General features: G+C 67.1%; 98 protein-coding genes, 1 rRNA gene and 1 pseudogene (2 of these 100 cut by a window edge). 54 read left to right on the forward strand and 46 right to left on the reverse strand.

All coding sequences use genetic code 11. The features are described from left to right. Nucleotides 1–2440: the 3' portion of a DUF1553 domain-containing protein gene (locus HRU76_03410; GenBank protein ID QOJ16689.1), read on the forward strand. Its footprint begins 416 nt before the window's first position; only the last 2440 of its 2856 coding nucleotides appear in the window; the start codon falls outside the window, past its left edge; its stop codon occupies nt 2438–2440. Nucleotides 2441–2611: 171 nt separating this feature from the next. Here the strand turns inward: HRU76_03410 and ispF are convergent, their stop codons facing one another. Further along, nucleotides 2612–3175: a 2-C-methyl-D-erythritol 2,4-cyclodiphosphate synthase gene (ispF, locus tag HRU76_03415; protein QOJ16690.1), complete on the reverse strand. Its 564-nt coding sequence runs from the start codon at nt 3173–3175 to the stop codon at nt 2612–2614. Beyond that, the gene (locus HRU76_03420; GenBank protein ID QOJ16691.1) at nt 3159–3818 is read right to left on the reverse strand and encodes a redox-sensing transcriptional repressor Rex; all 660 of its coding nucleotides are present in this window, start codon (nt 3816–3818) and stop codon (nt 3159–3161) included. The genes ispF and HRU76_03420 overlap by 17 nt, the downstream gene beginning before the upstream one ends. Nucleotides 3819–3872: 54 nt before the next feature. Between HRU76_03420 and metF the strand changes: the two genes are divergently transcribed. Next, nucleotides 3873–4790 carry a methylenetetrahydrofolate reductase [NAD(P)H] gene (gene metF / locus HRU76_03425; protein QOJ16692.1) on the forward strand — a complete coding sequence of 306 codons (918 nt, stop codon included), beginning with the start codon at nt 3873–3875 and terminating at the stop codon, nt 4788–4790. A 16-nt stretch (nt 4791–4806) separates the two neighbouring features. On the opposite strand, the gene HRU76_03430 is transcribed toward metF, so the two are convergent. Continuing rightward, nucleotides 4807–6465 (reverse strand): hypothetical protein, encoded by a 1659-nt coding sequence (locus HRU76_03430; protein ID QOJ16693.1) that lies wholly within the window; start codon nt 6463–6465, stop codon nt 4807–4809. Between the two features lie 314 nt (nt 6466–6779). Here HRU76_03430 and nagB point away from each other — a divergent pair, with 314 nt between their 5' ends. Continuing rightward, complete coding sequence (gene nagB / locus HRU76_03435; protein ID QOJ16694.1) at nt 6780–8864, forward strand: glucosamine-6-phosphate deaminase; 2085 nt, start codon at nt 6780–6782, stop codon at nt 8862–8864. A 102-nt stretch (nt 8865–8966) separates the two neighbouring features. After that, nucleotides 8967–10373, forward strand: coding sequence for a dipeptidase (locus tag HRU76_03440; protein ID QOJ16695.1), 1407 nt, complete (start codon nt 8967–8969; stop codon nt 10371–10373). 35 nt (nt 10374–10408) lie between these two features. Here the strand turns inward: HRU76_03440 and HRU76_03445 are convergent, their stop codons facing one another. From HRU76_03445 to HRU76_03465, 5 genes are all read right to left on the reverse strand, one after another. Next, on the reverse strand, nt 10409–11128 hold the full coding sequence (locus HRU76_03445) for a DUF1573 domain-containing protein (GenBank protein QOJ16696.1): 720 nt from the start codon (nt 11126–11128) through the stop codon (nt 10409–10411). Then, complete coding sequence (locus HRU76_03450) at nt 11125–12330, reverse strand: hypothetical protein (protein ID QOJ16697.1); 1206 nt, start codon at nt 12328–12330, stop codon at nt 11125–11127. The genes HRU76_03445 and HRU76_03450 overlap by 4 nt, the downstream gene beginning before the upstream one ends. A 379-nt stretch (nt 12331–12709) precedes the next feature. Further along, nucleotides 12710–14170, reverse strand: a complete 1461-nt coding sequence (locus HRU76_03455; GenBank protein QOJ16698.1) for a hypothetical protein — start codon at nt 14168–14170, stop codon at nt 12710–12712. Between the two features lie 191 nt (nt 14171–14361). Next, the gene (locus HRU76_03460; GenBank protein QOJ16699.1) at nt 14362–14958 is read right to left on the reverse strand and encodes a GNAT family N-acetyltransferase; all 597 of its coding nucleotides are present in this window, start codon (nt 14956–14958) and stop codon (nt 14362–14364) included. Nucleotides 14959–15345: 387 nt separating this feature from the next. Further along, nucleotides 15346–15570 carry a hypothetical protein gene (locus HRU76_03465; protein ID QOJ16700.1) on the reverse strand — a complete coding sequence of 75 codons (225 nt, stop codon included), beginning with the start codon at nt 15568–15570 and terminating at the stop codon, nt 15346–15348. A gap of 232 nt (nt 15571–15802) precedes the next feature. Here HRU76_03465 and HRU76_03470 point away from each other — a divergent pair, with 232 nt between their 5' ends. Further along, nucleotides 15803–18232, forward strand: a complete 2430-nt coding sequence (locus HRU76_03470; protein ID QOJ16701.1) for a hypothetical protein — start codon at nt 15803–15805, stop codon at nt 18230–18232. Nucleotides 18233–18355: 123 nt separating this feature from the next. Here the strand turns inward: HRU76_03470 and HRU76_03475 are convergent, their stop codons facing one another. From HRU76_03475 to HRU76_03495, 5 genes are all read right to left on the reverse strand, one after another. After that, nucleotides 18356–19327: a flippase-like domain-containing protein gene (locus HRU76_03475; protein QOJ16702.1), complete on the reverse strand. Its 972-nt coding sequence runs from the start codon at nt 19325–19327 to the stop codon at nt 18356–18358. 102 nt (nt 19328–19429) lie between these two features. Next, nucleotides 19430–20170, reverse strand: a complete 741-nt coding sequence (locus HRU76_03480) for a glycosyltransferase family 2 protein (GenBank protein ID QOJ16703.1) — start codon at nt 20168–20170, stop codon at nt 19430–19432. A gap of 74 nt (nt 20171–20244) precedes the next feature. Continuing rightward, nucleotides 20245–21315, reverse strand: a complete 1071-nt coding sequence (locus tag HRU76_03485) for a N(4)-(beta-N-acetylglucosaminyl)-L-asparaginase (GenBank protein QOJ16704.1) — start codon at nt 21313–21315, stop codon at nt 20245–20247. Between the two features lie 476 nt (nt 21316–21791). Further along, the gene (locus HRU76_03490; GenBank protein QOJ16705.1) at nt 21792–21980 is read right to left on the reverse strand and encodes a hypothetical protein; all 189 of its coding nucleotides are present in this window, start codon (nt 21978–21980) and stop codon (nt 21792–21794) included. Nucleotides 21981–22005: 25 nt separating this feature from the next. Further along, on the reverse strand, nt 22006–23097 hold the full coding sequence (locus HRU76_03495) for a Rieske 2Fe-2S domain-containing protein (protein QOJ16706.1): 1092 nt from the start codon (nt 23095–23097) through the stop codon (nt 22006–22008). A 78-nt stretch (nt 23098–23175) separates the two neighbouring features. On the opposite strand from HRU76_03495, the gene mutL reads away from it, so the two are divergent. After that, entirely contained in the window at nt 23176–25200 is a 2025-nt protein-coding gene (gene mutL / locus HRU76_03500; protein ID QOJ16707.1) for a DNA mismatch repair endonuclease MutL, read from the forward strand. A 205-nt stretch (nt 25201–25405) separates the two neighbouring features. Here the strand turns inward: mutL and HRU76_03505 are convergent, their stop codons facing one another. Continuing rightward, the gene (locus tag HRU76_03505) at nt 25406–25879 is read right to left on the reverse strand and encodes a hypothetical protein (protein QOJ16708.1); all 474 of its coding nucleotides are present in this window, start codon (nt 25877–25879) and stop codon (nt 25406–25408) included. 238 nt (nt 25880–26117) lie between these two features. Here HRU76_03505 and HRU76_03510 point away from each other — a divergent pair, with 238 nt between their 5' ends. Beyond that, nucleotides 26118–26801: a class I SAM-dependent methyltransferase gene (locus tag HRU76_03510; GenBank protein ID QOJ16709.1), complete on the forward strand. Its 684-nt coding sequence runs from the start codon at nt 26118–26120 to the stop codon at nt 26799–26801. Nucleotides 26802–26833: 32 nt separating this feature from the next. Here the strand turns inward: HRU76_03510 and HRU76_03515 are convergent, their stop codons facing one another. Together HRU76_03515 and HRU76_03520 are read right to left on the reverse strand one after the other, a co-directional pair. Next, nucleotides 26834–27850: a tetratricopeptide repeat protein gene (locus tag HRU76_03515; GenBank protein ID QOJ16710.1), complete on the reverse strand. Its 1017-nt coding sequence runs from the start codon at nt 27848–27850 to the stop codon at nt 26834–26836. Nucleotides 27851–27863: 13 nt separating this feature from the next. Continuing rightward, on the reverse strand, nt 27864–28847 hold the full coding sequence (locus HRU76_03520; GenBank protein ID QOJ16711.1) for a deoxyribonuclease IV: 984 nt from the start codon (nt 28845–28847) through the stop codon (nt 27864–27866). 87 nt (nt 28848–28934) lie between these two features. On the opposite strand from HRU76_03520, the gene HRU76_03525 reads away from it, so the two are divergent. The 5 genes from HRU76_03525 to HRU76_03545 all read left to right on the forward strand — a co-directional run bounded on the left by HRU76_03525 (nt 28935) and on the right by HRU76_03545 (nt 33705). Further along, nucleotides 28935–30236, forward strand: a complete 1302-nt coding sequence (locus HRU76_03525) for an HlyC/CorC family transporter (protein QOJ16712.1) — start codon at nt 28935–28937, stop codon at nt 30234–30236. Continuing rightward, nucleotides 30233–31219, forward strand: coding sequence for a DUF21 domain-containing protein (locus HRU76_03530; GenBank protein ID QOJ16713.1), 987 nt, complete (start codon nt 30233–30235; stop codon nt 31217–31219). The genes HRU76_03525 and HRU76_03530 overlap by 4 nt, the downstream gene beginning before the upstream one ends. A 168-nt stretch (nt 31220–31387) precedes the next feature. Beyond that, entirely contained in the window at nt 31388–32311 is a 924-nt protein-coding gene (locus HRU76_03535; protein ID QOJ16714.1) for a hypothetical protein, read from the forward strand. A 65-nt stretch (nt 32312–32376) separates the two neighbouring features. Next, on the forward strand, nt 32377–33072 hold the full coding sequence (locus HRU76_03540) for a sigma-70 family RNA polymerase sigma factor (GenBank protein ID QOJ16715.1): 696 nt from the start codon (nt 32377–32379) through the stop codon (nt 33070–33072). A 69-nt stretch (nt 33073–33141) separates the two neighbouring features. Next, nucleotides 33142–33705, forward strand: a complete 564-nt coding sequence (locus HRU76_03545) for a hypothetical protein (GenBank protein QOJ16716.1) — start codon at nt 33142–33144, stop codon at nt 33703–33705. Nucleotides 33706–33737: 32 nt separating this feature from the next. On the opposite strand, the gene surE is transcribed toward HRU76_03545, so the two are convergent. Continuing rightward, entirely contained in the window at nt 33738–34685 is a 948-nt protein-coding gene (gene surE, locus HRU76_03550) for a 5'/3'-nucleotidase SurE (protein QOJ16717.1), read from the reverse strand. Nucleotides 34686–34816: 131 nt separating this feature from the next. Between surE and HRU76_03555 the strand changes: the two genes are divergently transcribed. The 3 genes from HRU76_03555 (at nt 34817) to HRU76_03565 (ending at nt 37974) form a co-directional block, all read left to right on the forward strand. Continuing rightward, nucleotides 34817–35137, forward strand: a complete 321-nt coding sequence (locus HRU76_03555; protein ID QOJ16718.1) for a non-heme iron oxygenase ferredoxin subunit — start codon at nt 34817–34819, stop codon at nt 35135–35137. Nucleotides 35138–35660: 523 nt separating this feature from the next. Next, a 16S ribosomal RNA gene (locus tag HRU76_03560) occupies nt 35661–37153 on the forward strand. 407 nt (nt 37154–37560) lie between these two features. Then, nucleotides 37561–37974, forward strand: a complete 414-nt coding sequence (locus HRU76_03565) for a hypothetical protein (GenBank protein QOJ16719.1) — start codon at nt 37561–37563, stop codon at nt 37972–37974. Here HRU76_03565 and HRU76_03570 read toward each other — a convergent pair. After that, nucleotides 37963–38847, reverse strand: coding sequence for an RNA methyltransferase (locus HRU76_03570; protein QOJ16720.1), 885 nt, complete (start codon nt 38845–38847; stop codon nt 37963–37965). The genes HRU76_03565 and HRU76_03570 overlap by 12 nt on opposite strands. 43 nt (nt 38848–38890) lie before the next feature. Then, nucleotides 38891–39466 carry an acyloxyacyl hydrolase gene (locus tag HRU76_03575; GenBank protein QOJ16721.1) on the reverse strand — a complete coding sequence of 192 codons (576 nt, stop codon included), beginning with the start codon at nt 39464–39466 and terminating at the stop codon, nt 38891–38893. A gap of 419 nt (nt 39467–39885) precedes the next feature. On the opposite strand from HRU76_03575, the gene HRU76_03580 reads away from it, so the two are divergent. From HRU76_03580 to HRU76_03600, 5 genes are all read left to right on the forward strand, one after another. Then, a complete protein-coding gene (locus tag HRU76_03580; protein ID QOJ16722.1) occupies nt 39886–40740 on the forward strand; it encodes a hypothetical protein in 855 nt (284 codons plus the stop codon). Then, the gene (locus tag HRU76_03585; GenBank protein ID QOJ16723.1) at nt 40721–41434 is read left to right on the forward strand and encodes an NUDIX domain-containing protein; all 714 of its coding nucleotides are present in this window, start codon (nt 40721–40723) and stop codon (nt 41432–41434) included. Before HRU76_03580 ends, HRU76_03585 begins: the two co-directional genes overlap by 20 nt. A 475-nt stretch (nt 41435–41909) precedes the next feature. After that, the gene (locus tag HRU76_03590; GenBank protein ID QOJ16724.1) at nt 41910–42617 is read left to right on the forward strand and encodes a hypothetical protein; all 708 of its coding nucleotides are present in this window, start codon (nt 41910–41912) and stop codon (nt 42615–42617) included. Between the two features lie 71 nt (nt 42618–42688). Further along, the gene (locus HRU76_03595; GenBank protein ID QOJ16725.1) at nt 42689–43561 is read left to right on the forward strand and encodes a hypothetical protein; all 873 of its coding nucleotides are present in this window, start codon (nt 42689–42691) and stop codon (nt 43559–43561) included. Between the two features lie 30 nt (nt 43562–43591). Continuing rightward, nucleotides 43592–44329, forward strand: coding sequence for a hypothetical protein (locus HRU76_03600; protein QOJ16726.1), 738 nt, complete (start codon nt 43592–43594; stop codon nt 44327–44329). A gap of 132 nt (nt 44330–44461) precedes the next feature. Here the strand turns inward: HRU76_03600 and HRU76_03605 are convergent, their stop codons facing one another. The 4 genes from HRU76_03605 to HRU76_03620 all read right to left on the reverse strand — a co-directional run bounded on the left by HRU76_03605 (nt 44462) and on the right by HRU76_03620 (nt 48410). Next, nucleotides 44462–44962: a hypothetical protein gene (locus HRU76_03605; GenBank protein QOJ16727.1), complete on the reverse strand. Its 501-nt coding sequence runs from the start codon at nt 44960–44962 to the stop codon at nt 44462–44464. A gap of 207 nt (nt 44963–45169) precedes the next feature. After that, entirely contained in the window at nt 45170–45898 is a 729-nt protein-coding gene (locus HRU76_03610; GenBank protein ID QOJ16728.1) for an N-acetylmuramoyl-L-alanine amidase, read from the reverse strand. Continuing rightward, the gene (locus HRU76_03615) at nt 45895–47913 is read right to left on the reverse strand and encodes a glycoside hydrolase family 15 protein (GenBank protein ID QOJ16729.1); all 2019 of its coding nucleotides are present in this window, start codon (nt 47911–47913) and stop codon (nt 45895–45897) included. Before HRU76_03615 ends, HRU76_03610 begins: the two co-directional genes overlap by 4 nt. Nucleotides 47914–48002: 89 nt before the next feature. After that, entirely contained in the window at nt 48003–48410 is a 408-nt protein-coding gene (locus HRU76_03620; protein QOJ16730.1) for a FliM/FliN family flagellar motor switch protein, read from the reverse strand. A gap of 158 nt (nt 48411–48568) precedes the next feature. On the opposite strand from HRU76_03620, the gene HRU76_03625 reads away from it, so the two are divergent. The 11 genes and pseudogenes from HRU76_03625 (at nt 48569) to HRU76_03675 (ending at nt 65564) form a co-directional block, all read left to right on the forward strand. Next, nucleotides 48569–53548, forward strand: coding sequence for a DUF3320 domain-containing protein (locus HRU76_03625; GenBank protein ID QOJ16731.1), 4980 nt, complete (start codon nt 48569–48571; stop codon nt 53546–53548). A gap of 13 nt (nt 53549–53561) precedes the next feature. After that, nucleotides 53562–54998 (forward strand): serine/threonine-protein phosphatase, encoded by a 1437-nt coding sequence (locus HRU76_03630; protein QOJ16732.1) that lies wholly within the window; start codon nt 53562–53564, stop codon nt 54996–54998. Between the two features lie 213 nt (nt 54999–55211). Further along, entirely contained in the window at nt 55212–55901 is a 690-nt protein-coding gene (locus tag HRU76_03635; protein QOJ19081.1) for an ABC transporter ATP-binding protein, read from the forward strand. A 62-nt stretch (nt 55902–55963) separates the two neighbouring features. Beyond that, nucleotides 55964–57238, forward strand: a complete 1275-nt coding sequence (locus tag HRU76_03640; GenBank protein QOJ16733.1) for a tryptophan synthase subunit beta — start codon at nt 55964–55966, stop codon at nt 57236–57238. 76 nt (nt 57239–57314) lie between these two features. Beyond that, complete coding sequence (locus HRU76_03645) at nt 57315–58805, forward strand: sodium:solute symporter family protein (GenBank protein ID QOJ16734.1); 1491 nt, start codon at nt 57315–57317, stop codon at nt 58803–58805. Nucleotides 58806–58929: 124 nt separating this feature from the next. Continuing rightward, nucleotides 58930–59373, forward strand: a complete 444-nt coding sequence (locus HRU76_03650; protein QOJ16735.1) for a hypothetical protein — start codon at nt 58930–58932, stop codon at nt 59371–59373. 34 nt (nt 59374–59407) lie between these two features. Next, nucleotides 59408–60055, forward strand: coding sequence for a carbonate dehydratase (can, locus tag HRU76_03655; GenBank protein ID QOJ16736.1), 648 nt, complete (start codon nt 59408–59410; stop codon nt 60053–60055). A 244-nt stretch (nt 60056–60299) separates the two neighbouring features. Next, nucleotides 60300–60620 carry a hypothetical protein gene (locus HRU76_03660; GenBank protein QOJ16737.1) on the forward strand — a complete coding sequence of 107 codons (321 nt, stop codon included), beginning with the start codon at nt 60300–60302 and terminating at the stop codon, nt 60618–60620. 226 nt (nt 60621–60846) lie between these two features. After that, nucleotides 60847–61980 carry a glycosyltransferase family 4 protein gene (locus HRU76_03665; protein QOJ16738.1) on the forward strand — a complete coding sequence of 378 codons (1134 nt, stop codon included), beginning with the start codon at nt 60847–60849 and terminating at the stop codon, nt 61978–61980. A 238-nt stretch (nt 61981–62218) separates the two neighbouring features. Continuing rightward, nucleotides 62219–63429: pseudogene (locus HRU76_03670) on the forward strand (IS3 family transposase). Nucleotides 63430–63512: 83 nt separating this feature from the next. Further along, the gene (locus tag HRU76_03675) at nt 63513–65564 is read left to right on the forward strand and encodes a hypothetical protein (protein ID QOJ16739.1); all 2052 of its coding nucleotides are present in this window, start codon (nt 63513–63515) and stop codon (nt 65562–65564) included. 14 nt (nt 65565–65578) lie between these two features. Here HRU76_03675 and HRU76_03680 read toward each other — a convergent pair whose 3' ends face one another. After that, on the reverse strand, nt 65579–67015 hold the full coding sequence (locus HRU76_03680; GenBank protein ID QOJ16740.1) for a SpoIID/LytB domain-containing protein: 1437 nt from the start codon (nt 67013–67015) through the stop codon (nt 65579–65581). Nucleotides 67016–67155: 140 nt separating this feature from the next. Further along, a complete protein-coding gene (locus HRU76_03685; protein ID QOJ19082.1) occupies nt 67156–67587 on the reverse strand; it encodes a DUF1801 domain-containing protein in 432 nt (143 codons plus the stop codon). A 241-nt stretch (nt 67588–67828) separates the two neighbouring features. Between HRU76_03685 and HRU76_03690 the strand changes: the two genes are divergently transcribed. Genes HRU76_03690 through HRU76_03705 form a run of 4 tightly spaced genes read left to right on the forward strand, consistent with a single transcriptional unit; the run spans nt 67829 to nt 69897 of the window. Continuing rightward, the gene (locus tag HRU76_03690) at nt 67829–68167 is read left to right on the forward strand and encodes a helix-turn-helix transcriptional regulator (GenBank protein QOJ19083.1); all 339 of its coding nucleotides are present in this window, start codon (nt 67829–67831) and stop codon (nt 68165–68167) included. Further along, nucleotides 68151–68630, forward strand: coding sequence for an SRPBCC family protein (locus HRU76_03695; protein QOJ19084.1), 480 nt, complete (start codon nt 68151–68153; stop codon nt 68628–68630). Before HRU76_03690 ends, HRU76_03695 begins: the two co-directional genes overlap by 17 nt. 23 nt (nt 68631–68653) lie before the next feature. After that, nucleotides 68654–69325, forward strand: coding sequence for a DUF998 domain-containing protein (locus HRU76_03700; protein QOJ16741.1), 672 nt, complete (start codon nt 68654–68656; stop codon nt 69323–69325). A 44-nt stretch (nt 69326–69369) separates the two neighbouring features. Beyond that, complete coding sequence (locus tag HRU76_03705; protein QOJ16742.1) at nt 69370–69897, forward strand: DinB family protein; 528 nt, start codon at nt 69370–69372, stop codon at nt 69895–69897. A gap of 29 nt (nt 69898–69926) precedes the next feature. On the opposite strand, the gene HRU76_03710 is transcribed toward HRU76_03705, so the two are convergent. The 9 genes from HRU76_03710 to waaC all read right to left on the reverse strand — a co-directional run bounded on the left by HRU76_03710 (nt 69927) and on the right by waaC (nt 80194). Further along, nucleotides 69927–70709, reverse strand: coding sequence for a DNA alkylation repair protein (locus HRU76_03710; protein ID QOJ16743.1), 783 nt, complete (start codon nt 70707–70709; stop codon nt 69927–69929). Between the two features lie 64 nt (nt 70710–70773). After that, entirely contained in the window at nt 70774–71529 is a 756-nt protein-coding gene (locus HRU76_03715; GenBank protein ID QOJ16744.1) for a DUF1905 domain-containing protein, read from the reverse strand. A 30-nt stretch (nt 71530–71559) separates the two neighbouring features. Continuing rightward, nucleotides 71560–72825 carry a DUF3179 domain-containing protein gene (locus tag HRU76_03720; protein ID QOJ16745.1) on the reverse strand — a complete coding sequence of 422 codons (1266 nt, stop codon included), beginning with the start codon at nt 72823–72825 and terminating at the stop codon, nt 71560–71562. A 40-nt stretch (nt 72826–72865) separates the two neighbouring features. Continuing rightward, complete coding sequence (locus tag HRU76_03725) at nt 72866–74956, reverse strand: methyltransferase domain-containing protein (GenBank protein QOJ16746.1); 2091 nt, start codon at nt 74954–74956, stop codon at nt 72866–72868. 296 nt (nt 74957–75252) lie between these two features. After that, complete coding sequence (locus HRU76_03730; GenBank protein ID QOJ16747.1) at nt 75253–76773, reverse strand: bifunctional heptose 7-phosphate kinase/heptose 1-phosphate adenyltransferase; 1521 nt, start codon at nt 76771–76773, stop codon at nt 75253–75255. Nucleotides 76774–76820: 47 nt separating this feature from the next. Further along, a complete protein-coding gene (lpxK, locus tag HRU76_03735) occupies nt 76821–77879 on the reverse strand; it encodes a tetraacyldisaccharide 4'-kinase (protein ID QOJ16748.1) in 1059 nt (352 codons plus the stop codon). A 13-nt stretch (nt 77880–77892) separates the two neighbouring features. After that, on the reverse strand, nt 77893–78378 hold the full coding sequence (locus HRU76_03740) for a hypothetical protein (protein QOJ16749.1): 486 nt from the start codon (nt 78376–78378) through the stop codon (nt 77893–77895). Beyond that, nucleotides 78375–79097 carry a Maf family protein gene (locus HRU76_03745; protein QOJ16750.1) on the reverse strand — a complete coding sequence of 241 codons (723 nt, stop codon included), beginning with the start codon at nt 79095–79097 and terminating at the stop codon, nt 78375–78377. Before HRU76_03745 ends, HRU76_03740 begins: the two co-directional genes overlap by 4 nt. Continuing rightward, on the reverse strand, nt 79094–80194 hold the full coding sequence (gene waaC / locus HRU76_03750) for a lipopolysaccharide heptosyltransferase I (protein QOJ16751.1): 1101 nt from the start codon (nt 80192–80194) through the stop codon (nt 79094–79096). Before waaC ends, HRU76_03745 begins: the two co-directional genes overlap by 4 nt. Before the next feature lie 138 nt (nt 80195–80332). On the opposite strand from waaC, the gene HRU76_03755 reads away from it, so the two are divergent. The 12 genes from HRU76_03755 (at nt 80333) to HRU76_03810 (ending at nt 92592) form a co-directional block, all read left to right on the forward strand. Beyond that, nucleotides 80333–82495: a DUF1559 domain-containing protein gene (locus HRU76_03755; protein ID QOJ16752.1), complete on the forward strand. Its 2163-nt coding sequence runs from the start codon at nt 80333–80335 to the stop codon at nt 82493–82495. A gap of 197 nt (nt 82496–82692) precedes the next feature. After that, entirely contained in the window at nt 82693–84438 is a 1746-nt protein-coding gene (locus HRU76_03760) for a serine/threonine protein kinase (protein QOJ16753.1), read from the forward strand. Between the two features lie 47 nt (nt 84439–84485). Further along, entirely contained in the window at nt 84486–85172 is a 687-nt protein-coding gene (fsa, locus tag HRU76_03765; protein ID QOJ16754.1) for a fructose-6-phosphate aldolase, read from the forward strand. A 210-nt stretch (nt 85173–85382) separates the two neighbouring features. Next, nucleotides 85383–85697: an AtpZ/AtpI family protein gene (locus HRU76_03770; GenBank protein ID QOJ16755.1), complete on the forward strand. Its 315-nt coding sequence runs from the start codon at nt 85383–85385 to the stop codon at nt 85695–85697. Between the two features lie 7 nt (nt 85698–85704). Continuing rightward, nucleotides 85705–86157, forward strand: coding sequence for a hypothetical protein (locus HRU76_03775; protein ID QOJ16756.1), 453 nt, complete (start codon nt 85705–85707; stop codon nt 86155–86157). A 17-nt stretch (nt 86158–86174) separates the two neighbouring features. Continuing rightward, on the forward strand, nt 86175–87089 hold the full coding sequence (gene atpB / locus HRU76_03780) for a F0F1 ATP synthase subunit A (GenBank protein ID QOJ16757.1): 915 nt from the start codon (nt 86175–86177) through the stop codon (nt 87087–87089). A gap of 124 nt (nt 87090–87213) precedes the next feature. Beyond that, nucleotides 87214–87507, forward strand: coding sequence for an ATP synthase F0 subunit C (gene atpE / locus HRU76_03785; protein ID QOJ19085.1), 294 nt, complete (start codon nt 87214–87216; stop codon nt 87505–87507). An 83-nt stretch (nt 87508–87590) separates the two neighbouring features. After that, the gene (gene atpF / locus HRU76_03790) at nt 87591–88157 is read left to right on the forward strand and encodes a F0F1 ATP synthase subunit B (protein ID QOJ16758.1); all 567 of its coding nucleotides are present in this window, start codon (nt 87591–87593) and stop codon (nt 88155–88157) included. A gap of 56 nt (nt 88158–88213) precedes the next feature. Further along, nucleotides 88214–88813 (forward strand): ATP synthase F1 subunit delta, encoded by a 600-nt coding sequence (gene atpH / locus HRU76_03795; protein QOJ16759.1) that lies wholly within the window; start codon nt 88214–88216, stop codon nt 88811–88813. A 176-nt stretch (nt 88814–88989) separates the two neighbouring features. After that, nucleotides 88990–90543, forward strand: a complete 1554-nt coding sequence (locus HRU76_03800) for a F0F1 ATP synthase subunit alpha (protein ID QOJ16760.1) — start codon at nt 88990–88992, stop codon at nt 90541–90543. Between the two features lie 137 nt (nt 90544–90680). Beyond that, entirely contained in the window at nt 90681–91691 is a 1011-nt protein-coding gene (locus HRU76_03805) for an SDR family oxidoreductase (protein QOJ16761.1), read from the forward strand. Between the two features lie 187 nt (nt 91692–91878). Next, nucleotides 91879–92592, forward strand: coding sequence for a CBS domain-containing protein (locus HRU76_03810; GenBank protein QOJ16762.1), 714 nt, complete (start codon nt 91879–91881; stop codon nt 92590–92592). A 143-nt stretch (nt 92593–92735) separates the two neighbouring features. Here the strand turns inward: HRU76_03810 and speB are convergent, their stop codons facing one another. The 4 genes from speB to HRU76_03830 form a co-directional block, all read right to left on the reverse strand. Continuing rightward, on the reverse strand, nt 92736–93743 hold the full coding sequence (gene speB, locus HRU76_03815; protein QOJ16763.1) for an agmatinase: 1008 nt from the start codon (nt 93741–93743) through the stop codon (nt 92736–92738). A gap of 120 nt (nt 93744–93863) precedes the next feature. Further along, a complete protein-coding gene (locus HRU76_03820; GenBank protein ID QOJ16764.1) occupies nt 93864–94211 on the reverse strand; it encodes an HU family DNA-binding protein in 348 nt (115 codons plus the stop codon). Nucleotides 94212–94507: 296 nt separating this feature from the next. Then, entirely contained in the window at nt 94508–95728 is a 1221-nt protein-coding gene (locus HRU76_03825; protein ID QOJ19086.1) for an aminotransferase class I/II-fold pyridoxal phosphate-dependent enzyme, read from the reverse strand. Nucleotides 95729–96052: 324 nt separating this feature from the next. Continuing rightward, nucleotides 96053–98659 carry a hypothetical protein gene (locus HRU76_03830; protein ID QOJ16765.1) on the reverse strand — a complete coding sequence of 869 codons (2607 nt, stop codon included), beginning with the start codon at nt 98657–98659 and terminating at the stop codon, nt 96053–96055. A 276-nt stretch (nt 98660–98935) separates the two neighbouring features. On the opposite strand from HRU76_03830, the gene HRU76_03835 reads away from it, so the two are divergent. Continuing rightward, nucleotides 98936–99529, forward strand: coding sequence for a restriction endonuclease (locus tag HRU76_03835; protein ID QOJ16766.1), 594 nt, complete (start codon nt 98936–98938; stop codon nt 99527–99529). On the opposite strand, the gene HRU76_03840 is transcribed toward HRU76_03835, so the two are convergent. Continuing rightward, nucleotides 99441–100124: an S-adenosylmethionine-binding protein gene (locus HRU76_03840; protein ID QOJ16767.1), complete on the reverse strand. Its 684-nt coding sequence runs from the start codon at nt 100122–100124 to the stop codon at nt 99441–99443. The genes HRU76_03835 and HRU76_03840 overlap by 89 nt on opposite strands. A gap of 231 nt (nt 100125–100355) precedes the next feature. Here HRU76_03840 and HRU76_03845 point away from each other — a divergent pair, with 231 nt between their 5' ends. Then, nucleotides 100356–102773 carry a VWA domain-containing protein gene (locus tag HRU76_03845; protein ID QOJ16768.1) on the forward strand — a complete coding sequence of 806 codons (2418 nt, stop codon included), beginning with the start codon at nt 100356–100358 and terminating at the stop codon, nt 102771–102773. Between the two features lie 134 nt (nt 102774–102907). Here the strand turns inward: HRU76_03845 and HRU76_03850 are convergent, their stop codons facing one another. The 4 genes from HRU76_03850 to HRU76_03865 all read right to left on the reverse strand — a co-directional run bounded on the left by HRU76_03850 (nt 102908) and on the right by HRU76_03865 (nt 106780). Further along, nucleotides 102908–104209, reverse strand: a complete 1302-nt coding sequence (locus tag HRU76_03850; protein ID QOJ16769.1) for a hypothetical protein — start codon at nt 104207–104209, stop codon at nt 102908–102910. Next, on the reverse strand, nt 104206–105390 hold the full coding sequence (locus tag HRU76_03855) for a hypothetical protein (protein ID QOJ16770.1): 1185 nt from the start codon (nt 105388–105390) through the stop codon (nt 104206–104208). Before HRU76_03855 ends, HRU76_03850 begins: the two co-directional genes overlap by 4 nt. A gap of 269 nt (nt 105391–105659) precedes the next feature. Then, on the reverse strand, nt 105660–106124 hold the full coding sequence (locus HRU76_03860) for a hypothetical protein (protein ID QOJ16771.1): 465 nt from the start codon (nt 106122–106124) through the stop codon (nt 105660–105662). A gap of 38 nt (nt 106125–106162) precedes the next feature. Next, nucleotides 106163–106780 carry a MarR family transcriptional regulator gene (locus HRU76_03865; protein QOJ16772.1) on the reverse strand — a complete coding sequence of 206 codons (618 nt, stop codon included), beginning with the start codon at nt 106778–106780 and terminating at the stop codon, nt 106163–106165. Between the two features lie 79 nt (nt 106781–106859). On the opposite strand from HRU76_03865, the gene HRU76_03870 reads away from it, so the two are divergent. Both HRU76_03870 and HRU76_03875 read left to right on the forward strand, forming a co-directional pair. Next, nucleotides 106860–107387 (forward strand): SRPBCC family protein, encoded by a 528-nt coding sequence (locus tag HRU76_03870; protein QOJ16773.1) that lies wholly within the window; start codon nt 106860–106862, stop codon nt 107385–107387. Next, on the forward strand, nt 107384–107623 hold the full coding sequence (locus tag HRU76_03875; protein QOJ16774.1) for a hypothetical protein: 240 nt from the start codon (nt 107384–107386) through the stop codon (nt 107621–107623). Before HRU76_03870 ends, HRU76_03875 begins: the two co-directional genes overlap by 4 nt. A 195-nt stretch (nt 107624–107818) precedes the next feature. Here HRU76_03875 and HRU76_03880 read toward each other — a convergent pair whose 3' ends face one another. Further along, on the reverse strand, nt 107819–109204 hold the full coding sequence (locus HRU76_03880; protein QOJ16775.1) for a cation:proton antiporter: 1386 nt from the start codon (nt 109202–109204) through the stop codon (nt 107819–107821). Between the two features lie 220 nt (nt 109205–109424). Here HRU76_03880 and HRU76_03885 point away from each other — a divergent pair, with 220 nt between their 5' ends. The 3 genes from HRU76_03885 (at nt 109425) to nbaC (ending at nt 113797) form a co-directional block, all read left to right on the forward strand. Next, entirely contained in the window at nt 109425–112661 is a 3237-nt protein-coding gene (locus HRU76_03885) for a tail fiber domain-containing protein (protein ID QOJ16776.1), read from the forward strand. Continuing rightward, nucleotides 112661–113077: an acyl-CoA thioesterase gene (locus HRU76_03890; GenBank protein QOJ19087.1), complete on the forward strand. Its 417-nt coding sequence runs from the start codon at nt 112661–112663 to the stop codon at nt 113075–113077. Before HRU76_03885 ends, HRU76_03890 begins: the two co-directional genes overlap by 1 nt. 72 nt (nt 113078–113149) lie before the next feature. Next, nucleotides 113150–113797 (forward strand): 3-hydroxyanthranilate 3,4-dioxygenase, encoded by a 648-nt coding sequence (gene nbaC / locus HRU76_03895; GenBank protein ID QOJ16777.1) that lies wholly within the window; start codon nt 113150–113152, stop codon nt 113795–113797. A 52-nt stretch (nt 113798–113849) separates the two neighbouring features. Here the strand turns inward: nbaC and HRU76_03900 are convergent, their stop codons facing one another. Together HRU76_03900 and rmuC are read right to left on the reverse strand one after the other, a co-directional pair. Next, a complete protein-coding gene (locus HRU76_03900; protein QOJ16778.1) occupies nt 113850–114272 on the reverse strand; it encodes a hypothetical protein in 423 nt (140 codons plus the stop codon). 54 nt (nt 114273–114326) lie between these two features. Further along, nucleotides 114327–115343 carry the 3' portion of a DNA recombination protein RmuC gene (gene rmuC, locus HRU76_03905; protein QOJ16779.1) on the reverse strand. 390 nt of this gene lie beyond the right edge of the window, so only the last 1017 of its 1407 coding nucleotides appear in the window; its start codon lies off the right edge, out of view; its stop codon occupies nt 114327–114329.

Genomic DNA, 115343 nt, shown 5'->3' on the forward strand with positions numbered 1-115343 from the left:
CATCGTGCGCTACGCCGAGACGGATTCCTTCGAACGCGACCGGCCCAAGCCCATGGCGTGGAAGTACCGCGACTACGTGGTGCGGGCCTTCAACTCCGACAAGCCGTATGACCGCTTCATCATCGAGCAGCTCGCGGGCGATGAACTGCCCGACGCCACCGTGGACACCCTGACCGCCACCGGGTACTACCGGCTGGGTATCTGGGACGATGAGCCCACGGACGTCAAGCAGGCGCAGTACGACGACCTCGATGGCGTCATCTCCACCACGGCGCAGGCGATGCTGGGCATGACCATCGGCTGCGCCCGCTGCCACGATCACAAGAAAGATCCGATCCCCCAGCGCGACTACTACCGCTTCCTGGCGTTCTTCGAGAACATCAAGCCGTACAAGGTCAACCCCGGCAACAGCGTGAACCCGGAGAACTACCTGCGCAGCGTGCCGGTGGACCTGGGCAGTTCGGAGTTTCACCATCGACTGGTGGACTACGCGCAGCGGCGCGATCGGCTGGTGTCGCGGCTGGAGGAGATTCGCGCCAACACGCTGGCCGCGGAGGCGAAGAGCCCTCACCCCGGGCATCTCCCAGGTGGAGCGGGCGACGCCGCGGCTGGTCCCGTCGTTCATCTTTCGTTTGATGAGACAGACGATGCCCGATTCCGCCATGCCATGACGGCCATGCAGGCGGAGATGCGGGGTACCGCAGTCGCCGCCGATGGTCGCCACGGAGCAGCGCGAACGTTTGACGGGCGGCGCGATTTCATCCGCATCGTCCGTCCGGTGCAGGATGACTTCACCATCGCCTTCTGGCTGCGCACCACCGGCACGGGACCGGGCGGCAATGACTATCGCTGGTTCCTCGGCGCGGGGCTGGTGGATGGCGAGGTGCGCGGCATCGTGCGCGACTTCGGCGTCTCGTATCACTCCGATGGGCGCATCACCGCGGGAACGGGCGAGCCGGAGACGTTCATTCATTCCCCGCCCGGCTACAACGACGGGCTGTGGCATCACGTGGCCTTCACGCGCGAGCGTTCGAGCGGCCTGATCCGGCTGTTCGTGGACGGCGAGCCGGTGGCGCAGGCGAAGGGCTCGACCAGGCCGCTTGACGCCCCGGCGCATCTCGACATCGGACGCATGATGCCGGGCTACAACCACTTCCGGGGCGATCTGGACGATGTGCGCCTCTATGCGCGGGCGCTCAGCGAGCACGAGATCCTGTCGCTGACGTACGGCGAGGGGTTCTCTCCCGCCTTCGCCGATCGCGTTCGAGCCGCCCTGGGCGAGGAGGAGCACCGCCGCTACCAGGAAGTGCTGACCGACCTGCGCGGGCTGCGCAAGCCGGTGCGAGAGACGACCGAGGTGCTCTGCGTCATGGAGCAGGGGGCGAACCCGCCCGATTCATTCGTGCGTCAGCGCGGCAACGTGCATTCGATCGGCGAGAAGGTCACGCCCGGCTACCCGTCGATCCTCGGCTTCCCCGACCCCCCTACTCCCCCCGCGACATCCTCCACCGCCGCCCCCCCGCGTCCCATCGATACGCGGCCCGACAGCGCGGAAACATCAGGCCGCCGCCTGACCCTGGCGCGGTGGATCGCCAGCCCGGAAAACCCGCTCACGGCCCGCGTGATGGCCAACCGGCTGTGGCAGCATCACTTCGGCCGGGGCATCGTGCGCACGCCCAACGACTTCGGGCGGCTGGGTGAGGCGCCCACGCACCCGGAGCTCCTCGACTGGCTGGCGAGCGAGTTCACCGCCCGCCAGTGGTCGATCAAGTCGATGCACCGGCTCATCATGACGTCAAGCGCCTACCGCATGTCGTCGCGCGGCGACGCAAGGGCGATTGAAGCCGACCCCGAGAACAACCTCTTCACGCGCTTCAACATGCGGCGGCTGACCGCGGAGGAACTGCGCGACTCGGTGCTGGCGATGAGCGGCACGCTCAACCTCGAAATGGGCGGCCCCAGCGTTTACCCGCCCATGCCGCGCGAGGTGCTCCAGACGGCCTCGCGCCCCGACCAGGCGTGGGGACGCTCCGATCCGCGGCAGGCCGCCCGGCGCACCATCTACATCCACATCAAGCGATCGCTGCTCATGCCGCTGCTCGTCAGCTTCGATATGGCGGATACCGACAACTCCTGCGACGTGCGATTCGTCACGACACAGCCCACGCAGGCGCTCACCCTGCTCAACGGCGAGTTCATGCAGGAGCAGGCGGAACTGTTCGCCCGGCGGCTGGAGCGCGAGGCGGGCGGAGACCACGCCGCGCAGATCCGTCACGCCTTCCGGCTGCTCACCAGCCGCGACCCGCACCCGGATGATCTGCGCGAATGCCTGTCGCTGCTTGACGAACTGCAGACGGTCGATGCCCAGACACCCGAGCAGGCGATGAAGTATCTCGCCCTGATGCTGCTGAACCTGAACGAGTTCGTGTACCTGGACTAGGTTCACCACCGGGGACGTGAACGAAGCACGGAGCGGGCGCGGATGAACTCGCCTGTCGCCCGCGCTGCTCCTGTCGGACATCGTGATCATTCACGCGGGCTGATATCGAACGACTTCAACAACACCACCAGTCCACTGGTCGGCTGTTTCCTCACCGAGTCGCAACGCTCCTCATCCTCCGTGTCGCCGCGTGTCACCCTGTGTTGACCCCAAGCGGATCAACAGCGCGGCGACATGCACCTCCACCGCCCGGCCTTCCCCCACCGCGTCCACCTGCTCGTGCGTCTTGCCCTTGACGTTGAGGCGTGATCGATCGCATCCGATCAGCGCGGCCAGGTTCTCCACGATGGCGTCGCGACGAGGGCCGATCTTCGGCTTCTCGCAGATCACCGTGGCGTCGAGGTTGCCCAGTTCGTACGCCGCCGCTCGCATGCGGCGAACCGCCTCGCGCAGGAAGTCCGCCGAGTCGCGTCCCGCGTTGACAGGGTCGTTGTCGGGAAAGAGCCGTCCGATGTCCGGCTCGCCCAAGGCGCCCAGAATGGCGTCGGTAATCGCGTGAAGCAGGGCGTCACCGTCGGAGTGCGCTGCCGGACCGGTCGGATGATCGGGAAACGCCACGCCGCCCAGCACAAACGGGCGGCCTCGTCCCCGGGGAGCCGTCGGCTCCAGCCGATGCAGGTCATACCCATGTCCCACGCGGAATGGCGGCGCGGCGCGATCAGTCATCGTCTTCATCCAGCGAACCCAGCAGACCCAGCGACACCTGGAAGGCCAGCTGCTCAAGCGACAGCGCCAGATCGACGCTGGAGATGCTCACCGCCTGATGCACGTCCAGCCGACGCGGCGCGAAGTTGAGAATGCCGCGAACCCCGGCGGCGATGAGACGGTCTGCCACCTCCTGCGCCCGGTCGGCGGGCACGGCGATCATGGCCAGCCGGATGTCGCGCTCCTTCACCAGCATGGCCAGATCCGACATGGGCCGAATTCGGTGATTCTCGAGCCACTGACCGACGAGATCGGGGTTCTGGTCGAACACGGCCACGATGTCGAAGCCGCGCTGCTGCCACCCGCCATAGGCCATCAGGGCGCGTCCGAGGTTTCCGGCGCCGATCAGCGCCGTGTTCCACGTGCGATCCGTGCCCAGAATCTTCCGCAGGCGATCCACCAGGTTGGTCACGTCGTACCCGATGCCGGGGTGCCCGAACTGTCCGAAATAGGCCAGGTCCTTGCGCACCTGAGCATCGGTGAGACCCAGGGCATCGCCCAGTTGCCGACTGCTGATGGTCGGCTGCTTCTGCTCCACCCGATGCTCGAGCTCGCGCAGGTACAACGACAGGCGCTTGACGGTCGGCTTGGGAACTTTGGCGCGGTAACTCATGCGGGGTCGATTCAGGGCGGCGTCGAATCACGCGGCGGGACGTATCATACCGAAATGCACATCGCCGACATCTTCGCGAGGCATCGCACGACGATCAGTTTCGAGTTCTTCCCCCCCGCCACCGAGGACGGGTGGGAGGCGCTGTTCGGCCGCATCGCGGATTTCGAGGCCCTGGCTCCCTCTTTCGTGTCGGTGACGTATGGTGCGGGCGGCTCAACGCGCCAGCGGACGCACGACCTGGTCGTCCGGCTGCGGCGTGAGACGACGCTCGACCCGATCCCGCACCTCACCTGCGTCTGCCACGCGCCGGCCGACGTGGACGCCATCCTGGCCCGGCACGCCGAGGCGGGCATCAGCAACATCCTCGCCCTTCGCGGCGATCCGCCGCGCGACCGGCCCGACTATCGCCATGACACCGCCGATTTTCGTCACGCCGCCGACCTGGTGCGTCATATCCGGCTCTTCAACGAATCTGGCCGTCACCCCGACCGGCGCGGGTTCGGCATCGGCGTGGCGGGCTTCCCGGAGGGGCACCCCGATACCCCCAACCGGCTCCGCGAAATGGACTTTCTCAAGGCCAAGGTCGACGCCGGGGCGGACTACATCGTCACGCAACTCTTCTTCGACAACCGCGCGTTCTTCGACTGGCGCGAGCGCTGCGAACTGGCGGGCATCACGGCGCCGCTCATCGCGGGCATCATGCCCATCACCTCCATCGCGGGCATGAAGCGCATGGCGGACCTGGCGGGCGGCGCCAACTTCCCGGCGCGGCTTCAGAAGATGCTCCTCCGCGCCCAGGACGATCCCGACGCCGTCGAGCGCGTCGGCGTCCACTGGGCCACCGAGCAATGCCGCGACCTGCTGGACGAAGGCGTGCGCGGCATTCACTTCTACACGCTCAACAGGTCCAGCGCCACCAAGCGCATCTACGAGACGCTGGGCGTGAAGGATTCCAGCGCGTTGACCCGGTAGTCGCACGTCCTCATCGTCATGTGCCATCCGGTCCGCGCCCGCCCCCGCCGCGACGACGACGCCTGCGACGGCGGCGCGGACCGCCTTGTCGCCCTTCTCCGGCGCCGGAACCGCCCCCATCTTCGACGCCGGGGTCACCGCCGCCCTCCGGCGCGGCCGGGCGATCCGATCCGACGCCCGAGTCAGGACCGGCCGTCATGCCTCGCTCCCCATCAGGGCGTTCGCCCCGCCCGCGACGGCGACGGCGACGCCCGCGCTCCCGGCGTCGCTGGACGCCTTCGCCCGACGCGGCGGCGCCGTCCTCCAACCGATGGTCCGCGGGCTGATCGACCTCGGGTTGTCGAGCGGACACTGTCTCGTCCGAACGGAGCGCATCCTCGGGTGATGACTCGGAAGGCGATGTCGGCTGTTCCCGCTCAAGCCGCTGGCTCCGCTGGCGGTAACGATCCTGCCGGTCGGCTCGGGACGGTCGCGGCTCCCCGCCTCGCGCCTCACCGCCATCCGGCCGCGCGGCGCCCCGATCATCGCGCGGGCCGCGATCGCGTCGTCGATCATCGCCGCGACGGGAGCGTTCCTCGCCGCCTCGACGCTCTCCGGCGCTGCTCCCGGAGACCCGTTCCTCCACCTCGTCCTCGGTCATGCCGCGAAGTGGATCCTCGGGTTCGACGCGGGCGAAGCGCCTCGCCCCGCCCTCACTGGGCCGCGGGCAAGTCTCGGGATCAGAGAGCTCCTCCACCGGCACGGCGATCTCCTCGCCGTTGTGCTCCAGTTGCACAAGCACCAGTTGCGCGAGAATCTTGGAATCCAGCACGATTCCCGGGCCTTCGGGCGTTCCCACGCGCGTCTTGCGATGCGGCAGGTTCTTCTTCAACTGCTGATAGGTCTGGTCCTCGTAGCGCAGGCAGCACATGAGCCGCCCGCACCGGCCGGAGATCTTGAGCGGGTCGAGCGTGGCCTTCTGCATCTTGGCGGCCCGCATCGAGATGGGCTTGAGCACCTTCAGGAAGTTCTTGCAGCAACAGTGCTGGCCGCAGCGTTCGTAGTCCGCCACGAGCCGGGCTTCGTCGCGGGCGCCGACCTGCCGCATCTCGATGCGCGTGCCGTACCGGGCCGCCAGTTCCTTCACCAGGTCGCGGAAGTCGACGCGCTCCTCGGACATGTAGTAGACGGTGAGGATCTCCTCGCCGAGGATCGGCTCCACATCCACGACCTTCATCTGAACGTCCAACCCGCGCTCCCGCACCAGTTGCTTGATCTCCTTGACCCACTGCGGCCTCTTGGCTTCCAGTGCGCCGGCGCGGTTGAGGTCATCGATGGTGGCGACGCGCAGGATCAACCCGTTCGTGTGAAAGGGGAAATCCCGTCCGCCCGAGTTCTCGATGTACTCCAGCATCTCCCGCCGCGTGATCGATTTGGAGCAGCCCGAGTTCTCACAGGTGGTGGTGAGCATTTCCACCAGTTCGGTGCCGCGGTGGGTGCGGGCGACCAGTTTGGTGCCGCACCCCGGCTTCACGCCGCCCTCGTAACGGAACTCGGCGATCATCTTCATCGCGCCGAACTTGACCACCAGCGACTTGGGAACCTCCAGCCGCTCGTAAATCTCCCGGTCGGTCATGGCGTCGCGGCGCGCGGGGTCGGCGTCGGCTTCAAAAACAGGCAATGGATGAATGGCCATGGGGTCTCGTGCGCGAAACGCACATGCTTCGCCAGCGGATCAGGCGCGCATCGTGCGGAATGATGTCGTCAGGGGGGGTTTCATGCCCGTCGCCCGCCTGACACGGGCGCCGGTTCCAGACGCGGACGAGATGGCGGAGTATAGGGCATGAAGGCGGCGCCAGCCCCCGCACGCGCGGGGGTGGACCAGTCGGACGATGACGTCCGAACCCGCAACGAGATGGCAGCGGACGACGTCGCATCGGGAGCAGCGGAACCGGGCGATTGGCGGCTCGGCGGGTCGGGACTCGACCGTCGCCGCGCCAATAATCGCACATGACGCCTGACTACCTCACCCAGCGCGAGCGCATTCCCGTCACCGTTCTGCACGAGCCGCACGAGGTGTCGGCCACGGTGGCGCGGGAAATTGCCGCGCTCATCCGCGCCCGGCAAGCGGAGAACCGCCCCTGCGTGCTCGGGCTGGCCACGGGGTCCACGCCCGTCACCGTGTACAACGAACTCGTCCGCATGCACCGCGAGGAGGGGCTCTCCTTCCGCAACGTCGTCACGTTCAACCTGGACGAGTACTACCCCATGCAGCCGCATGAGCTGCAGAGCTACCGGCGGTTCATGCAGGAGCACCTGTTCGACCACGTGGACATCGACCCGGCCAACATTCACATTCCCGATGGCACGGTTCCAATCGAGCACGTCTTCGCCTTCTGCGAGCAGTATGAGCGGTCGATCGAGCAGCATGGCGGCGTCGATCTGCAGCTGCTGGGCATCGGGCGCACCGGGCACATCGGCTTCAACGAGCCCGGCTCGGCCCGCGACAGCCGTACGCGGTTGATCACGCTCGACCGCATCACGCGGATGGACGCAGCCAGCGACTTCTTCGGCGAGGAGAGCGTGCCCCGTCGGGCCATCACCATGGGCGTAGGCACGATTCTCAAGGCCCGGCGGATCGTGCTGATCGCCTTCGGCGAGCACAAGGCCCCGGTGATCGCGCAGGCGGTGGAGGGCGACGTGTCGCCGTCCGTCTCGGCCAGTTACCTGCAGCATCATCCGGACGCGCGCATTTACCTGGACGAGGCCGCCGCCGCATCACTCACGCGCTGTCGCTGCCCGTGGGTGCTGGGGCCGATGGAGTGGAGCGACGCCCTCATCCGCAAGGCGGTGCTCTGGCTGGCGCAGACTACGGGCAAGCCCATTCTCAAGCTCACGGACGAGGATTACAACGAGCATCACCTGCAGGATCTGCTCGCCGAGTCGGGCGACGCCTACGACATCAACCTGCGCATCTTCCGCGAGATGCACCGCACCATCACCGGCTGGCCGGGGGGCAAACCGCGCACGGCCAAGCAGCCGGGCGACTTGGACCGCCCGCGCGACGCGATCTTTCCCAAGCGCGTGCTGATCTTCTCGCCTCACCCGGATGATGATGTCATCTCGATGGGCGGCACGCTCATCCGGCTGGTGGATCAGGGTCACGAGGTCCACGTGGCCTACCAGACTTCAGGCAACATCGCGGTCTTCGACCACGACGCCATCCGCTTCGCCGACTTCGCCACAGACTTCAACCAGCTTTTCGGCATCGACCACCAGCGGGCGGCGGAGATCGAGCGTCACATCGAGCAGTTTCTCAAGAACAAGACGCCGGGCCAGGTGGATTCGCCCGAGGTGCAGGCCCTGAAGGGATTGATCCGGCGGGGCGAAGCCCGCGCCGCCTGCCGATCGTGCGGCGTGCCGGATGCCAACCTGCACTTCCTCGACATGCCGTTCTACGAGACGGGGCGCGTGCGCAAGAAGCCGCTGTCGGAGCAGGACGTTCAGATCATCGTGGACCTGCTGGAAAAGATTCAACCCCACCAGGTGTACGCGGCGGGCGACCTGTCCGACCCGCACGGCACGCACCGGGTGTGCCTGAGTGCGATCATGCAGGCGCTGGAGCGGATCAGCGCGGGCAGCGCCTCGGCGAGCCGTGAGGTGTCAGCGAGCCGCGACCGTGAGGGAGCGGACGTCACCAGCGCCCCAGTGAGCCGCGACCGTGAGGGAGCGGGCTTCTCCTGGTTCCGCGACTGCGAAGTGTGGCTCTACCGCGGGGCGTGGCAGGAATGGGAGCCGGAGAAGATCCAGATGGCCGTGCCGCTCAGCCCGCAGGAGCTGCGGCGGAAGATCAACGCCATCTTCAAGCACCAGTCGCAGAAGGACAAGGCCCTCTTCCCCGGCACGGATCAGCGCGAGTTCTGGCAGCGGGCCGAGCAGCGCAACCGCGCCACCGCGAAGCTCTACGACTCACTCGGGCTGGCGGAGTACGAGGCCATCGAGGCGTTCGTGCGGTACGAGATGGCGGAAATCGACCGCACGCAAAGAACGCTGGAAGGGCATGGTTCATCGCTGTCCGCAACGAACACGCGATGACTTGCGCGCCTGTCCGCAACAACTCCGGCGCCTGATTCACGTTCGGCGCGGTTGTCACACCCCTATGATCGCGTCACGCACCGTGACCGTCAGGATGCCATCATGCCCACCCACGACCTCACCAGAGTCCTCGCCCACATCGACGCCGACTTCGATGCCGCCGTCACTCGCCTGAGCGACCTGCTGCGCATCCCCTCCGTCAGCACCGACAGCAAGCACAACGCCGACACCCGGCGCTGCGCCGAGCACGTGGCGGCGGACCTGCGCTCGATCGGTTTCGACGCCAAGCCCTACCCCACGCAGGGGCACCCCATGGTCGTCGGGCATTACCCGGGGCCCAAGGGCTACGCCGGGCCGCACCTGCTGTACTACGGCCACTACGACGTACAGCCGCCCGACCCGCTGAATCTGTGGACCAGCCCGCCCTTCGAGCCCACTATCGTCGATGGGCCGCACGGCAAGCGCATCGTGGCCCGCGGCGCGGTCGATGACAAAGGCCAGGTGATGCTCTTCATCGAGGCCTTCCGCGCGTGGAAGAAAACTCACGGCGAACTGCCCGCCAGGATCACCGTGCTTATCGAGGGCGAGGAGGAATCCGGCAGCAAGTCGCTCGACCCGTTCCTCATACAGCACAAGGACATGCTCACCGCCGACGTGTGCATCGTCTCCGACACCGGCATGTGGGATGTGGATACGCCCGCCATCACCACGCGCCTGCGCGGGCTGGTGTACGTGGAAGTGACGCTCCACGGCCCCGCCATGGATCTGCACTCGGGCATGTACGGCGGCGCGGTCGCCAACCCCTGCAACGACCTCTGCCGCATTCTCGGCCAGCTCATCAACAGCGACGGCGTCATCCAGATCCCCGGCTTTTACGACGACGTGGAGGAACTGACGCCCCAGCAGCGGAAGCAGTGGGAATCGCTGGAGTTCGATGAGGTGGAGTTCCTCGGCGGCGCGGGGCTCAAGACGCCGCGCGGCGAGAAGGGCCGCACCACGCTCGAACGCGTCTGGTCGCGCCCCACCTGCGACATCAACGGGCTGTACGGCGGATACACCGGCGAAGGGGCCAAGACGGTGATCGCCTCCAAGGCCACGGCCAAACTCTCGTGCCGCCTGGTGCCCTCGATGGACCCGAAGAAGGTGTACGACGGCATCAAGGCGTTCCTGGAAGCCCGCACGCCGCCCGACTGCCGCTGGGAGATTCACCCGCACGGCATGAGCCCGGCGATCCGCGTGCCGGGCGATTCGCCGTTCGTCAAGGCCGCCGCCCGCGGGCTGGGCAGGGTGTACACGAATGAGACAAAACTGATCGGCACGGGCGGGTCGATCCCGCTGGTGGGCTCGATCCAGCGGATTCTCGGCTTCGATTCACTGCTGGTGGGCTTCGGTCTGGACGACGACCGCGTACATTCGCCCAACGAGAAGTTCGAGCTGACCTGCTACCAGCGCGGCATCAAAAGCCACGCGGCGATGCTGCTGGAGTTTGCGGGGGTGAGGGTTCGATGAGTAACTGGCGCGACGCTCAACGGCGACACGGACCTTCAACGAACACGAACAGGCAGCGTCAAGTGAACGTCGGCGCCTGGAACTTCGAGCATCACGTCGCCTGAACTGTCGCCTTCATGGGCCTCGATCGTCAACTCACACTGCCACCGACTGGACGCAGCCGCTTCTCCGCCCGAGACGCGCATCCATTCGCCGGTTGTGGACGAGTATCCGTTTGGCGTCAGAACTTTCAGTTGCGGGGGCGCGCTCTGACCTGGGCTGCGACTGGAGTACTGGACGGGGATACGGCGCGGCGTGTCGCGCGCGACGACAACTTCATCAATGAGCGCAGTCAGCGCCTCGGGCAGCACGACTCGTGCTTGGAGCGTCAACTGAACGGGCTGTGCGTAGCCGGCGAATCGCATGGCCGCCAGTTGCCCGAACTGCCCCGGCTTGTGAACCGCGATCTTGACATTGACGGTCAGGGACTCCCCCGGCGCGATGCTCTTCGGCTCCGCATCGACACCCACGCATCCGCAGGTGGAAGTCACGCCTTCGACGTGAAGGTACCCGCGCGATGCATTGACGAGCCGGAACGTGTGCTCGTATAACTTTGATTTGTCGCTGAGTACGATCTCGCCAAAATCGTACGACACGTCACCGTCCAGGCGGACCGCCTGCCCTTGAGCGCCGGTCACCCAGCCGACGAGCGCCGCCGCGGAACCCAGGACGCCGACCACAACACAAGTGAGTATCAACGGTCTGGTGCGCATCATACCGCCCCCTCGGCGCGTCGCGCGCCAATGTACCGGAACAACCAGATCACGCCGAGGACCGCAGCCGCGGCCACGATGCCATAGGCGAGCGGGTTCAGCCACGAGCGGAGCGGGCCGGGCGTGGCGGGGGCGGCGATGGGTTGAACCTCGACGACGCGCTCCGCCGATGCGAGGAGTTCGGTCATCCGTTCACCCGGATGCGACAGAATCGGCTCCCGGGTGCGATAGATCACGCCGTCCACGACGAATGTGCCTTCACCGACGACGAACTGAAGCCCAGCGCGTTCATCGCTGACCGGCGTGCCCTTATCGAGCGCCGGCCTGAACATCTCATCGAGCGGCGTCAACGGCTCGATCTTGACCCGTCTGTACCGCTCGACTCGACCGTGCCATTTACCGTCCGGGGGCGTGATGCCGTCACGTGAACTGCCTCCGACGATGACAAATCCCTCGATGGCGCGGCCACCCTGGTCTGGTGGTTCCCAGTCAGTGATGATCCGATCGACTCGCAGCCGTGGCAAACCTTCGGGGTTCTTCGAATCGGTGAAATGTTGGGTGAATCGAAGTAGTCGTTGATGTGCCACATCGAGTTCAACTTCCCAGTATCCGTCAGATTGCGTTGACCCCTTGAACCTCCACGTCAAACGGCCATCGGTTTGTTCGTGAGACATTGGTTCACTCCGCCGGATCATTTCGGCAAGCGACGGGAATTGAAGTCGAACCACGCCCTCCAATTCATTGAGAAGGTAGGCGAATCCTCTCGTGTCCGGTGCTGAATGCATTGCGCCCATGTCTATGGTGCCTGTGCGCCGGCGGACGGCTGCCTGTTCGCCATCCCAGTACTGCTCTAGCTCGTGGCGCCCATCAACCGCAAGAGCCACACGGTACCGTCCTGACGACCACCACACTTCGAGCGAAGCGACCGGATCGAACGCCACGGCCTTGACCAGCGCGTCAAGTTCGTCAGGCGAGGTGGGGGACTTGCGTGAAAACGGAGTCGTGGCACGTTCAATCACCCACGTGGCCATGAATGGGTCACGGCCCATCACCCGGGTCTGGGCATGATGAACAAGGGTGGCGACGCGATCGACCGTCCACCCATCGTCGGGCTCGATGGGCGGATCTTGCGCCCAAAGCGAATCGCCGAAGGAAACGAGAACGCCACCCAAGGCGACTCCGATCAGAAGGCGACGCTGCTTCACACGCCACCTCCACCCGTCGGAAGAGGACAGCTCTGGAAATTACACCGATAGTTCGACACCTCAGCAAAGAGAATGCACTGAAGAGATTGGTTGCAGATACCGAAGTGATAGTAACCACAGTTGATGGTGACGACCTGACAAGTTGTGTTGGGATTCCCCTCGCAGTTCGGGAGCTTCTCCGGTTCCGTGCAGATGAAACAGAGATTCGGATTCTCGGGCGGACCGGGGCACACTCCGACGCTTGGACAGTCAATGGAGTGATACTTGCACAGAGAATGCTGGTACGTCTGTCCCACGGCAACACACGCGGAGACAACCGCTCCGATTGAGGCGGCCACGACGATGTTGAGAGACGTGAAGCGATGGGATCGGAAGAATGTCACTTTGAACCTCCGTTGGCTGTTTGAGTCTCTGCCGTTGGTGGCGTACGCAGTGTGATCTCGATGGATTCGGTTGATGCACCTCCCCATCGATATCCTGAATCATCAAGAAGCGCCTTGTTGGCGAATGCCTCAAAAGGCGCACGATCGCTGTCGACGACCCAATGGCGCAATCGGCTGACTGTCCGGCGCATGGCCGCCCGTCGGGCAGAGTCAACTCGGCCGAGGGACTCCCGGGTCTCATCCTGCACACCCACACTTGCCAGGTTCCCTGCGGCCGTGATTCGCCGCAGTTGCAGTGCAAGGAGCCGCTGCTCCTCCACAAGCGGTCCAGAATCGCGTCGATGCGCCTCAACAATCGCCGCAATCTGCGCCCGAACCTCCGGCGCCTCCATCCCCGGGCGCTCCAGCAGCCACTCGGCCACGCGCTCCGCGGCGTCCACGCGATACGCGGCGGGGAAGTTGACCCGATCCACCGCCGCGGTGAACACCGAGCGCAACTCCGCTTCACGCCCCTCCGGCGAGCCGGATTCGATCACCTGCGCGATCTGGAGCGCGGTTCGCTCGTTGAGGGACCAGTAGCGGTCGAACATGCCCAGCACGCGCCGCTTCAGCGCGTCCGCGGCCGGGCCATCCCCCGAGTCTGATCGGATTTCAAGCGAGCGAATCTCAGGCCACGACCGAGCACGCTCCACCGACATGGCGGCCAGTTCTGCCCGATAGGCCGTCTGCACTTTCCGGAACTCGTCACTATCGCCCACGATTCGGGCGATCTCCGGCTGGGATTCGCTCACCGACTCAAGGACATCCAGGAGGCAGATGCGCGAGCCCAGATCGCGCTGGGGCTGGGCCTCGATGTTGTTCAGCAGCACATCAATGATGAAACGCTCACGGGCCGCCAGAATGGCGCCCCCATCCACCGCCTCAGTCGCCAGCGATGTCACATCATCCAGCAGTTTCATCAGGTCGGCAAGAAACCGCTCGACCGCCGGCGCGTGTTCCTGCTTGTGGAACAGCTGCCGCTGACTGGTGTAATCGGCGGGAAGGAACTCGCCCGGATAGGTCGCCAATGGTTTGCCGTCCGGCCCTTTGCCCCACGGCATGACCAGTTCTTGGTACGCGTTGGTGAGTTTCGCGCTGACCTCCCGCGTCGATTCGCCGTGAAGCCGATACAGGTCCAAGGCGATGGTGCGCCCGTCATCGTTGAGCCGCAGCCGCTCGATGAGCCGCTCCAGATGTCGCGGCGTCACCTGATAGACCAGCCAGTACTTTGGGCCGAGGGGCGGGGCGTTCTTGCGGGCCTCATCCATCCGCCGCTGCATTTCCTGCTGAGCGATCTTCACCCAGGGGTGCTCTTCCTGTTCCTGCCCATCCTGCGCCAGCGCGTGCGGCGACGACACTGCCACGCAAAAAGCAGCAGCCAGCCCGGTGATCGTGAGTTGTCGGATTCCCCAGTTCATACCGGCGCCCCTTCGCCATGTAGTTCAACGGGCAACATATCAGAGATCAGGGGGGTGGCAAGCCCTTTTATGGCATCCCTGCAAAAAAGTTGAGCGTGCCCCCACGACTTCGGGACGTGCATCCGGCCGCCCGACATTCCGAGGAAATGCCAAGTCGCCATGTCGCACAGGTGCTCATTGCATGTGGGTCGTTAATGCCGTTCACACGAGGGATCGAAGACAATCTGGACGAACCTCTCCATAAACACACTCCCCCGCACCGCCCCCGCCGACATCGAGGCATACGGCTCGAACGCCGCGCAGCGGCGGTAGCCGCGGCGTTCGTAGAAGCGAATGGCGGCGTGCTGCTCGGTTCCCGTCTCCAGCCGCACCAGCGGGCGGCCGCAGGCGAGGGCCTCATGCTCCAGCCGGGTGATGATGGCGTCCGCCACGCCGGCGCCGCGCCACGCGGGGCGGACGAACATGCGCTTGAGTTCGGCGAAGCCGTCGAGCAGGGCGATGCCGCCGCAGCCGACGGGTTCGCCACCGTCGCGTCTGCCGGAATCTCCCTCGGAATCCGAACAGGAGACGCCCCCGCCTCCAACAGTCACCCGCGCCACGAAGAACCGGACATTCGGCTGAAAGATCGCCTCCACCGACAGCCCGTGCCGCTGCTCGGGCGGGTAGTTGGCGGCCAGTTCCGATTCCAGCTCGGCGACCAGGGCGCGGACTTCATCCGTCGGCGCGGCGACACGCTCCACTTCGATGGAGAAATGCTGCGGCGTCGTCGTGGCGGGTTTGGCAGTCATGGAGACGCACTCCTTCACTCCGGCGGGTAGCGCAACGATATCGCGCCGCAGCACGGCGGGCACGAGTGAATCAATGGCGATCATGAATACACCTGATCCCGGAACGGTGAATGAAGCATCCACCGCAGAGAGCGCGGAACGCGAAGTTCCAACTGCAGAATTGATCCCGGAGCGATCGAAGAAGACTATTACATAAAGCCGCAACGGATGCACAAGCCGGAACCCCGAGCGAGTTATCTCGGCGACCTCCGCGACTCAGCGGTCAATCCGGGTTTCGGGATCGACGCCGCAGACCGCTCCCTCACGGTCGCGGCTCGCTTCTCGTGGATGCGGACTTCGAATACGCTGCGGCTTCGCAGTCGAATCGATTCATTGCCGACAATCGGCTCAGCCGCTCCCCGCGCTCTTCCCATCCAGTCCCGTGCGGCGGCGGACTTCGGCCAGGTACTTCTGCACCATGGCGGGGTCGCCTTCCTCGAGGAACTGGCGCTTGAGCCGCATCGCCTCGACCAGGTGGTCGTGCGCCTCCAGCCGATACTGCAGCCGCTCGCCCAGCGTACGCAGGGCCGTGAGCACCAGTCCGGCGGAAAGCACCAGGATGGTCCCGAGCACCAGGGCTTCCATGCCGGGCGCATCGGCCGGGCGGGGCGTCGACTTGAGCGGGGAGGGGGAGGAACCCGCGGATGGATCGATGCGGGCGCCAGCGGCCGATGGATCGACCCGGCGCCGACTGCGGGGGCGGATGACAGGCGAGGACGACTGTCCCACCACCCTTCCGATGATCGCTTCGCTTCGTGACCGACCCGACTGGTACACTACTTCCACGATGTTGACCTTCCGGATCATGACGTTCGTTCTGGCGACCCTCCTTGCGGGGCTTCATCCAGCCGCGGCGCGGGCACAGGACAACGTGGACATCACGCTCGAGACATTCGGCGTCTCGGGCCACTATCGACCCGGCGACTTCGTACCCATCCGCGTGCTGCTCAAGAGCAACCTGAGCAGCCCCGAGACGGTGCAGGTGGTGTGGGAGGTGCCGGAGGCGTCGGGCGACATCGCCGAGGTGATGCGCGAGGTCGCGGTGAACACCGGCGTGCCCGTCAGCGTGTGGCTCTACGCCCGTGTGCTGCCCTCCACGAATGATCAGACGGTCTTCGCCCTGCGCGTTTATCGCGATGTGGATGGCGTCCGTGGTGAGGAACTGGGCGGCAGGATTGTCAGCCCCGCCACGGCGATCACCGCCGCGTCCCGCGTCTCTCCCGCCGAGGGGATGATCGCCATCGTGGGCGGCACCAACGCCGCCGGGCTTGATGAGTACAACGTCACCGGATCACGCAATATCAACGATCCGATCACGGGCCACGAATACACCCGCCTGGTGCGCGGACTGAGCGTTTCAGACCTGCCCGACCGCTGGGAAGGGCTGGCGCCCTTCGAGGCCGTCGTGTGGACCAGCGGCCTGCCCAGCGCGCTGCGTCAGGGCCAGGCGGACGCCCTGCGCGAATACATCCGCCGGGGCGGGCATCTGGTGATCCCGCTGCCGTCCGTGGGCAACGACTGGGGGCTGGGCGCGGTAGGCAATCATCCGTTGCACGATCTGGTTCCTGTCGCTGCCCCGCGGACGGAGAACGTCCGGCTCTCCATGGTCCTGCCGATCATCAGCAAGCGGCGGCAGATTGATGAACGCGATGACATCGAGTTCCCCATCCGGGTGTTTGAATCATTCGGGAATGGATACGAGCCGCTCATCGCGCTGCCCAAGCCGGACGGTCGCGTCCTGGGCGTGCAGCGGATCGAGGGGTTCGGGCGCGTGACGTTCATCGGCGTCGAGCTTCAGTCGGGGCAGCTGGGTCGCCCGCGCGACAACCGGGGCGGCGGGCTGCTGGAAGGCGACGTGGTGTGGAACCGCGTGCTGGGGCGCCGGGCCGACACCTTGCACCCGACCCAGTTCGCCACGCTGGCGGGGCCCGGACGCGACGCCAGCCGCCTGAATGACGGCTACCGGCGCGAGGTCGTGGTGGCCGGCGGACGCACCATTCTCGACGCCATCAGTCTCAGCGGACGGGCGGCGGTCGGCATCGGACTGGCGTTTCTCCTGTTCGTGGCGTACTGGCTGGTGGCGGGACCAGCGGGATTCGCGGTGCTCAAATCCACGAAGCGTCTGAGGCACGCCTGGGTGGCGTTCTTCCTGACGAGCGCGGCCTTTACGCTTCTGGCCTGGGGCATGGTGAAGGTCTTCGGGCAGAAGTCGGTGCAGGTGCAGCACCTGACGTTCCTGGACATCGTGTCGCCGCCGCCGGGCGCCGCGGCGGACGCGACGCCGGGCTTCCGGGCCTCGATGTGGTTCAGCGTCTTCCTGCCCGGCTACGGCCCGCGGGAGATTTCGATCCGCTCGACTGAGGGCTTCCGCGACGTGCTGGCGCCCTTCGCCGCCCCGGACGTGGACCCCGTCCGGTTCCCCAACGTGGCAAGGTACGTGCTGCCGGTGCGCAGCCCGGCGTCGTACGAGGTGCCGGCCCGCGCCACCACCAAGGAGATGTACGCCCGCTGGATGGGCACGCCCGAGGGAGACTGGGCCGGGGCCATCGAAGTCGTCGAGCCGATCGAGTACGACCGGCGCGGCCGCCGCCTCTCCGCGGGAGCCATGGGTCACAACCTGCCCGGGCGACTGACCAACGTGCGGCTGTATCTGGTGCAACCGATCCGGCTGCCCAACAAGGTCTACCGCGACGGGACGGGGCAAGATCCGATCCTGCGGACCGGCGCCAGCGGGCAGGGTCTGAACGTCACGCAAAGCTGGGCGATCCCCGACATGGAGAAGGGCGCCGTGATCCGCCTCGACACGCTGGGGGCGGGCATCGCGCAGTTCGACACCGAGATCGGACGCGACTTCACCACCGTCACCGGCTACGAAGACGACGACATGGCGTGGCAGCGCGGCGCGGCGCGACCCGCCGCCGCCGATCCGCGCGTGCAGTACCGGCTGCTGACGTTCTTCAGCATGGCCCCAGCGCCGGCCTACGTGCAGCCGCCCGGCAGCATGGGGGGGACGAGGCCGACCATCCGCCGCATCGTCGGTCGCGAACTGGACCTGTCAGCGTGGCTGGCGCGACCATGCATCATCGTCATGGGCGAACTGGTCGGGTCGGAGACGCCCGTGCCCCTGCGCGTCAGCGACCGCCCGGTCGAGAGCCGGGGGCTCACCATCGTGCGCTGGATCTACCCGCTGCCCGTGACCGCAGACGACGTGGCTGAAGAGCCGACGGCGAACTGAACGGCACACGACCACCCTCGAGCGTACGGAACCGCGGCAATCGTCTGCGAGCCGCGACTGTCACCAACGAGCCGCGACTGTCACCAACGAGCCGCGACCGTGAGGGAGCGGGTTCCTGGCGACTCACTCCGCCCTGACGAGGCGCGGCCAGATCCACAGCAGCGAGAGCGCCCCCAGCGGCACGTAGAGCAACGCCTCGCCGGCGGACTCAATCAACGCCAGCGAGGCATACACACTTTCACTCTCCGGCACACCGAAGCGCGACGCCGCCAGACCGACCAGGGCCTCGCGGAAGCCGATGCGGATGGGGATCAGACCCGCCAGCAGCGCGACCAGCGCCAGCATCAGCACGTAGGAAGCCCCGTTCTGAGGCAGGGCGATGCCCACGATGCCCAGGGCGCAGTACATCCGCCCCGCAAAGGCGCCGATGTCCGCCAGGCGCAGACCAATGATCGCCCACAGCACGCGCCCCCGGCGCAGCATCCGGTCCGCGCCGCGCCCATGCCGCACGATGAGCGGATGACCCATCACGATGATCGTCGAGAGCCCGCCGATCACCAATCCCCCCGCCACCAGACCCGCCCACCACGCATCCATCTCCGGGCGCACGATCATCGACGCGAAGAGCACGCCCGCCACCAGCAGGAGCACGACGGCGATCGAGGCGAACCACGCGCCGATCTGGATCAGGTCCAGCCGATCCACGCGCACGTGGTACACCAGCCGCAGGATCAATCCGGGTCGCAGCGGGCCGTAGTTGAGCGCATTGGCCGCGGCGTTGAGTCGCTGCAGGTTCCAGAAACCCAGATCCTTCACCGGACGCATCACCAGCCAGAACGTCGCGCCGTTGAGAAGGAGACTGACCGCCGAGCAGGCGATCAGTCCGACCACCAGCCCGATCGGCGCCTGCCGCAGTTTCTCCCACGGGTTCTCCGCCGGGTCGCGGAAGGCGAACCAGACGCACGCGGCGAGGAGCCCCAGGCCGATCACGAACCCGGCGATCTGGCCGATCCAGCGCAGCCAGCGCGGCCGCGGGTTCGGCGCGGGACGCCTTTCGATGGGCTCGGGTGCATGGGCTGTCTCTGCGGGTGTCATGCGCCACACTTGAACGGCACGCAGGCGGGACGCTGTGCCACCGGGGGATCACTCACCCGTACAGGCAAGGACGCCTGTGCCACTGGCGCCCGTGCCACTGAGTTATCGCCGAAACCGCTCACGGACCATCACCCAGAAGGCCCGGAAGCCGTCACGGGCGCGGATCTTCTTGCCTTCCGCCACCTCGCGCGGGGCGTAGGTGACGGGCCGCTCGACGAGCTTCAACCGATGCCTCGCCACCGCCGCGGCGATCTGCGGCTCGATGCCGAAACGCTCCTCCGTCAGCCGGGGCCTGATCGTGCGCAGCGCCGACACGGTGAACACCTTGTAGCAGCACTCCATGTCCGACACGCGGTGACCGGTGAGCAGGTTGCTGAAGCCGGTGAGCACCCGGTTGCCCATCGCGTGAACTTTGCGCCACAACCCATCGGTGCGGGCGTGCCTGCCCCAGCGTGTGCCGAACACCACCGCCGCCTCGCCCGCGATGAGCGGCGCCAGCAGAGCGGCATAATCGTTGGGGTCGTATTCCAGGTCGGCGTCCTGAATGATGATCAGGTCATCCGGCGCGGCGACCGTCAGCACGTGGTCGAACCCCGTCTGCAACGCCGCCCCCTTGCCCCTGTTGACGGGGTGGTGCAGCAGCGCGGCGGCGACGCCTCGCGCCGTCAGGCCTTTCACGAGTTGCGATGCCACGTCGCCCGACCCGTCCTTTGAGCAATCGTTCACCAGGGCCAGCGCCCGCCCCCAGTCCGCGGGCAGCGGCGCGGCGACCACACGCTCCAGGCACGGACCAAGCGTGGCGCGCTCGTTGTAGAACGGAATGACGACGTGCAGGATGGGCATGAAGGGGCGGATGATAGAGCATCGGCGTGCTTCACCGCTGAGTCATCCCGCGGCGCCGCATCACTCCGGACGCCTCACCCGAACAGCACCTCGCACGTCTCATGGCGCGCCCCGTTTTCATCGCATACGGCGAAGCGGGTGCTGCCGTTCATCGTGGCGCTGCCGTATTCGCCGTCCTTGCGCAGGGCGTAGAGGACCACGCTGAAGTTCGGACGCCCCTTGTCGTTGAGCAGGTACTTCTGCTTCGTGTGGTCGGCGATCCACTGCAGCACCTTCAGGCACGCCTCCCTGGGGTGATCGCCGCGGGCCATGTGCTGCACGATCTGGAAGGCCCCGCAGGACTGGATGACCGCCTCGCCCCGCCCCGTGGCTCCCGCCGAGCCGACGTTGTTGTCCACGAACATGCCGGCGCCGACGATGGGCGAGTCGCCCACACGCCCGGGAATCTTGTATGACAATCCGCTGGTGGTGGTGCAGGCGCCGAGGTCGCCGTCGCCGTCCACCGCCGAGCAGTGGATCGTTCCCCATGACCACGGGACGCCGATCTGTTCGGCCATCGCCTGTCGCGGATCCCTGTCCCGTCGGATCTGCTGGTCGTCATCCAGCCAGTCGTCGTCGGGATTGAGGTTCTCCTTCCACTTGAGCCAGGCGCGGCGGGCCCCTTCGGTCAGCAGTTCCGTGTGCGGGTGCCCGTGGGCGCGAGCGAAGTCGTACGCCCCCTGCCCCACCAGCAGCACGTGATCGGTGCGGCGGAGCACGTCGAGCGCCACCGCCGCCGGGTTCTTGATGTTCTCGATGCCCGCCACCGCGCCGGCCTTGTGCGTCGGGCCGTGCATGACCGACGCATCGAGCTGCACCACGCCGCGCTCGTTGGGCAAACCACCGTAGCCCACGGACATGTCGTTCGGATCATCCTCCACGATGGCGACGCCCTTGACCACCGCGTCGCAGGGGTCGGCGCCTTCGTTCAGCAGGCGCACCGCCTCGGCCACAGTGCGCAGACCGTTGCCGGAGCTGATCGCCACCGGCGAACCGGCGCGGCGGCGGGCCGCGGCGCTGGCGGGCGCGGACGCCGTGCCCAGCAGCGGCAATGACGCGGCGGAAAGGGCGAGGAATGCGCGGCGGTCGAGTGAGGGGTGAGTCATGCCGCACAGTATGACCGAAATCGACGCCTGACGCACGCGGAAAGTGGTCCGCAAGTCATCGCCCACTTCCGCAGACGACTCGGTGAATGCTCACCGTGGAGGACAGACCTCTCCAGTGGGCGGGCAGGGCGCCTCTCCTCCCTCCCGGCCTGGTCGTCGAACTCCAAAACGGAAACGGGTTCCACGAGGGAACCCGTTCCGGCCGCAACTTGCCGTCGCCCGAAGTCCGAGCGTCCGGGCCGCCCTGCCCGGACGGCCACGCGCGGGGGGAGTGTCCCGCGGCGGCGCACAAGAACGGCCCTCCGTGGCCGGCACGCGCCTCCGTGCGCTGCCGTGTTTCACGCAACCCGCGTGCCAGCCCGTCATCGCCGCGAAGTCACGCCCTCACCGGCCATTCCCGCCCGCACCCAGCGCAGATGGTGCGCGGGTGAAGCGCAAGCATCGCGCCGCTTCACCCGGATGGATCGGTCATTCCCCTACGAACAATCGCGACACCGCACCACGTTGAAGACCTCATCCCGCAGCCCCGGCTCGTGGATGGCGAACTCGATGAGCACGCGGACGGCCTTGCCCATGTCAGGCAGGGCGTACTGTCGCACGATTCCCTCGAGAAACTCGTGCTGGCTCTTCTTGAGATCGATGGTGAGAGGGATTCGTTCCGGCATCCTCGCGCTCCGATTGAGAGGGCTGTCAGACGTCATCGCCGCACGTCTCCACGAGCATCCGGTGGAAGTGATGCACCCCCTGCTCGCGGGTGGGCGAGTACCGCCCTCGATGATACAGCCGCGAGCGCACGCCTCGCTGCACCGACTCGACGATGGCCTCGTCCTCGCGCTCGACGCGGTCCAGCCCGGCCCCGGCGCCCTGATCCAGTTTCGAAGCGTCCCACACCCACGTCAGGAATGACACCCGCGTGCGATCCACGCCCAGCGGCTTGACGATGTTCACCGACAGCCCCCAGGGGTAGAAGTTGAACATCAGGTTGGGCCAGAGCCACCAGTAGTATGCCGCCACGGGCCGCCCGGCGTCGGGCGAGTCGGGCGGCGGATCGAACACGTGCTCGCCCCCCTTCGACAGGCCCAGCTGCAGGATGCTGCGCCCGTGCAGTTCCGTCGTGTACTCACCGTAGTCCAGGGCGGCGTTCAGCGACGCATGCACAAAGGGGATGTGGAACCCCTCCAGGTAGTTCTCCACGTACAGCGCCCAGTTGCACCGCACGAGGTAATCGCGCGATCGCGTGGGGTCAAAGAGAAACTCGCTCAGGGGCAGCCGCCCGACGCGCCGACGCATCGGACCGATCAGGTCGTCGAAGCCGAACGCCGGGTCGATCGACGTGAAGAGCCAGCGGCCGAACGTCTCCAGCGGCAGCCGCGACAGGTGATCGCGCTCGCCTGGAAAGTCCCGCGTCCCCTCGAACTCCGGCATGTGCTCGAAGCGACCGTCCAGCGCGAAGCGCCGGCCGTGGTACGGGCATCGCAGATGGGCCGCGCGGCAGGGCTCGGGCACGAGAATCGTCCCCCGGTGCGTGCAGACGTTCGACAGGCATCGCAGCACATCCGACCCGTCGCGCGTGAGCAGCAGCGGCTCATCCACGCATCCCTCCAGGAACGTGAAGGGATGGACATGCTGGGGCGTGCGGGCCAGACCATCATCGCCGATCAACTGCCACGATCGGGCGAAGACACGCTGCCGCGCCCGCTCGTACACCCCCGGATCGGCGTAGAACCAGCCCGGCAACGTGTGAGCACGGGCGATGTCCGGATCAACGTCGAATCGCTCCATGCGAGGCATGGTACAGGCAGGCCGAACAACCTGTCGATCAGCCGCCCCGCCACGGGCTGGCGGTAGAATCCTCCCGCCATGCCCATCCGCCGCCTGCCGCCCCTGCTCGTGAACCAGATCGCCGCGGGCGAGGTGATCGAGCGGCCCGCCAGCGTGGTGAAGGAACTGGTCGAGAACGCCATCGACGCCAGGGCCACGCGCATCAGCATCGAGATCGAGGATGGCGGACGCGAACTCATCCGCATCACCGACGACGGCATCGGCATTGATGAGGCCGAACTGCCGCTCGCCCTCGCGCCCCACGCCACCAGCAAGATCGAGAAGCAGGAAGACCTCGACGCCATCGGCACGCTGGGCTTCCGCGGCGAGGCGCTGGCCTCGATCGCCTCGGTCAGCCGCGTGATGATCCTGTCCCGGCCGCGCGGCGCGGTGAACGCCGCGCTGATCGAGGCCGAAGGCGACCAGATCCACCCGCCGCGACCGTCAAGCGGACCGGGGGGCACCTCGGTCACGGTGCGCAACCTGTTCTTCAACACGCCCGCGCGGCGGAAGTTCCTGCGCACCGCCGCGACGGAGGCCACGCGCATCGTCGAGATGGTCGAGTCCATCGCTCTGGCCCACCCGGCCATCGCCTTTTCACTGCGCCATGAATCACGGCTCATGCTGGACCTGCCCGCCGCCGACACCCCCCGCCGCCGCGCGCTGGAGGTGCTGGGCAGGGAACTCGAACCCCACCTGCTGGAGGTGCATCTGGACGCGGCGGGGCCGGAAGGCGTGAGCGGCTGGGGACTGATCGGCACGCCCGAAGTCGCGCGCGGCAACGCCAATCACCAGCGGCTGTACCTCAACGGGCGACCGATCCGTGATCGCTCGCTGCAGCATGCGCTGAAGGAGGCGTATCGCGGCCTCATCGAGCCGGGCCGCTACCCCACCACGCTGCTCTTCCTCGAAATGGACCCGCGGCAGGTGGATGTCAACGTCCACCCCACCAAGGCCGAGGTGCGTTTCCGCAACCAGTCATTGGTGCACCAGGCGGTGCTGCACGCGGTGCGCTCCCGCCTGCGCGAGGCGGATCTGGCGCCCGCGCTGGAACTGGAGCGGGCGATTCCCGGGGCCGGGGGCGGGGGCGGCGTGGGCTCATCATGGCAACTCACTCCCACGTTCGGACCGAGTTCGACACGCACGATGTTCACCCGCACGGGATCCGGCTGGAGCGACGCAGGCCATGCGAACGCCCCCGGCGCCCCCGGCGCCCCCGGCGCCCCCGGCGTGAGCGACGGATCGCCCCGCGAGGGCGACGCTCGACCGATCACCTCCGCCCGCGACTTCGTGGACTATTTCCGCCGCCTCGACCCCGTGCAGAAGGGCTTCGTCTATGCCGAGGTGAAACAGGCCGTGGCCGGTATTCCACTGCCTGATCTTCACGACAGTGATACTGGCCTCAGTGGAACAGGCGTCCCACCTGAGTCCTCAGACTCCAGTGGCACAGGCGTCTCGCCGGTGTCCTCGCTCCCCACACCTGTTTTGGCCCCCTCCATCCTGCAGGTCCACGCCAGTTACCTGGTCACGCAGGACGCCCAGGGGCTGGTCATCATCGACCAGCACGCCCTGCACGAGCGTTTCATGTTCGAGCGGCTGCTGGAGCGGCTCAACCACGGCCCGCTGGAATCACAGCGGCTGCTCCTGCCCGAAGTGCTCGACCTCGACCGAACGCTCATCGAGCGAGCGGAGGAGCTCGCCCCGCTCCTGGCGCGGCTGGGCATCGAGGCCGCGCCGATCAGCCGCACGGCCCTGGCGGTGCAGGCCTTCCCCTCATTCCTGCTCTCGCGGAGCGTGGAGCCGGGTCCGTTCCTGCGCGAGCTGCTGGAGCGGGCCGCGGCGGGCACGCTGGGCGAAGGCATCGAGGCCGCGCTGCACGAGACGCTGGACATGATGGCCTGCAAGGCCGCGGTGAAGGCGGGCGACCGCCTCGCCCCCGAGGAACTGCGCGAACTCCTCGCCGCCCGCGAGCGGCTGGAGCGGTCCAGCAACTGCCCGCACGGCCGCCCGACGACGCTGCGGCTGACGATCCACGAACTGGATAGGCAGTTCGGGCGGGGGTGAGGGCGGATCGCTCCACGGCATCATGCGAGCCCATGACGCGGCCTTTGGTCGCACCTGGCCATTGGTTCCCACCCTGGGAATGTGCCGCGACATCCGGCTCGTTCAGGACCGATGATGCCGGGATTCGAGGCGGCAAGATCCGCCAATCCGCCCACCGAGTCCGTCATTCATGGGCGATCTCGCATTGCGTTCACCCCATGGTCATTCACACCTCCGCCATCCCTCCGCCGATCTGCCCGATGTACGCCGCCCACCAGCCGAGGATGCTCAGCACCGCCCAGCCGAACAGGAGCAGCACACACGCACCCCACGTAAGCAGCCGAGGGACGGGCCGCTTGAGCATGAACACTGCGGCCAGACCGGTCAGGGTGACGATGCCCACGCCTGTCACCAGCCAGGGACGGGCCTCCACGGCCCAGGCGACCAGGGCGGGCGTATCCAGTTCCGCCTTGCGGAAGCCCTCGGCGGTCATGGGCGCGACCAGCAGGATGAAGAGCAGCGACGCCGCCGCCCCGGAAAGAAGCATCAGCGCCAGCCACAGGTCGCCGAACAGCCGCAGCCCCCGGCGGGCGCGGCGGAGCATGGCCTCCTCCATCTGGGCGGCCCGGGCCCGGGCGTCAGCGGTCAGCGGATCGCCGGTGAGGGGTCGGTCGGAGGAAGACGGCTCCCGGCCTGTCATGATCGGTTCTCCACAATCCACACCCTACCTGTCCACACCTTCCATCGCCAGTTGGATCGACCCTCAACCATCCTGGTTTTCGGACCGATGGGAGAAGGGCTGATGGCTGGTGGCCTGTTGAACGCTGCCTGTTCCCTCGTTTTTCCTTGCCGATCTGACAGAGACGCGGCTATCCTGATCCAGCAGAGCACCGGGCAGGTGGATGCCGCTGACACGCCCCACGTGGAAGGAGGCGGCCATGACGATTGAGACACGAATCCCCTCTTCGACGTCAACCGTCGCGGTCAGCGACGACTACGCGGCCTTCTTCGAGTCCCGCTACACCGAGGCGGCGGGGGATGCTTCACGCATCCCCTGGGCGGACGGACACGCCAACCCCGCGCTGGTCAACTGGCTCAACGCCGCCGCCCCGTCGCTGGTGCGCTGCGGCGCCCGCGTGGCCGTGCCGGGGTGCGGGCTGGGCGAGGATGCGCGCGAACTCATCAAGCGCGGGTACGAAGTGACGGCGTTCGATGTCAGCCCCACGGCGGTCGAGTGGGCCAGACGGCTCGATCCGGATCACGCCGAGTGCTACCACCAGGCGGACCTGTTCAACCTTTCACCCCGCTGGCGGCGGCGCTTCGACCTGGTGGCGGAGATTTACACCGCCCAGTCGCTGCCGATCCATCGACGGACCGACGTGTTCAAGGCCCTGGCGGACCTGCTGACGCCGCATGGCGTGCTGCTGGTGATCGCGCGGGGGTCGAAGGAGCCGGTGAGCGAAACCGATGGCCCGCCCTGGGCCTTCACGCGTGAGGAACTGCTTCGCGCGGTCGCCGCCGCAGGCCTGTCGCCGCAGGGTTCGGTGGATATGTTCCTCGATGACGACGAGACGCCTCCGCCATGGCGCTTGCGCGGCGTGTTCAGTCGGACACGCGCGTAGGAGGCGTCGCCCCCGACGCCGAGCAAGTCGCCTCAGAGGCGGTACGTTGAAATCAACTGCACGATCTTCGGCTGGTCGCGGTTGAGTCGGAGCGACCGCCGCAGGGCTTCGCCGGCTTCGCGGCGGGCCTCGACGTTCTGCTTCTCGCTCAGGAGCCAGGCGTTGAGCGCGTTGACGCCCACGCCGTTCCACGCCGGCCAGTGTGATTCGTCAAGGCGCACCGCGTTGCGATAGGCCTCGATGGATTTCTCGTAGTTCTTCAGCCGGAACCACGCCCAGCCCACGCGCTCCCATGCGCCGGCGCTGGGCTGCACCCGCAGCAGGGTCTCGGCGGCGTTGATCGTCTCCTGATATCGCCCCGCGTTGGCGTAGGCGTTGACGATGTTCATCCGCAGTTCAGGCGTGGGGTCGACGAGTTCCGCGGCGGTGAGGTATTCCTCGATCGCCAGGTCGTACAGCCCCAGCTGGTCGTAGACCGCGCCCAGGTTGATGCGCGATGGACCATCGTCCGGCTTGAGCGTGCGGGCCATCTCGGCGAAGCCGCGGGCGCTGCGCGCCTCGCCCATCTGGAGATAGGTGATGGCGGTGTTGAGGTTCGCCTCGTGGCTGCTGGGACGGACCACCAGAGCCCGCTGGTAGGCGCGGATGGCGTCCACGAACCGTCCCAGCATCTGCAGGGCCAGCCCGTGCTTGTACTGGGCGTCGAAGTTGCGGGGCTCCAGCCGGGCCGCCCGGCCGTAGTTGGGCTCGGCGGCGGCGTAGTCCTGCTGGGCCATGTGGATGTCGCCGATTCCGACGTACGCGGTGGCCACGGTGGGGTTCTTGGCGAGAATCTCGCGGAACATCGCCATCGCCGCGTCGTAGTCGCCCGTGTTCAGCGCGGCGTTGGCGTCGGTGAGCGCGCTCTCCAGGGCGGCGGCGTTGACCTGCGCGGCTTGCGACGCCGTGCCCGCTGAGTTGTCCACGCGGGCCGAGTCGCTCGTCCGGCATCCACCCGCCGCCAGCATGCCCAGCATGGCGACGCCGACCAACACGCGAAGATGACTCATCGACGATCCTCTCTCAAGCTCGGGACGCCCGCGCCTTCGATCGGCGCGGCCTGACCCCGTCTTTATCGGCCGGTGCGGAGGGCTCCATCAGCCGTTTCAACGCTCGCATGTTGAGAACATCCCACGGTACGCCGCCCGGCCCGTCTTCCTTGGGCGTTTCGAGGATCTTTGGTACGGCGCGGAACCGGGGGTGGTTCACAATGGCGCGGAAACACGACTCGCCGCAGCACCCCTGCCCGATGTGGGCGTGACGATCCTTGCGCGAACCCACCGCCCCCACCGAGTCGTTGAGGTGAAAGACGCGCAGGTGATCCAGGCCGCACACGGCGTCGAACTGCTCGATGACCGCCGCCGCGCCGGTGGGCGTGGTCATGTCGTACCCGGCGGCCGTCACGTGGCAGGTGTCAAAGCAGAAGCCCACGCGCTCGGGCTCGGCGATCAGGTCGCGGATGATCCGCAGATGATGGAAGTCATAGCCGAGGTTGGTTCCCGAGCCGACCGTCGTCTCAAGGCAGGTGATGACCGGCAGACCCGGCAGATCGCGGTGCAGTTCATCGAGCGCCGCGGCGATGCGCTTGAGTCCCGCCAACTCGTCGGCGCCGGGCGAGCCGTCGAGACGATTGGGCTCCTTTGGCGCGCGGGCGGCGCCGAGGTGCGCGCCTGGGTGGGCGACCAGATACGGAATATCCAGCAGGGCGCAGTTCCTGAGCTCGCACCGCTGCAGGTCGATGGAACGCCGGCGCAGATCATCGTCCGGCGAGGCCATGTTGATGAGGTAGCCGTTGTGGCTCACGGCGGCGCCGGGTTTCTTTGCGCTCGTCCAGCCCATCGACGCGAGCGCATCGAGCCACGCGGTCCGGTCGGCTTCGGATGGCGTGTGGGCCTTCCACTGCCGCTGGTTCTTGGTGAAGACCTGCACGCAATCGAGTTCGAGTCTGGCGGCTTCGTGCAGCGCGTTGACCATGCCGCCGGCGATGGAGAGGTGGGAGCCGAACATGGGGGATGGTAGGTTCGGGCGTCTGCCATTTGCTCCACGGCGCGGCCCGGGCGAACACACCCCGATCCGCCCCACTACGATCAGCCCATGTTCGGGTGGACTGCCGCGCATATCCCGCTGTTTGCCGCTCTGCCGCTGCTGCTGGCGGGCAGCGCGTTCTTCTCGGGCTCCGAGACGGCGCTGTTCGGACTGACGCATCCGGAGCGGCAGGCCCTGCGCCGACGGGGCGGCGTGGCGGCGCGGGCGGTGGAAGGTCTGCTGGCCGCTCCGCGACGGCTGCTCATCACCGTGCTGCTGGGCAACATGATCGTCAATGTGCTGTTCTTCGTCATCAGCTCGGTGCTCACGATGGCGGCGACGGAGGCGTCAATCGCCGTACGTTCGGGCATGGCGGTCGTGTCGCTGCTGGCGGTGATCCTGTTCGGCGAGGTGCTGCCCAAACTGGCGGCCAGCGCGGGCCGTGAGCGGATCGCCCTGCTGATCGCCCCGCCCCTGTGGACCGTTCACCGGCTGATCGCCCCGGTGCGCGGCTTTCTGGAGGCGGCGGTGGTCGCTCCGCTGGGGCGACTGACCGCCCCCACCGCCGCACCGGCCACGCTCAGCCCCGAAGAGATCGAGGCGATGTTTGAGGTCTCCGAGCGCGAGGGAACCATCGACGGCGAGGAGCGGCGCATTCTCGGCCAGGTGGTGGACCTGGGTCGCCGGCGCGTCAAGCAGGCCATGACGCCGCGTGTGCGCCTCGCCGCGCTTCCGCTGGACGCCTCGCGCGAGGACGTGAGGCGGCTTGCCTCGCGCACGCGGTTGACCAAGATTCCCGTCTACGAGCGCACGCTCGATCAGATCGTGGGCATTCTCAACGTCAAGCGCTACCTGCTGGACGACAAGGCGCCCACGCTGCGATCGTGCTCTTCCATCGTCCCGCCCCGTTTCGTGCCCGAACTGGCCACGCTCGAGCGCATGCTCGATGACTTCCGCGCCACGAAAACGCAGTTCGCGGTGGTGGTGGACGAGTACGGCGGGACGGCGGGAGTGGTGGCCATCGAGGACGTGGTGCGCGAGATCATGGGTGAACTGCACGACCCGCGCGCCATGACCGAGGGGCTGATTCGTCCGATCGAAGCCGGTCGCTGGCGCGTGCGCGGGGAGGTGGACATCCGCGATCTCGCCGCGGTCATCCCCGAGCGGCTGGTGCCCGACGAGGCCGCCTCGGTATCGGGGCTGGTGGTGATGGAGCTGGGCCGCGCGCCCGAACCGGGAGAGGTGGTTCGCGTCGGGGCGCTCACCATTCAGGTCGAGGAGACTGACGCGACAGGCGTCGCCACGGCGGTGGTGAGCGTCGAACCGGAGCCGCCGGCGACCCATCCCGCCGACGGGGAGCGCACCGCATGACGACGGGCGAACTCATTCTGGCGGGTGCGCTGGCGCTCGCGGGCGTGGCGCTCAGCGCCCTCTGCTCCGGCATCGAGACCGGCACCTACACGATCAACCGCGTCCGTCTGGCGGTGCGCACCGGACGTGGCGAACCAGCCGCCCGGCGTCTGACGCGCGAGCTCCAGAACCCGGAGCGAGTGCTCACCACCATTCTCATCGGCAACAACATCGCCAACTACGCCGGCAGTTTCGGACTGGCGACCATCATCGCCTCCATGCATCTGGCCGATTGGCAGGCGGTGGCGCTCAACGCGCTCGTGTTGACGCCGGTGCTCTTCGTATTCGGAGAAACGCTTCCCAAGGATCTCTTCCGCACCCACACCGACCGCTGGACCTACCGGGCGGCGCCCGTGCTGACGGGCATGCGGCGACTGTTCACCGTCACCGGCCTGCTGCCCCTGGTCGAGCGCTTCGGTCGACTGGTGGCCCTCGTGGCGGGGGGCGGAGATCGCATGCCCGTCGCCGCCCGTGAGCGCATGAGCCAGTTCATCCAGGAAGGCGCCGGCGCCGGCGCCCTGTCCGAGGCCCAGGCCACCCTGGCGGACCGCGCCCTGGCGCTGCGCGATCTGACCGTCGCCGGCGAGATGATCCCCTGGTCCGACGTCCGGACCATTCACGTGGACGCGACGCCCGCCGAGCGCGAAGCGATCATTCGTCGCCTGCCCTACACCCGTCTGCCCGTGGTCAACCGTCGCGGCGACGTCGTGGGCATTCTCAACACGCTCGACGCCTGTCTTGATCGCGACAAGGCCACGGAGCGCCTGATGTACTCGCCCTGCACGCTGCCCTCCAACGCCCGCGTCACCCAGGCGCTGCGGACCATCCGCGCCGCCAAGCGGAACATGGCGATCGTGCTCGACCCGCGCACCGGCCGCCCGGTGGGTATTGTGACCCTGAAGGATCTCGTCGAGCCGGTCATCGGGGAACTGGGAGCATGGTGAGAAGGGCTGATGGCTGATTGACGACACCCGCTCCGCCTGAAACGCCCGGGCGATCGAGTCGAACAATCCCTGTCACGTCGGCGCCCGGACGGGCCGGCTCCTGGGTCGACCGGCCCCGGCGCGTGACGCAGGAGAAACGCGATGCTCCATGCCACCCTCCGATCCCGAGTGTCCTTCGCCGTAGGAGCGCTGGCGATCCTGTCGCTGAACCACGCCATGCCCGCGCTGGCGCGGGGCGGGCCCGACTTTCGACACGTGGACGCTCAGGCCGCGTGGGTGATGCACGTGGACGTGCAGGCGGCCATGGCCTCAAAGATGGGCCGGATGATGATGGACGCCATGCCCGCCGCACAGCGGAACGCCATCTTCGGCGCAGCGGAGGAAATGGGGTTCGACCTGACCAGGGATCTGCGACACGTGACGCTCTACGGGGCGACCATGCAGGACGGCCCGGACGTCATCATCACCGTGGCTTCGCCCGCGATAGAGAACGTCCTCGCCGCGGTGCAGCGCGAGGCCCCCGATTACCAGACCACCACCATCGACGGATACGAGTGCCATACCTTCGGACCCGCGTGCGTGAGCATCCGGCCCTACGGCGGCGACCGGATCGTCGTCGCCACGCGCAGCACGCAGCGTCTGGTCGAGGCCCTGCAGGTGATGGATGGAAAACGAGCCAACCTGACCAGTATCGAATCGCCCGCCAGATCGATTGAGACCCGTCCCGGTGCGTTCATGATCACGCACCTGATGCGCATGGACGCCCTGCCGGGCGGCGACACCGGACCCGCCTCGATCGTGGCGCAGAAGTCCGATGGCGCGTCGATTCAGATCGGCGAGCGTGATGACAAGGCCTTCATGTCGATGCGCGTGGTCGCCAAGTCCGATCTCGAGGCCCAGGACATCTCGGGATTCGGCCAGGGTCTGCTGGCGCTGGGACGAATGGCCGCCGAGGATGACGCCCGGCTCAAGCCCCTGCTCCCCATCCTGCGGGCGTTCCGCATCAACGTGGACGCCAAGGTGGTGACCCTGGAAGTTCGCTTCGACCCGGCGGAACTGCCATTGGCCCAGTGGCTCGGGAACGTTCAGTGATGCAACGCCGTATCATCCCCTGACGCACGACGCCCATCGGGGCGGCAAACCGGCTGGGGAGCGACGTGGCCAGACGATCTCGATCACGATCAACGTACCACCAGGATCCGCCTGCCGCGGGAGCGGCGGATCGTCTCGACCACCTGACAAACGAGCTTCTCGCGGTGCGCGCCCAGGCGGGGGACCAGGAGGCGTTTTCGGAACTGGTCCGGCGTTTCGAGGGGCGGCTGTTCAACTTCCTTCGACGCCGCTGCGCGACCGACGAGGACGCCGCCGAATGCACCCAGAACACGCTGGTGCTGGCGTGGCAGGGGATCGGTCGGTACTCGCCCCGGTGGCGGTTCTCCACGTGGGTCTACACCATCGCGGTGCGGCAGTCGATCCAGCTGCTCCGTGATCGGTCAGCAAGACCCAGCGAATCCGGCGAGTCGATCTTCTCCGACCTGATGAGCCCGCAGGACGCTCCCGACCGGAAACACGAGCGCGAGGAGCTCCGAAGAAACGTATGGCAGGTGGCCCGTGAGCGTTTGACGGAGGAGCAGCGCACGATCCTGTGGCTTCGCTTCGTGGAGGATTACGCCGTGCAGGACGTGGCCCGCATCATCGGACGCACGCCCGTCACCACGCGCGTGCTGCTCTTCCGAGCGCGGCAGGCGCTGCGGCGGCACCTCGAGGCGATCGAGGGGGCCTCGATGCGTCCTTCGCACGGTCGGGCCGTCATCGAACCCCTGCCCGCCGGCGCCGCGCTGGCGGCCGAGTGACACGCGATTCAGGCACGTGGCGACGATATGGCACTGAGACAAGTACAACCCGATGCAACCGGCCGCGCCGTGCCAGGCCCCGAAGACCGGCTGGCGAATCGGCTGCGTCACGACGCCGCCGCGGTGCATCGCCCCGCTCCGGCCGACCTGCACGATCGGGTGATGCGCCGCCTCAACGTCCCCGTGAGCATGGAGAACGATTCGGTCTCCACGGTACTGGGTCGCATCGACCGGCGCCGCTGGCCCGCCGCTCTGGCCGCCTGCCTGGTCATCGCCGGCGGGGCGGCCGCGGGAATCGCCTTGATCGCATCATCATCCGGCCGCTCGACGCCAACGGTCGAAGTCGCGGCCGACACGGCCCGTTCGATGGCTCGGCTTCCGTCCGACGAATCGCCGATCGAACCTGCGACGCCGAGCGAGCCAGACCGAAGAACGCACGAATCGGCCCGCGAGGCATCATCAGTCGCGCTGGTTGATCGGCTGTTCTCGATCAATCTCAAGGCCGCCGCGACCCCGGTGGAGCAGCCGCTGGTGAACGAAGCCCGCGCCATTGTCCGCGCCGGCGAGGCGGTGCTGGATGGCGCGCTGGCCTACCTGCCGCCGACGCTTCGATCACGATTCGAGCGGCCCTGAGGCATTCCCGACGCATCCGGACGCCGCACGGTTCACGGCGTCTGGGTTGGCGCTGGCAGCAGCGCCGACAGGTCGAGGCCGCGGAGCGACTCCATCGCCATGTCGTCAGTCCAGTCGAATCGCAACGGCGTGATGGTGATCCGCCCCGCGCGGAACGCCGCCGCGTCGCTGCCGGCAGGCGGCTCACCGGCCGGCGCCGCCACGGCCCGGTAGCGAACCTCGCCGGTCGCTTCGTCCCGCGTTTCCTGGTAGCGGTCGATGCGGAATGAACTGCCGCCCATACGGGCCGCGGTTACGCCCCGGATGGCCGCGGGATCGGACGACGGCACGTTGATCGAGTACACGGTGTGCGGCGTCCAGCCATGCCGTGTCATGGCCTCGATGAAGCGGGCCGTGACGGCGGCGGAGAAAGCGAAATCCTGCCCGCGCGACCCCTGAGACACGGCGATCGACGGCAACCCAAGCATCGCACCTTCCAGCGCGGCGCCCACCGTCCCCGACAGGTGCGCCACCTCGCCGATGTTGGCCCCGGCGTTGATGCCTGAGACCACCAGGTCAAACTTCCGTTCGCGGCCCAGGTGGACGACTCCGAAATTGACGGCGTCCGCGGGTGTGCCCCCCACCGCGCAGGCGAAGACGGCGCCATCCATGGTTCGCTCCTCCACCCGCAACGGCTGAGACAGAAACGTGGTGGCGTGGCTGATGCCCGACTTGTTCTCCATCGGGGCGGCGACAACCACATCGCCAAGCCGAGAGAGCTCCTTCACGAGCGCGAGGAGGCCTGGAGCGTCGATTCCGTCGTCATTCGTGACGAGGATGCGAAGCGGCTCGGACAGCGGGGTTCCAGACGACACCGCGGCGACGAACTCGCTCGACGCGCCGATTTCGACGCCGGGAGGCGAGCCGCGCCACCACCCCGTGGTGACCACAAGGCCAGCGATCAAGAGCGACCATCGAACCAGGTTGGCGACATGGGACATGGCGATTGCGTCTCCGAGGGCTGGTGGGGCGTCCGCGAGTGTACCGGTCAATCGGTCTCGGAGCCGCGGCGCCTCGGCTCGGATATGCTGGACGACCGCAATCGCGGCCCCAGGTGACCGGAGTGGCGAGGATGCCTGATTTCATTCCCGTGATGCGAACCGCCGACCTGTCCCCCGGGCAGGTTCGATGCGTCGAGGTGTGCGGCCGCGAGATCGCCATCTACAACCTTGCCGGTCAGTTCTACGCCACGGATGACCGATGCACCCACGCTGAGGCGTCGCTGAGTGAAGGGCAGATTCAGGGTGACGAGATCGTCTGCCCGCTGCATTTCGCCACTTTTGACATCCGAACCGGCGCCTGCACCGGACCTCCCGCGACTGATGACGTGCGGACATACCCGGTGCGGGTGACTCCATCGGGTGAGATTGAGGTCGCTGTCGGAATGACCTGAAAACGAGCACACTGAGAATGTGGGCAAGATGTGGAGAACTGGTGGGGAATCGTCTGAGATCGGGCCGGTGCGGGATCGTGGTGGAAAATTCAGGGGGTCGGTTGACTCGGTTGGGTGCGTCGGTATCATTCGAGGTTCGCCGGTTGGGCGACTGATCGGCGAGGGGTATCTATCCCCCTGAATCGGGCTCTTTGGCAAGTGAACAGTTGGGTACGCCGCGAGGATGTGACCGTCATCCGCGTCTTTCACAAGGGCGCGGGTGCGGAACTGGAAGGTTCGGTCTCACAGCCCGTCCTTCCATCAAACATCCTTGTGATGTCCAAGAAAGGTCAGTTCCAAGGACCTCTCTCGATCGGGCTTGCCCGATCGGACAGAGATGTTTGAGAACTTCCCGACGGGTCAGCCGCCCGTCGGCGCCGGTTGATTGGAGACCGGCGGACCGTCCGATCCGCGTCAAGCGGGTCGGTCGCCAGGGCTCAACTTTCAGTTGAATCGAACCGGCTTCGGCCGGTGAAGAAACATCAAGTGAAGAGTTTGATCCTGGCTCAGCGCGAACGCTGGCGGCATGGCTAAAACATGCAAGTCGAACGAGAACCCCGCAAGGGGGGACAGTGGCGAAAGGGTGAGTAATGCGTTTCTATGTACCCCGAGGTCGAGGATAGCCAGGGGAAACTCTGATTAATACTCGATGTGGTCCGCAAGGATCAAAGGCTTGCTGCCTTGGGAGCAGGGAACGTCCTATCAGGTTGTTGGTGAGGTAACGGCTCACCAAGCCGAAGACGGGTAGCGGGTGTGAGAGCACGACCCGCCACATCGGGACTGAGACACTGCCCGGACTCCTACGGGAGGCTGCAGTAACGAATCTTCCGCAATGCGCGAAAGCGTGACGGAGCAATGCCGCGTGCAGGATGAAGCCCTTCGGGGTGTAAACTGCTGTCAGGGTTCAGCAACACAATGAGCAGATCCAAAGGAAGAGCCGACTAACTCTGTGCCAGCAGTCGCGGTAATACAGAGGGCTCGAGCGTTGCGCGGAGTCACTGGGCTTAAAGCGTACGTAGGCGGGCGTGCAGGCATCGTGTGAAATCCCCCGACTCAACCGGGGAACTGCTCGGTGAACCGCACGTCTTGAGGTCAGTAGGGGCGGTCGGAACGATAGGTGGAGCGGTGAAATGCGTAGATATCTATCGGAACGCCGAAGGTGAAGACAGGCCGCTGGGCTGATTCTGACGCTGAGGTACGAAAGCGTGGGGAGCAAACGGGATTAGATACCCCGGTAGTCCACGCCCTAAACGATGTGCATTAGGTCGTGGGGGTTCTGACACCTCCTCGATCGAAGCGAAAGTAATTAATGCACCGCCTGGGGAGTACGGTCGCAAGGCTAAAACTCAAAGGAATTGACGGGGGCTCACACAAGCGGTGGAGCATGTGGCTTAATTCGAAGCAACGCGAAGAACCTTATCCTGGGCTTGACATGCACGGATTAACCCGGTGAAAGCCGGGCCACGCCTTCGGGTGGAACGTGCACAGGTGCTGCATGGCTGTCGTCAGCTCGTGCTGTGAAGTGTCGGGTTAAGTCCCTTAACGAGCGCAACCCCTGTCGTCAGTTGCTAACGGGTAATGCCGAGGACTCTGGCGAGACTGCCGGTGTCAAACCGGAGGAAGGTGGGGATGACGTCAAGTCCGCATGGCCTTTATGCCCAGGGCTGCACACGTGCTACAATGGCGCGCACAGAACGACGCAATACCGCAAGGTGGAGCAAATCGCTCAAATCGCGCCCCAGTTCGGATTGTGGGCTGCAACCCGCCCACATGAAGTTGGAATCGCTAGTAATCGCGGATCAGCTACGCCGCGGTGAATACGTTCCTGAGCCTTGTACACACCGCCCGTCAAGTCATGGAAGCCGGTAGCGCCCGAAGTCGCCGAAATTCATCGGTGCCCACGGCGAGACTGGTGACTGGGACTAAGTCGTAACAAGGTAGCCGTAGGGGAACCTGCGGCTGGATCACCTCCTTTCTAAGGGATTTCCTTAGACCCGGAAACCCCCGGAGCATCACGCTCCGGACAACCCCCGACGGACCAAGCCCCGTCGGGTGAAGAGCAATCTTCACCGGGTAGGTCAGCACACCCTCGTCCGCCTCACGGCGGATGCCTTCACGGCGACGTGGAGGCCTGCGCGTCCCCAACTGTTCACGGGCCAATCGCCCATCGAATCCCCCAGCCCCGCCATCATCGGCGGGGCCTTTTTCTTTCCCATTCGAAGCCAATCGCCCCGCACCACGCCCGCCGTGACTTCGTACCATCTGGCCGCTCCGGTGCATCTCTCAACAACACGGCGCACGCATCGAGGCGACATCCACTGAAAGGCCAATCCATGCCTCGTTCTCAACTCGCGGCTTCCCTGGTCCTGGCAATCGCGGCCGCCATGCTCACCCTGCCCGGCTGCAAAGGCGAATCCGGCGGAGGCGGAACGGGCGGCGCAGGGACCGGGGACTCGGCAGTTCCCCCCACCGGCGGCGGCGGCTTCGACATCGGCAGCGTCGGCGAAACCGCTGGCAAGGCGTTCAACGACCTCAAGAGCCGGTTCTCCGGCGCCGTCTCCGAGGCGGAAACGAAGATCGCCGCCCTCAAGACCAAGGCCGACACCCTCAAGGACGAGCGGCTCAACACCCTCATGGGCTCGATCAACGCCAAGCTCACCGAGGTCAAGGCCGCCGTCAAGAGCATGGTGGACAGCGGCTCGGACGCCACCAGGTCTACGGTGGAGAAACTGGTGGGCGAACTCAACGCGCTGATCGAGCAGGGTGCGAAGCGGGCCGACGAGCTGTCAGCCGGGTGACGCGGCCTGACGCATCCCCTTCGACCGCTCGTAGAGAAACACCGCCGCCGCGGTGGCGACGTTGATCGACGGCACCCCGGGCGCCATCGGAATGGCGTACGTGCCGGCGCAGCGCGCCAGCGTGTCCGCTCTCACGCCATGCCGCTCGGCGCCGAGCACAATGGCCACGCGCCCTCCGCGCGGCAACTGTTCAATCGGTTGCGCTTCGGCGATTGTCTCCGCCGCGAGCAGGTCGAATTTCCAACTCGACGGCAACTCCGCCAGCAGGCCGCGCCAGTCTGACGCGATGGCCCAGGGCACGTTGAAGACGTGACCCATGGACACTCGGATCGACAGCCGGAAGAGGGGATCGGCGCAGGCGTCATCCAGGATGACGCCGTCGGCGCCGAACGCCGCCGCGTTGCGGAAGATGGCGCCGATGTTGTCCTTGTTGGTCACGCCTTCCACCAGCAGCAGGGTGCAGCGCGGCTTCTCACTCAACTGTTCCAGCGTTCGCGCGGGGTCAACCTCGCCTGGCGATGGTCGCCACGCCGCCGCCAGGGCGCCGCCGTGATGCCGGTAGCCGGCGATGGCCCGCATCATGGGCTCGGGCGCCACGTACACCGGCGGCACCGCGTGCGCCTGGGACCAGGCGCTCTCGATCGCCGACCGCAAGGACCGGAACTGCTCCGGTGAAAGCAGCATCGACTTGACGCGGAACCGCCGGCTTTCCAGCAGGCGGCGAATGACCATCTCCGACTCGGCCATGAAGAGCCGGTTGGATGTGCCGCGCGGCGCCAGCCCGCCGCCGCCGCGCAGGTCGGCGTCGCGCACGTCGCGGTACTCCGCCACGCGAGGGTCATCCATGCGCTCGATCGCGACGGGGTCCATCACGGGCGAAGGATAGCAACGCCTCGCGCCGACCTGATTCCGATCGTCAGAACGGCACGCTGATGCCGGCGTATCCCAGCAGACTGTCGCGGCCGGGGTTGGAGTCGGCGGTGTCCGCGTTGGAGATGTGGTGCCACCGCAGCCCGAGCATCATCCGCCAGTCGTTGCCGATGTCGAATGACGCGCCCACGCCGAGCTGCGGCGTGAAGTTGTAGTTCGAACCGTTGTCTGGCACGTCGTCGTTGGTTTTGAGGAAGCCCACGCCGCCATCCACGTAGAGCGACCAGGTATCCCGGGCGAGGAAGTGCCAACGCAGCAGGATGTTGAAGTTGCCGCCCCAGGCGTCGGGACCATCCTGGCCGAACTTGGCCAGACCCAGCTCGAAGTCCACGCTGAAGTTCCTGACCATGAAGTAGGTGAAACTGACCGCGCCGCCGAAGAAGTGCCCCGATTCGAAGTCGTCGCCATAGAAGCCCAGCACGTTGAAACGCCACGTGGCCGCGTCACCGAAGCGCCGCGCCGGGCCGGACGTCAGTCCAGCGGGGGGCGGCGCCGATGCGGCCTCGTCCTGCGACAGCACTCCCATCGAGACGACCGGAGCGGTCGCCGACACGTCGCCCACGTGGGCCTCTCCAACGTTCAAACGAACCGCGGCGCGCTCGGCGAATGTCGGACCGGGTTCGGACAGCCACTCGGCCGACGCCCCCGCGGACGGAATGCAGCAACACGCGAAAGTGAGCGGGAAAGCGAATCGGGAGCGTCGAACCACGATGAATCCCTTCTGGAATGAACACCACGCGGACGGACCAACCTGCCGGTCAAGCGTGGAACGCGACGTGTGAGACGGATCACCCCTGCCCGAAGATGCCGGAGCGGAAAAAATACCGTGCCGCGCCAGCGCTGGCAAGTCGGCCTGCGCCAAGGATGATCGGCGGCATCGGGGTGACGACTTGAGGTGATCCCCGCTCTCGGGCGGCGGCCCGAATCAGGCACGTTTCCGTACTGGCATCACGCTCGTCACGTCGCTACGCTCTTGCCCGCATGACTGAAGGACGAACATGGGTCGGCATCGGCGAAGCGCTGCTGTCCTCCGGGCCGGGCGGTGAGACGGTCGCCGGGCTGGCGGCGACTTGGCCCATGATGGCGGTTCGTCTGGGCGTCCCCGCGGTGACGGTGGCCCGCGTGGGGCAGGACGCCAACGGCGAGCGGATCGCACGCACCCTGCGCGAGCATGGCGTGGACGTCAGCGCCATGCAATACGATCCGGATCTGGCCACCGGGCGACTCACCATTCGCTCCCTCGCGGGGCGCATCACCAGCATGCTCGACGCCCGGGCCGCGTTTGACAACCTCCAGTGGGATTTCGACATGGAGGACGTCGCGCAGCAGGCCGACGTGGTGATGTTCGGCGATCTGGCCCGGCGCGAGGCCCAGACGCGCACCACCATCGACCGCTTTCTCACGTGCTGTCCGCATGCTCTGCGCGTGTATGACCTGACGAACCGCGCCACGGACGCCATCGACCGGGCCGGCGCGGTGCGCGCCGCCTCATTCGCCCAGGGCGTGGTGATGGACGAGATCGCGGTTCGAGCCCTCTCGCCGGGCGAGCGCGACAAGCCGCTTGATCTGGCGGCAAGCTCGCTGCTGCGTCCGCTGGGCGTGCTCTTCATCGTGCTCTTCGACGGCGCATCCATGCGCGTCGTGAGCGAGTCGGGTGTGAGCGGAAGGGACGAGGCCATCGCGCCGGCAACTCGTGAGGCCGCATTGGCGGGACTGATCCGCGGGGTGCTCGATGGGCGCGACTGGCCGCGGTCACTCGTCGTCGCGGGCCGCGTGGCTCATCACGTTGCGTCCTCGTCGGGCGAACGAATCCCGGATGACCTGCTTCGCGCGTGACCGCGATCACGTGACGAGCATGACGCAAAAAAAGCCGCCGCCCGAATGCTCCGACACGTTCGGGCGGCGGTGCGCCACGGCCTTGCGGCCGGGATATCCTCGACTGAACCCCCAACACTACACGCCTTGGTCCGGGCCGGTCAACGGAGAGAAACCGGATTCGTCAAAGATTGATAAATCATTGTCTTGCAATAACTTGCGTCAAAATGCCGCTTCCAGGCCATTCATGCGCCCCACCAGCCGCCAAACAACCGGTCATCGTGAGTTCACCATCGCCCTGACGGTGGTCTGGCGCCTCACCGGACAGCGACTGGAGGTGCTGGTGACCCGCCGCCCCCTTGATGCCCACCTGGGCGGATTGTGGGAGTTCCCCGGCGGCAAGGTTGAGCACGATGAGGGGGTCGTCGAGGCCGCGGCGCGTGAGCTGGCCGAGGAGACCGGATTGCGAGTCAACCCGTCACAACTGACCTTCTTTCATGAAGTTACGCATCGGTATCCGGACCGGACCGTGCGATTGATGGGCTTTCTGGCCCGCGTTCCGGAGGATGCCACGGTGCGGCATCTGGGGATCGCCGATCACGCCTGGGTTGGATTGGACCAACTCGTCACCATCCCCTTCCCCCCTGCCAACGGGCCTCTCACTCAGGCGGCCCTCACCACGCTTCGGACAATCCAGACCACGAGTGACCGATGACTCCGCGGGACAGACCACAAGGCCATCGATCGCGGCAAGTTGAGAAGTTCGGGGAGTTTGGGTTTGGCGACGTCGGGTCATGTGATAGGATGAGTTTCGTCGCCTCACCGGCCTCGCCTGCCGGCTGCCGCGCTGATTTCAGCGCCGAAGGCAGGGCGCCACCGACGTTTCCGGAGTCGCAGGAGGAGATCCGCCGCGTGGGGTCGTGGGGTTGAGGGGATAGGGCGTCGGCGAGACGCTCTGGTTCTTCCAGCGGGTGCGGCGTCCGCTGACAACCCGTGTGCCATCCGTCGCCGCCCGGCGGATGCGCTCAGAATCTGGCACCACGTGGTGGGCGGTCGGACCCGAGGAGAGGAGCGTCCGGCCGCCCTTCTTGTTTCGTTGCGGACCGGCGGGCTGACCGGGCTACGCCTCTTCCGCAACCGCCGATCTCTCCGGCTCGAATCAGGCGGCGGTTCGATGTACGCTACCCGTCATGCCGATCGCTCACGTGTGCGTGAAGTGCGGCTCGGATCTCTCGCGGCGTCGAGCCCGGCGCGAGCCGCACTACGGCCTGTGGATCGTGCCATGCGACGGTTGCGGAGCCGTCGCGGTGCGTCAGCGGCACGAGATCACATCGGGCATCCTGCACATTCATCGCCTGCACATGGCGTTGGAGGCCCTGCTCCTGAAGACGCTTGTGAGCGCGGGGCTGCTCACGCTGGCGGTGATCGCGGCCTGGGGTGTATCGGTCGTGCTGCCGCCCCGCATTGGGCTGCGAATGGAGGAGGCAGTCGGCGTCTGCTTCGCCGCGCTGGTGGTACTTCCATTCGCGACCGGCATCTGGCTCTCAACCGCGTTCACGCATCATCGCCGGTGGAAAGTGTGGCTGACATGGTGGACCATTCCCGCGGCGCTGCTGATCATCGGCTACGTCGCGTACGCACTGACGTGGCCCGGCATGTCCCTGCCGCGGAACATGGGCGCGACCGGTCAGGAGTACCTCGACCTGCGGCGCCAGGACGGGTGGCGTGAGATGTTGCTCCTGCTCGGCGTCGGGCTCCCGGCGTGCATTGTCATGGGACTCGTCTCGTGGTCCGGCGTGCCCGCCGGGCGGCTGATCAACTGGGTGCTGTCGCACGCCCGGCGCTGGCGATGGCGATGGATCCGCGCCCGGCGCAGGAGGTTGCTGCAATCGACCTGAGAACACCCAATGTTGACGATGGGCCGCGGACGGCGACCGATGGTGCGCCGAACGGATCAAATCCACCCCGCGTGGATCACCCATCGTCATCACCCTCAACGGGTCCGAAGCAGTTCGTCCGCAGCGATCGTTTCTGCCGCTGCTGCGGCGTCAACCTGATCGGGTCGGGCATCGAGCGCGAGCCGCATTACGGCTTGATGGCGGCGACGTGCCCGGCATGCACCGCGGTGAATCCCGTGGTGGTGTACCCGCACCTGGGTCGATGGACCGCCCGCTGGGCGGCGTTCTTCGCGGGCATGACGCTGCTGCTGCTCATCGTGGTGCTGCTGGGAGGCACGGCATCGCTGATCGGCATGGACTACGCCATCGCCGAGGAAATGAGCCGACCACTCCGCTACGAGGTGCAGAGCGAGTTCGATACGTGGCTCACGAACCGCTACCCCAACGATCCCAATCGACGCTACTGGAATCACCAGCCGGAGGACATGGAGGCGTGGATCAAGTCCGGCGGCCTGATCAGGATCGGGCTGGGCGCGATCTTCGACTCGCTCGGTCCCGAGGAACTGCTCATCATTTTCTTCGGCCTCCTGGCGGCCTTGGCGCAGGGCGTTGTGCTGACCATCCTTCTCATGCGCGCCAACTGGAAGCGGCGAGTCGCCGTCACCGCCGCGGCGTGGCTGCTGGTGATGATCGTCGCACTGATCATCACGATTCCGCTCTGGTGGTCGGACAGGCCGGGAACCATCTACTACTGGCTCGAAAGCCGCCTGGTCTGGCCGGTCTGGGTGGCGGCGCAACTGGTGACGCTGGGCACGGTGCTGATCGGCGTGCTGAGCGGACGCTGGCTGGCCCGACTGCTGGTCTCGGCGATGCTCGGCCCGCGCTCGCGCGCCGCCCTGGCCGTGCTGTGGACGACGGACGGGCTGGCGCCGCCCCGCCGTTGATCCGAACCGACTGCCGGAATCACGATCACCATGACTTCAGGCACCATCAATCCCGCGCCGCCGTCCGACGAGCGACAGCAGAAGCGGCTGGGCAATCTCGGCGGCGACCGATTGTGCCTGAGTTGTCAATACAACCTGAAGCACCAGCCCTACTGGCGTGAGCCGAGGTACGGGCTGTTGATGGTGCGCTGCCCGGAGTGCGGGCTGGCGGCGTCGCTGGAGGATCAGCCCGTCATTCTTTCTCGCTTCGCCGCCAGCGTGACGTGGCTCATCGCCCTGCCGTGGGTGGCGCTGATGCTGATGTTCCTGCTGGCGATCGCGGGAGGAACCTTCGGCTTCGCCATGCTGGCGACGATGGTGGCCGTGGAGCCATTCATGTTCGGCGCCACGAAGTCGCACTGGTTCGAGTTGAACTGGTACTTCCTGATTCCGCTGGGGCTTGCCTGCCTTGTCGCGTTCATTGGCGGGCTGTGCTGGCGCGTGATCACCTGCGGCGCCGGGCCTTGGCTGACGCGATGGTCGTTCATCGGTCTGATCCTGCTCCTGGGGTTCTTCGGTTGGTTGGCGATCGACGACTGGCGCGGCGCCATGGCGTACTCGAACTACTACTACTCGCTGGCCACCATCGGGTCCGTGGTTCTGGCGCCGACGCAGGGCGTGGCTGTGCTGGCCTACGCCCTGGGGCTGATGAGCGGGCGTCGGCTGGGGGCGCTGGGGCTGCGGCTGATCCGCCGGGACGTTGAGATGCTCCCCGGCTTCTCCCGTTGATTCGCTTCACGCGACGGTTCCCCTCTGATCACCACACCCTCCCCGCGCCAACGAAAGAAACATGCCCGCCGGGGCGGGCGGGCACGTTCATCGCGTGGGCGCGATGGGGAGGGGAGTCTGTCGGGACAGTGTTCAGTTGTACCGCTGCACTTTGATGACCTGGCCGGTCACGGTGTTGATCTTCACTTCCCACTTGACGCCGCTCTGAATGATCTCGACGTTGAGCAGCTTGCCGTTACGCTCGTCCTCGATGTCCCGGACCTTGATCTCCGCCTCGCGGACGAATCCAGGCACACGGTCCCGTGCGATGTCGATGCCCTGGATCAGCGTGACCTGGGCGATCTGCAGGGCGGCGGCGACTTCCTGCACGTCGCGCTGGCGCGTCTCAACGCTGGAGCGCAGAAAGGCGCCGGTGCTGGCCCGGTAACGGGCCTTGACAATCTGGTTGCCCTGCAGCAGCTTCACCTCGTACAGGTCGAAGGAGGCGTAGAAGTCCACCTTGTACGCCTCGCTGCCGGCGAAGCGGTTCTGGGCGTTGATGACCACCGCACGGGCGGTGACGTCCGCCATGGCCGGGACGGTGAGGAACAGGGCCGCGAGGGCCAGCATCAGGGATCGAAGGGTGAGGGTCATGGTCTGAATCTCCTTGCGAGCGGTGGATGGTTCCGGTGATCGTCCGAGGGGACGCCCCTCACAAGCCGAGACCACCATTCGCAGTGGTGATACGACAGTACGGAGAAAAAACCTCCGTGCCGCGCCGCGGCGGTAGGGAAACGGCCCCAATCCGTGCGTCTCGCCCGGCCCGACCTGAGAAGCCGCGCGAAACGGGAGGCCCCGGTCTCACTCCGCCAACTGGCCCGCGGCGGCGTCGATCCGCCGCCTCACCCGCGACAGGAACGCCTCCCAGGGAAAGTGCGGCCCCGGGTCGGTTCGGTTCCACGGCTGGATCTGCCCGTGAGACACGATGCCGCGACCGTTGAACCGCTTGCCCTCGGGCGTGTCGAGCGAGTACGGCCCGTGGTTGGCGTCGCCTTCAGGCCGCTCCACGGGCACCCGCCACTTGACGGCGAGGTAGGCGACCAGTTCCACCAGCGAATCGAGCAGTTCCGGCGTCCAGGTGTCCTCGCTGTCGGCCCAGCCGGCACATTCGATGCCGATGGAGCGGGCGTTGTAGTAGGTCTGCGCGTGGCAGATGTCCTCCTCCGCCACCATCTGCGTGATGCCGCCATCCGGTCCGACGACGAAGTGCGCGCTGACCTCGCGGTCGTTCTTCTGAAAGTAGCGGATGACGTTGCGGTAGTTGTTGGCCTGGTTCTCGGCGAACGTCAGCGTCCGGTCAAAACGTCCTTCAGTGGTGTGGATGACGATGGCGTCCACGTCGCCCACGCGCCGCGGACCGGGGCGGAAGTGGGATGACGCGACCCACGCCGCAACGGGCCTGGACAGCGGCAGCGCGGTGCGTTGCGGCGCCGGCTCCATGCGACCGGATGCGGCGCAGCCCGTCAGCAGCAACGCCGCGCCAGCGCCGGCCAGCCGCAGCCCGATGCCGGCGCTGCGAGCCGCCGTCATCGGGCGCTGGTCCTGGGCTTGAGCGGCTCCGAAAGTCCCCCGACGCGCTTGCCCGTCAGGGCGGCATGCTTGTGCAGGTACTTCATCACCACGGTGAGCACCGTGGCGTGCGACCACGTGAGCGGGCTGACCGACACGGCCTCGCCGGTGTAGGGGTGGAACTGTTCCGCCAGCACGCCGGAGGAGACGGCGCGCTCGCGCGCCCACTCGAGGTACTCGACCGCTTCCTCCAGTTCGACCAGGTTGGCCGCCGACTCGATGCGGTGCAGCGCCAGCCAGAGGGTGCAGATGGCCCAGGGGTTGCCGGCGACGCGGTCGATGTCGTTGCGCTCCACCTGGTGGTAGTAGTCGCGCTCGTACCGGGCCATGCCGCCGATCGTGGTGCGGACCCACAGCCGGTCCTTCAGCGCCTTCATCTCCGCGACCACGGCGGGGTGGTCGGCGGGAAGCGCGTCGAAGGCGAACAGGGCGAAGTTGGCCGAATCGTGCGTCATGTCCAGCCGGTAGGTGCCGTCCTCGAGCGGGGTGGCCATGCGGGCGAACCGTTGCCGCTCCTCCACCCAGAGATACCGGAGCATGGCGCCGCGCATGCGCTTGGCGGCTTCCCCGAACTCCTCGGCCTGATCGAAGGCGCCCAGGTCGTGGGCGAAGTCCGCCGCCGCCTGCAGCGCGCCGATGGTGGCCGCCACGGTGAAGGTGTGGACCCCCCGGCGCTCCTCCCACAGATCCCACGACGGCTTGGGCAGCCCGTGGTGGTCGCGGTGGGCCAGCATCCACTGCGCGGGACGGATGATCAACGGATGGTAGAGCGGCTTGATGAACTCCACGTCGCGGAAGACCTCGAAGTGCTTCCGCAAGGCCCACACAACCAGGGCCGTCTCATCCTGCTGAATCGGCAGCACCTTCCTGCTGTCGAGCATCCACGGGTGCCACGACGAGGCCAGCGTGCCCGAGGGGTTGTACTTGTGCAGGAAGTACCCTTCCTCGGTGATGACCTTGGCGCAGAAGCGGAAGAAGGCGCGAGAGAGCTCTCCATGTCCCGCCAGCACCAGCGCCTGAGCGACCAGGGCGCCATCGCGCGGCCACATGTAGGCGTAGTGGTCGCCCGCGTAGTGGGCGATATCCGAATCGGTGGCGGCGACAATCGCTCCGCCGTTGTCGATCTGCGTGCGCAGAATGAGCTGCGAGCGCACGAACAGGTCGCGGATGGGCTCGGGCAGCGGGGAGAAGTCGATCGGCTCCTTGCAGGCCCACAGGCGCCAGTAGGCCTCGGTGCGGTCCATCATGCGCCCGGGGGTGCGCTCCAGGATCTTCTGATTGAGCTGCTTCACCGAGCGGTAGTCTCGCCCCGCCGCCATCCAGTAATGGACGTAGGACGCCCCGTGCGGCGTGAGCTGAAGCGAGAAGCCCACCGTGGAGTCCACTGACCCCTGCGCGATGGCGTTGCGCGACAGCTGGCCGTCCTCGGCGTCGCGCCAGGTTCCCTCCGCCGTGCCGATGCGCTTGGCGCCGGTGGCCCAGTGGTCGATGCCGCACTTGCGCTCGTCGCAGGCGTTGATGAGGAAGTAGATGTCGTCCTTGTAGTGGACCAGCCCGGCGGTGGCGGGATCGTAGTTGACGGTGTCGCCCACCGGCGTGCCGTTGATGGAGAGGTCGTGATGGAAGAACAGCCGAACCTCGCGCGAGCGGCCCAGCAGGTCGATGATGCGGATGCGGCGGAAGAACACCGGGGCGGAGTAATCCACCGCGTCGTGGCAGATGAGCTCGACGCCCAGCCGCTCGTGGCGCAGCCGCACCTCGGTGATCATGGTGTCGGGCTTGTATCGCAGGTCGCGCGACCAGCCGGCGTCCTCGATCCAGGCGAACTGGCCGTCGGCCCACACGCCGAACCGCTGCACGTGCCCGCCGGTGTGGTTGGGCATGCCCACGCGCGGGTAGTGGATATCGCGGACGCGGTAGAGGTCGTCAAACGTGATCAGCAGTTCGCCATTGCCGACGGGAATGTTGCGGGCCATGCGGGTCTCGAAGGGGTCTCATCCTGAAGCCCCGCCCCGAGGGCGGGATTGTAGTGAGCCGCCGCGGATCGGCCGAACGGCCCGTCACGTCACGCCGCCGCTCCGTGCGCTGCTGCTCCCGCGGCCGGGTGCGGCAGCGGGGCCGGCGTGGCGCCCTCTGCACCGGGGGCGGCGACCCCCTGCCCGGCCCCTTCCCCGCCACCTGACACGGTTCCCCCGGCCCCACTCGCTCGACCCCCCAGGGCGTCCACCCGCTGCTGCTGCGTCCCCAGCCGCGTCACCTTCAGCCCGAAGTTCTCGCCCACCTTCACCGCCACCCCGCGGCCGATCACCTTGTTGTTGACCAGCAGGTCGAGATCCTCCTCGACCGACTTGTTCATCTCGATGATCGAGCCGGGAACGAGGTTGAGGACATCCGACAACCCCATCGACCGTTCCGCGATGCGAACGATGACCGGCACCTCAAGGCGCAGAATGGCGTTCAGCTTGGATGACATGCCCACTGGTTATCGGCATGGCCAGGGGGGGAGGTTGAGGGGCGGGCGGCGCCGGTGTCGCAGGCACCCCGCCCGTGACCCTCGGCTCCCGTCGCCCCGGACGGCCCAGCCGCCGACCTTTGCTTGGGTGCCCCGCCCCGGTCCGGTACACTCCGGTCATGGAACCCGCTTCGGAGTCGGCCCGAGCCCGGCAAGCCGCCGACATCCTGCATGCCCGCCTCGAGGCGGCCCGGCGCGAGCTGCTGGATCTCACGGCCCGCAATCGGCTGCTCAACACGCCCCGGCGCGTCGCCCGGACCACGCGGCTGGACATCGTGGACGAACGCAGCGAGGACATCTTCCGCCTCCTGGTCAACGAGAGCCGGGCCATGTCCTTCGAGCCGCGCCCGGCGGATGACGAACGCGGCGCGGCCCCTGATGCATCGGCCATGCCGAGAACGCGATCGGCGCCCACGCCGTCACCTTCTGCCGGCGCCGTCACGGACGAATCGAGCCCCTGGCGAACGATGGGCGACCTGGCGGGCGACGACGTGGGCGACCTGGTCGAGACGCCTGAGGGTGTGCTGGAGCAACCCGCCTCCCACGGGGGCGCCCCCCCGCCCGGCGACCCCCTGCCCCATCACGTGGATGCGTTCCTTCAGACCACGCTCACGTCCGAGAAACTCCAGACGCGGCTGCTGCGCATCGCCACCGAGGCCCGCATCTTTCAGGAGGAACAGGGCGTCAACACGCTCTACCTGGCGCTGGGGTTCCTTCGCTGGTACGAGAACGACGCGTCGAATGAGCCGCGCGATGCGCCGCTGCTGCTGGTGCCGGTGGAGCTCTCCCGCCGCAGCGCTGGCTCGCGTTTTCAGATCCGGTGGTCAGGTGACGACCCGGCCACGAACCTGTCGTTGCAGGTGAAGCTCAGGGAGTTCGGCCTCTCGCTGCCGAACGTGCCGGAGATCGACGACCTCTCGCCGGCGGCGTACTTCGATGCGGTGCGAATGGCGATCCGAAGTCAGAAACGCTGGGAGGTGCTGGAAAACGACGCCGTCCTGTGGTTCTTCTCCTTCTCCAAGCTGCTCATGTACCGCGACCTCGATCCGAAGTCGTGGCCCGGGGAGCGCAAACTGGAGCAGCGCCCATTGGTGCGTTCGCTGCTGGTGGAGGGATTCCGTCACGAACCGCCGGTGGTGCCGGAGGGCGAACGCATCGATCGGATGGTTCCCGCGCTGGACACGATTCACGTGCTCGATGCCGACAGTTCACAGGCGGAAGTGGTGGAGGAAGTCAAGCGGGGCCGCAACCTGGTGGTGCAGGGACCGCCTGGCACGGGCAAGAGCCAGACGATCGGCAACATCATCGCCGCCGCGGTGCACGCGGGGAAGCGCGTGCTCTTCGTCGCCGAGAAGATGGCCGCGCTGGAGGTGGTCAAGCGGCGGCTGGAGCACATCGGCCTGGGCGACCTGTGCCTGGAACTGCACAGCAACAAGGCCCGCAAGCGCGATGTGCTGGAGCAGTTGGCGCGGGCCATGGACCTGGCCCGTCCCGTGCTGGCGGGCGTGGAGGAGAACGCCCGCGAACTGGAGCGGACCCGGCGCACGCTCGATGAGCACGCCGACGCCATGCACACGCCTGATACGCCGTCGATGCTCACGCCCTTCCGCGCCGTGGGCGAACTGGTGCGTCTGCGCGCGGAGGGTTTGCCGCCCCCGGATTTCCAACTGCCCGATGCCGCAACGTGGTCGCCAGTGGATCGGGACGAGCGAACACGCCACGTCGCCGACCTGGCTGAGCATGTGCGCGCGATGACCTCGGCAAGCAGCGGCACAGGCGTCACGCCCGTGGCCCTCGATTCCAGCGGCACGGGCGTCTCGCCCGTGGCCACGCATTCCTGGCGGGGCGTCTGTCTCGACGTTTCATTGCCGGATGATCGCCGTCGTCTTGTGCCCGAAATCGAATCCGCCCGCCGCGCCGTCGATCAGGCGGCGGCCGAGGCGGGCGTGCTCGCCGGGTTGCTGCGCGTGACAATCGGCGGCACGCCGGGGGATCACCATCAATTGGCCGCGCTCGCCCGTCGGGTGGTCGCCGCACCGCGGGAGATGGACGCGGAAGCCCTCACCGATCCGGTGTGGGAGAACCAACGGGCGGCGATCACCGACCTGGTGAAGCAGGGCTTCGTGCTGACGGACGCCCGTACCCGGCTGAGCGGCGTGGCGGCGGAGGTGGCGTGGGACGCCGACCTGTCCGAAGCCCGACGCAACTTCGCCGCCACGGGCCGGTCGCTGTTCCGTTTTCTCTCGCCGCGCTACCGCCGCGCAGTCGGGGCGTTGCGCGGCGTGCTGGCCGGACCCATGCCTGGTGGGTTCGACGCGCGGCTGGCACTGTTCGATGCGCTGATCGCCGCCCGCAAGGCGAGACAACACATCGCGGCGAGCGCGGACCTCGGTGCCCGCGCCTTCGGCGCACAGTGGCGCAGCGAGCAGTCGGACTGGTCCCTGCTTGCGTCGATCGAGCGTTGGGACGCCGAGTGCCTGGCCGACAAGACCATCCCGCGCACGTTCCGTCATCTGCCGCGCCGTGTGAAGGACCGACGCGCCGTCAGTGACGCCGCCGACCGCGTATCGCAGGCGACGGGGGAGGCCACGGAACGACTGGGTGCGGTGTTCGAGGCCGTCAAGCTCGACCTGGGCGCCGCCTTCGGGGAGGGGCTCGCCTCCGTCACCGACCTTCCTCTCTCCGAGGCGTCGTCCCGGCTGGCGCAGTGGCTCACCGACCCGGACGGCATCACACGCTGGATCGGCTGGCGGCTGCGATCCTGGCGATCGGATGAACTGGGGGTGGCAGCCGTGCGTGATCGACTGGCCGACGGGCGGCTGGCGCCGGATCACGCCGTGGACATGCTTCAGGCGTGCTGCTGCGAAGCCGCGCTTCGTCGGATGCTCCGCGCCCGTCCGGCGCTGGCGTCGTTCGACGGTCTCTCGCACGAGCGCGTGCTGGCGCGGTTCAGGCAACTGGACCTGGAGCGGCTGCACCTGGCACGGCGTCAGGTGGCGATGGAGCACTACCGCCAGATCCCGCGCGGCGAGGGCGATATTGGCGAACTGGGCGTCATCAAGCGCGAACTCAACAAACGGCGCCGCCACCTGCCGGTGCGGCAACTCCTCAAGCAGGCGGGCAACGCAGCGTCGCGGCTCAAGCCGGTGTTCATGATGAGCCCCATGTCGATCGCCCAGTACCTTGAACCGGGGTCGATTTTCTTCGACGTGCTGGTGATTGACGAGGCATCGCAGGTCCGCCCGGTCGAGGCCCTGGGCGCCGCGGCCCGCGCCGAGCAGATGGTGGTCGTGGGCGACGATCGCCAGTTGCCGCCCACCTCATTCTTCAGCCGGACGCTGGACGACGTGGAGACGGATGACGATGCGCCGGTCGCCGGGGATCTGGAGAGCGTGCTGGGGTTGTGCAAGTCGTGCAACATGTCGGAACGGATGCTCCGGTGGCACTATCGCAGCCGCCATCATTCGCTGATCGCGGTTTCCAACCGCGAGTTCTACGAAAACCGGCTCTACGTGGTGCCCAGCCCCTCCGACGCGGGGCCGGCGACGGGCGTGCGACTTCACCACGTCGCCGACGGCGTGTACGAGCGAGCGGGCAGTCGGACCAACCCTGTCGAGGCCCGCCGCGTGGCGGAGCACGTGATTCGTCACGCCGAAACCGCCCCGCACCTGACGCTGGGCGTGGGTGCGTTCTCCGTGCAGCAGCGCGACGCGATCCTGGATGAACTGGAGCGCCTGCGCCGCGCCCGGCCCGATCTGGAGCCCTTCTTCGCCACCGGGTCAGCCGAGCCGTTCTTCGTGAAGAACCTGGAGAACATTCAGGGCGATGAGCGCGACGTGATTCTCATCTCGGTCGGGTATGGGCGCGACGCCTCCGGGTACATGGCCATGAGTTTCGGACCGTTATCGAACGAGGGGGGCGAGCGACGACTCAACGTGCTCATCACCCGCGCCCGCACGCGCTGCGAAGTGTTCTCCTCGATCACAGACGATGACATCGACCTGAACCGGGCCACCGGGGCCGGGCCGCGCGCGTTCAAGGCGTTCCTGCGATACGCGCGCACGGGGGTGCTGGGCGTCGAGACCGTCGGTGGGCAGGGGCATCACTCGCCCTTCGAGGAATCCGTCGCGCGGGCGATCGCATCGCAGGGATACCAGGTCGAGCCGCAGGTGGGCGTGGCCGGGTTCTTCATCGACCTGGCGGTCCGCGACCCGGACCAGCCGGGGCGGTTCCTGCTGGGCATCGAGTGCGACGGGGCGGCGTACCACAGTGCACGGTCCACGCGCGACCGCGACCGGCTTCGTCAACAGGTCCTGGAAGATCGCGGCTGGCGCATCCACCGCATCTGGTCCACCGACTGGTTCAATCGGCCGCAGGAGGAACTTCGTCGCGTCGTCGCCGCCATCGAACAGGCCCGTGTCGAGCGAGGGCGATCGGTCGAGCCGACCAGCGGCTCGACCGACGCCGTCGAGATCGAGCGTGAGGAGTCGCCGGATGCCGAGGCGGACGCGGACGACGCCGAGGGTACGCCCGCCGCCATCGCGGCGCCGTACGAGGAGGCGGCGTTCACCGTCGGCACTCGCATGGCGATCCACGAGATGTCGCCCGCCGCGCTGTCGAAGCTGGTGGAGCGGGTGGTGCAGATCGAGTCGCCGGTGCATCCGGATATCGTCGCCCAGCGTCTTGCCCAGCTCTGGGGGATGCAGCGTACCGGGTCGCGCATCCAGCGCGCGGTGGAGACGGCGATCATCGTGGCCCTGGGGCGCGGAGCAATCGCCCAGGACGGGGGTTTTCTGTTCAGGGCCTCGAGCGGGCCGGTGGCGCCGCGCACGCGGGCGAACGTATCCCTGGCGTCGCTGCGCAAGCCGGAGATGCTGCCCCCGGCGGAGATTCGCGCCTGCCTGCTGGCGTTGATCGAACACCACGTGGGCGCATCGCACGACGAGGCGATCCGCGCCGCCGCGCGTGAACTGGGCTTCCGATCCACGTCCGAAGGGCTGCGTCTGACGATCGAGCGTGAAATCGCGCAGCTGGTGAGCGCCGGACGGTTGCGCGAGGCGCAGGGGCGTCTGTATGCTCCGCCCGAGCAGGATGTATGATCTTCCCACGCCCATGAGCCGCACCGTCACCATGGACTTCCGGGAGGAGTACGAGGCCGAGCGCACCCGCTGGCTGCGCAAGCGCTTCCTGTGGTACTGCGCGGTGCTGGGCTCGCTGCAGGCGCTGGGGCTGACGATCGCCACCTTCGCCACGGTGCTGTCCGAGAGTCAGTCGGCGGATTCCGGACGCAACCTGGCGCTGAACGCCGCCAACGGCGTGCCTCAGGTCATCCTGCTCGCCGGGGCGTACTTCTTCGTGCTCCGCCGGCCCATGCGGCGCGAGACGCTGCTGCGCCTGGTGTTCTGGCTCACGGTGATCATCGGGTCGATCGGCGTGCTGACCACGCCGTTCCAATCCGTCACCGTGACCGATGTGCCATCGCAGCGCGTGGAGGAGTGGCTCCACTGGGTGCGCCGTTTTCAGGCGCTGGGGAGCGTGTTCTTCACCCACTTCGTGGCCTCGCTCTTCATCCCCTGGACATGGCGCGAGGCCATCCGTCCGCTGATCCCGCTGCTGCTGGTCTGCGCCGTCACCGCGCTGGCCATTCAGGGCGGGGGATGGGCCGGCCGCATTCTCTTCATCCTGCTCTCGCCCCTGGTCGGCGTGCCAGGCGCGCTGGTGAGCTGGTGGCGGCACAGCCGCTTCCGCGACCGCTTCCATCTGCGCATGCTGCGGGCGCGGCACGGTGAAATGCAGCGAGAGATGGTCGACGCCCGTCGGATGCACGAGGCCCTGTTTCCCCAGCCGCTGCGCGAGGGTCCGATCCGCTTCCATTACTGCTACCAGCCGATGCGCGCCATCGGGGGCGACTATCTCTACGCCGCCGCCTCGCCGGGCGAGAACGGGCGGCCCGGGGCGCTCAGCGTGGTGGTGCTGGACGTCACCGGGCACGGGGTGGCCGCCGCCCTCACCGTCAACCGGCTGTACGGCGAGCTCGAGCGTCTCTTCGCCGAGCGCCCGGACATTTCACCCGGCGAGGTGCTGGCCGCGCTCAACCGCTATGTCCATCTCACGCTCTCCAAGCACTCGGTCTACGCCACCGCGCTGGTGATGCGGTTCGACGCCGCCCGCGACCTGGTGGAGTGGGCCAACGCCGGGCATCCACCGGCCTTCCGGCGCGACGCTGGTGGACGCATCGAGCGGCTGGAGTCCACCTCGCCCCTGCTGGGCGTGGTGGGCGACGACGTGTTCGACCCCGGTGAGCAACACCTGCGCCTGGGGCCGGGCGACACCGTCATCGCCTACACCGACGGCGCCATGGACGCCGCTGCGCAGGACGGTTCGCGTCTGCGCATCGACGGGCTGCAGCGCATCATCGCCACCGCCTCGCCGGACGCCGACGACCGAGGCCGCTGGGCGTCGGCGATCCTGCGGGCCATCGACCACCACCGCTTCGGCGCAGCGACGGATGACACGCTCATCGTCGAGGTGTACCGGCCGATTTCGTGAGAGGATCAGAGGGTCCGGACCGGTTCCTGGTTCTCGGTGAATCGGGTTATGGCGACGGTCGAATCCGCACCCGTACGCCTGGCCCACGCCATCGGGAACCGCCCTTCTCTCCGCGGGTACAATCGACCGTCCATGACCACGCTCGCCCCCGCCCCCGGATCCGGCCCCACGGCGCACGCCGCCCACACGACGCCTCCGCGCGCCGAGGCCCCCGTGGCGCAACTGGTCGGCGTCAAGAAGATCTACTACAAGCCCGACGGATCGGTGCTGGTGGAGGCCCTGCGAGGCATCGACCTGAGCATCCCCAAGGGGCAGTACGTGGCCATCATGGGGGCCTCCGGCTCGGGCAAGTCCACCATGATGAACGTGCTGGGCTGCCTCGACCGCCCCACCGAAGGCCAGTTTCTGCTGGACGGCAAGGACGTGGCCCGCATGGACGACACCGAACTCTCGCGCGTGCGCGGACGCAAGATCGGCTTCATCTTTCAGGCGTTCAACCTGATCAGTGAACTGACCACCGTGGGCAACGTGGAGGTGCCGCTGTTCTACCAGGGCGTCTCGCCCCGCGAGCGGCATCGGCGGGCGGTGGCCAAACTGGGCGAAGTCGGCTTGGGCGACCGGCTCGATCACCGGCCCCGCGAACTTTCTGGCGGTCAGCAGCAGCGTGTGGCGGTGGCCCGCGCACTCGTCACCGACCCGCTGATCCTGATGGCGGATGAGCCCACGGGCAACCTCGACTCCTCCACCGGAAACCAGATTCTCGATCTGATCGATGACCTGCACCGGCGCGGACTGACGATCATCATGGTCACGCACGACCCCAAGGTGGCCGAACGCTGCGAGCGCATCGTGCGGCTGAAGGATGGTTTGATCGAATCCGATGACTCCGTGCGGCGGCGGTGAGCCGCGCGACGCGGCGCATCGCGCCACCCATGCGCGCCGGACCGGCGACCTACACTCCGGGGATGGCCTCCGCTGCTTCATTGTCGATCGTTCCCGACGCCGCCGGTCGCTTCGGCCCGTATGGCGGCCGGTACGTGCCCGAGACGCTCGTCGCCGCGCTGGATGAACTGGCGAGCGAGTACGAACGGGCGAAGAACGATCCCGCATTCGCGCGCGAACTGGATGACCTGCTCACGCGTTTCGTGGGTCGCCCCACGCCCCTCACGTTCGCCTCCCGGCTGACCGAGCACTGCGGCGGGGCTCGAATCTACCTGAAGCGCGAGGATCTGGCCCACACCGGGGCGCACAAGATCAACAACACCATGGGTCAGGCCCTGCTGACGCGGCGCATGGGCAAGCGGCGCGTCATCGCCGAGACCGGCGCGGGTCAGCACGGCGTGGCCACCGCCACCGCCTGCGCCCACTTCGGGCTGTCGTGCGAAGTCTACATGGGCGCGGAGGACGTGCGAAGACAATCGCTCAACGTCTTCCGCATGAAACTGCTGGGTGCGAAGGTGAACGTGGTGGAAAGCGGTTCACGCACGCTCAAGGACGCCACCAACGAGGCCATGCGCGACTGGATGGGCAGCGTTCAGAGCACGCACTACATCCTCGGTTCAGTGGTCGGACCGCACCCGTTTCCCATGATCGTGCGCGACTTCCAGAGCGTGATCGGGCGCGAGGCGCGGGAGCAGTGGAGGGCCCTGCCCCCTTCTCCCCTTGGGAGAGAGGGAGCAAGGCACCCTCACCCCGGCCCTCTTCCAGAGGGAGAGGGAGGAAGCCGCCCCCTCACCATCATCGCCTGCGTGGGCGGCGGCTCCAACGCGGCGGGCATCTTCTTCCCGTTCGTCGACAACGCCCGCGTGCGGCTGATCGGCGTCGAGGCGGGCGGACGATCCGCCAGGCCCGGCGATCACGCCGCGCCGCTCTCCTTCGGCTCGCCCGGCGTGCTGCACGGCTCGCTCAGTTACGTGCTGCAGGACGAGTTCGGGCAGACGGCGGACGTTCACTCCTGCTCGGCGGGACTGGATTACCCCGGCGTCGGCCCCGAGCATTCGTGGTGGAAGGACACCGGCCGCGTCGAGTACACCAGCGTGACCGACGGCGAGGCGCTGCAGGCGTTTCAACTGCTGGCGCGGCTGGAGGGCATCATCCCCGCGCTGGAGACGGCGCACGCGGTCGCGGAGGCGATTCGCCGCGCGCCTCGCATGGGGCGCGACGAATCAATCATCATCAACCTCTCCGGGCGAGGCGACAAGGACGTGCAGGAGGCGATGCGCCTGCTCGAGTCGCACTGAGGAGCAGACGCCCCGATCGCGCGGGCTGATTCCGGCAGACCTTTCTCGCCGCGCCTGACGCGCGGAACCCCCGTTCATGGCCCTTCCGGGTATCCTCTCCGCCGTGAACGCCAACCTGCACGGCATCGACTGGGGCATCATCGTCGGCTACGTGCTGGCCATGATGGGATTAGGCGCGTACCTCTCCACGCGCATCAGGGGGTTCAAGGACTACTTTCTCGCCGGGGGCATGCTCACCACGCCCATCCTCATCTGCACGCTCGTCAGCACCTACTACGAGCTGGATGTGACCTTCGGCACCAGCGAGTCGGCGTACTACTACGGCGTGGTGGCGTGGACGTGGCTCAACCGCCCGTACTACATCGCCATCATCCTGGCGGCCATCCTGCTGGCGGGGCGGCTCAAGAAGATGGGCGGGCTGATGACCCTGCCCGACCTGCTGGAGAAGCACTACGGCCTGCCCACCCGCATCGTCGGGGCGGCGGCGTGCTTCATCTATTCGCTGCCCATCACCGCGCTGGCGGGCATGACCGTCATGTTCACCCTGCTGGGGTGGGATCCGGTGGTGGCGCTGGCCCTCTCGGTCGGCGTGTGCGTGGTCTACACCGTCATGGGCGGGTTGTGGGCCGATGCCATCTCCGACACCGTGCAGTTCGTGCTCATGTGCGTGTCGATGGCGGTGGCGATCCCTGTCGCTCTCAACTGGGTCGGCGGATGGGAGTTCACTCAGCACCTGCCCGTGGATGACGTCACCGGCGTGCGGCAGCACCTGACGGCGACCGGCGGGCTGCGCCCGGGCATCATCATCGCGTGGACCATCGGCGCGCTCACGGTGTTCGTGGAGCCGGCGTTCTACCAGCGCATCTTCGCGGCCAGGGACCACCGCTCGATCATCCGCGCCCTGCTGGTGGGCATCGTGCTGTGGGCCTCGTACGACTGGGGTGTCACGATGATCGGCCTGATCGCCCGCTCCGCCGCGGAGCAGGGGCTGCTCGACGGCGACCTGGAAGGTAAGCACGCCCTGGTGGCTGTGTGCCTGCAGACGCTGCCGCTGGGATTGAAAGGCCTGTTCATCGGCGGGGTGCTGGCGGCGGCGATGTCGAGCGTGGATTCCTACTCCCTGCTGGCCAGCGGCAACGTGGTCTACGACATCGCCCGCCCGCTGTGGCCGCGACCGCTGTCGGACCGCGCGCTGGTCATCGCCACCCGCATCGGCATCTTCGGCGTGATGCTGGTGGCGGTGGCGGCGTCGCTGGCCTTCGACCGAATCACCGATGCGTGGGTGTTCATGTCCGGCGCGCTGGCGTCGGTGGTGTTCGTCCCGGTGATGGGGGCGATCTGGCTGAAGCCCCGCCGCGCCGCGGGGCTGCTCAGTTCATCGCTGGGGCTGCTGACGTTCATCGTCTTCCACGTGCTGGTTCGCTTCAACGGCTCGTACGATGATGAGTACGAGTCGTGGTCGTGGACGGTGGGCGGCGTGCAGCTGTGGCGGGAGTACGCCGCCATCGCCGCCTTGCCGATGTCGTGCCTCGGTTTCGCGCTGGGCCAGATGGTCGGGAGGAAGTGACATGGAACTCGGCACGTGGATTGCGGTGATCGTGCTCGGCCCCGGCGCGCTGGCGGTGTTCGTGTGGTTCATCTTCGACGTGCGAAAGATGTTCCGGGGGCGCGGGGAGTGAGAGCAGCGAACGATGACCACCGCCATCCACCGATTCGTCGAGTCCGCCCGCGCGGGAACGCATCCGTCGCTGGTCTGCCGGATGCATTCCGGCTGGCTCATCATGGGCGAGAGGCAGGTGAGGCCCGGCTACTGCCTGCTGCTGCCCGACCCGGTGGTCCCTCACCTCAATGCGCTCACGGGCGAAGCACGCGCAACATTCCTGCGCGACATGGCGCTGGCGGGTGATGCGATCCTGGAAGTCACCGGCGCGCTGCGGATCAACTACGAAATGCTCGGCAACCTCGAACCGGCCCTGCACGCCCACATCGTTCCCCGCGACGCCGACGAGCCGGAACACCTGCGCACGAAGCCCATCTGGTCCTACGACTGGGACGCCGCACCGCGTTTCGACCCGGTCCGTGACGACGCCCTGCGCCGGTCGATCGCCTCGGCGGTGGCGTTGCGATTGGGTTGACCCCTGATCGGGTGCAGCGGGGTACGATCCCCCGATGTCGCACACGCTCGCCAACCTGTTCGAGAACAACCGTCGCTGGGCCGCCGCGCGGACCCAGCAGGATCCGGGCTTCTTTGCGCGTCTGGCCGCCCAGCAGGCCCCGCGATACCTGTGGATCGGCTGCGCCGACAGCCGCGTGCCCGCCAACGAGATCGTGGGGCTCGACCCCGGCGAACTCTTCGTCCACCGCAACGTGGCCAACGTGGTGTCGCACACCGATCTCAACTGCCTGGCCGTGCTGCAGTACGCGGTGGAGGTGCTCAAGGTGGAGCACATCATCGTGTGCGGACACTACGGATGCGGCGGCGTGGCGGCGGCGCTCATGCCCAACCAGCTCGGGCTGATCGACAACTGGCTCCGGTTGGTGCGCGACGTGCGCATGCGCCACGTCGATGAACTCGACGCCATCGAGCCCTTCGAGGTCCGCGTCAACCGTCTCTGCGAGCTCAACGTGCGGGCGCAGCTGGCCCGCGTCAGTCAGACCACCATCGTGCAGAACGCCTGGGCGCGTGGTCAATCGCTCGCCATCCACGGCTGGATCTACGACATCCGCGACGGGCTGCTGAAGGATCTGGAACTGCGACGGGTGGGCATCGAGGATGTGCCCGCGCCCTATCGCATGACGACTCCACCCGCGGGTTGAGAACCCTCGTCACGCGCCTCTCCATGTCGCAAGATGCACGCCGCGACCACCTGAACTCGTGAATCGCGAACTTCGAGCGAGCCGCAACCATCAGGACGCGGTTCTTCTGCGAATGCCGATAACTCCTCGCGCTGCATCGAACCGCAAGGTATCCCCGCCCCGCGGCGCCGGATGCATCGCTCGATCAAATCACGACCGATGTCGCCCCGTCGATTGGCCGATTCCTGTGGGACAGGAGAAGGCCATGCTGCGAACCGCCATCAATCGAAGCGCCGCCAACGCCGCGACCGGTGAACGACGTGATGTCGCCCGCGTGCCCTGCTCCAAGGAGATCATCCTCTCCTGGAACCACAATCTGGGGCAGCGCATTCGCTTCCGGCTGGTGGATCAGAGCGAGGATGGGCTGCGCATCGCCGGCACGCTGCCGATCCTGTCAGGACTGACCGGTGTGGCCATCTCCATTCTGCCCGATGGCGTGGACGTGAATCGCGTTTTCTCGGTGAAGTGGGCCAGCGAACACCCCGTGCAGGGCGAGTACCACGCGGGATTGCAGTTCCTCGGGTAGCCCAGGCACATCCGGAAGATCGCGGCAACACGGCCCATCCTCGCCGAATCGTCTCTCGTTCCGCCGGTTCGACGCTTCCGCTGGGCGTGCGTCGTTCGCCGTGAGGTATGCCCGGCGGCGTCCACAATGGGACAGGGCGTTCAATGGCGAGGCGCGGCGTCGCCACGGTATCGAGCACATCCTCGAACCAATCACCGCCAACCGACATCCTTCATAGGATGTCGCGATGACCATCGTCCTCGACGCCCGCTGGATCAACGACGAGATGTCCGGCATCGGCCGATCGACGCTCGGGCTGCTGACCGGGCTGGCGGAGATCGGCCCGGATCAACCCATCATCGCGCTCGGGGGGCGTTCGGACCTGATCGACGAGGCGGTCGGCGGGCTGTCGCGGGCCGCGTGGCTGGAGCACGTCGGCTTCCCCATCTCGCCCACGTCGCTGCGCAGTCAGTGGCGGCTGCCGCGACTGCTGCGCTCGCTGGGCGCGGCGCTCTTCCACTCGCCATACGTGTATGCACCGCTGTGGCGGAGCGGCGGCATGAAGATCGTCATCACGGTTCACGACCTGATTCCTGAGCGCTGCTCCGGAGGGCTGGCGAAATCGCGCAAGGTGCAGTTCGCCCCGCTCTGGCGGACGTGGTGTCGCCTGCAATATCGTCGGGCGGATGCGATCATCACGGTGAGCGACTTCTCGCGACGGGAACTCATCGAGTACGCGGACGTTGCTGCGTCGAGCATCACGCGCATCCACAATGGCGTGGCCCTTCCGCCAGCGGGAGATGACGGCCGACGCTTCCGCGAGCGGTTCGGCGCGCGGGGAGTGATCATTTCTTACATAGGCCGGCATGATCCATATAAGAACCTTGACGCCCTGGTGCGCGCCTTCGGGCGTCTGCGCGAGATGGTGGGCGGCGAGGTGACGCTGGTCATCGCCGGACGGCGTGACCCGCGCTATCCGCAGGCGGAATCCGCGGCTCGGGAGCTGCATCTGAATGGCCAGGTGATCTTCACCGACTACCTCGACGAGGCGACGCGGCAGTCACTGCTCCGCGCCAGCACGGTCTTCGCGTTTCCCTCGCGCTACGAGGGCTTCGGGCTTCCGCCGCTGGAGGCCATGGCGGCGGGCGTGCCGGTGGTGGCCAGCAACGCCGCCTCGCTGCCCGAGGTGCTGGGCGATGCGGCGACGCTGGTGCCCCCCGACGACACCGAGGCCCTGGCCCGCGCCATGGCGACGCTGATTCTTGATGCCGACGCCCGCCGCGCCGCCATCGAGCGCGGCCGCGAGCGAGCGGCTCGTTTCACCTGGCGGCGCTGCGCCCAGGAGTACCTGGCGCTGTATGAGCGCGTGATTGGGGTGTGAACGCACGCCGTCACGCGCCGATTCGTCGTCTGGCAACACGGATGCCCCTTCCTCAACCGCCCAATCGGGTTGAACTCACCCAGTATTGCCGCACGGCATACGCCGCGCGAGGTCACATGTTGGCCATGGCTCAGGGGCATTACTACGATAGCATCCCAAGTGACCTGCCCCCCAAAAACTGATCCAGGTCTTATGAGAGTCCCGATGGGCCACGGGTTGGCCCTGGAGACTCTCGAAGATGAAGCGGACAAGGCATTCGGCGGAACAGATCGTGACGAAGCTGCGTGAGGCGGACGCCATGCTGGCGGCGGGCCGCTCCATCGCCCAGGTCATTCAGCATCTGGGCGTGAGCGAACAGACCTTCAACCGCTGGCGGAACCAGTATGGCGGGATGAAGTCGGAGGAGGCCCGACGTCTGAAGGAACTGGAGATCGAGAACGCGCGGCTGAAGAAGGCCGTGGCCGATCTGACGCTGGACAACCAGATCCTGCAGGAGGCCAACGACTACCTGGGAAAGCATCGAGCCCCTCGGGCAGGAAGTGCGTCGTGACGCACGTGCGGGCGACACTGCAGCCGACCGATCCTCGCGTGAGCGAGCGTCGGGTCTGCCGCGTGCTGAACCAGCCGCGTTCGACGCAGCGGTACGCGGCGATCCCGCGGGACGGCGATGAGTCCCTGGTCCGCCGCATGCACGAGCTGGTGCGGCGTCATCCGCGTCGGGGCTGCCGGATGATCTGGGGGATGCTTCGGCTGGAGGGATGGCGTGTGAACCGCAAGCGGGTGCACCGTCTGTGGAGACAGGAGGGCCTCAAAGTGCCTGGAAAGCAGCACAAGCGGCGTCGGCTGGGCCACAGCGACCACGGGATCCTGCGGCGTCGCCCGGAACGCAAGGATCACGTGTGGGCCATCGACTTCATCCACGACACCGATGAGCGCGGGCGGGCCTTGAAGTGGCTGAGCGTGGTGGATGAGTTCACGCGTGAGTGCCTGGCGCTGGAGGTGAACCGCTCGATGACGGCGGGCGGCGTGGCGGATGTTCTGATTGGCCTGTTCACCACGCGCGGCATTCCGGATCACATCCGCAGCGACAACGGCCCGGAGTTCATCGCGCGGACGATCCGCCGCCTGGCGGACGTGACGGGCGTGGAGAACGTATACATCGCCCCCGGCAGCCCGTGGGAGAACGGCTACGCCGAGAGCTTCCACGGCCGCCTGCGGGATGAGCTGCTCAACGCAGAAGTGTTCACTGATGTGCGTGACGCCAGGGCGCTGGCGTCATCGTGGAAGAACGAGTACAACCATCACCGGCCGCACTCCTCGCTGGGGTACGTTCCCCCGGCGACGTTCGCGGCGACGCTGGCCGGTCCGCCGGTCGGGGCTGCGCCCCGCCCTCCGGCCCGGCCAGCGTCGATCCCCTCAACCCCTATCCTCACCCTCAGACTCTCATAGGGCCTGGTACAGGAAATGGGGGCAGGTCATCGCCTTGAGGTGGGTCGCATCGTTCGTTGTGCCTTGATGCAGGAGGATGACACATGACACCGCGTCCGTCGACATGGAGTTGCGTACTTGGGGGAGTGTTCTGGATCGTGGTGATTTCGAGTCCTGCGCTAGGGCAGACAGTCACCCGGTACGATGGCGGCGACAATCAGGCGGCGCGTCTGCTGAAACGTGCGTCTGAGCTGTACCGAGAGGCAAGTCGCGCGTGGACTGAGGAACAGTATCTGGACAGCACTCCAGAGCGTGTTGATCCTGCCGCGGCTCAACGGGCGATCTCGGCTCTCGAGCCGGTTATGTCGCTTTTTCGGCAGGTGATGCGAGGCGACGCACCCGAGTTTGACACCACGGCGGGAATCGCGGACTCGCGGTTGTCGGCCCATGCTCTGGTCATGCGCGACGTATTTGTTGCGGTTCGGATGGACCTGACATGGCGGTTGCACACGGGCGCGACGGAGGGTGTGGCCAAGGATCTTCAGGCCCTGCTTCGATTCACGACACACCCCGGGAGCGACGGGTCACTCCAAGGGACGCTTGTCGGGCTGTCTCATCTCGGCTCGGCCCTGGAACTGACACGAAGTGGAGCCCTGGGAACCGGGGCACTTGAGCAGGTCGAGTACGATGCACTTCTTGCCACGCTTGATCAGGTGGCGAAATCATCGCTGACGGATCTTGGCGGCGCCCTCGAAATGGAGCGAGATCGCAGCATCGAGTGGATGACCGAAATGAACCTGGATGACGGGAGTCACTCGGAGATGCTGCGCACGATTGCGGAAAAACGCCTTGGACAGGGGGATCCAGAAATTGCCGTCCATCTGGCGGCGATGACTCCCGCGGAGATCGACATCGGCATTCAGCGATATGCAGCCGCCATGTCCAGTCTGGCTGAAGCCAGTCGATTGAGCGACCCCGGTCTGGCGAGTGCTGCGTTTCAGCGTGTCATTGACGACATCGCTGCGGGGGCCTATGGCCCCCTGGCGACTGCGGCCTGCGTGCGCATGAACCTCATGGATGTTGTAGCACGGGTGATGTCGGATATCGACGTCACGCGTGCCGAACTTCAACTCGCCGCGGCAGGCGCGCCCGGTCGTAACTCGCTTCGCAACGCCGCAATCTGGTACCGTAAGGCCATTGCATTGCGCCGGCGAATCCCGACGGAAGTCTGGGAGGTGATCGCAGAATCAGATCAATCGCAGGCGGCGGGAACTGTGAGGGAACGTCAATCCGTCGTGGCTCAGGCAATCAGACCCGTGATCGATCTGCTGCTTGAGGCGGCGGACATCGAGCGTTGTGAGTTCGTCCCGCCGCGTGATCGAGCACGGGACGGTCCGTGGCCGTACGTCGATTGGGCTGACGGGATGCGGGACTGTGCGATGATCCTGCGCGTGGGCGCCGCGGAACAGGCGGCGAGGGGCGATTTCGACCTGCAGTGTCGTTTTCTCGGCGCCGCACTGACCATGATCGCGCATCTGAAGCAGGAGTACCTGCTTGAGGCCAGTCGAGTCGGGGACTCGATTCTCCAGTCCACCGCGCCGCTAGTTGAGGCCGCGTTGAAGGCGGATGATATTGCCGCTGGATCGCGGGCACATCTGCTGCGCGCCATCGAACGCCTGAATGATGTTGATCCGTGTGGATACGAAGGGGCACTTCGAGCATATCGAGGTATGACGACCGGCGCACTGTTGAGGCAGTCGCGTGCGATAGCGCTCATCCCGCGACTCAAGTTCCTGGCGGAAAGCATGGGCCGCCTGCCGTACACGGCCTTCGCCGGCGATCCAGCGCGTCTCGTCGCGGAAGTTGATCGGCTCAGTGAGCGAGAGGTCCGGTCGACACTGGACGATCTCGATCAGCACCTCGAGGCAATGGTGAGTGACGCCCTGAACTTGATGACGACTGAAGGGTACGATGAGTGGGCAAGTCATTTTTGGACGTCGCTTGACGCCATCGTGACTCCGTCGGAGATGCATGAGTGGGCCAGGTTGCTCGGAGAGCCCATCGTCAACGGCAATCGAGCCCGCATCGAAGCCCTGTCGCGGATGCAGACCCTACGCGCGAAAGCGGGCCTGGTTGCGGACACTGGGTCACGATGAACGCGGTGCGGCATTCATGCATACCCCTGCGTGATCTGCGCCCCCGGATAGAACTCGCCCAGCATCGCCGTATGGCTCACGCCGCGCGTCGCCAGTTGCTGGGCGCAGTGCTGGCACATGCCCACGCCGTGCCCGAAGCCCCGGCCGTGGAAGAGGAGCAGTCGGCCGATGGTCTCGACGCTGACAAACGCCGAGCGCATGGCCAGGGGCACGGCGGGCGCGCCGGGGGCGGCGAAGTCCACCGCCTCGCGCAGCCGCCGGGCGGGCAGGTCGATCACCCCCCCACTGCCGCGGTCGCGCACGTGGAAGAGCGTGGGCCGACCGTGCGCGTTGGTCTGCGCGATGGTGATGGCGGCGACTTCGCCGAGTTGACGCATGGCGGCGTCGTTGGCCGCCGCGCCCCAGGCGCGCAGGCGGCGGGAGACATCGTCCGCGGGCCGCTCGATGGTCCAGCGGTACACCGGCGCGCTGATGCAGGCGTTGGGCTGATCGCGGGAGCGCAGGGGCGCGATGTCGTTGATCGGGTTGGGGCCGATCATGTCGATGGCGTTGCCAGCCACCCCGCCGCAGCAACTGCTGTAGTAGCCGGGCACCAGGTCGCCATGCCACGCCAGCACCTGCCCGCGCGTGCGGGCCGCGGCGTCGTTGGCCACGGCCAGCGAGGTCATGCCCACGTACGCCTGTGATTGCTGCGTGTTGGTGACATCGAAGTGCCGCCGCTGGGCGTTCATCTGCGCTTCCATGCAGGCGAAACTGCGGGCGGCGATGGCCTGGCACGCGAACGCCTCGGCATGCCAGTGGCTGTAGAGCTCCTTGGCCAGCACGCCAGGCAGGTACATCTCCAGCGGCAAGTGGTTGACCAGATCAATCCCCGGCGCCCCCGGCGCCTCACCCGTCGCGGGCGAGCCCGTCGCCACCGCCACCAGCGACCCTGTATAACGCGAGGCGCCGATGGAAAGAAACGCACCGTCCGCATCCGGCAGGAACTCGACCGGGGCCAGCCCCCCCGCCACCGGCCCGATGCCGCCCGTATCCGCGATGGCCCACGAGTCAGCATGACGGGCCACGATGATCGGCCCGCGCATGAAGAGCGGCGGGTGCTTCGACCCCAGCTCGCGCACCCGCAACCAGCCGGTGGATGAGTGGACGCTGGTCGTCTCCCCGCCGCGCAGCGACGCCACGCGCACGCGGATGGTCGGCTCGGCGGTGGGGATGGTCAGCCGGGGCGGCGCGGGGGGCGGGTCGTCCCGCCGGATGACGGTCGGCCCGGTCGAGCGCCGTGTATCCGTGGAAGGTGATCGCGCGGGCGAGCAGCCGGTCAGGGCCGCGAAGGAGGCGCACGCCACGGTCGCCGCACTGGCGAGAAAGCGGCGGCGCGTCGCATGGCCGACCGGCGCAAAGGGCGATGCCGATTCGTCAGGGAGCGACTGGGTGGCTGGGCGGTCCCTCATGGCGATCCATGCCTGCGGGGAGGGAGAGGCAACGACGCGGGAAGCCATCATCGTCCACGAGGTCGTGCGTGTCAATCAGGAAATCCGGATTCGGCGGCCCCGCCCCCCGCCACCGGCCCTGGCACCCGGCGGCTTGCGGCTCACCCCTTCAGCCGCACCAGTTTCCCCTTGCGCTTCACGATGTTCTTGTAGTCCCACTGGATGGCGACCGACTTCTCCAGCCAGCGTTTCAGGTCACGCTCCGCGGCGGCGACCTGATCCGCGCTCGTGTACCGCGCCTCGGCGGCCTTGAAGCTGCCTTCCGGCGACAGCCCCGGCTCATCGAACGACTGGCCGCTCCAGAACAGCAACCGAATGCACCCCCTCGGCGGCGGGCTCTTGAGCTTGCTGTAGCCGACGATCGGGTTGCCGTCGATGAACCACACCGGGTGGGCGTGCCAGATCTTGCTTTCCACGCCCGGCACCGGGGCGAGGGCGGCGTCGATGATCCTCGCCAGCGCATCGCAGATGCGCCGGTCGCCGGATGCCCCGCCGGTCTGGGACTTGTTGTAGGCGAGGATGTCGGGGTGAATGGGCATGGGTGATTATGCCCACGTTCTGGCCCTCATGCCAACTCGGCGTCCCCGTCGCTTCCCGGCGACCCGCCTGAACTGAGTCGGCGAGTTGATGCTCCGCACGTGATCGCACGCCCCCGGTGTTCGGACCAGCCATGCCGCTGGCGGAAGAGGTCGATGCGACCAGCCGCCGGCCGATTCTGAATAGTTAGGTATTGACCTAACTGTTTGGGACGGCTATGGTCCGCCCATGGCCGCGATGACCCGCCAGCTCGATCGCACGTTTCACGCCCTGTCCAACGCCACGCGACGCGCCGTCGTGGAGCGATTGCGGCAGAGCCCCGCGACCGTGAGCGAACTCGCGGCTCCGTTCGGCATGTCGCTGCCGTCGTTCATGGACCACCTGCAGGTGCTCGAACAGAGCGGCCTCGTTCGATCCCGGAAACGCGGTCGCGTGCGCACGGTGCGCATCGTTCCGCGCCGCCTGCGGCAGGCGGCTGCGTGGCTCGATCAGCAGCGCGCCATCTGGGAGCAGCGCCTCGACCAGCTGGACGCCTACGTGAAGACCATGGAGAAGCATGATGAATCATCGCCCTGAAATCAACCCCGCGCTCGATCTGGTGCTGGAGCGCTTCGTCGATGTCCGGCCCGAACTGGTCTGGAAGGCCTGGACCGAACCGGAGCACCTGAAGCGCTGGTTCACCCCCAAGCCGTGGACCACGGTCGATTGCCGGATCGACCTGCGCCCGGGCGGCGTGTTCAGCACCACCATGCGCTCTCCTGATGGAAAGGTGATGCCGCCGGGCGTCGGGTGTTTTCTGGAAGTCGTCCGGGAGCGGCGTCTCGTGTGGACGGACGCCCTCGGGCCGGGCTATCGACCGTCGAACACCCCGTTCATGACCGCCATGATCCTCCTCGAACCGGAAGGCGCGGGCACGCGTTACACCGCGATCGCCATGCACTCCGACGAAGCAGCCCGGAAGAGGCACGAGGACATGGGTTTTCACCACGGCTGGAGCGCGGCCCTCGACCAGCTCGTCGCCCTCGCCGGGGAGATGTGATCACCGTGCCGGACACCACGCCAATGCCAGACGCCCTTCCGCCGCGCCGCAATCGTTCGCTCCTGCTCTCGCTCGGTGCTCTTGCCGGCCCGTTCTACCTCGTCGTCGGGCTGGCGCAGGCGCTCACGCGCGAGGGCTTTGACCTGCGCCGTCACGCTCTGAGCGTGCTGAGCAACGGTGAGTTCGGCTGGATTCAGACGCTGAACTTTCTGGTGAGCGGTGGTTTGGTGGTGGCCGGCGCCATCGGATGCCGCGCCGCCATTCGATCCCAGCCCGGCGGAACATGGGGACCGATTCTCCTGTTCTGTTACGGCGTGGGCCTGCTCGGGGCCGGCCTCTTTCCAGCCGATCCTGCGCCAGGATTCCCGCCTGGAACCGAACCCGCCGATCGACTCAGCGCGTGCGGCACGCTCCATTTTGTCTTCGGCGCACTCGGCTTCTACGCACTCATCGCCGCCTGCTTCGTGTTCGCCCGTCGATTCCATCGTCGGAACGACGACGGGCTGTTCTGGGCTTCGATGGTGACAGGCGTCGGGTTCTTTGCGTCCTTCGCCGCCATCGCGTCCGGTTCAACGTCACCGTTGGTGATGATCGGGTTCTACGTCGCGGTGGCGTGGATCTGGATGTGGCACACGGTGACGCTGCTGCATATCGCCAGGAACCCATCCATGCCATCACCGGCATCGTCAGATTGAAGGGGCTACCCTCGATCATCCCCTGCTCATCGCGAGAAGCCATCATGCCCCATCTCATCAATCAGGTGCTCCTCGGCCAGTACGAAGCGGCTCTCTCCATGCTCAGGGACGCCATCGCTTCGTGCCCGCCGGAGCACTGGGACAAGAAGGTGGCCAACGACACGGCTCGCTTCGTCGCCTTTCACACGTTGTACTGCACCGACATCTACCTGAGCCGGAACCAGGCCGCCTTCACGTCGCACGAGTTCGTGCTCGAAGGTCGCGGCCTGCCATACGGGCAGCCGCTGCCCAAGGGCACGCTTCCAAGGGGTCTGCCCCAGCCGCGCGCCGTCGAGTACGTTGACTTCTGCATCGCCAAGGCCCGCGCCGTGCTGGCGCGCGAGAGCGAGCACGATCTGGCCGGTGAGAGCGGCTTCGGCGCGCCCATCTGCCGCGCCGAGATGCACATCTACAACATCCGCCACGTCCAGCACCACACCGGCGCGCTGGCCGCCCACATCCGCCGCCTCGTACCCGAGTTCCCGGAGGACGGCATGGGCTGGATCGACAGCGGAACCGTGCGAGTGGACTGAGATGGGAGTGAGGCGCGGGTGTGCTCCGCTCACCCCTGCCGCTTCACCATCTCCGCCACCCACACCGGCACGTACGGGATCGTGCAGCCCTTGGACATCGGCCAGTCCTTGTACAGCCCGATCTTTTCGCCGATCGCAATGGCCCGCTTGCGGAGTTTGGCATGATGGATGCCGATCGCGCCGAGTGTGTTGTTCATCGCCCACTTGGTCTCGGGCGGGGCGGCGGGCATTTCCTTCTCGATGCGGTCGAGCAGGGCTTCCAGGTCGAGCCCGTTGTCACCGGCATCCGCTCCCTCACGGTCGCGGCTCACTTTGCCTTGATCGCGGCTCGCTTTGCTCTTCGCGCCGGGGTTCGCTGCACCCGCCTTGTTGATCCTCGACGCGGTGAGGTTCCACCCCGCGCGGGCCGCCCAGCCATCCTTCCGGGGGGCCTTCATCCATTTCTGGCGGAGCGCCTCCTTCACGTCGTCGGGCTGCTCCTTGAGGATGTAGGCGCTGAACCAGTCGGCCACCCAGTTGAACCGCGCCTCGCGGACCATCCGGTCCAGGTCCGCGGCCGCAAGTTCCTTCGGCTTCATCAGCAGAATGGCGAGCAACTGGGCATCGAGGTTGCCGGTCTTCCAGAGTTCCAGCGCGAGGGCGTGGTTGGATTTGATCTTCTTGGCCAGGGCGCGGATGTCGCCCGTGGCGCAGCCGAACTGCTTGTCCGGCGGAGCGCCGGGCACGCCGTCCGGCCCGGTCCTGGCGTTGTGGGCGCGGCGTTTCTCATCGCCGAGCGATTCGAGTTTGGCGAGGGTTTGTTGGAGGTTCATGGTGAGATTCTAACGAGATGTCGGCGATCCAATGTCAGCCGATTCTTGCGCCGCACCGTCGCGATTACAACGGCTCCGCCACCGGACAGCTGATCCCCTTCCCATACATCCCCGACCGATCAAAGCAGCACGGTCGCCGCTTGCCCTTGGCGAGCATGTCGCACGCGGCGGTGATGCGGCGGGCGCGGGTCGCCTCCTGCTTGGCGGAGACAATCCACGCGATCCAGTCCCGCCGGGCCACGGGCGTGATGTCCGACCACGTCTCACGCGACTTCTTCGGCGCGGCGGCGAGCGCCCGGCGCAGGTCGGGCGGCGCCTTCGGCTCCGGCTCCCGATCCGGCGGCACCGGCGCGATCTCCAGCGTGACCACGTCGCCGGGCTGAAGAACGGGCGGACCCTCACCCCCGCCCTCTGCCGGTGGGAGAGGGTGTGCGGATGGTAGCCAGATTGTCCCATCCACCTTGAGCCAGTGGCCGCCTTGGCCGTCCGGTTCGAGCGTGGCCTGGAACGGCATGGCGTTGAGGATGCCGCGAACCGTCACCTGACCGCGCGAGGGGAGCTTGACGCTGGCTTCTTTCGGCAGGAGCAGAAACAACCACGCGGGCGGCTTCCGTCGGCGCGAGTCGGGCGCTGGTTGAATCTGTTCGTCAGTGTCTCGCTCGGACCTTGGAAGCAGAAGTGTCGCGGTGAAACAGATCGCCGGCCCCGCGACAGAACCGGCTCGGCCGAGTCCACCGCCGCCGTTGCGGCGCGGCGCGCTCCGTTGTCTGCCGCTCTGGGCGGCTTTCTTTTCACCCTGCTTGCTTCGCGCTCGGGCCATCGGGCGTCTCCTCCAACACCGCTCGTGAGATCATCTTCTCGCTGAAGGCCGCTCCAGCGTCATCTCAGGCCACGCCGCGAACCAGCCGAACCAGAACGCATGGGCGATCAGGCGCGGCCGGCCCTGATCGTCGGTCACCCAGACGGTGGGCGGTTCCTCGTGCTCACCGGGATGGACGCGAAGGGTCAGCATCACGCCATCCAGCATGATGGTCACCGCGCCACCGCCGCCGGTGACGCGATCGCCTGTGAACGAGGGCGTCGCCTCGGCCAGCAGGTCGTCGAGCGCCAGCACGCGGCGTGATGCGGGGTCATCCGTCGGCTGGATTACGATCACGCGGGTCTTGAGCGGCCGTCCGTCCATCGGAAGCGGCGACACGGGAAACTCCGGCTTGAGGGCGTCGGAGCTGAAGTAGTCGCCGTACGTGCGCTGCTTGTACCGCTTCTGCAGCGCGGGATCGGGCAGGTTCGTGAGGACGAGCGTGTCCGGGTACGCCGCGCTCCAGTCGGCCCAGCGGGCGAGTGTGAAGGGAACAGGTCGCAGGGTGAGCGCATCGCGTGCCGCGGGTCCGGTGACGGCCTTCATGCGAAGTTGCGACCAGAGGGATTCGCCGCCGCGGACGCCCCCGTGAGCCGGTTCAGTTCCGGAAGCCGCGGACTCGCCCGGACCGGCGGCAGATGCTGCCAGGGCGGCGTAAAGCAGGGTGTTGGCGTTGTGAAGCAGGCCGCTGGCGCGAAGGAGAAGGATGGGATCTTCAGAGGAAGGGATCACAGGCGGGACGCCTGCGCCGCTGACGTGCGCGTCGGCCGCCAGTCCGCGCCGGTCGAAGACCACGATGCTGTCGCACAGCCCGTTGTACGTGACGGCGATGGGAACGCCGCCCACGGTGTCGTTGACCACCTCGTGCCACGCCAGCATGCGCACGGGGTAGCAGCGGGCCTCGCCGTGAAGAACGATGCCGATGACGCGGTCACCCGGCACAAGGTACTTGGTCCGACGCCCGGCGTTGAGACGGTTGACCTCGGCCACGTCAATCATGGCCGGGTGATCGAGCGGTCGGATGGCCTCGCGGTGCTCGGCGGCGGCGACGATGTCGCGCACCGGGATGATGGCGTCGGTCAGGTCGAAGCCATACGTGGCGGGGTTGACGCCGTCGCCGAGGGGTTTCTCACGGCCGAGCAGCGCTCCGGCGAGACCCCAGATCAGCAGCACGACCACCAGCCCGCCCGCGACCAGCAGCACCCAGCCGCCATCGCGGAGGGACATGGTGCGCGGGGCGTCGAGGGCGGACGTCATGCGACATGATAGGAAGCCGCTCGACGACGCCCGCGCCGACTCACACCGCCGCGGTCGACAGGGCGGGAGCGGCGACGGACGCGGCCGCCGCCTGACGCTTCGACATGGCGATTCGTTCCTGCGCCGCCTCCAGGATCAGTTTCAACAGGTCGGCGTAGCGCAGGCCGGCCAGTTCGGCCATCAGGTTGAGCTTGCCGTCCCAGCACCAGCCGGGGTTGGGGTTCACCTCCAGCAGCTTGGGGACGCCATTGGCGTCGGCGCGGAAGTCGAACCGCGCGTAATCGCGGCACTGCAGCCGCTCGAAGAGCAGCAGCGAGTGATCCACCATCTGCCGCATCGTGTCCTCGTCAAGACGGGCCGGGATGTACTTGATCTGGCTCCAGTAGGGCGAATCCGGGTGCCACTTGCTCTCGTAGCCGAGAATCTTCGGCAGATCGGGGTCAAGCCCGGAGTAGTCCACTTCCATCACCGGGAGAATCCGCATGGACAGCCCCGGATTGCCCACCACGCCCACGGTGTACTCGGTGCCTGAGAGGAACTCCTGCACCAGCACCGCGCGATCGGGCAACTGCTCGCGCAGCGTTCGCAGGTACTGCACCAGTTCGCGAGGCGAGGAGACCACCGAGTTCTTGGTGATGCCGATCGAACTGTCGCCCGTGTTGGGCTTCACCAGCGCGGGGAAGACCGAAGGCAGCGTGGCGCCCTGGTCGTCCGGGTCCACGTAGGTCTCCAGCGGCACGGGAATGTCCAGCGACTCCGCGATGGCCCGCACCAGCGACTTGTTGTAGCACAGCCCCAGGCACATCGGCCCCGCCCCCGAGTACGGAATGTTGAACATCTCCAGCCACGCGGTGATGTGAAGCTCGAGCGAGGGGTTGTTGCGATACCCCTCGTCGCAGAGGTTCAGGACGAACGGCGGCGGATCGGCTCGCAGGTCCGCCAGCAGCGTGGTGTGATTGTTCAGGTAACGGAACTGGTACTCGCCCAGGTCGGCCAGCGCCCGCTTCAGCCGCTCGATGGTGTCGAAGTCCTCGGCGTTGAACTTGCCGCCCACTTTCACCGCGTCGGGCATGGTGGGGTCGCCCATCAGCACCGTGACCCTGGGGAAGAGCGGCCCGCCCTTGGCGGCCGGCACCGGCTTGGCCGGGGCCTCGGCGGTGATGAGCATCCGGTGGGCCATCATGCCCAGATCCTGATTGCGCTCCGACTCCGTCAGCATCGGTCCGTGGTCGCGCACCTGCGTAAAGCCCACGCTCTCCAGCAGCGCGATGATGCGCGCGTGCGAATACAGCCGCTCGGCGTAGAACTGGTCCGCGATCACCCCGCGCTCCGCGTGCACCACCACCTCGCGCGAGATCAGCCGCTCCCCGTCGCTGCTCAGCGACCGCTCGCGGCAGACGAAGTGGTTCTGGTCGATCCATTCCCACGAGCGCTTCTCGAAGTGATCGCGCATCCAGTCGCCGTCGGTCAGGTCCAGCACCAGCATGCCGCCCGACTGGAGGACGCGCTTGATGGAGCGCAGTACGGCGATGTCATCCTCGGCCCGCTCGAAGTAGCCGAACGAGTTGCCCATCACCAGCACGCTGTGAAAGCTGCTTTCGGGCAGGCGGAACTTGCGGGCGTCGCCTTCCTGGAACGTCACGGACAGGTTGAGGTGCTTGGCCCGCTTGCGCGCCAGCCGCACCAGGTATCGCGAGCGGTCCACGCCGACGACGTTACGGAACCCGCGGCGGGCAAGCTCGAGCGAGTGCCGGCCCTGCCCGCAGCAGAGGTCGAGAACGCGGTCATTGGGTTCAATGCCCGCCGCCTTGATGACACGGTCGATCTCGCGCACGGTGTTGGCGTCGTTCTCCACCACGTCGCCGTCCGTCTTGAGATAGAGCGAGGTGAAGAGCGACTTCCACCACTCGGTGGGCAGGTGACGTTCGAGGTCCGAGACGGGGCCGATGGTGCGGGCTACGCCGCGCCCGCCCCGGGCGACCAGCCCTCCCGCGCCGCCGCCGAGCCCGCCCCCCGAATCCGTCGAACCATTCCCGCCTGCGCCGGGCTCGCTCTTGCCGCGGCGGCCCGCGGCGCCGGGCGCGGAGGCGGAGGAAGAGGCGGACTTCACCGTCTGATGCTCAGTGGCCATGATGTCCCTTGTGCCGCCTGCGAGGCGGTCGTGTGGTTTCGTGCCCCGCGCATGACATCAATCCGCCCGTGCCGGGCGGAGACGCGTCGGAGCATGTGGCTGGAATGGGCGCGCTCGTCGTCGGAGACCTTGGCGCGGGCGTGTCGTGGCCGATCGACCCGTGTGTCGACCGACGTGCCGTCGATTCTACATGCTGTCGGCGAAAGTCCAACCCCAATCGACAGAAAGTGAACAGCGTGGCTGTCAGCCGACGGCCGAAGCGTGGCGCGGCCTCCACCTCCGCGCCCTCCCGCGTTTCAATGGTGTCCGGTCTCTCCGGGGCCATACGCCCGCACGAACCGTGCGATCACCTCGGTCGAACTCAACCCGGGTCGGTGGGCGAGCGTGCGGAACTCGATCTCGCCCCGGTCCATCATGGGCTTGAGCAGGTCGTACTCGGCGACATCCTGCGGGCGGTAGTCGCCTCCCTTCACGTAGATGTCAGGACGGATCGTCTCGATCATGCGATGGGCGGTGCGATCATCGAACGTCACGAGGTAGTCGATGCAGTTCAACTCGCCGAGGATGGCCAGTCGCTCCGGCTCGGTGTAGACCGGGCGTCCGTGGCCCTTGAGGGCCTGCACCTGGGCGTCGCTGTTGACGGCCACGACGAGGACGTCGCCCTGCCGCCGGGCTTCTCGAAGGTAGTCGACGTGACCGGCGTGAATCACGTCGAAGCAGCCGTTGGTGAGGACGATCCGCTCCCCCGCCTCGCGGTGGACGGCCAGCTCGACGAGCAGGTCTTCCATCGTCCGCACCTTGCCGTTGTGTCCGCGCAACTGCTGCATCACCGAGCGGTGAACCCGGGAGAATGGGATCGCCTGTGAGCCGAAGGCCTCCACCTCCAGCCCCGCCGCGGCGTTGGCGAAGCGCACCGCGTCAGGCCAGTCGAACCCGTTGGCCAGGCCGCCGGCCAGCGCGGCGAGCACCATGTCGCCCGCGCCGGTCACGTCGTAGACGTTGCGGGCCACGGTGGGAATCGCCAGCGGGGGCCTGCCGGGCAGGGCCAGCATGGCGCCGTGACGATCCAGCGTCAGCACCACCGCGTCCAGCGCCAGCGAGTCGAGCAGCAGTCGCGCCATCAGTTCGTTGTGGGCGTCGGTCGCTTCGAGCGGCGTGTCGAGATGGGTGGCCAGCTCCGCCTCGGACCGGTTGGGCGTGATGACGGTGGCGCCGCGATACTTGGCGTAGTCGTCGATGGCGGCGGGGTCCACCAGCACCGGCTTGCCGCGCTGACGCGCCAGCGTGATGAGCGACTGGCAGAGTTCCAGCGTGCAGACGCCCTTGTTGTAGTCCTCCAGGCAGATGACATCGACCGAGTTGAGCCGCTGACGGACGAAATCGAACAGGCGGGACTCGATGTCGGACGCGAGCGGGTCGCGCGACTCGATATCCACGCGGAACATCTTCTGCGGGTGGCGGTGCTGCGCCAGGCCGATGAGCGACCGCTTGATGGTGGTGGGCCGGGCGGGGTCGGCGAGCAGCCCGGACACGTCGCAGCCGGTGTCGGTCAGGGCCTTGCGCAGCGTGACGGATTCGGCGTCGCCCCCGGTCACCCCCACGCACAGGACTTCACCCTTGAGGGCGCACAGAAAGCGCGCCACGTTGCCCGCGCCGCCCGCGGAGTTCTCGAATCGCGTGGCGTGCAGCACGGGCACGGGCGCATCCGGGCTGAGCCGTTCCGCCGCCCCGTGGATGTGTTGATCGAGCATGAAATCGCCGACCACCATGGCCCGGAAAGGGCGGTAACGGGCGAGATGCGTGAGAAGCGAGGACATGGGTGAGAAGGACGGGAGAACAGGAGCACGGAAGGACCGAAACCGTGCTATGTATCCGCACTGGTTGGCGTGACTGTATGGCGGCGGGCGGCCGCTTGCAGGATGCTCCGCTTGAGATCCGCCTCCCCCGCCACCACGGCGAGCCGCACGACGGGCACGATGATCGGCATGGGCCACGCCCAGGATGTGACCACTTCGCGGAGTTTCACCCAGTCCTTGGGGGAAATCAGCAGCCCCTCCGCCCCCGTCAGCATCGGGCGGATGCGATCGAGCATCGGCCGGTCATAGGACTGATGGTCCGCCACGGGAACATCGCGCAGGATGACCGCGCCGGCCTGCCGTGCCGCCTGGCGCAGCGGGTTGGGGTTGCCTACGCCGAACATGGTGACGAGGCGTCTGCCCCGCAGCCAGTCGAGCGGAACGTCATCGGCCCCTGCGGCGGCATGGACGGTCAGTCCACTCCAACCGTGATTCGTCCACGCCAGGGGCGGGCGGCCATGATGCCTTTCGATCCGTCCGGCGATCACGGGGTCGATGTCCGCAGCCCGCGTGACGATGACCGCATCCGCGCGTCGCAGCGAAGCGAGCGGCTCGCGCAGACGCCCCGCGGGGAGCAGTCGATCGGTGAACGTCGGCTGCGTGGCGTCGATCAGCACGAGGTCGAGGTCGCGGGCGACCTGCCGATGCTGGAAGCCGTCATCGAGGATGACGCAGTCAAAGGTCGTGTTCTCATGGCGAGCGAAGAACTCCCGCAGCGCCCGGGCGCGCCGGGGCTGCGCGAGCACGGGAACGGAGTCGTCGAAGCGGTCGCGGTACTCCTGCTCCTCGTCGCCGGGCCGGCCGGACGGGGCCTTGTAGCCGCGCATGGCGATGACGGGCTTGTGGCCCGATTCGAGCAGTTGCTCGACGATCCACATGACGTGGGGCGTCTTGCCCGTGCCGCCCGCGGTGAGGTTGCCGACGGAGATGACGGGTCGGTCGATCCGGGCGATGCCCACGCTTGTCGGCGCGGCGCGGGCGGCGTCATAACGTCGGTTCCGCCAGGCGATGGCGGCGCGGTACGCCCACGACGCGGGAATCGTGAGCGGCAGCAGCCAGCGGCTCACCGGGCGAACCCCGTCATGACCGCGGCTCCCGGGGTGGTGAGGGCGGAGTCGACTCCGCCGGACCATCCGCCGGCGCGTCCACCGAACCGCCGCCGGACGCCGCAGCCGCGCGGGCGGCGGCGATCTGCCTGGCCGCGTCGATCAGCGCCGCCCGCGTCATGGCTCCGGCGCGGGCCGCGTCGGCCCGGTGGATGCGCAGATTGTTGAGCATGTCGATGAACGCCGCGAAGATCACCAGCAGCAGCAGCGAGATGGCGCCCGCCCAGATGACGGCGTAACGCTGCGGGTCGGCGCGGTGGTCGGCGAAGCCCGCTCCGTACACGAAGAGCGGCGTCGCGATGAGCATCACGATCATCGACGCACGCCGGATGCGCCGCCTTGTCTCGGGCACGTCCGGCGCATCCAGCCGACGCCAGTACCACGCCACCGAGAGCATGACGATCACGCCGCCGAACACGGCGATCGCGGGTGGAACGTGGCTTGCCAGGAAAGGTGTCATGGCGATGCGGCGGCGGGCGAGGCATGCCGCCGATCAAGGATAGGGGCCAGCAGAGGCAGCAGTCGCCGCATGGGCAGCCCCATGACCGTGGCCGGGTCGCCTCGGCACTCGATGGGCCACCCGGCCTCCAGGCGCTCGCTGAGGTTGTAGCCGCCCGCCTTGCCGCGCCAGTCGCCTGATTGCACGTAGCGCTCGATGGCTGCATCGGGCACGTCGCCCACATGCACTTCGGCGACATCCACGAAAAGCAATCGCCAGTGGGGTGGATGCCTGTGGGGCAGGCGTCCCGCCTGCCGACTCTCGGGTGTCGGCGACCCGGGCGGCTCCGCCACCGGCAGCAGACAGACGCCCGTCATGGTGCGGTGCGTGCGGCCTCGCATCAACCTGAGCATCTCGCGGGCGTGGGCTTCGTCGCGCGGCTGGCCGAGGATGCGGCCATCGACCACGCAGACGGTGTCGGCGGCGAGGATCGTGCCGGCAGCGGCCCCGCCGCGCAGCAATCCGTCGCGCGCCGCGCGGGCCTTGAGCGAGGCCAGCGCCATCACCCAGTGCTCGGGCTTGAGCGTCGCGGAAGCGGGCGGCGAAAGTTCAGCATCATCCACACCGGGGTGGATCACGATGGGGCTGAAGCCGGCATCCTCGAGCATCTTCCGCCGCCGGGGCGAGGCGCTGGCGAGGTACAGCGGCGGGGTCATTGAAGGGGCGCCGGGCGTCGTCACGATTCCACTCGTTCCACTGCGACCAGTGTGCGGGGCCTCCGCACCGCCTCCACCCGATCGAGCACCTGCCCGACCGCGATCCGCCGCATGACGCCATCACCCAGCCCCTTGTCGCGGAAGTTGATGGACTGGCGCTCGGCGGGGCTCAGCGCGTTCACCACCCCATGCTCCCAGCCGTACGGACCGACGAACTCGGGGTCGGTCGGCCCGAACAGTCCGACGCTGGGCCGGTCGAAGCCGACCGCCATGTGCAGCGGCGCTGAGTCGTGGGCGATGACCAGCGACGAATCGCGGATCACGGCCAGCGTCTGCGCCAGGGACGTGCGCCCGACGAGGTCGATCACGCCCTCCCCCGCCGCCTCCGACAGCGCGGCGACGGCGTCGAAGAACGGCGCCGCCTGTTCACGCTCGTCCGGCGCGCCGATGATCGCGAATCGCTCGAAACCCCGCTGGCGCAGCGCGGGAACGAGCGCGGCCCAGCGGTCGGCGGGCCAGCGCTTGGTCACCCAGCGGCTGGTCGGCGCGAGAACCACGTACGGTTTCTCATCCAGTCCGAGCACAGCGCGATCGTCCGGCCACGTTGCCTCCACATCGCGCGGCACATACAGCCGCAGATCATGCAGGATGGGCTTCACCTGCTCGCGCTCCAGCAGTTCGAGCATCTGATCCACGATGTGCCGCTTTGTCGGCCCCTCGTGGCGTCGGTTGTAGAAGAGCCACGCCCCCTCGCGGGCGCTGCGCCAGCCGACGCGGCGCGGGGCGCGCGTGGCCCCGGTGATCAGCCCGCTGCGAGTCAGCCCCTGCAGGTCGAAGACCAGGTCATAGCGTCGGGCCCGCACCGCGCTGAACCACCGCCGTGCTTCCAATGCCACGTTGGGCGACTTCCACCACCGGGCGAAGCGCTTGCGCGGGAAGGGGATGATCTCGTTCACCGCCGGGTGGCCTCGCACGGCGTCCACGAAGGCGTCGCGCACCACCCAGTCGATCACCGCCTGCGGGTACGCCGCCCGCAGAGACGCCAGCGCCGGCACGGTGCGGCAGACATCTCCCAGCGCACTCGGGCGGACAATCAGGATGCGCTGGGAAGGCGGGGACATGGAGGGAGTGCGTCGCCGGGTGCTGAATGCTGAATGGGACCGAGCGTCTCGATGCCTCGTTCCTTCGTGATGCCTTGGTCCCTCCGCCTTCTATCATAGAGAAGCCACATCACATTCGTGTCCCGAGGAGAACTGGACATGCGCACCCTGACATTGTCGGCTTCCACGCTGCTTGCTTCCGCGTCACTGGCCACCATGGCGATCACCGACGTCGCCCGCGGCGCGGCGGATGACGCCCTCGTCATTCAGAGCGGCGGGCTGGATCGCCTGCTGGTCGATGAGCGGGACGCCGCTCTCAAGCAGGCGCTGCGCATGCTGGGCGACCGGCTGGCGCATCTACCCATCGAGGCCGATCAGCCGGACATGCCCGGCCACCTGTTCAAGCTGGCGTGCGACCTGCTGATGGGTCCGATGTCAGCCCGCATCGGGCTGGACCCCAACGCCGACCCGGAGATGGGTCCCCCCTTCACCGCGCGGCTGACCTTCCACGCCCCCAACCCGGACGTGGCCCGCGAACGCGCCAAGACGCTCGCCGAGACAGTGGCCGGCGGCATGGGCGCGGAACTCCAGCCCCACCCCGATCAGCCCGACACGCAGCTGCTGGACCTGGGTGGACCGGCCTTGACGTTCGGGATGAAGCGGACCCCTGGCGGGGCGGCGACGGTCATCGCTTTCAACGATGCCGGCGGGCCGGAGCAGCCCATCGGCGATCTCGGGCTCCCCGCCGGCGTCGAGCCCGCCTGGGCCATGAAACTCGACATGGGCGCCGCCATGCCCTTCATCGAGATGATGCTGGAGCAGGCCGGACCGGAAGGTGAGATGATCCGGGGTCAGCTGGCCATGATGGGCATGACGCCCGAGGCGCCGATGCGCCTCACCCTCGCCGCCGGACACGGGCCCGAGGTCACGCACATGGTCATGCGCTATGCCAACTTCGCGGCGTCGCCCGTGAACAAGGCCATGATCTCGCGCACGCCGTTGAGCGCCAGACACCTGGGCATGATCCCCCCCGACGCCACTTACGCCCAGATCAGCCAGATGCGCATCGCCGGGCTGGTCGAGTACCTGGACTCCATGATCCGCACCGCGCAGGAAGAGGCCGGCGCGGACGTGCAGGACCCGCTTGACATGCTGCGACAGGAAACCGGCATCGACCTTCGCGGCGGGTTCATCAACCACCTCGGGGAAACGATCGGGCTGTACATGTCCGACACCACCGGCGGGGGCGGGTTCATCTCCGGCGTGGCGTTCATCGAGGTGAAGGACGAGGCGGCGGTGCGCGGCACGCTGGACCAGATCGCCGCCTTCGCCAACGAGATGGCCGCCGAGCACGCCAAGGGGTACGTGCGGCTGCGTCGGCGCATGGTGAATGGTCATGAGATGATGACGCTGAACTTCCCCGGCCTTCCCGTCCCGATGGAAGTGTCGATGTCGGTGTCGAACGGCTTCCTGTGGGTCGGCGCCAGTCCACAGGCCATGCTGGCGGGTCTGGACTACGCGCGCTCCAACGGACGCGGCCTGCTGGCGCATCCGCGCTTCCGCGTGAATGAGGCGATGCTGGCGAAGGCGACAACCATCACGTTCCTCGACACGCCGCGCATGCTGACGGGCGGATACACCTTCGCGTCCATGGCGGCGTCCGCCCTGTCCAATGCGGTACAGGTGCCGGGCGACGTGGAGCGGGATCCGGGCATCATCCTGCCCCCGCTTCCAGTGCTGGCGAAGAACGCGCAGCCGATGATCTCATTGGGGTGGATGGAAGGCGACGACATGGTCAGTCACGCTACGTCTGATCGGTCGATGTTGGTCAACCTGTGCGGGGTGGCCGGCACGATCGGGCCGATGTACGGCGGCCTGCTCCTGCCCGCGTTCGGCGCCGGTCTGCTGATGCCGGCGATGGAGAAGGCGCGCCAATCCGCCAAGGCCACGCAGACGATGGCCAACCTGCGACAGATCGGCATCGCGATTCACACCCACGCCGCCGAGCACAACGACCGCGTGCCGGCCTCGCTCGACGCCATCGTCGATCGCGGCTACCTGGAAGCGAAGCCGTCCTCGCCCTTCGGCCCCGTGTTCGACGAGGTCGGCGACTACTGGTTGAACAGCAAACCCCGTCGGCTGAGTCAGGTCGCGAACCCCGCTCGCACCATTGCGGCATATGACCGGGCCATGTACATGGCCACCTTCCGAGCAGCGGTGCTGTTCTTCGACGGTCACGTGGAGGTGCTGGAAAACTACCAACTCTCCGAACTGATGGAGGAGGAGCAGCACGAAGGGGTGGATTTCCAGCTCCCCTGGTAGACCGGCCGGACTTCCGATAAGCACGGCAGGCAACCTTGGCGCGGGTTGCTGCGAAGAAGTCTCAAGGTGTCTTCCGTTCCGGGCGGGGCTTGGTGTACATTGGGGGAGAGGGGGCTTCGGGGCACGATGGGTTGACAGCGGGCGGCTTCGCCCGGATGCTCTTCCCACACGCGCCGGCGGGTTGTGCATGAGCGGCCATGAGTGACGTTCGAACAACATCCTCAACGGGCGGCGTCGGGGCCTCGGCCGCGCTCACCGACTCGGGCAGCGGATCTTCCGGCCCGACCGGCGACGTCGCGGGTTCCCGGGCTGGCTCGGGCGCCGGGGCCGATGCGCGAGGCAAGTCCACCAGTTTCGAGACGGTGATGGGCCGGTTCTTCGTGGACCGGGGCTTCCTGACCGTGGAGGAGCTTGACGCCTGCCGCGCCATGCAGGCCCAGTCGACCGAGTCCGGCGCGCCGCGCGCCCTGGCGGACATTCTCGTCGAGAACGAGTACGTCACGCGCAAGCAGTTGGAGCGGGTGCGGAACGACCTGGAGGCCGAGAAGAGCACGCAGCAGATCCCCGGCTACAAGATCATGCGCAAGCTGGGCTCGGGCGCCATGGCGACGGTGTTTCTCGGCAAGCAGCTGTCGCTGGACCGACTGGTGGCCATCAAGGTGCTGCCATCGAAGTTCTCAAGCAACGAGAAGTTCATCCAGCGCTTCTACAAGGAAGGCAAGGCGGCGGCGCAGCTGAATCACCGCAACATCGTGGGCGCGTTCGACGTGGGACAGGCGGGCGAACACCACTATTTCGTCATGGAGTACGTGGACGGCGACACGGTGTACGACCGCATCCTCAAGCACAAGCGCATCCCCGAGAAGACCGCCATTGAGATCGTGCGGCAGGTGGCCGAGGCGCTCGACCACGCGCACGGCAAGGGCTTCATCCACCGGGACATCAAGCCCAAGAACATCATGCTGTCCAAGGACGGCACGGCCAAGCTGGCCGACCTGGGTCTGGCCCGCGCGGTGAGCGACAAGGAAGCCGCCGAGGCCGAGGCGGGACGGGCCTACGGCACGCCCTACTACATCTCCCCCGAGCAGATCCGGGGCGAGGTGAACATCGGCCCCCAGGCCGACATCTACGGCCTTGGCGCGACGTTCTATCACATGGTCACGGGCAAGGTGCCCTTTGAGGGCAAGAACCCCTCGGCGGTGATGCACAAGCACCTCAAGTCGCCGCTGGTGCCCCCTGACCACGTGTACACGAAGCTCTCGGCCCCCACGGCGCAGGTCATCGAGATGATGATGGCCAAGAGCCGCAAGGACCGGTACCAGTCGGTCAAGGATCTGATCGTCGATCTGGACCATCTGGCCCGCGGCGAGCCGCTGCATTTCGCAAGGGATTACACCGAGCTCAAGTCGATCGCGGAGTCAATCGAAGAAGTCGTCCCCTCCGAGCCGGTGCAGCCGATGCGCCCCGCCAGCGGGACTGAGTCACCCATGGGGAGCCCGGCGTTTCTGGCGGCGGCGGGCGTGGCGGCGATCAGCATCATCGTCAATCTCATCCTGATCATGACGCTGATGAGCCGCCCCGCCACGGGCTCATCGGTCGGCGCGGGCACGCCCCTCGTCTCACCCGGAGCCCCGGTCGCCACCTCGTCGTCCATCTTCGGGTCATGGGAGTCCACCCAGCTCTCCGGGGCGCGCATGGCCAGTGTGAGCCGCGTCATCTTCGTGTTCGGGAAGGACTCGCGTGGACATTACATCGTGGTGGACCGAAACGGCGACGCCAAGCCGGTGCCGATCGACTACAGCGCGTCGGGCAACCGACTGACCATCCATGTGGACGGCTACCCGCCGTTCAACTACACCTACTCGATGCGAGGCGACACCGTCATCATGGAGCGTGATGACGACATGGGGCGCATCAGCATGGTTCTTCAGCGGGTCAACTGATCCGCATCCCATGGCGCAGCACCGGCGCGGGCGGGTACAATCCCGTCATGGAACTCTACATCGACACCGCCAACCTCGACGAAATCCGTCAGGCCGCCGACATGGGCGTGCTCGACGGCGTCACCACCAACCCCTCGCTGATCGCCAAGGAAGGAGCCGACTTCCACCAGCGCATGGAGGCGATCTGCCGCATCGTCAAGGGGCCGGTGAGCGCGGAGGTGGTGTCGGTGGAGCACGACGGCATGATCCGCGAGGCCGAGCCGCTCCTGAAGATCGCTCCCAACATCGTCATCAAGCTGCCCTGCATCGCCGAGGGGCTCAAGGCGTGCAAGACGCTGTCGGAGCGCGGCGTGCGCACCAACATGACGCTCTGCTTCCAGCCGCTCCAGGCGATGCTGGTCGCCAAGGCGGGGGCGTTTCTGGTGTCGCCCTTCATCGGGCGCGTGGATGACATCTCCGGCGACGGCATGCAGCTCATCCAGCAGATCCGCCAGATTTACGACAACTACGGCTACCAGACCAAGATTCTCGCCGCCTCGATCCGCCACCCGCTGCACCTGGTGCAGTGCGCCCTGATGGGCGCGGACGTGGCGACCGTACCCTTCAAGGTGATCCAGCAGATGATGAGCCATCCGCTCACCGACCTGGGACTGGAGAAGTTCCTGGCGGACTGGAAGAAGGGGCAGGAGGCGGCGAAGAAGACGTCCGGGTCGAAGATGCCGGTCAGCGCGTGACTGCACTGATTGATTGCCACCCCCCGACACCACGCCTACACTCACGATCCACCGACTTTGCGATTTTTTTCACAAAGTCGGCGGCGTCAGCAGCGGGCGGCGACCCGTGAATGCGGAGGGCGTCGGATGGCCTCAGACGGATCATCCCGACCCTCTTCCGCACGGTCACGGGCGGCCGCAGAGGCGGAGGAAACCCGTCTCGGCTGGCGGATGGCGGGGCTTGGCTTCACCGTCGCTTCGGAGGTCGCGGCGGGCACCCTGCTGGGGTACCTGATCGACCACCTCGCGGGCACCGCCCCGGTGTGGACAACGGTCGGAGCCGTGCTGGGCATTCTGGTGGCGATGTGGGGGCTGATACGAGGCGCTCTGAAACTCAATCAGCAGTTGGATCGGCAGTTGAAGGGAAAACCGGCGCCGCCGCCCATCTCGGACGAGGCGTGGCGTCAAGGGAACGCGAACGAAGCGGACCCCGACGACCGCGACGAAACAACCCACGACCAATGCAAGGAATCACGCGACGTCTGACAAACCCATGAACACCCCGTCCACCACCAACCAGGCGACGCTTCGCGCCGAGCCCCAGGTATCCCTGCCTGGCGGGCGGCTGGTCAGCGTAATCGTGGTGATCTCGGCGGGGATCATCGCCGGGTTCGCCCTGGCGGGGCTGTTGGGGCCTTGGGGCCTCGCGGTGCTGTGGTCGGGCGTCGCGGGGGTTGGCGTGGTGGCGCTCTTCGCGCTGGTTGGCGTGTGGATGATTCAGCCGCGCACCCGGCGTGACGTGAGCACGTGGATGGCTTGGTGGATGGGTCTGACGGTGTTCCGCATTCTGCTCACGCCGGTGGCGGCGTGGGTGCTATACTCGGCGGCTTCATCCGCCCTCGAAACCCGGGCCTTCGCCCTGGCCGTGGGGTTGGCGTACCTGGCGACCGTGGTCGCCGAGGCGCTGGTGGTGTCGCAGCACCTTCGTACGTCGTCCGCCGCCTGACTGTCGAGACCTGACGCATGCCGTTCCTCGCCGCAGCCGATCCCGCCAGCCACGTCGTCGATCAGTACCTGATTCCGGGACTGCCGCTCACCATGCACACGGTGACGGTGCTGGCCGTGTCAGGGTTGTTTCTGTTCGCCATGATGCGGGCGGCCAGGGGCATCGCCACCGGGCCCGAGTCGGAGGGCAACGAGCGATACATCACCAAGGGCCGTTTCGCCCAGCTGATCGAGGCGATCACGGTCTATCTGCGTGATCAGATGCTCGTGCCGGTCATGGGTGAGCGGGTGGCCAAGCGCTACCTGCCCTACCTGATGACGCTCTTCTTCTTCGTGCTGTTCATGAACCTCTTCGGCCTGGTTCCCATCGTGGACCTGCTGCACCTGCTGGGGATTCACACCACCTTCATCGGCGGCACGGCGACGGCGAGCATCTCGGTCACCGGGGCGCTGGCCATCGTCTCCGCGGTGATGATCCAGGTCCACGCCTTCCGCGAGAACGGCCTCAAGGGCTGGGTGATCCATCACTTCGGCGGACTGGTGCCGGGACCGATCTACCTGTTCCCGGTGGCGCTGCTGGTGTTCATCGTGGAGTTCGCGGGCGACTTCATCAAGCCCGCGGCGCTGGCCATCCGTCTCTTCGCCAACATGGTGGCGGGACACATTCTGATGGCGGTGCTGATCGGGTTCGGCGCCACCATCGCCCGCGAGGGTGCCGGGCTGCCTGGCGTGATCGGCGTGTCGGTGGTCACCGGCGGTGCGGCCGTCGCCATCACCTTCCTCGAACTGTTCGTCGCCTTCCTGCAGGCGTTCATCTTCATGTTCCTGACGGCCGTGTTCATTTCGCTGATGTCGCATCACGACGATCATGGGCATGAGCACGGGCACGATCATGGACACGAGCACGCTCACGGGCACGCGGCGCATGCGTGACTGATTGAACAAGCACCGGCCCGCGTGGGACGCGCCGGATTCCTGACCTTCGCCTCAACCCCCGCGATCGCGGCCCACCGCGTCGCACCAACGACCGAACGGAGAGTTCTCGATCATGAACCGGATGATGATGACGACGTTTGTGGTGGCCCTCATCGGCTCGCTGCTGGCGGCCTTCGGCGCCGGCGCGCAGGACGGGCTGCTGGTGGCCCAGGAGAAGCTCGGCTCCGGCCTCGCCGCTGGCCTGGCCGTGATCGGCGCTGGCATCGGCATCGGCTGGATCGGCTCGCGCTCCAACGAGGCGGTGGCCCGTCAGCCGGAGATGGCCGGCAAGATCTTCATCAACATGATTCTCACCGCGGCGCTCATCGAAGGCGTGGCGCTCTTCGCGGTGGTCGTGGGCGGCTTCATCCTCTGACCCAGGGGTGACGCCGACGGACGTTTCCGCCCGCTCCCGCGCTCCGGCGCGGGGCGGGCGCGTGTTGACGCCCCGAAAGGTGCATGCGCATGATGCTCGATCTGCTGCTCGCATTGGAAGGTCCGGGCGACGGCCACGGCGCCGGCTCCGCCCAAGTGCTGGACATCGCCAACTGGCTGCCCGGCGTGACCGCGCTGGTGGTCTTTCTCATCGCCTTCGCCGTCCTCGCCACCAAGGTGTGGCCCACCATCACCAAGGCGCTCGATGAGCGCGAGGCCAAGATCCGCAACGAGATCAAGTCGGCGGAAGAGGCGCGCGAGCAGGCCAAGGCCGCCCTGGCTCAGTACGAGCGCGAACTGGCCAACGCCCGCAACGAGGCCAACGCCATGATCCAGAAGGCCAGGGCCGAAGCCAAGGCCACGGCGGACGAACTTCGGGCACGCAACGAGGCGGAGCTGGCCGACCTGCGAGGCCGCGCCCAGCGCGACATCCAGGCCGCCAAGGCCCGCGCCATCGCGGAAATCCACGCCGAGGCCGCCAATCTGGCCGTGGCGGTGGCCTCCCGGATTCTCAAGAAGGAGATCACCGTCGAAGATCAGCGCGGGCTGGTTGACGACACGATCCGCGGGCTGTCGGGCATGAAGAACTGAGAGGCATCGGGCTTCAGGCACACCAGGCACCAGGCATTCGGCACTCTCCACCTCCCATGCACCAGAACGCACTCGCCCAGGTCTACGCCCGATCGCTCTTCGAGCTTGCCCACGCGCAGGGCGGACGCAGCGCCATCGAGGAGCTCAACGACGAGTTCGAGCAGGTCGTCGAACTGACGCGCACCATGCCGGCATTCGGGCGGTTCCTGTCGTCGCCGATCATTGACCGGGGGAAGCGACAGGCGTCGCTGGAGCGGATTCTGACGGGCCGCGTGACTCCCTTGATGCTTCGCTTCCTGCTCGTGCTGAACACCAAGGGCCGCCTGGGCGAGTTGCCGGGCATCGCCGAGGCGTTCGACCACCTGGTGCAGGAGGCGTTCGGTCGCGTAGAGGTGGACGTGTTCACCGCCGCCCCCATCGGCCCCGAGGCGCAGTCGATAATCCGCACCGGCGTGCAGCACGCCCTTGGCCGCGAGCCCGTACTGCACACCTACGTCGAGCCGGGGATGATCGGCGGCATCAAGTTCCGCGTGGGTGACCGCCTCGTGGACGGAAGCGTGCAGACCCGGCTTCGCAAAGTCAAGGCCGCGATGATGCGCTCCGGCGGCTGGAAGCTCCGCGAGCAGCTGGATCGGTTGATGGAAGATTCGAACTAACCGCAAAGGCGCGGAGGATGCAGACAGAGGGAAGATAGAGATCAGAGGAAGAGAGCTTCGGAACCCGAAACTCGAATCCCCATTCCCACTCGATCACCCAGCACTCAGTCCCACCCAGCACTCAGTCCTCAGCCCCCACTCGTGACCGGACTTTCGTTTCCCCAAGGACCGCGACCGTGAAGATCAAGACTGACGAAATCTCGACACTCATCAAGCAGGAAATCGAGCAGTTCTCCGCCGACCTGGAGATTTCCGAGGTCGGTCGCGTGGTGGAAGTGGGTGACGGCATCGCCCGCATCTACGGGCTGTCCAACGCCATGGCCGGCGAGCTGCTGGAGTTTGAAACCCACGAAGGCACCGTGCTCGGGCAGGTGATGAACCTGGAGCTCGACACCGTTGGCGCGGTCATCTACGGCGACTACCTCTCCGTCCGCGAAGGCGACACGGTGAAGTCTACCGGGCGACTGCTCGAGGTGCCCGCCGGGCCTGAACTGCTCGGCCGCGTGGTCGATCCGCTCGGTCGCCCGCTCGATGGCGGCCCGGCCATCAACGCCAGCGCTTCGATGAAGCTGGACATCGTGGCTCCCGGCATCGCCGACCGGCAGCCGGTGAAGGAGCCGCTGCAGTTCGGCATCAAGGCCGTGGACTCGATGATCCCCGTGGGGCGCGGCCAGCGCGAACTCATCATCGGCGACCGCAAGACCGGCAAGACCGCCGTGGCCATCGACTGCATCATCAACCAGCGGGCCTTCTGGGGCACGCCGGACGCGGTGGTGTGCATCTACGTGGCGGTGGGCCAGAAGGATTCCACTGTGGCCGCGGTGGTGGAGACGCTCAAGCAGCATGGCGCGATGGAATACACCATCGTCGTGAACGCCGGCTCCTCCGCCGCCGCCCCGCTGCAGTACATCGCCCCCTACGCGGGCGTGGCCATGGGCGAGTACTTCATGTGGCAGGGCAAGCAGGGCAAGACGCCCAAGCACGTGCTGTGCGTGTACGACGACCTGTCCAAGCAGGCCACGGCGTACCGGCAGCTGTCGCTGCTGCTCCGCCGCCCGCCCGGCCGCGAGGCGTACCCCGGCGACGTGTTCTACCTGCACAGCCGTCTGCTGGAGCGCGCCACGAAGCTGTCCGACGCCAACGGCGGCGGGTCGCTCACCGCGCTGCCCATCATCGAAACCCAGGAAGGCGACGTGTCGGCGTACATTCCGACCAACGTCATCTCCATCACCGACGGGCAGATCTACCTGCAGCCGGAGCTCTTCGCCGCCGGCGTGCGGCCCGCCATCAACGTCGGCATCTCGGTGTCGCGCGTGGGCGGCAACGCCCAGATCAAGGCCATGAAGGAAGTGGCCGGCTCGCTGCGGCTGGACCTGGCCGCCTACCGCGAACTCGAGGCCTTCGCCCAGTTGGGCACCGAACTCGACGCCGCCAGCCAGAAGCAACTTGACCGCGGAAGCCGCATGGTCGAACTGCTCAAGCAGGGTCAGTACACGCCCTTCGACGTGATCGACCAGTGCATCTCGATCTTCGCGGGCTCGCGCGGCATGCTGGACACCGTCAAGCCCTCCAAGGTCCACGCCTTCGAGCACGACCTGCTCGAGTTCATGCGCGGCCCCAAGAAGGAGCTGCGAGACAAACTGGTCGCCAAGAAATCGTTCAAGGGGCTGGAGGATGAGTTCCTCGCGGCCATGCGCGAGTTCAAGGCCAACTGGACCGAGCCGAAGTGACCGCCTGACCGCACCATCGCCGACCGATGACCATGACCCGCGACGAATCGCGGGTCATGTTTCTTTCGCGGGGTCCGGGCCCACGACACCGTGGTCCCGTGAATGGAAACCCCGCGCCCGGCCGATACAGTCTGCCGATGCCCAGCGCTTCCGCCACTGCCGCCGCCATCGCGGCGTACTACCGCGATCTGCCCGTGCTCGTCACCGGGGGGGCGGGTTTCATCGGCTCGCACCTCGTTGATGCCCTCGTGAAACTCGGAGCACGGGTGCGCGTGATCGATGACCTCTCCAACGGCCGCGAGGCGAACCTGGCGGATCATCTCGAGCCGGGCGCCGTGATGAGTAGGAGAGTCGGGTTCATCCGGGCGTCGATTCTCGATGAAGCCGCGCTGAGTCTGGCGATCGACGGCTGCGCCGTGGTGTTTCATCAGGCCGCCCTCGGGTCGGTGCCGGCCAGCGTGGAGCAGCCGCTGCTCTACCACGAGGTCAACGGAACGGGAACCCTGCGCGTGCTGGACGCGGCGCGGCGGGCGGGCGTCAGGCGGGTGATCTACGCCAGCTCCAGCAGCGTGTACGGCGAATCGGCCACGCTGCCCAAGGTGGAGACGATGCTCCCCGCGCCGGTCTCGCCCTACGCCGTGTCGAAACTGATGGGCGAATACTGGCTGCAGGTCTACGCCCGCTGCTACGGGCTGCCGGGCGCATCGCTGCGATACTTCAACGTCTTCGGGTCGAGGCAGCGGCCCGACTCGCCCTACGCCGCGGTGGTGCCCGCCTTCGCCTCGGCGCTGCGGGCGGGAAGGCGGCCCGTCATCTACGGCGACGGACTGCAGAGCCGCGACTTCACGCACGTGGACAACGTGGTTCACGCCAACCTGCTGGCGGGCATGCTTCGGGGTGAACAAGTCGGTGACGCCCCGGCCGCGCCCGCCGTCAACGTCGCCTGCGGCGAACGGTATACGCTGCTGGAACTGCTCGACGCCATGCAGCGGATTCTCGGCACGGCCATCGCCCCCGAACACCGTCCAGAACGCGCCGGCGACGTGAAGCACAGCCAGGCGGACATCACACGGGCGCGGGCCACGCTCGGATACAAGACGATTGTCGGGTTTCATGAGGGACTGAAGTCGATGCTGGCGGCGATGTGACGTAGTCAAGTCAAAGGGAACGGGAGACCCGGTTTCCGAGTGTCGAGTCAAGCAGTCTGGAATCTGCGGTCGGAGATGAACGTTCCGTCGTTGTGCTGGGCTTCGAGCCCTCAGCCCACACTGCCGGTCCACCCGCCTTCCGGCGCCTTATGTCCGGCGCCTGACGGCTCAACTCCCTGATCACGCCATGACCGAAGACGAACGCATCGAACGTTTCGAGGCCGCGTACAACCGCATCGACCGCGCGCTGAGCGAAATGACCGACTCGCGCGATCCGGATCGGCGCAAGACATTCGCGGCCAGGGTGCGTCACGCCGCCAACCGCTACCGGCGGCTACGGCGGCATGTGGATTTCCTGCTCGAGATCGGCGACCTGCGCAACGCCATCATCCACAACCGACTGGGTGACGGTCACTACATCGCGGTGCCGCACGAATCGACGGTGACGGAGCTGGAGGAAATCGAGCGCGTGATGTTCTCGCCGGAGAAGGTGATCCCCCGCTTTCAGCGACACGTGCGAACGCTCGAAGCCGACGCCACCATCGCCGACGCCTGGGAGCTGGTGCGGCACGACGGTTATTCGCGCTACCCGGTATACGAGCGGGGCACGTTCATCGGCATGCTCACGGCCAACGGCTTCGCCCGCTGGTGCGCTGCGCAGGCCAAGGACGGGCGCATCAACGTGGATGGCCGCACCGTGCTGATCCGCGACGTGCTGCCCATTGATCACCGGCGCGATTTCGTGGCCTTCGCCTCCGCCGAATCGGCCATCGAGGACGTCGCCGAGATGTTCCGCGACAACCCGCGGCTGGAAGCAGTCATCGTCACGCCGCACGGGCGGCTCAATGAGAGGCCCGTCGGCCTGATCTGTCCGGCGGACGTGCTGACGGCCACACGGTAGACCCGCCGCCACGCCGACGGAACGTTCCGCGCGGCGTCACTCGCCTGACTGCTGAAGGCGGTCGAGCGATCACAGGCGGGACGCCCGTACCACTGCTCCGCAATCACAGGCGGGACGCCAGCGCTGCTGCTCCGTTTGGCGCGTCACCGCGCGACGGCGTCCAGCGCCAGAATCTCAATCATCACGTGCGACGCCAGCAGGGCGGTGATCTGCGATACGTCGCGGTCGGGCAGCACCTCGACCACGTCGGCCCCGACGATGTTCGCTCCCACGAAACCGCGAATGAGCGAAAGCGCCTCCGCCGACGTGAACCCGCCGCAGCAGGGCGTGCCCGTGCCGGGGGCGAAGGCGGGGTCCACGCAGTCGATGTCGAAGGTGAGATACGCCTCCGCGCCGGCCAGCCGCCCGGCGAAGGCGCCGATCCTGGTCTTCCCGGCGGGCGCGCGGGCCTCATCGCACGTGATGATCTCGACGCCGTTCGCGCGGGCGTAGTCCAGGTCGGCGCCGCTGTTGAGCGGGCCGCGGATGCCGATGGAGATCATGCGGCGGGGGTCGATCAGTCCATCCTCGATGGCGCGGATGAATGGCGATGCGTGGCTCCACCGCTCGCCGTGCGTCACCTCCACGGTGTCGAGGTGGGCGTCGAAGTGGATGAGGGCCAGCCCGGCGGCGGGTTGGCCGCGCCGCTCCCATGTGGCGCGGATGTTGGCGTAGGCGATGGAATGGTCGCCGCCGATCGCCAGCAGCTTGGTGCGGGCGGGGTCGCCGATTGAGCGGGCGAACTCGGCGACGGTTCGCGCGTTCTCTTCGCAGGAGAAGGGCTTGACCGGCGAGTCGCCCGCATCGGCCATCGACAGGCGCTGGGCGATATCCACGCCGTGATGCAGGTTGTACGGCTTCATGTACTGCGACGCGTCGCGAACGGCCCGAGGGCCGAAGCGAGCGCCAGGGCGGAAGGTGACGCCCGAGTCGAACGGCACGCCGTAGATGGCCCAGTCCACCGGCGCGTGTTCAGGCGGGACATCCTCGATGCGGGGAACGCGGCAGAAGGTGGCGATGCCGCCGTAGCGCGGTGACCGCCGCGCATTGGGGAGCAAGGTGCGGGGTGGATGCGGTTCCCCCGAACGCAATGAACCAGTGGCGTCACGCATGTCCATATCGTCCGCGCTGCACGCTGAAACGCAAGTCAGGGTCGGACCTTCGCGCAAAGAAAGCCCCGGGCGATCCCGGGGCTTGCGTCGTTGGTCGCCAAAGCGGTCCGACGGGCCTGCTCAGACCATTTCCTTCAGGGCCTTGAGCGGACGCACCTTCACCACGCTCTTGGCGGGCTTGGCGGGCACATCCATCAGCTCGCCCGGCTTGAAGGGATTGGGCACGCCCTTGCGCGCCGGCTGGGCGGGCTTGTGGACGCGACGGATCTTGACCAGACCCGGCACGGTGAACTGACCGGGGCCCTTCTTGCCGAGATCCTTCTTGATCAGCCCGGACATCTGCTCGAACACCTTGGCGACATCCTTGCGGGCCAGGCCCGTGGCGGTGGCGATCTCGCCCACGATCTGCGACTTGGTGCGGGCTTTCACTTCGACGGTGCTGCTGGCTTTGGTGGTCTTCTTGGCCATCGTTTCACCCTTGCGTTGACAGAATGCGGTGACCCTCCGTGATACCGTGAGACGCCACGCTGGCGCTCAGGTCAGCGGCGTAGTGATCGGACAACCGCACAGTATAACCGCAGAAATGGCCGGAAAATCAAGGAGCGGAGGTCGAAACGATCAAAAAACCCGACATTTTTGGCGGTTTCGACAAGGTCCGAATCCACGTGAACGAACCGTCAGCCACCCGCCGCCTGTCGATGAAGCGCCTCTGACGGCTGACCGCTGCCCACCGACCGCCGGCTGAAGGCCAGCACCCACCGCCCTTACCCTCCGAACTCCTGCCTCAGTTTCGCCAGGGCGTTGATGAGGGCGTCCAGGTGGTGCTTCTCGTGCGCCGCCGACACCTGCACGCGCAGCCGGGCCTCTCCCTCCGGCACCACGGGGTAGCCGAACCCGATGACGTACACGCCCAGCTCCAGCAGCCGCTTGCTCATGGCGATGGCCTTGGCGGTGTCGTGGACGATGATGGGGCAGATGGCCGTGGGCGATTCCAGCACATCAAAGCCGACGGTCTTGATCCCCTGCCGCACGTACGCCACGTTGTCGCGCAATTTCGCCACGCGCTGGGGCTCGCGCATCAGCACTTCGAGCGCCTTTTCCGCGCTGCACGCTACCGTCACGGGCAAGGCGTTGGAGAAGAGCGTGGGCCGGCCGCGCTGCACCAGCAGGTCGATCACGTGCTTCGGCCCGGCCACATACCCCCCCGCCGCCCCGCCCAGCGCCTTGCCCAGCGTGCCGGTGAAGATGTCGATATCCGCACCCTTCATGCCGAAATGCTCGTGCGTGCCCCGGCCGGTCTTGCCCATCACGCCCGTGCCGTGCGAATCATCCACCACCAGCAGCGCGCCAAACTCATCGCACAGCGCCCGCAGTTGCGGCAGCTTCCCCAGGTCGCCTTCCATGCTGAAGACGCCGTCGGTGATGACGAAAATCGCCCCGGTGATCTCCGGGTTGGCCCGCGCCTTGGTGAGCTGCTCGCGCAGGGAGTCCATGTTCGAGTGCCTGAACACCGCCCGGTGGATGCCCTTCTTGATCCCCGCCGCCAGCCGCATCGCGTCGATGATGCAGGCATGGTTGAGTTCATCGGAGATGATCAGATCGCCCGGCTCGCACAGCGTGGGGAGAAGGGCCTCCGTGGCCGTCCAGCACGAGACGAAGGTGTAGGACGCCTCGACGCCGAGAAACCGCGCGATGCGCTCCTCCAGCGTGTGGTGCGGCGAGAACGTGCCGCAGATGAACCGCACGCTCGCCGTGCCCGCGCCGTACTTCCTCAGCCCCTCCAGCCCGTGCTGCACGACTTCCGGGTGATTGGCCAGACCCAGGTAGTTGTTGGAGCAGAAGCACGCGACTTCGCCGTAGCCCCTGAGCGTGACCGACGCATCCATCGGCCCCTCGATGGTCTGCAAGACCTTGAGCTGGCCGGTGGAGCGGAGCTGGTCGAGGATGGACTGGGCGCGCTGGGCGAGGAGGTGGCGGGAGGACATTTGGGTGGAAGTGGCGGCGGTTGAGATCGTCATGATCCTCGATCATAGATGGGCGAAGTATGGTGCGTCACACAGATTGGCGACAGTCGCCGGAGCCAGATCAGCCACTCAACGCGCCGTGCTGCATCACCCAAACAACCCCATCGCTTCCTCCCGCCGCACACTCGCGCCCAACTCCGGCCACCGTTCAACAAAGGTCACCGCCGACACACGGGCCAGTTCGCTCGGCTCGATCGTGTGCAGCCCGCCGCCGACTCAGGACGACCTCTGCATCACGCCTCACCCCCGCCTCGCTCACCCTTCATGCCACCATCCTGATCTCTGTCACTCATCACCGCCGATCCGGTCGAAGTACCGCCGGATCAGCCGGTGATATCGCCTGGGCACGGCGTTTTCGCTGATGGCCTGCTCGGCGGCGCGGCGGGCGTCACGCGCGGCGGGCAACCCCCCCGCTCCGCCCGCCCCGGCGCGGTCCGTGCGGCCGGGCTGACCTTCGAGCTTCTCGTCGGTCAGCCACTCGGCGAGCGTGCGCTCATCGCCCTGCTGGCGCAGGTCGAGCGAGTCCCACCCCGCGCCGGGCTCGGTCGGCGGCGGGTCGCGCCGCGCCGCGGCGTGCTCGCCTGCGCCCGCCGTGGAGCCCCCGGAATCACCACCGGCGCCATCATGACTCCCGCGCGATGAATCATCGCGCCGGCTCTGCTCGCGGGCGTACTCGCGGGCCCACTGCTCCAGTTGCTTCCGCTCCTCGGGCGTCAACCGCTCGGCGAGTTCGCGGGCGCGCTGGCGAAGCTCCTCGCTGTCGCGAGCGGTCTGCTCGCCTCGACGGGCCCGTTCCTCGGCCCGTCGAAGAATGTCCTCCAGGCGCTCGCCGGGGGCACGATCATCGGATGCTTCGCCACCCTCCTCGCCGCCGGGTTGCTCTCCCGGTCGAGCACCCGGTTGACGACCATCCTGCGTACCCGCGGGGTCGGGCGCGGGGCGATCGCCTGGTTGCGCCTGGCCGGGCTGGGATCGGGTTCCCGGCTGCGCAGGGTCGTTCGCCTGACCCTGTCGCCCGACGGGCTGTTCGCCCCGCCGCGGATCACGCTGATCGGGCGGCGACTGCTCGCCCGCCCGATCCTGTTGCGGCTTCGGCGGTTGATTAGGATCGGTTGACTTGGGATCACCGGACTTCGGTTCGCCTGACTGCTGTTGCTGTTGCTGTTGCTGCTGTGATTGCTGCGACGATGGGTCACCCGATTTGGGATCGCCTGACTTCGGGTCGCCTGAGTGCTGTTGCGACTGCTGCTGACCCGGCTGCTCGGTCTGCTGCTGGTGCTGCTGCCCGGGTTGCTGCGACTGGTCCTGCTGCGGCGGCGGCTTCGACGGATCAGCCGGATTGCCCGTATCGCCAGGCCTGGAATTGGGCTGCCGCTCGCCCTGTCGCGGTTGATTTGGCTGAACCGGTTGATTGGGCTGTGATGGATCGCGCTGGGCGGGCGGCTGATCCTGACGCGGCTGGTTCGATGACCCGGGATCACGCTGGCTCGGCTCGTGCTGGTCCCGCGTGCGATCACTCGCATCCCCTTGCGGTGGCGACGAATCACGCTGCTCCGTCTCGTCCGCCAGTTGATCCAGCGCCTCGGCGGCCTCCCGGGCCTCGTGGTTCGCCTGCTCGCGAGCGGCGGCCCGTTCCCGCTCCGCGGCGATCTCGCGGGCCAGGCGGCTGGCGACTTCATCATCCACGCCCTGTTCGCGCAACCGGCGGGCGAGCTCGTGCTCGTCCGGGAGCGTTGTCGGTGAAGGTTGTGCAGGATCAGCCCGTTCGCCGACCTCGTCGCGCGGTTCATCGCCCGACGCTTCGGGATTCGTCAACCGGCGCGCCGTCTCCGCATCCACGCCCTGCTCCTGCAGGGCGCGCTGAAGCGCCTCACGCCGCGCCGCGTCGGACTCGGCGGCACGGGCCGAGGCGTCGCGCAGGTTCTCCGCGAGCCGGCGCAGGTCATGGGCGGCCTGCTCGCGGATTGCGGGGTCGGTCTCGCCGCCGAGCGATTCCATCGCCTCGCGTGCCCGGGCGGCATCGCGCTCACGAAGGGCCTCGCGCAGGACGCTGGTCAGTTCGCTGGACCGCTCGCGATCCCGCGCCGCCGCCTCGGCGAAGCGGCGCGAGAGTTCCTCCGACGCCAGCCGCTCACGCGCCGCCTCGCGCTCCATGCGGCGGGCGATTTCATCCATGCGGCGCGCGGCGTCGTCGCGGGCGCGGGCGAAGTCGTCCGGCTTCTGCCCATCCCGCTTCATCTGCTCGGCGAGCTGACGCAGCACATCCGCCTGCTCCCCGGGCACGGGAGACGCTTCGCCCGGCTGATCGAGCGAGGCGAGCGCTTCCTCCACCTGCCGAGACGCCGCGAGGCGTTCCTGCTCGAACGCCGCGGCCTCTTCGGGCGTGAGCGCCGCCTCGGCGCTGCGCGACCAATCCACGGGCGGCAGCAGCAGCACGCCCGCCGCCACCGCCAGCGCGCCCGCCCCCGCCCAGCGGGCGGCGACGGGAAGCCGCAGCGGCTCGGCCCGGCGCGGGTCGGCCTGATGCGCCGCTCGCTCGGCGTCCTGCATGGCCAGCAGGGCGAAGTCGCTCTCGCGCACGTGCCCCGCTTCGATGGCCTTCGCCGTACCCACGCGGTCGGCCAAACCCAGCCGCTCATCCACCAGCACGGCGACGCGGGCCTTGGACGGCGCGGTGAACGCGCCCCAGATCGCCCCGGCGACCGCGCCAACTCCGATCACCCCCGCGTGAACCGCCCACGGCCAGACCGCCCCGGAGAGCCGCTCGACGAGCAGGGCGATGATCGATGCGCCCGCGCCGATCGCCGCCCCGCGCGCGGCGAAGTCCGCCGCGCGGTTCAGGACCACGCGACGACGGGTGGCGGCGATGAGGTGATTGAGGGGGGAGGGCATGGGCTGTCGGCTTGTGAGTGGTTGGGATCGGTTCTCGGTTGTCAGTTCTTGCGTTGTGAGCCGCGACCGTGAGGGAGCGGATGGGCCGGGAAACGACACCCATCCCGGCGCACCCGATACGCCCTCACCATCTCATACGACAATCGTACGGTCGGGACAGCCCGATCCGACGATTTTTCTGCCCGCGACGAGGCCAGCCCCTCAGTTCCATCCTGGCAAGTCGGATGCATCGGACTGTTTTTGACCCGCACTTAGGGAATGGTCGATGACGGCCACATGGGCCTCGAACTCATTCCGAACGACATTCGGGACAAGTACACGATCGAGGAACGCGACCACGCATGTGCGATTCTCAAGGAGGACTTCCCAAGTGAGTTCGACGACCTGTTGGAGTGCCTTCGGCGGTTTACCCTGAAGAAGAGCCAGATTCTGGAGCCGGGCGGCAGAAAGTCGCGCATCGCCTCGACGATCGATGCCTTTCTGCACGAACGGGGATGGAGAGAAAAGTCGTTCGACACCAAATACGTGGTGGATGATCGCGAGATTCCATCACCAACGCACAGCATCGACAACTTCAAGAATCGCGTCGGCGTCGAGGTCGAGTGGAACAACAAAACTGAATTCTACGATCGGGATCTCAATAACTTCCGGCTGCTGCGCCAACTGCGGGTGTTGTCCGTCGGCGTGATCATCACGCGACTGAGTGAGCTGCAGCAGGCGGTCTTTGACCCGCTGGGCAAGGGGAGCTCCTACGGAGCATCCACCACGCACTGGGACAAACTCATTCCGAAAGTGGATGGCGGAGGAGCGGGAGGGTGTCCCTTGCTGCTCGTCGGGATGGGGCTCGCCTGCTACGACCCGAATGCGTGAAGCCGTTGTACGTCGGAATCAGGGGGCGACGCTGCGCGTAGGTCTCGATCTCGTTGCCCCACTGCGTCCAACCCTCCCGTGGCAGGCGAGCGAACAACTCCAGATACGGTCCCGGGCTGCATCCCTCAACGATGTCGTAGATCTCGTCCGGCTTCTTGGAGTGCTCCTCCTTGCGCGTCCGGATCAGGTTGACCTGCGTTCGACCCGGCTTCAAGGTGCGCAGGCGACCCTTGACGCCGAACAGAAGGAGTTCGGTGACGTTGCGGAAGTAGAAGCCCACCCCACGACCGTCCGGACCGCCATCCTTGCGCACCTTGTACCAGACGATGTTCGTCTTGTACGTGAATCCCCACGCTTCCATGATCGTGAGTCCCTCCTTGAGCAAGGCGTTGGGACACCACAAGTAGAGATGGCTCTGGTCCCGGCCCAGTTCGCCAATGGGCAGCGCGGCGATCTCGTCAAACGACATGGTCGGATATCGCCGCAGGCGGCGGTGCTCCGGTGCCATCTTCCCAGTGCGGTTTGTGAATCGCCACGGCGGATCGATCAGGATTGCACCGAATCGTTCCTTGATATCGAGAGCAGACTGACTCATGGCGGCTCCATGCTCGACGGCCCAACAACAGATCCTAACAGACTGCGAATGCCGAGTCTATCCGTTTCGGCCTGATTCGGGTCAGGAATCACAGCCAATCCACACGAGAATCGCTAAGGGGTGCCTGGTTCGTGCGTCTCGTATCACAGGGGGAAACCCGTGCGCGCGTTTCCCATCGGGAACCCGCCGCACTCGATCCCCTGCCCGCACCATCCGACGGGAGGACATTCCATGCGGCCGACCCCTCGCTTCGTCGCCCTGTTCCTGGCGGTTCTGTCCGTTCTCGCCCTCGCCGCGCCAGCCCGCGGCTCCGGCCTGCTGGTGCCCAGCGACCGCAACCTGCCGCCCCTGCGGATCACGGACCACCTGGTGGACGTCAAGATCCACGATCAGGTGGCCCTGACCACCCTCACCCAGACCTTCCGCAACGACACGAATCAGCGGCTGGAAGCCACCTACATCTTCCCCCTGCCGGAAGAGGCCGATCTCACCAACTTCCAGATGACCTTCAACGGCAAGATGGTCGAGGGCGAGGTGCTGCCCGCGGACGAAGCCCGGCGGATCTACGAGGCCATCGTGCGCCAGGCCAAGGATCCCGGGCTGATCGAGTTCATCGGCCGCCGCCTGCTGCGGATGCGGGTCTTCCCCGTCGAGCCCAAGAGCGATACCACGATCAAGGTGTCGTACCAGCAGGTGTGCCGCCCGCTCTCGGGCATGACCGGCTACCACTATCCGCTGCGCACCACAGGCACGGGAGGCCGGGCGTACGGCACGGTGCGGTTCGCCATCGACCTCGATACCGCCAAGCCGCTCAAGAACATCTGGTCGCCCACCCACTCGGTGGAGATCGTGCGCGACGGCGAGTTCAAGGCCAAGATCGCCTACGAAGCGGCGGGCGGCTCGCTGGAAGACGACTTCATCCTGCTCTACTCCAACGACTCCGCCGACCTGGGGCTGTCGGTCATCGCCCACAAGCCCAGCGAGGGCGATGCGGGGCACTTCCTGCTCATGCTCACGCCCAAGCAACTGTGGCCGGACGAGGAGTACGTGCCGCAGGACGTGGTCTTCGTCATCGACACCAGCGGCTCGATGGCGGGCGAGAAGATCAAGCAGGCCCGCGAGGCGCTCAAGTACTGCGTCGAGCAGCTCAAGGAGAACGACCGCTTCAGCATTGTGCGCTTCTCCACGGGGTTCGATGTGCTCTTCGAGCAGGTCGCGCCCGCCAGCAAGGAGAACAAGGACCGCGCCCGCGCCTTCATCGACAAATTCCAGGCCGCAGGGGGCACCAATATCACCGACACCCTCGTCCACGTGGCCGGGATGAAGGCCAATCGGCCCGAGGGAGATGACCGACCCTATGTCGTGGTGTTCATCACCGACGGTCAGGGCAATCACACGCCCGACCAGACGATGGAGGCGCTGAAGAAAGTGATTGACGATCGCGGGCGAGACGCCCGCGCCGACGACTGGAGAGTCTTCCCCTTCGGCGTCGGGCACGATGTCAACACGCTGCTGCTCGATCGCCTGGCCACCACCTACCAGGGCCGCCCCGTGTACGTGCAGCCGGGTGAGAACCTGGAACTCGTGCTGGGCGACTTCTTCGGCACCATCTCACAGCCGGTGCTGACGGGGCTGACGCTCACACTGCCCGACATCGGCGTGACGGAGCGCTTTCCTGTCACGCTGGGCGACCTGTATCACGGCCAGCAGCTCACCATCGCGGGCAAGTTCGAGCGGGCTCAGACAGGGCCCGTGAAACTCTCGGCGATGCGGGCGGGCAAGCGCGTGGAGTTCTCATGGCCCAACGTGGCGTTCACCAGCACCGAGTCGGCCGCCTACGTACCGTCCATCTGGGCGGGGCGGAAGATCGGCTGGATTCTCGATGAAATCCGCCAGCGCGGCGAGAACGAGGAACTTGTCAAGGAAGTCATCGCGCTCAGCCAGGAGTACGGCATCCAGACGCCCTACACCAGTTGGCTCGTCGCGCCGGAAGGCCGTCCGGGTCAGCCCATCCCCATGCCGCGCCCCATGGACCCGAGGCGACGGGCCGAGCAGTTCGAGCGCCTGCGCGACCTGCCGGTGGACGCCCGTCCGGGCGTGCCGGGCGGCGGCGGCGCCCCTGCCAGCGACAGTATCGGGCGGGGCGGCTCAGGCGGCGGAGGCGGGTTCGGCGGCGCGGCAAGAGAAGGCGGCGACCGGGGCATCACGCTCGACGAAGCCGAGGACGCCATGAAGCAGTCCGCCGGGCGGGCCGCGACCATCCTTTCCGAGTACCAGCAGCGCCTGCGCGAAAGCACCAGCGCGGATGGAGCTCGGCTGAACCAGAACGAACTGGCCACGCGCAAGATCGCCGGCAGGTGGTACAACCGCGTCGGTCCCTTCCTCGTGGATGCCGATTTCGACGCCAGGATGCGGACCGTACTGGTGCTCTTCGCCTCGGAGGCGTACTTCGAGTTCGTCGCGTCCCGCCCGGCCCTGAAACCCGTGTTCGCCGCCAGCCGCAACGTTGTGATTCCCGTCACAAAGTCGCTGGCGGTGGTGGTGGTCGATTCCCGGCCTGCCGAGGGGGAAAAGGGCGTGGAAGTGATCGAATCGTTTTCCGAGGAAATGAGGGAACAACTGGGGCTCGGGAACAGTATTGTTCCATGAAGCCACACCTGCCGCACGGCAGGCACAACGTGCTCTCTCCTCCTCTCCTCGGATGGCCCCGCCGCACTCGTTGCGGCGGGGCCGTTTTTGAGTATCCGTCAGGGGTGCGTCACGGCTCCGCGAGCCGCGGTCCGTCACCGCTTCGGCTGCGGGTCGGTCTCGAACCAGTTGAGCGCGAGCCGGATGTCCAGCGGCAGCCGCGCCACCGCCTCCGCCCCGCCCAGCGCTGCGGCGAGGTCCATCGCCCCCTGTTTCGCCAGGTCCATCGAACGCTGCATCAGCGGGATGGCCGGGTGGTCAGCGGCGTCCGGCTCGGGCGGCAGCGCCTCTTCGGTGATGGTCTGCTCGATCCGCCGCGCTTCACGCCGTGCCATTCGCTCGGGCGACTCCCATCGGTCAAACGCGAGCACGATGCGCCGCCGCAGGGCGTCGCGCCGGGCGGCGTAGTCGTTCCACGCCTGCTCCGCCGCGGCGAGTTGCTCGGGTGTGATGCCGCGAAGTTCGCGCAGCCGTGTGATGGCGATTTCCACGGGGCAGTGGCGGAAGACCTCCGGGTGCCGCGCCCGATCGACGGCGTCCTGAAACGCGATGGCCTCGCTGTCGGGCAGCCGGGCGCGCAGGATGGCGATGTGTTGCTCGTTCACCGTGGCGATGCGGCGGATGCGCGTGCCCTGCTCGTGAAACAGGTCCACCAGCGCGGCCCGCTTGCGCTCGGCGACGGGCGTGCCGCGCTCGCGCCGGGGAATGTAGTTCGTCCGCCACGTCCTGCCCTGCTCCACTTCCCAGCAGTAGAACCCGTCGATCGCCGCGTGCATGGCCTGGGCGTAGGCCTCCTCGGCATCCGACAGTTCGCGCCTGGCTTCCTCGCTCAGACCGATCGAGTCGAGAATCTCCGAGAGGTTCATCAGCGATCGGCTGCCCGACAAGTAGGCCCACCCATCGCGGACGTGTGCCAACGTGTGCTTGCGGTTGAGGTCGTGCTTCCACCGTGTGAAGACGGTCGCCGCGTCGCCCTCGAGCGCGGACCCGACTTCGGTCAGGAACTGTGCTTCACGCTGTTCGAATCCTTCGACCCACGTCCAGTAGATTTCGGCGTTGCCAAAGTCCTCGCCAAACTCCTGCATGGGGTCGGGCCCGTTGGGGTTGTCCCGATGCCACTGCATCCGCCGCTCGCCCATGAGGCGGTATGCCTCGACCATCTCCGCCCTGGCGCGCGTGTGCCCGGCGGCGAGGGCGGCGTGCGCGGCGCGAACTTGGTCGGCGGTCGGCGTGTCGGCCAGACCCGCGGCGGTGATGAACTGCTCCAACTCTTCACTCGTCCAGCGCGGCACGCCGGTGTCGGTGGGGCGCATGTCCTGGGCGACTGCGTTCACCGCGCTGGCGACCATGGCCGTGAACAAGAGCCAGGAGATGAGCAATCGCACACGTCGGCTCATGGCAAGCCCCCGGGGTGCTGTTGGAGCCGTTGCGTCAGTTCTTCATCGAGTGCCTTGATGGCTTCGCGGTAGCCGCGCACGACGTCGAGATACTCCGCGTATCCCGCCGGCTCGAAGCGGTGGGCTTCGGCGCGGTCGGCCGGCGCCGGGTCGATCGTCCGTGGAAAGACCGTCAACGCCCACTCCTCGTGGACCTGCGGGCGTTGCAGGACGTGAAGCCGCTGCAGCAGGACCGGCTTGCGACCGGCCCGCGCGGCGGCGAGGCGCTGCTCGATGGAGTTGAGCGATTCGACCATCACATCGGATTCGGCGTGCTCCTTGCGAAGCGTCCCGAGACGCTCTATCAGCCGGGTGTATTCCGGCGCAAGGCAGTCCACCTCGTGTTCATCCACCGCGGCGAGGATCATCGGGGCGTGCTGCGGCAACAGTGCGGCCAGTTCATCCATCGTCGAGCGGGTGAGGCGTCGGGCCTCATCGAGCAGCGTGCCGATCCGGATGCGCCGCGCCAGGATGCGCCGCATGGCCGCCTCGTCGAGGCGGCCGGCGGCGTGGAGCGGAAGGGCCTCGACCAACTGCCGCATCGAGTCGGCAGCCCAGGACACGGTGATTTCATAGAAGTCGACGAGCAGAGTGTGAAGTGTGCGTTCGTACTGTTCGAGGAGATGCGATGCCACTTCGTCCGACATCGCGTGCGGCACGTTGGACTTCACCCATGTCACGACATCGAGAAGCGGCACGGAGTCCGGCAGGACGACCGACCAGTCGGTGCGGCGCAGCATCCGTCGCCTGAAATTGGCGCGCTCCAGGGCATCCAACTGTTCGCTTGCGACCCCCACGAGAGATCGCACGTGGGAGAAGAAGTCACGTTCGAGAGCGCTCGACTCGAATGCGCCCCGTTCAACGCCTGCATAGATTGTGATCGACCGCTTGAGCATGGCAGGGTCGCGCCACGGCATGCCTTCGACGTAGTGTCCGCTCAGCCAGAGCCGCACATCATCCCTCACCTTCTCCGCGGCGCGCATCTCCGCCATCATCGCGTCGTGAAACGTCCGTGCCACGGCGATCTGCTCGGCGGATGCCCCGGCCTCGCGCAGCGTTTCCTCCACGCGCTCGAAGGCGACCTCGTCGAAGGGGCCGAAATACTGGGCGGACGCGTCGCAGGGCCACTGCATGGTTGCCACGAGTACGAGCACCAACAAGGTGAACCGCAGAAGCGCGCCTGTTTCAGGCACATGGCTGACATCGCCCGACCGGCCATCGAAGCCGGTTGAACGATCGCAGGCGGTACACCCGCGCCACCGTGGAGACTTACAGACAAGACGCCTGCGCCGCTGACGCCCGCGCTGCCACCCGCGATCCCTCATGCCGCGTTCGGTGAACATGCCGCCACCACTCTCTATCACGACAAGGCACACACACACCCCTACACACGCCGCACCCACGCACACACTCACCTCCCATCCACCACCCTTACCACCCCCGCCTCGTACACGCCGCCCGGCAGGTCGGCCAGCGTCGGGGCTTCGCTTCGGGTGAACAGGGCGCGGCCGGTGGCGGTGTCAATCGTCAGAGCCAGCAGGCGGCGGCTGGAGCAGGGGTCCGCCGCGTCGATGTGCAGCAGCCCGCCCAGCTGAGCGCGGGCCACCAGCACGCGGGGAAACGCGGCGATTCGGCGCTCGGCGCCATCGAATGAAAGCGCCACGTCCAGCCGCCCCTTGCCGTCCGCCTCGCCGACCAGTCGCAGCGTGAGCCGCCCCGGGGCATCGCCCGCGCGGTGGGGCCGCGGAATCCCCAGCTGCGCGGCGGCGGCAGTCGCCTCCACGGCGTAGGTGATCAACACCTCGAGCATGTCCCGCCGCGCGGGCTCAGCGACAACGCCGGGCGGCTCGGTCAGGATGGTCGTGGCGGGAGACATGGGAGCCAGTCTGCGATCGGGCGCGGGTGAGAAGGAGATCAGGATGCCTTGGAGAGGATTCTGGCCGCGACATCCAGCCCCTCGCCGGTGGGGCTGATGAACCGCTGGCTCAGGGCGTCGAAGAGATGCATGAAGTTGAGCAGTTCATCGAGCCGGCGGTTGTGCTGCTCCGCCGAGGCGGCTTCGATGTCGCGCGGACGGGCCGGGACGGTGGATTCGGCGCGGCAGTCGCGCAGCGCCTCCAGCAGCGGGTCGATCTCGCGCTTCTTGCGCTCGCGCACGATGGTGCGGAACATCTTCCACACATCCTGCTCGGCGACGTAATACTCCTTGCGGTCGCCCGGCAGATGGGTGCGGCGGACGAGCGACCAGTCGGCCAGGGCCCGCAGGGTCATCGAAGCGTTGCCCCGGCTGATGCGAAGCCGCTGCATCACCTCGTCGGTGTTGAGCGGGCGGCCCTCGATGAAGAGCAGGGCGTGAACCTCGGCCATGGTGCGCGGAATGCCCCACTTGGAGCCCATCTGGCCCCAGATGTCGATGAAACGCTCCCGCGACCTGGCGAGTTCGCCCGAGGCGCGGCCGCCAGCCCCCCGCGAGGCGCTGCGACGCCGCGAGCGGGACGGACCATCTGGCTGCTGAGGCGCGGGAGCGGGCATCACGTCATGATACGTCGAGACGGCCCGCCTTGCATGCTGTTTTCAGAATATTTTGAAAGATCGCACCAGCCGAATCGGCATGCCCGCCGCCATCGAATACGATCGCGTGGAGCCAACCCTCGAACCCATCCCCGGCGGCTATCGGCTCACCAGCCGGCAATGGCTGCCGGAGCCGCCGGAGCAGGTGTTTCCGTTCTTCGCGGACGCGGGCAACCTGGAGGCGATCACGCCCGCGTTCCTGCGATTTCGCATTCTCACGCCCCGGCCCATCGAGATGAGACAGGGGGCGCTCATCGACTACGCCCTGCGGGTGCGCGGCGTGCCGATCCGCTGGCGCACGGAGATCGCCGCGTGGGAGCCGCCCCGGCGCTTCGTGGATGTGCAGGTGCGCGGCCCGTATCGCCGGTGGGTGCATGAGCACACCTTCGAGCCGGTGGACGGCGGAACGCAGATGATCGATCGCGTGGACTATCGCGTGTGGGGCGGCGGGCTGATTCACGCCCTGTTCGTGCGGCGGGATGTGCTGGGCATCTTCCGATACCGGGCGCGAGTGCTGGCGCAGCGCTTCGGCGCGACGGCGCTGCGCGGCGATATCATCTCCGCGTGACCGAGCCGGATGATCTTGCCGAGCACGACTACGACCCCGAGGCCATGTGGGCCCACAATCAATGGCCCGCAGTGGGTCTGTTCACGGGGCTGGGCATCGGGCTGGCGCTGAGCGTGCTGTTCGCCGTGGGTTGGTGGGCCGGCGCGGGGTACACGCTTGGGCTCGGCGTGGGCGGCCTGCTGGTGGGATACCTCGGAGCCGTACTCGTGGCGCGGGTGGGCAGTCGTCGGCGATGATGCGACGCTTCGCACGCCGCAGCCGTGCGGGTTGGCGGTGTGCCACGGCCGTCTCGGCCGTGCGGCGGTTGCACCAAGCGCGGAACTGTCCAACCGTGGCGAGGGCGTGCCGCGATGGGTCATCGGCGGTGTCGAGTCCCAGGCCCCGCTCGCACGGCTGAAACAGCCGTGGCGCAGTTCATCACGTCGCGCGCGTCATCCCACCGAAGTCTGATCGCGGCGCTCGCCCTTGCGGAAGGGCGACTGCTCGATGAGGGGTTCGAGCTCCGTGCCTTTGGCGGCCCGCACCAGGATGGGCGTGGTCATGACGGTGGTGAGCACCGCCATGAAGACGAGCATGCAGAAGACGCTGGATGGGATGACGCCCAGGTCGTGCCCCACGTTGATGACGATGAGTTCCATCAGGGCGCGGGCGTTCATCATCACGCCCACGCAGCAGGATTGACGCCACGACAGCCCCCCGAACCTGGCCGCCAGCGTGCAGCCGCCGAACTTGCCCGCAATGGCCACGGCGGACACGGCGATGGCGAAGCCCCAGAGCATCCACCCTTCGAGCGTGCCCACGTCGGTGCGCAGCCCCGTGTACGTGAAGAAGATGGGCAGAAAGAACGCGGTGACGAAGCGGCTGAGCTGGCCGCGCACCGCCTCGCGGAACCCGTGCTCGCCCGACAGCGTCGCCCCCAGGATGAACGCGCCGAAGATCGAGAAGATGCCGATCAGGTTGGTGGCGATGGCGCAGAGGAACATGATGATGAGCAGCGCGGCGAGGTCCACCAGCCCCAGGTTCCCGCCGCCGCGCTTCACCGCCGCCTTGGCCCATCGCTTGAGCATCGGGCGGGCGATGAAGATCATGCCCAGCGCGAAGCCGATGGACTCGGCCAGCATGAGCAGCGTGTCGCCGGGGTGGAAGGCGGATCGCACCATCGCCGAGACCGCGGCGAGCAGAATCCATCCGCAGGCGTCGTCAATCGCCGCGCTGGTGATGGTGATGGCGCCCAGCCGGGAGCGCGCGATGTCCAGCTCCATCATGATCCGCCCCAGCACGGGGATGGCGGTGATGGACATGGCGGTACCCATGAACAGGGCGAAGCCGCGCAGGTCGATGGTCGGCGCCACGTGAGGGTGCATCGCCATCGCGAGTCCATAGCCCATGCCGAAGGGCAGGATGATGCCGGTGATGGAGATAAGCAGCGACGCCTTGCCGCTGCGCTTGACGTGGGAAAAGTCGAACTCCAGTCCCACCAGGAAGAGCAGGAAGATCAGCCCCAGCTGGCTCATCACGCCGAAGACGGGGCCGACCTCGGGGTTGAAGACGCTGGTCCAGGCATCACGGACGGACTCCATCGCCGGCTCAGGCAGCACCAGCCCCAGCATGCGCAGCATGGATGGGCCGAGCAGCAGCCCCGCGAGAATCTCGCCGACCACGATCGGCTGCCCCAGCCGCTGGAAGATGGCCGCGAACACGCGGGCCGCCGCGATGATCACGACGAGTTGAATGAGAACGATGAGGAGTGTGTCCTCGACCTCGCTCAGCGCCAGGATCGCGCCGGGCAGCCACGGGTTGGCGGGGGAAAGTGCCATGCCCATCGGGTTCTCGACGGGGAAGGATGGCGAAGCAGGTGGGGAAGTCAAGCACTGCAGCACGGGAGACCACTCTGTGGCCCGATGCTCAACAGGGCGTCGCCCTTGCATGGAGCGCAATCCTTGGTACAAATCGCAAGTCATCCCACATGCCGTGGGCGGGAGGTCCGACATGAAGCGTCGATGTGTTCGTGTGCGTCCGGTCGTTGGCTGCTCGATCGTGGCTCTGGCAATGGGTGCGGCGGCGCCCGGCTGGTCGGCCTGCTGGTCGCCAACCGTGTTGGCCGCGTTGCAGGATGGAGCGCGGCGGGGCGATCACCAATTCGCGCCCTCCTCGAGCTTCACCTACCAAGGCATGGTGTGGTGGGAAGGCCTGCCGGTCACGGAGGTGCTGGACTTCCGGTTCGTCCTGTTCGATGCGGAGAGCGGCGGGTTCTCAACGAGCGACGTGATCGAGGCATGCGATGTCGCCATGTTCGACGGCCGCTTCGCGGCGCGGCTGGACTTCGGCTGGGAGGCCTTCGCCGGCGGGCCGCGCTGGCTGGAGATTCAGGTTCGGCGCAGCGGAAGCGATGAGCCGTTCATCGCCCTCACGCCCCGGCAGGCCATGCGGCTGACGCCATTCGCCATGTTCGCGCTGGATGTGCGCGTCAATGTGACGGGCGAGGGGGCGACGGAGGGCCATGGTCTTCACGCGGGGGATTCGACCGACGCTTTCGCCCCTGGTGATGGCCACCGATCCGTTCAGCCAACCGGCAGCGACGCCAGCCGCGGGTTCGGATTCATCGGCGGCGTCGGACCCGGAGGACCAGGTTCGCCTGTCGGCCCCGGCGGGCGAGGAAGCGGCGACCTTGCACGTCCAGGTCACCCGGTGATCCCGGGCAGGGGCGATGGCCTCGGAGCCGTTCGGCCCACGTCACCCGGCGAGCCGGATGGCGGCGGCTCGTGGCTCCTCACCGGTAATGCGGGGACGAATCCCGGCACGAACTTTCTCGGGACGACGGACAATCAGGCCTTCGAGATCCGCGTGAACAACCGGAGGGCACTGCGCATCGAGCCGAAGAACGCCGGGCCGAACGTCATCGGCGGCATCGCCGCCAACAGCGTTCTCTCCAACGTGGTGGGCGCAACCATCGCGGGCGGCGGTTCCAATCAGCAGCCCAATTCCATCACGGGGAACTCCGGCACGATCTCCGGTGGTCGAGGTAACCGGGCGGATCTCCTCGCGGCCGTTGGAGGCGGACTGAACAATCAGGCCTTGTCGGATCGAACGACAATCGGTGGCGGCAACGGCAACATCGCCACCGGCAACTTCGCCACCATCGGTGGCGGCAACCTGAATCAAACCAACGACAACTTCGCCGTGGTGGCCGGCGGCTCGGAGAACAGCGCCGCGGGCAAGTACGCAGTCGTCAGCGGCGGCCGGCAAAACTTCACCGGCGGCATCGACTCCACCATCGGCGGAGGAAGGCAGAATCGGATCATCTCGTCGTTCAGCACCATCGGCGGCGGGGGCGGTGAGTTCAACTCGGTCATTGGTTCCGGCCCGAACCTCGTGCACGACGACTTCGGAACCATCGGCGGCGGTTCACTCAACAACGTCGGGCTGGATGACGGGAATCCACAGAATCAGCGGTTCGCCACGATCGGTGGAGGCACCGGCAACCGAGCGATCGGTTCCACCTCAACGGTCGGAGGCGGCGGCGCCAACGAGGCAATTGGCAGTGGTTCCGTGGTGGCGGGCGGTGAAGTCAACGTGGCGCAGGGTGGGCGCGCCACCATCAGCGGTGGACGCTTCAACGAAGCCCGCGCGGACTTCGCCGTGATCGCGGGCGGCGGAGGCGACGAGAGTGAAGTCGCGCAGACCGGGCCGAACCGCGTCTTCGACCGCCACGGGGTGATCGGAGGCGGCGCTCGCAATGTTGCTGGCACCAACAACGCTAACCCGGATGACGCCATTTTCGCCACAGTCGGCGGCGGACACGCCAACCAGGCCACCGGTCTCAAGTCCACGGTCGCCGGCGGAGACGGCAACGTCGCCTCAGGCAATCGCGCTTTCGTGGGCGGTGGCGAGGTCAACAAGGCGACGGTGTTCGGCGCCGTGGTCGTCGGCGGATTGCAGAACACCGCGAGCGGAGACGCATCCTTCGTTGGCGGGGGTTCCGCCAACCAGGCGACTGCGTCGAGTGCCTTTGTCGGCGGCGGTGTGACAAATCTCGCTTCGGGCGGCCTCGCGGCGGTCGTGGGCGGTGAACTGAATCGCTCAGAGAGTTCGAGTTCATTCATCGGCGCTGGGCGCTCCAACACCGTCAGCGGCGAGGAGGCCGTCATTACCGGTGGATTCCGCAACCAGACCAGCGGACGACGCGGATTCAGCGGAGCCGGCGACTCAAACACCGTGACAGGCGAGAACGCCGCGGTTGTCGCTGGGCGCAATAACATCGCGTCGGGCGTCGGCGCCTTTGTGCCGGGCGGGGTGGCCAATGCCGCGCGCGGGGCTTCCAGTTTCGCCGGCGGCAACCGGGCCGTCACGCAGAACGCCCACGAAGGGGCATTCGTGTGGTCAGGCCGGGTAGCCCCCGGTGTGGACTTTGCGTCCACAGACCCCGGCCAGTTCCTGATCGACGCGCCGGGTGGGGTGGGCATCGGGACCAGCGCACCCCAGGCCGACCTGCACATCCGTGGGGCCGGTGGTCTCGGCTCGATGCTCATCACGCCCAGCAACGCCAACACGAACAGCGAGATTTTTCTCGCTGAACAGCAGTCCAAATCCTTCGGCATGATCCTGCGCTACGAGGGCAACCTGAATCAGTTTCAGATCATTGCCCAGTCCAACTTCACCGAGTCCACACCGCTGCTTTCGATCGCCCGGGCCACGGCGCCACGCGTGGGCATCGGCAGGACGGCGGCGACCAACGTCCTCGAAGTGCAGGGCAACGCCAGCAAGACCACCGCAGGCGACTGGCTGGCCAACAGCGATCGGCGCATCAAGACCGACATCGAGAGCATCAGCGACGCGCTAAGCACGCTGGACCGGGTGCGCCTCACGTCGTTCCGTTACACCCCGGAGTACCGGCTGACGCGTCCCGAGATCGAGGATCGACGCTACCTCAACGTCATCGCACAGGAGTTCGCCACGGTCTTCCCCGAGCACGTGAAGAGCAGCGGCGAATCGCTGCCGGACGGCAGTGAAATCCTGCAGGTGGATGCCTACCCCCTCACGATCTACTCCGCCGCCGCGATCCAGGAGCTGCACGCGATGGTGCGCGAACAGGCCCGTCGCCTGCTCGCGGGCGAGACCTCGCTGACCGAGGTCAGGCGTGAACAAGTCTTGGCCGCCGAGTCCATTCGCACCCTGCGGAGCGAGGTGGAGTCGCTCCGTGCCCGCAACGCCGAACTGGAATCGCGGCTGTCGCGCCTGGAGGCGATGATGTCCACCCTGCCGCGGGAGGAATGATGCCCAAACCAGCCGCCGCGCCGGCACACTGCGACCTCGACCTCCGCGTTCGGTACGCGGAGTGCGACCCCATGGGCTACGCCCACCACGCGGCGTACCCGGTGTGGTTCGAGATGGGCCGCACCGAACTGCTGCGACAGACCGGCGTCAGGTACCGCGACATTGAGGAGCAGGGCGCGTTCATCGTGGTCATCGAACTGAACGTGCGCTACCGCCGCCCGGCGCGGTATGACGATGTGCTGCGTCTGCGCACCACGCTGTTGAAGGCCGGGCACGTGAAACTCGAGCACGGGTACGAACTCTTCCGTGGCGAGGAGTTGCTCGCCACCGCCGCGACCACGCTGGCGTGCGTGGGGCGCGACGGGCGGCCGCGCGGGCTGCCGGAGGCATTGATGCGAGCCGTCGAGGCGATCTGAAGCCGCCGCGTGACGCCATCGCCGGCGGTGCGCCGCCTACGATGATTTGTCGCCTCATCGAAAGGAGCTCTCATGGCCCCCACCGCTCCCACCACCGCTCCCACCGCGTCGAGGCCGACGCTCTCCAAGTCGTGGGACGCCACGCTCTGCCGAACGGATGTGCTGGAACCCGTCAACCTGATGAAGTGGGTGGAGACGCACAAGCAGGACTTCCGCCCGCCGGTGAGCAACAAGTACCTGTACGACGGCGCCGGTTTCTTCGTGATGCTCATCGCCGGGCCCAACGCCCGCAACGACTTCCACCAGACCGACTCGGAGGAGTTCTTCCTGCAGCTCAAGGGCGACATCGTCGTCCGCATCATCGAGAACGGGCGCATCCGCGACGTGCCGGTGCGTGAGGGTGAGACGTTCTGGATTCCCGGCGGCGTGCCGCACTCGCCCACGCGCCCCCCCAACACGCTGGGCATGGTGATCGAGATGCGCCGCCCGCCGGGCGAGCTGGAGCATCTGCAGTTCTACTGCGAGAAGTGCCATGCCCTGGTGTACGACAAGTGCTTCGACTGCGCCGACATCGTGGAGCACTTCCGCCAGGCGATGGAGGACTTCTGGGCCGATCCCCAACTCTCCACCTGCAGGCAGTGCGGCACGCGCGTGACCAAGGCGAAACCCATCAGGCGGATTGTGTTTGAGCCGGAGATCAGGATCGAGCGCGAAGGGTGAGGAACACAGGCGGGACGCCTGCGCCGCTCCACTGAACGCCTGTGCCGCTGACCTACATCATTCCTTCGAGGTGATTCACCCGGTGAATCCCCTCATACTTGGGTTTGGGTTCGACGCCATAGAGAATCTTGCCCTTCTCGGGCTTGGCGCGTTTCTTGTCGCTGTCGGTGTCGCCGCCGCGCGACCAGTAGGTGTAGACCTTCTCTGAGCGAAAGGTGCGCCGGGGGTTGGCCTTGTAGTCCTCCTGACGGGAGAAGACCTCGCCGGCGAACTGCGCGAATTCCTTCCTGTTGAACACGATGACGGTGCTCACATCCTTGCCGCGGCGCAGAAAGACCTTCTCGGCCTGTTTCTTGTCCGAATCGGAGCCGATGAAGACGTGGTTCTTGAGGAAATTGCCGGTGAAGAGCACCTTGGGCTTGCCAGGATCGAACCTGGGCGGCTTGGCGGGCGATGATGATCCGGGCTTGTCCATGAGTGTTCTCCCGCGGGTGACGGGCAGTGTACCGCGCGGCGAGGGGGCGGACGGTCAATCTCGCGAGGATTCCTGTGATCCGGGGCTGAGCTCCGCCGCGGTGATGGTCCGCGGCTCCACGTCGATCTGCGGCGGTGGTTCAAGGTCCTCCCGATCCGTGGCGCGCAGCGCCTTGATCTTCCGCGCCGCAGGCAGCAGGTTGCGCTCCAGCGACCCCACGGCGTCGTTGTAACTGGCGTTGGCGCGGGCCAGACTCGTGCCGACTTTCGTGAAGTGCTCGGCGAACTTGGCGAGCCGGTCGTAGAGTTCCTTGCCCGCCTCGGCGATTTCGCGGGCGTTGCGGGCCACCGCCTCCTGCTGCCAGCCGTACGCCACGGCCCGCAGCAGGGCCACCAGCAGCGTGGGCGTGGCGATGAGCACGTGGCGGCTCATCGCCTGGGCGTGCAGGTCGGGGTTCACCTCCAGCGCGGCGTGCAGGGCGGATTCCAGCGGCATGAACAGCACCACCACGCCGGGCGTGCGATCGAACTGATCCCAGTAGCGCTTCTCGGCGAGTCGATTCACGTGCTCCTGCACCTGGCGGACGTGGCGCTTCATCTCCGCGGCCTTGTCAGCGTCGGGCTGCAGGGCGTTCAGGTAGGCATCCAGCGCGACCTTGGAATCGACGGGAATCACGCCTTCTCCCGGCAGTTTGACAACCATGTCGGGGCGCAGCCGTCCCTCGTCGCCGCCCACCCCCCCCACGCTCACCTGTTCGCTGAAGTCGCAGTGTGCGCTCATTCCCGCCAGTTCGACCACGTTGCGCAGCTGAATCTCGCCCCACCGGCCGCGCTGCTCGGGACGGCGAAGAGCCGAGACCAGTCGTCCCGTCTCCTGTCGCAGCGTCTCGTGCGACTGGGCGATGACCTTGATCTGTTCATCCACGCGGGCGTACGCGGCTTCGCGCTTCTTCTCCAGCTCGGCCACCGCAACGTGATGCTTCTCCAGCGACTCGCGGATGGGCTTGAGCAGGGCGTCGATCGCCTGCTGCTTCTTCTCCACGTCCCCCTTGGCGTCGGTGAGAATCTTCTC

This window comes from Phycisphaeraceae bacterium, from assembly GCA_015709595.1.
GTDB lineage: Bacteria > Planctomycetota > Phycisphaerae > Phycisphaerales > SM1A02 > CAADGA01.

Bases quoted from the DNA above. Each gene is read 5' to 3' on its own strand.
- ispF (QOJ16690.1), bottom strand. From the start codon at position 3,175: ATGAAGACGATGACTGATCGCGCCGCGCCGCCATTCCGCGTGGGACAT.
- HRU76_03420 (QOJ16691.1), bottom strand. From the start codon at position 3,818: ATGAGTTACCGCGCCAAAGTTCCCAAGCCGACCGTCAAGCGCCTGTCG.
- metF (QOJ16692.1), top strand. From the start codon at position 3,873: ATGCACATCGCCGACATCTTCGCGAGGCATCGCACGACGATCAGTTTC.
- HRU76_03430 (QOJ16693.1), bottom strand. From the start codon at position 6,465: ATGGCCATTCATCCATTGCCTGTTTTTGAAGCCGACGCCGACCCCGCG.
- nagB (QOJ16694.1), top strand. From the start codon at position 6,780: ATGACGCCTGACTACCTCACCCAGCGCGAGCGCATTCCCGTCACCGTT.
- HRU76_03440 (QOJ16695.1), top strand. From the start codon at position 8,967: ATGCCCACCCACGACCTCACCAGAGTCCTCGCCCACATCGACGCCGAC.
- HRU76_03445 (QOJ16696.1), bottom strand. From the start codon at position 11,128: ATGATGCGCACCAGACCGTTGATACTCACTTGTGTTGTGGTCGGCGTC.
- HRU76_03455 (QOJ16698.1), bottom strand. From the start codon at position 14,170: ATGAACTGGGGAATCCGACAACTCACGATCACCGGGCTGGCTGCTGCT.
- HRU76_03460 (QOJ16699.1), bottom strand. From the start codon at position 14,958: ATGACTGCCAAACCCGCCACGACGACGCCGCAGCATTTCTCCATCGAA.
- HRU76_03470 (QOJ16701.1), top strand. From the start codon at position 15,803: ATGACGTTCGTTCTGGCGACCCTCCTTGCGGGGCTTCATCCAGCCGCG.
- HRU76_03475 (QOJ16702.1), bottom strand. From the start codon at position 19,327: ATGACACCCGCAGAGACAGCCCATGCACCCGAGCCCATCGAAAGGCGT.
- HRU76_03480 (QOJ16703.1), bottom strand. From the start codon at position 20,170: ATGCCCATCCTGCACGTCGTCATTCCGTTCTACAACGAGCGCGCCACG.
- HRU76_03485 (QOJ16704.1), bottom strand. From the start codon at position 21,315: ATGACTCACCCCTCACTCGACCGCCGCGCATTCCTCGCCCTTTCCGCC.
- HRU76_03490 (QOJ16705.1), bottom strand. From the start codon at position 21,980: ATGCCGGAACGAATCCCTCTCACCATCGATCTCAAGAAGAGCCAGCAC.
- HRU76_03495 (QOJ16706.1), bottom strand. From the start codon at position 23,097: ATGGAGCGATTCGACGTTGATCCGGACATCGCCCGTGCTCACACGTTG.
- mutL (QOJ16707.1), top strand. From the start codon at position 23,176: ATGCCCATCCGCCGCCTGCCGCCCCTGCTCGTGAACCAGATCGCCGCG.
- HRU76_03505 (QOJ16708.1), bottom strand. From the start codon at position 25,879: ATGACAGGCCGGGAGCCGTCTTCCTCCGACCGACCCCTCACCGGCGAT.
- HRU76_03510 (QOJ16709.1), top strand. From the start codon at position 26,118: ATGACGATTGAGACACGAATCCCCTCTTCGACGTCAACCGTCGCGGTC.
- HRU76_03515 (QOJ16710.1), bottom strand. From the start codon at position 27,850: ATGAGTCATCTTCGCGTGTTGGTCGGCGTCGCCATGCTGGGCATGCTG.
- HRU76_03520 (QOJ16711.1), bottom strand. From the start codon at position 28,847: ATGTTCGGCTCCCACCTCTCCATCGCCGGCGGCATGGTCAACGCGCTG.
- HRU76_03525 (QOJ16712.1), top strand. From the start codon at position 28,935: ATGTTCGGGTGGACTGCCGCGCATATCCCGCTGTTTGCCGCTCTGCCG.
- HRU76_03530 (QOJ16713.1), top strand. From the start codon at position 30,233: ATGACGACGGGCGAACTCATTCTGGCGGGTGCGCTGGCGCTCGCGGGC.
- surE (QOJ16717.1), bottom strand. From the start codon at position 34,685: ATGTCCCATGTCGCCAACCTGGTTCGATGGTCGCTCTTGATCGCTGGC.
- HRU76_03555 (QOJ16718.1), top strand. From the start codon at position 34,817: ATGCCTGATTTCATTCCCGTGATGCGAACCGCCGACCTGTCCCCCGGG.
- HRU76_03565 (QOJ16719.1), top strand. From the start codon at position 37,561: ATGCTCACCCTGCCCGGCTGCAAAGGCGAATCCGGCGGAGGCGGAACG.
- HRU76_03580 (QOJ16722.1), top strand. From the start codon at position 39,886: ATGACTGAAGGACGAACATGGGTCGGCATCGGCGAAGCGCTGCTGTCC.
- HRU76_03585 (QOJ16723.1), top strand. From the start codon at position 40,721: ATGACCTGCTTCGCGCGTGACCGCGATCACGTGACGAGCATGACGCAA.
- HRU76_03590 (QOJ16724.1), top strand. From the start codon at position 41,910: ATGCCGATCGCTCACGTGTGCGTGAAGTGCGGCTCGGATCTCTCGCGG.
- HRU76_03600 (QOJ16726.1), top strand. From the start codon at position 43,592: ATGACTTCAGGCACCATCAATCCCGCGCCGCCGTCCGACGAGCGACAG.
- HRU76_03605 (QOJ16727.1), bottom strand. From the start codon at position 44,962: ATGACCCTCACCCTTCGATCCCTGATGCTGGCCCTCGCGGCCCTGTTC.
- HRU76_03610 (QOJ16728.1), bottom strand. From the start codon at position 45,898: ATGACGGCGGCTCGCAGCGCCGGCATCGGGCTGCGGCTGGCCGGCGCT.
- HRU76_03615 (QOJ16729.1), bottom strand. From the start codon at position 47,913: ATGGCCCGCAACATTCCCGTCGGCAATGGCGAACTGCTGATCACGTTT.
- HRU76_03620 (QOJ16730.1), bottom strand. From the start codon at position 48,410: ATGTCATCCAAGCTGAACGCCATTCTGCGCCTTGAGGTGCCGGTCATC.
- HRU76_03625 (QOJ16731.1), top strand. From the start codon at position 48,569: ATGGAACCCGCTTCGGAGTCGGCCCGAGCCCGGCAAGCCGCCGACATC.
- HRU76_03630 (QOJ16732.1), top strand. From the start codon at position 53,562: ATGAGCCGCACCGTCACCATGGACTTCCGGGAGGAGTACGAGGCCGAG.
- HRU76_03640 (QOJ16733.1), top strand. From the start codon at position 55,964: ATGGCCTCCGCTGCTTCATTGTCGATCGTTCCCGACGCCGCCGGTCGC.
- HRU76_03645 (QOJ16734.1), top strand. From the start codon at position 57,315: ATGGCCCTTCCGGGTATCCTCTCCGCCGTGAACGCCAACCTGCACGGC.
- HRU76_03650 (QOJ16735.1), top strand. From the start codon at position 58,930: ATGACCACCGCCATCCACCGATTCGTCGAGTCCGCCCGCGCGGGAACG.
- can (QOJ16736.1), top strand. From the start codon at position 59,408: ATGTCGCACACGCTCGCCAACCTGTTCGAGAACAACCGTCGCTGGGCC.
- HRU76_03660 (QOJ16737.1), top strand. From the start codon at position 60,300: ATGCTGCGAACCGCCATCAATCGAAGCGCCGCCAACGCCGCGACCGGT.
- HRU76_03665 (QOJ16738.1), top strand. From the start codon at position 60,847: ATGACCATCGTCCTCGACGCCCGCTGGATCAACGACGAGATGTCCGGC.
- HRU76_03675 (QOJ16739.1), top strand. From the start codon at position 63,513: ATGACACCGCGTCCGTCGACATGGAGTTGCGTACTTGGGGGAGTGTTC.
- HRU76_03680 (QOJ16740.1), bottom strand. From the start codon at position 67,015: ATGAGGGACCGCCCAGCCACCCAGTCGCTCCCTGACGAATCGGCATCG.
- HRU76_03690 (QOJ19083.1), top strand. From the start codon at position 67,829: ATGACCCGCCAGCTCGATCGCACGTTTCACGCCCTGTCCAACGCCACG.
- HRU76_03695 (QOJ19084.1), top strand. From the start codon at position 68,151: ATGAATCATCGCCCTGAAATCAACCCCGCGCTCGATCTGGTGCTGGAG.
- HRU76_03700 (QOJ16741.1), top strand. From the start codon at position 68,654: ATGCCAGACGCCCTTCCGCCGCGCCGCAATCGTTCGCTCCTGCTCTCG.
- HRU76_03705 (QOJ16742.1), top strand. From the start codon at position 69,370: ATGCCCCATCTCATCAATCAGGTGCTCCTCGGCCAGTACGAAGCGGCT.
- HRU76_03710 (QOJ16743.1), bottom strand. From the start codon at position 70,709: ATGAACCTCCAACAAACCCTCGCCAAACTCGAATCGCTCGGCGATGAG.
- HRU76_03715 (QOJ16744.1), bottom strand. From the start codon at position 71,529: ATGGCCCGAGCGCGAAGCAAGCAGGGTGAAAAGAAAGCCGCCCAGAGC.
- HRU76_03720 (QOJ16745.1), bottom strand. From the start codon at position 72,825: ATGACGTCCGCCCTCGACGCCCCGCGCACCATGTCCCTCCGCGATGGC.
- HRU76_03725 (QOJ16746.1), bottom strand. From the start codon at position 74,956: ATGGCCACTGAGCATCAGACGGTGAAGTCCGCCTCTTCCTCCGCCTCC.
- HRU76_03730 (QOJ16747.1), bottom strand. From the start codon at position 76,773: ATGTCCTCGCTTCTCACGCATCTCGCCCGTTACCGCCCTTTCCGGGCC.
- HRU76_03740 (QOJ16749.1), bottom strand. From the start codon at position 78,378: ATGACACCTTTCCTGGCAAGCCACGTTCCACCCGCGATCGCCGTGTTC.
- waaC (QOJ16751.1), bottom strand. From the start codon at position 80,194: ATGTCCCCGCCTTCCCAGCGCATCCTGATTGTCCGCCCGAGTGCGCTG.
- HRU76_03755 (QOJ16752.1), top strand. From the start codon at position 80,333: ATGCGCACCCTGACATTGTCGGCTTCCACGCTGCTTGCTTCCGCGTCA.
- HRU76_03760 (QOJ16753.1), top strand. From the start codon at position 82,693: ATGAGTGACGTTCGAACAACATCCTCAACGGGCGGCGTCGGGGCCTCG.
- fsa (QOJ16754.1), top strand. From the start codon at position 84,486: ATGGAACTCTACATCGACACCGCCAACCTCGACGAAATCCGTCAGGCC.
- HRU76_03770 (QOJ16755.1), top strand. From the start codon at position 85,383: ATGGCGGGGCTTGGCTTCACCGTCGCTTCGGAGGTCGCGGCGGGCACC.
- HRU76_03775 (QOJ16756.1), top strand. From the start codon at position 85,705: ATGAACACCCCGTCCACCACCAACCAGGCGACGCTTCGCGCCGAGCCC.
- atpB (QOJ16757.1), top strand. From the start codon at position 86,175: ATGCCGTTCCTCGCCGCAGCCGATCCCGCCAGCCACGTCGTCGATCAG.
- atpE (QOJ19085.1), top strand. From the start codon at position 87,214: ATGATGATGACGACGTTTGTGGTGGCCCTCATCGGCTCGCTGCTGGCG.
- atpF (QOJ16758.1), top strand. From the start codon at position 87,591: ATGCGCATGATGCTCGATCTGCTGCTCGCATTGGAAGGTCCGGGCGAC.
- atpH (QOJ16759.1), top strand. From the start codon at position 88,214: ATGCACCAGAACGCACTCGCCCAGGTCTACGCCCGATCGCTCTTCGAG.
- HRU76_03805 (QOJ16761.1), top strand. From the start codon at position 90,681: ATGCCCAGCGCTTCCGCCACTGCCGCCGCCATCGCGGCGTACTACCGC.
- HRU76_03810 (QOJ16762.1), top strand. From the start codon at position 91,879: ATGACCGAAGACGAACGCATCGAACGTTTCGAGGCCGCGTACAACCGC.
- speB (QOJ16763.1), bottom strand. From the start codon at position 93,743: ATGCGTGACGCCACTGGTTCATTGCGTTCGGGGGAACCGCATCCACCC.
- HRU76_03820 (QOJ16764.1), bottom strand. From the start codon at position 94,211: ATGGCCAAGAAGACCACCAAAGCCAGCAGCACCGTCGAAGTGAAAGCC.
- HRU76_03825 (QOJ19086.1), bottom strand. From the start codon at position 95,728: ATGTCCTCCCGCCACCTCCTCGCCCAGCGCGCCCAGTCCATCCTCGAC.
- HRU76_03830 (QOJ16765.1), bottom strand. From the start codon at position 98,659: ATGCCCTCCCCCCTCAATCACCTCATCGCCGCCACCCGTCGTCGCGTG.
- HRU76_03835 (QOJ16766.1), top strand. From the start codon at position 98,936: ATGGGCCTCGAACTCATTCCGAACGACATTCGGGACAAGTACACGATC.
- HRU76_03840 (QOJ16767.1), bottom strand. From the start codon at position 100,124: ATGAGTCAGTCTGCTCTCGATATCAAGGAACGATTCGGTGCAATCCTG.
- HRU76_03845 (QOJ16768.1), top strand. From the start codon at position 100,356: ATGCGGCCGACCCCTCGCTTCGTCGCCCTGTTCCTGGCGGTTCTGTCC.
- HRU76_03850 (QOJ16769.1), bottom strand. From the start codon at position 104,209: ATGAGCCGACGTGTGCGATTGCTCATCTCCTGGCTCTTGTTCACGGCC.
- HRU76_03860 (QOJ16771.1), bottom strand. From the start codon at position 106,124: ATGTCTCCCGCCACGACCATCCTGACCGAGCCGCCCGGCGTTGTCGCT.
- HRU76_03865 (QOJ16772.1), bottom strand. From the start codon at position 106,780: ATGCCCGCTCCCGCGCCTCAGCAGCCAGATGGTCCGTCCCGCTCGCGG.
- HRU76_03870 (QOJ16773.1), top strand. From the start codon at position 106,860: ATGCCCGCCGCCATCGAATACGATCGCGTGGAGCCAACCCTCGAACCC.
- HRU76_03880 (QOJ16775.1), bottom strand. From the start codon at position 109,204: ATGGCACTTTCCCCCGCCAACCCGTGGCTGCCCGGCGCGATCCTGGCG.
- HRU76_03890 (QOJ19087.1), top strand. From the start codon at position 112,661: ATGCCCAAACCAGCCGCCGCGCCGGCACACTGCGACCTCGACCTCCGC.
- nbaC (QOJ16777.1), top strand. From the start codon at position 113,150: ATGGCCCCCACCGCTCCCACCACCGCTCCCACCGCGTCGAGGCCGACG.
- HRU76_03900 (QOJ16778.1), bottom strand. From the start codon at position 114,272: ATGGACAAGCCCGGATCATCATCGCCCGCCAAGCCGCCCAGGTTCGAT.